The 115343-nt window shown below is 39.9% G+C and carries 107 protein-coding genes and 13 pseudogenes (1 of these 120 running past the window's edge); 83 read left to right on the top strand and 37 right to left on the bottom strand.

Annotated elements, in window-relative coordinates; all coding sequences use genetic code 11:
- The first annotated feature begins 224 nt into the window (after positions 1 to 224).
- Together ACZ1G6_RS15925 and ACZ1G6_RS15930 are read left to right on the top strand one after the other, a co-directional pair.
- The gene (locus ACZ1G6_RS15925) at positions 225 to 839 is read left to right on the top strand and encodes a LysE family translocator (protein WP_472617187.1); all 615 of its coding nucleotides are present in this window, start codon (positions 225 to 227) and stop codon (positions 837 to 839) included.
- Positions 840 to 886: 47 nt separating this feature from the next.
- Complete coding sequence (locus ACZ1G6_RS15930; RefSeq protein WP_472617188.1) at positions 887 to 1420, top strand: gamma carbonic anhydrase family protein; 534 nt, start codon at positions 887 to 889, stop codon at positions 1418 to 1420.
- Positions 1421 to 1424: 4 nt separating this feature from the next.
- Here ACZ1G6_RS15930 and aroE read toward each other — a convergent pair whose 3' ends face one another.
- From aroE to ACZ1G6_RS15980, 10 genes and pseudogenes are all read right to left on the bottom strand, one after another.
- Positions 1425 to 2264, bottom strand: a complete 840-nt coding sequence (gene aroE, locus ACZ1G6_RS15935) for a shikimate dehydrogenase (RefSeq protein ID WP_472617189.1) — start codon at positions 2262 to 2264, stop codon at positions 1425 to 1427.
- Between the two features lie 104 nt (positions 2265 to 2368).
- Complete coding sequence (locus tag ACZ1G6_RS15940; protein WP_472617190.1) at positions 2369 to 3085, bottom strand: OmpW family outer membrane protein; 717 nt, start codon at positions 3083 to 3085, stop codon at positions 2369 to 2371.
- Positions 3086 to 3273: 188 nt separating this feature from the next.
- Positions 3274 to 4220, bottom strand: a pseudogene (gene hemF / locus ACZ1G6_RS15945) (oxygen-dependent coproporphyrinogen oxidase).
- Positions 4217 to 4510, bottom strand: coding sequence for a Sua5/YciO/YrdC/YwlC family protein (locus tag ACZ1G6_RS15950; RefSeq protein ID WP_472617191.1), 294 nt, complete (start codon positions 4508 to 4510; stop codon positions 4217 to 4219). Before ACZ1G6_RS15950 ends, hemF begins: the two are co-directional and overlap by 4 nt.
- Complete coding sequence (locus tag ACZ1G6_RS15955) at positions 4491 to 4772, bottom strand: Sua5/YciO/YrdC/YwlC family protein (protein WP_472617192.1); 282 nt, start codon at positions 4770 to 4772, stop codon at positions 4491 to 4493. Before ACZ1G6_RS15955 ends, ACZ1G6_RS15950 begins: the two co-directional genes overlap by 20 nt.
- The gene (locus tag ACZ1G6_RS15960; protein WP_472617193.1) at positions 4765 to 5151 is read right to left on the bottom strand and encodes a DNA topoisomerase family protein; all 387 of its coding nucleotides are present in this window, start codon (positions 5149 to 5151) and stop codon (positions 4765 to 4767) included. Before ACZ1G6_RS15960 ends, ACZ1G6_RS15955 begins: the two co-directional genes overlap by 8 nt.
- Before the next feature lie 36 nt (positions 5152 to 5187).
- Positions 5188 to 5322 (bottom strand): annotated as a pseudogene (locus ACZ1G6_RS15965) (topoisomerase DNA-binding C4 zinc finger domain-containing protein); the annotation flags it as partial.
- Between the two features lie 22 nt (positions 5323 to 5344).
- Positions 5345 to 5821, bottom strand: a complete 477-nt coding sequence (locus ACZ1G6_RS15970; RefSeq protein ID WP_472617194.1) for a DUF494 family protein — start codon at positions 5819 to 5821, stop codon at positions 5345 to 5347.
- Positions 5822 to 5823: 2 nt separating this feature from the next.
- Complete coding sequence (dprA, locus tag ACZ1G6_RS15975) at positions 5824 to 6966, bottom strand: DNA-processing protein DprA (RefSeq protein WP_472617195.1); 1143 nt, start codon at positions 6964 to 6966, stop codon at positions 5824 to 5826.
- Between the two features lie 58 nt (positions 6967 to 7024).
- Entirely contained in the window at positions 7025 to 8131 is a 1107-nt protein-coding gene (locus ACZ1G6_RS15980) for a LysM peptidoglycan-binding domain-containing protein (RefSeq protein ID WP_472617196.1), read from the bottom strand.
- 290 nt (positions 8132 to 8421) lie between these two features.
- Here ACZ1G6_RS15980 and def point away from each other — a divergent pair, with 290 nt between their 5' ends.
- From def to trkA, 4 genes and pseudogenes are all read left to right on the top strand, one after another.
- Positions 8422 to 8934 carry a peptide deformylase gene (def, locus tag ACZ1G6_RS15985; RefSeq protein ID WP_472617197.1) on the top strand — a complete coding sequence of 171 codons (513 nt, stop codon included), beginning with the start codon at positions 8422 to 8424 and terminating at the stop codon, positions 8932 to 8934.
- A gap of 33 nt (positions 8935 to 8967) precedes the next feature.
- Positions 8968 to 9897, top strand: a complete 930-nt coding sequence (gene fmt, locus ACZ1G6_RS15990) for a methionyl-tRNA formyltransferase (RefSeq protein ID WP_472617198.1) — start codon at positions 8968 to 8970, stop codon at positions 9895 to 9897.
- Positions 9898 to 9902: 5 nt separating this feature from the next.
- Complete coding sequence (gene rsmB / locus ACZ1G6_RS15995) at positions 9903 to 11246, top strand: 16S rRNA (cytosine(967)-C(5))-methyltransferase RsmB (RefSeq protein WP_472617199.1); 1344 nt, start codon at positions 9903 to 9905, stop codon at positions 11244 to 11246.
- A gap of 38 nt (positions 11247 to 11284) precedes the next feature.
- A pseudogene (gene trkA, locus ACZ1G6_RS16000) lies at positions 11285 to 12663 on the top strand (Trk system potassium transporter TrkA).
- A 15-nt stretch (positions 12664 to 12678) separates the two neighbouring features.
- On the opposite strand, the gene ACZ1G6_RS16005 reads toward trkA, so the two are convergent.
- A complete protein-coding gene (locus tag ACZ1G6_RS16005; RefSeq protein ID WP_472617200.1) occupies positions 12679 to 14130 on the bottom strand; it encodes a TrkH family potassium uptake protein in 1452 nt (483 codons plus the stop codon).
- A 470-nt stretch (positions 14131 to 14600) separates the two neighbouring features.
- Between ACZ1G6_RS16005 and polA the strand changes: the two genes are divergently transcribed.
- Positions 14601 to 17381: a DNA polymerase I gene (polA, locus tag ACZ1G6_RS16010; RefSeq protein ID WP_472617201.1), complete on the top strand. Its 2781-nt coding sequence runs from the start codon at positions 14601 to 14603 to the stop codon at positions 17379 to 17381.
- Positions 17382 to 17529: 148 nt separating this feature from the next.
- Here the strand turns inward: polA and yihA are convergent, their stop codons facing one another.
- Positions 17530 to 18129: a ribosome biogenesis GTP-binding protein YihA/YsxC gene (gene yihA, locus ACZ1G6_RS16015; RefSeq protein WP_472619001.1), complete on the bottom strand. Its 600-nt coding sequence runs from the start codon at positions 18127 to 18129 to the stop codon at positions 17530 to 17532.
- 170 nt (positions 18130 to 18299) lie between these two features.
- Here yihA and ACZ1G6_RS16020 point away from each other — a divergent pair, with 170 nt between their 5' ends.
- From ACZ1G6_RS16020 to ACZ1G6_RS16055, 8 genes are all read left to right on the top strand, one after another.
- Positions 18300 to 18935, top strand: a complete 636-nt coding sequence (locus ACZ1G6_RS16020) for a c-type cytochrome (protein ID WP_472617202.1) — start codon at positions 18300 to 18302, stop codon at positions 18933 to 18935.
- 402 nt (positions 18936 to 19337) lie between these two features.
- Entirely contained in the window at positions 19338 to 19859 is a 522-nt protein-coding gene (yihI, locus tag ACZ1G6_RS16025; RefSeq protein WP_472617203.1) for a Der GTPase-activating protein YihI, read from the top strand.
- An 8-nt stretch (positions 19860 to 19867) separates the two neighbouring features.
- Positions 19868 to 20317: a DUF2489 domain-containing protein gene (locus tag ACZ1G6_RS16030; RefSeq protein ID WP_472617204.1), complete on the top strand. Its 450-nt coding sequence runs from the start codon at positions 19868 to 19870 to the stop codon at positions 20315 to 20317.
- Between the two features lie 91 nt (positions 20318 to 20408).
- Positions 20409 to 21317, top strand: coding sequence for a glycine--tRNA ligase subunit alpha (gene glyQ, locus ACZ1G6_RS16035; RefSeq protein WP_472617205.1), 909 nt, complete (start codon positions 20409 to 20411; stop codon positions 21315 to 21317).
- 9 nt (positions 21318 to 21326) lie between these two features.
- Positions 21327 to 23426, top strand: a complete 2100-nt coding sequence (gene glyS, locus ACZ1G6_RS16040) for a glycine--tRNA ligase subunit beta (RefSeq protein ID WP_472617206.1) — start codon at positions 21327 to 21329, stop codon at positions 23424 to 23426.
- A gap of 48 nt (positions 23427 to 23474) precedes the next feature.
- Positions 23475 to 23930 (top strand): early set domain-containing protein, encoded by a 456-nt coding sequence (locus tag ACZ1G6_RS16045; protein WP_472617207.1) that lies wholly within the window; start codon positions 23475 to 23477, stop codon positions 23928 to 23930.
- 109 nt (positions 23931 to 24039) lie between these two features.
- The gene (locus ACZ1G6_RS16050; RefSeq protein ID WP_472617208.1) at positions 24040 to 25119 is read left to right on the top strand and encodes a DUF2855 family protein; all 1080 of its coding nucleotides are present in this window, start codon (positions 24040 to 24042) and stop codon (positions 25117 to 25119) included.
- A complete protein-coding gene (locus ACZ1G6_RS16055; protein ID WP_472617209.1) occupies positions 25116 to 25649 on the top strand; it encodes a prepilin-type N-terminal cleavage/methylation domain-containing protein in 534 nt (177 codons plus the stop codon). Before ACZ1G6_RS16050 ends, ACZ1G6_RS16055 begins: the two co-directional genes overlap by 4 nt.
- Here the strand turns inward: ACZ1G6_RS16055 and ACZ1G6_RS16060 are convergent.
- The 5 genes from ACZ1G6_RS16060 to dnaA form a co-directional block, all read right to left on the bottom strand.
- Positions 25646 to 26596: a hypothetical protein gene (locus ACZ1G6_RS16060; RefSeq protein WP_472617210.1), complete on the bottom strand. Its 951-nt coding sequence runs from the start codon at positions 26594 to 26596 to the stop codon at positions 25646 to 25648. The genes ACZ1G6_RS16055 and ACZ1G6_RS16060 overlap by 4 nt on opposite strands.
- 124 nt (positions 26597 to 26720) lie before the next feature.
- Positions 26721 to 29084, bottom strand: a complete 2364-nt coding sequence (gyrB, locus tag ACZ1G6_RS16065) for a DNA topoisomerase (ATP-hydrolyzing) subunit B (protein ID WP_472617211.1) — start codon at positions 29082 to 29084, stop codon at positions 26721 to 26723.
- 54 nt (positions 29085 to 29138) lie between these two features.
- Complete coding sequence (gene recF, locus ACZ1G6_RS16070; RefSeq protein WP_472617212.1) at positions 29139 to 30233, bottom strand: DNA replication/repair protein RecF; 1095 nt, start codon at positions 30231 to 30233, stop codon at positions 29139 to 29141.
- A gap of 10 nt (positions 30234 to 30243) precedes the next feature.
- Positions 30244 to 31371, bottom strand: coding sequence for a DNA polymerase III subunit beta (dnaN, locus tag ACZ1G6_RS16075; RefSeq protein ID WP_472617213.1), 1128 nt, complete (start codon positions 31369 to 31371; stop codon positions 30244 to 30246).
- A gap of 21 nt (positions 31372 to 31392) precedes the next feature.
- A complete protein-coding gene (dnaA, locus tag ACZ1G6_RS16080; protein ID WP_472617214.1) occupies positions 31393 to 32832 on the bottom strand; it encodes a chromosomal replication initiator protein DnaA in 1440 nt (479 codons plus the stop codon).
- Positions 32833 to 33308: 476 nt separating this feature from the next.
- On the opposite strand from dnaA, the gene rpmH reads away from it, so the two are divergent.
- The 23 genes and pseudogenes from rpmH to ACZ1G6_RS16195 all read left to right on the top strand — a co-directional run bounded on the left by rpmH (position 33309) and on the right by ACZ1G6_RS16195 (position 51873).
- On the top strand, positions 33309 to 33443 hold the full coding sequence (rpmH, locus tag ACZ1G6_RS16085) for a 50S ribosomal protein L34 (RefSeq protein ID WP_084407325.1): 135 nt from the start codon (positions 33309 to 33311) through the stop codon (positions 33441 to 33443).
- Between the two features lie 17 nt (positions 33444 to 33460).
- Positions 33461 to 33820, top strand: a complete 360-nt coding sequence (gene rnpA / locus ACZ1G6_RS16090) for a ribonuclease P protein component (protein ID WP_472617215.1) — start codon at positions 33461 to 33463, stop codon at positions 33818 to 33820.
- Positions 33821 to 33858: 38 nt separating this feature from the next.
- Entirely contained in the window at positions 33859 to 34065 is a 207-nt protein-coding gene (gene yidD / locus ACZ1G6_RS16095) for a membrane protein insertion efficiency factor YidD (RefSeq protein WP_472619002.1), read from the top strand.
- Between the two features lie 20 nt (positions 34066 to 34085).
- Positions 34086 to 35774, top strand: a complete 1689-nt coding sequence (gene yidC, locus ACZ1G6_RS16100; protein WP_472617216.1) for a membrane protein insertase YidC — start codon at positions 34086 to 34088, stop codon at positions 35772 to 35774.
- Between the two features lie 128 nt (positions 35775 to 35902).
- A complete protein-coding gene (locus tag ACZ1G6_RS16105; protein WP_472617217.1) occupies positions 35903 to 36385 on the top strand; it encodes a YajQ family cyclic di-GMP-binding protein in 483 nt (160 codons plus the stop codon).
- Positions 36386 to 36394: 9 nt separating this feature from the next.
- Positions 36395 to 37762, top strand: a complete 1368-nt coding sequence (gene mnmE, locus ACZ1G6_RS16110) for a tRNA uridine-5-carboxymethylaminomethyl(34) synthesis GTPase MnmE (RefSeq protein ID WP_472617218.1) — start codon at positions 36395 to 36397, stop codon at positions 37760 to 37762.
- Positions 37763 to 37768: 6 nt separating this feature from the next.
- Positions 37769 to 37897: a hypothetical protein gene (locus ACZ1G6_RS16115; protein ID WP_472617219.1), complete on the top strand. Its 129-nt coding sequence runs from the start codon at positions 37769 to 37771 to the stop codon at positions 37895 to 37897.
- Between the two features lie 17 nt (positions 37898 to 37914).
- Positions 37915 to 38205: a flavodoxin domain-containing protein gene (locus ACZ1G6_RS16120; protein WP_472619003.1), complete on the top strand. Its 291-nt coding sequence runs from the start codon at positions 37915 to 37917 to the stop codon at positions 38203 to 38205.
- An 8-nt stretch (positions 38206 to 38213) separates the two neighbouring features.
- Positions 38214 to 38861, top strand: coding sequence for a DnaT-like ssDNA-binding domain-containing protein (locus tag ACZ1G6_RS16125; RefSeq protein ID WP_472617220.1), 648 nt, complete (start codon positions 38214 to 38216; stop codon positions 38859 to 38861).
- Positions 38862 to 38895: 34 nt separating this feature from the next.
- A complete protein-coding gene (locus tag ACZ1G6_RS16130) occupies positions 38896 to 39759 on the top strand; it encodes a DnaA ATPase domain-containing protein (RefSeq protein WP_472617221.1) in 864 nt (287 codons plus the stop codon).
- A gap of 575 nt (positions 39760 to 40334) precedes the next feature.
- Positions 40335 to 42236, top strand: coding sequence for a tRNA uridine-5-carboxymethylaminomethyl(34) synthesis enzyme MnmG (gene mnmG / locus ACZ1G6_RS16135; RefSeq protein WP_472617222.1), 1902 nt, complete (start codon positions 40335 to 40337; stop codon positions 42234 to 42236).
- A gap of 33 nt (positions 42237 to 42269) precedes the next feature.
- Positions 42270 to 42911: a 16S rRNA (guanine(527)-N(7))-methyltransferase RsmG gene (gene rsmG, locus ACZ1G6_RS16140; RefSeq protein ID WP_472617223.1), complete on the top strand. Its 642-nt coding sequence runs from the start codon at positions 42270 to 42272 to the stop codon at positions 42909 to 42911.
- Positions 42912 to 42918: 7 nt separating this feature from the next.
- Positions 42919 to 43704 (top strand): ParA family protein, encoded by a 786-nt coding sequence (locus ACZ1G6_RS16145; RefSeq protein WP_472617224.1) that lies wholly within the window; start codon positions 42919 to 42921, stop codon positions 43702 to 43704.
- 15 nt (positions 43705 to 43719) lie between these two features.
- Positions 43720 to 44631, top strand: coding sequence for a ParB/RepB/Spo0J family partition protein (locus tag ACZ1G6_RS16150; protein WP_472617225.1), 912 nt, complete (start codon positions 43720 to 43722; stop codon positions 44629 to 44631).
- A gap of 248 nt (positions 44632 to 44879) precedes the next feature.
- Positions 44880 to 45296, top strand: coding sequence for an ATP synthase subunit I (locus ACZ1G6_RS16155; RefSeq protein WP_472617226.1), 417 nt, complete (start codon positions 44880 to 44882; stop codon positions 45294 to 45296).
- A 22-nt stretch (positions 45297 to 45318) separates the two neighbouring features.
- Positions 45319 to 46153, top strand: a pseudogene (gene atpB / locus ACZ1G6_RS16160) (F0F1 ATP synthase subunit A).
- A gap of 44 nt (positions 46154 to 46197) precedes the next feature.
- A complete protein-coding gene (atpE, locus tag ACZ1G6_RS16165; protein ID WP_472617227.1) occupies positions 46198 to 46437 on the top strand; it encodes a F0F1 ATP synthase subunit C in 240 nt (79 codons plus the stop codon).
- A gap of 48 nt (positions 46438 to 46485) precedes the next feature.
- Complete coding sequence (atpF, locus tag ACZ1G6_RS16170; protein WP_472617228.1) at positions 46486 to 46956, top strand: F0F1 ATP synthase subunit B; 471 nt, start codon at positions 46486 to 46488, stop codon at positions 46954 to 46956.
- 12 nt (positions 46957 to 46968) lie between these two features.
- Positions 46969 to 47502, top strand: a complete 534-nt coding sequence (gene atpH, locus ACZ1G6_RS16175; protein ID WP_472617229.1) for a F0F1 ATP synthase subunit delta — start codon at positions 46969 to 46971, stop codon at positions 47500 to 47502.
- Between the two features lie 14 nt (positions 47503 to 47516).
- Positions 47517 to 49059: pseudogene (atpA, locus tag ACZ1G6_RS16180) on the top strand (F0F1 ATP synthase subunit alpha).
- Positions 49060 to 49120: 61 nt separating this feature from the next.
- Positions 49121 to 49981, top strand: coding sequence for a F0F1 ATP synthase subunit gamma (gene atpG / locus ACZ1G6_RS16185; RefSeq protein WP_472617230.1), 861 nt, complete (start codon positions 49121 to 49123; stop codon positions 49979 to 49981).
- 56 nt (positions 49982 to 50037) lie between these two features.
- Complete coding sequence (atpD, locus tag ACZ1G6_RS16190) at positions 50038 to 51417, top strand: F0F1 ATP synthase subunit beta (RefSeq protein ID WP_472617231.1); 1380 nt, start codon at positions 50038 to 50040, stop codon at positions 51415 to 51417.
- A gap of 42 nt (positions 51418 to 51459) precedes the next feature.
- A pseudogene (locus tag ACZ1G6_RS16195) lies at positions 51460 to 51873 on the top strand (F0F1 ATP synthase subunit epsilon).
- A 63-nt stretch (positions 51874 to 51936) separates the two neighbouring features.
- On the opposite strand, the gene ACZ1G6_RS16200 reads toward ACZ1G6_RS16195, so the two are convergent.
- Genes ACZ1G6_RS16200 through ACZ1G6_RS16240 form a run of 9 tightly spaced genes read right to left on the bottom strand, consistent with a single transcriptional unit; the run spans position 51937 to position 57836 of the window.
- Entirely contained in the window at positions 51937 to 52443 is a 507-nt protein-coding gene (locus ACZ1G6_RS16200) for a DUF4920 domain-containing protein (RefSeq protein ID WP_472617232.1), read from the bottom strand.
- A 15-nt stretch (positions 52444 to 52458) separates the two neighbouring features.
- Positions 52459 to 53037, bottom strand: a complete 579-nt coding sequence (locus tag ACZ1G6_RS16205; RefSeq protein WP_472617233.1) for a PqiC family protein — start codon at positions 53035 to 53037, stop codon at positions 52459 to 52461.
- A complete protein-coding gene (locus ACZ1G6_RS16210; protein ID WP_472617234.1) occupies positions 53034 to 53891 on the bottom strand; it encodes an MlaD family protein in 858 nt (285 codons plus the stop codon). Before ACZ1G6_RS16210 ends, ACZ1G6_RS16205 begins: the two co-directional genes overlap by 4 nt.
- Position 53892: 1 nt before the next feature.
- Positions 53893 to 54270, bottom strand: a complete 378-nt coding sequence (locus ACZ1G6_RS16215) for an MlaD family protein (RefSeq protein ID WP_472617235.1) — start codon at positions 54268 to 54270, stop codon at positions 53893 to 53895.
- On the bottom strand, positions 54224 to 54664 hold the full coding sequence (locus ACZ1G6_RS16220; RefSeq protein ID WP_472617236.1) for an MlaD family protein: 441 nt from the start codon (positions 54662 to 54664) through the stop codon (positions 54224 to 54226). The genes ACZ1G6_RS16215 and ACZ1G6_RS16220 overlap by 47 nt, the downstream gene beginning before the upstream one ends.
- The gene (locus ACZ1G6_RS16225) at positions 54661 to 55287 is read right to left on the bottom strand and encodes a paraquat-inducible protein A (protein WP_472617237.1); all 627 of its coding nucleotides are present in this window, start codon (positions 55285 to 55287) and stop codon (positions 54661 to 54663) included. Before ACZ1G6_RS16225 ends, ACZ1G6_RS16220 begins: the two co-directional genes overlap by 4 nt.
- A complete protein-coding gene (locus tag ACZ1G6_RS16230) occupies positions 55274 to 55519 on the bottom strand; it encodes a paraquat-inducible protein A (protein ID WP_472617238.1) in 246 nt (81 codons plus the stop codon). The genes ACZ1G6_RS16225 and ACZ1G6_RS16230 overlap by 14 nt, the downstream gene beginning before the upstream one ends.
- 1 nt (position 55520) lies before the next feature.
- Positions 55521 to 55913, bottom strand: a complete 393-nt coding sequence (locus ACZ1G6_RS16235; protein ID WP_472617239.1) for a paraquat-inducible protein A — start codon at positions 55911 to 55913, stop codon at positions 55521 to 55523.
- A 24-nt stretch (positions 55914 to 55937) separates the two neighbouring features.
- Positions 55938 to 57836 carry a M1 family metallopeptidase gene (locus ACZ1G6_RS16240; protein ID WP_472617240.1) on the bottom strand — a complete coding sequence of 633 codons (1899 nt, stop codon included), beginning with the start codon at positions 57834 to 57836 and terminating at the stop codon, positions 55938 to 55940.
- A gap of 124 nt (positions 57837 to 57960) precedes the next feature.
- Here ACZ1G6_RS16240 and ACZ1G6_RS16245 point away from each other — a divergent pair, with 124 nt between their 5' ends.
- The 4 genes from ACZ1G6_RS16245 (at position 57961) to ACZ1G6_RS16260 (ending at position 60196) form a co-directional block, all read left to right on the top strand.
- Entirely contained in the window at positions 57961 to 58914 is a 954-nt protein-coding gene (locus ACZ1G6_RS16245) for an alpha-amylase family glycosyl hydrolase (RefSeq protein WP_472617241.1), read from the top strand.
- The gene (locus ACZ1G6_RS16250) at positions 58868 to 59326 is read left to right on the top strand and encodes an alpha-amylase family glycosyl hydrolase (protein ID WP_472617242.1); all 459 of its coding nucleotides are present in this window, start codon (positions 58868 to 58870) and stop codon (positions 59324 to 59326) included. The genes ACZ1G6_RS16245 and ACZ1G6_RS16250 overlap by 47 nt, the downstream gene beginning before the upstream one ends.
- A gap of 91 nt (positions 59327 to 59417) precedes the next feature.
- Positions 59418 to 59921 (top strand): hypothetical protein, encoded by a 504-nt coding sequence (locus ACZ1G6_RS16255; protein WP_472617243.1) that lies wholly within the window; start codon positions 59418 to 59420, stop codon positions 59919 to 59921.
- Positions 59922 to 59941: 20 nt separating this feature from the next.
- Entirely contained in the window at positions 59942 to 60196 is a 255-nt protein-coding gene (locus tag ACZ1G6_RS16260) for a Rho-binding antiterminator (RefSeq protein ID WP_472617244.1), read from the top strand.
- 72 nt (positions 60197 to 60268) lie between these two features.
- Here the strand turns inward: ACZ1G6_RS16260 and ACZ1G6_RS16265 are convergent, their stop codons facing one another.
- A complete protein-coding gene (locus ACZ1G6_RS16265; RefSeq protein ID WP_472617245.1) occupies positions 60269 to 60757 on the bottom strand; it encodes an outer membrane beta-barrel protein in 489 nt (162 codons plus the stop codon).
- A 166-nt stretch (positions 60758 to 60923) separates the two neighbouring features.
- Between ACZ1G6_RS16265 and ACZ1G6_RS16270 the strand changes: the two genes are divergently transcribed.
- The 3 genes from ACZ1G6_RS16270 to ACZ1G6_RS16280 are packed head-to-tail and all read left to right on the top strand — an operon-like array spanning position 60924 to position 63083.
- Positions 60924 to 61205, top strand: coding sequence for a hypothetical protein (locus ACZ1G6_RS16270; protein WP_472617246.1), 282 nt, complete (start codon positions 60924 to 60926; stop codon positions 61203 to 61205).
- Positions 61206 to 61230: 25 nt separating this feature from the next.
- A complete protein-coding gene (locus ACZ1G6_RS16275) occupies positions 61231 to 62253 on the top strand; it encodes an FAD:protein FMN transferase (RefSeq protein WP_472617247.1) in 1023 nt (340 codons plus the stop codon).
- An 8-nt stretch (positions 62254 to 62261) separates the two neighbouring features.
- Positions 62262 to 63083, top strand: coding sequence for a DUF6065 family protein (locus tag ACZ1G6_RS16280; RefSeq protein WP_472617248.1), 822 nt, complete (start codon positions 62262 to 62264; stop codon positions 63081 to 63083).
- Positions 63084 to 63113: 30 nt separating this feature from the next.
- On the opposite strand, the pseudogene ACZ1G6_RS16285 reads toward ACZ1G6_RS16280, so the two are convergent.
- Positions 63114 to 64989 (bottom strand): annotated as a pseudogene (locus ACZ1G6_RS16285) (DUF885 domain-containing protein).
- A gap of 184 nt (positions 64990 to 65173) precedes the next feature.
- Between ACZ1G6_RS16285 and ACZ1G6_RS16290 the strand changes: the two are divergent.
- The 4 genes from ACZ1G6_RS16290 to ACZ1G6_RS16305 all read left to right on the top strand — a co-directional run bounded on the left by ACZ1G6_RS16290 (position 65174) and on the right by ACZ1G6_RS16305 (position 67396).
- Entirely contained in the window at positions 65174 to 65710 is a 537-nt protein-coding gene (locus tag ACZ1G6_RS16290; RefSeq protein WP_472617249.1) for a GNAT family N-acetyltransferase, read from the top strand.
- Positions 65711 to 65808: 98 nt separating this feature from the next.
- Positions 65809 to 66159: a hypothetical protein gene (locus ACZ1G6_RS16295; protein WP_472617250.1), complete on the top strand. Its 351-nt coding sequence runs from the start codon at positions 65809 to 65811 to the stop codon at positions 66157 to 66159.
- Between the two features lie 43 nt (positions 66160 to 66202).
- A complete protein-coding gene (locus ACZ1G6_RS16300) occupies positions 66203 to 66487 on the top strand; it encodes an OmpA family protein (protein WP_472617251.1) in 285 nt (94 codons plus the stop codon).
- Between the two features lie 264 nt (positions 66488 to 66751).
- Positions 66752 to 67396 (top strand): hypothetical protein, encoded by a 645-nt coding sequence (locus ACZ1G6_RS16305; RefSeq protein ID WP_472617252.1) that lies wholly within the window; start codon positions 66752 to 66754, stop codon positions 67394 to 67396.
- A 135-nt stretch (positions 67397 to 67531) separates the two neighbouring features.
- Here the strand turns inward: ACZ1G6_RS16305 and ACZ1G6_RS16310 are convergent.
- The 4 genes and pseudogenes from ACZ1G6_RS16310 to ACZ1G6_RS16325 all read right to left on the bottom strand — a co-directional run bounded on the left by ACZ1G6_RS16310 (position 67532) and on the right by ACZ1G6_RS16325 (position 72933).
- Positions 67532 to 69093: pseudogene (locus ACZ1G6_RS16310) on the bottom strand (hypothetical protein).
- Between the two features lie 126 nt (positions 69094 to 69219).
- Entirely contained in the window at positions 69220 to 71682 is a 2463-nt protein-coding gene (locus tag ACZ1G6_RS16315; protein ID WP_472617253.1) for a LamG domain-containing protein, read from the bottom strand.
- A gap of 2 nt (positions 71683 to 71684) precedes the next feature.
- Positions 71685 to 72161, bottom strand: coding sequence for a hypothetical protein (locus ACZ1G6_RS16320; protein WP_472617254.1), 477 nt, complete (start codon positions 72159 to 72161; stop codon positions 71685 to 71687).
- Positions 72162 to 72210: 49 nt separating this feature from the next.
- Positions 72211 to 72933, bottom strand: coding sequence for a hypothetical protein (locus ACZ1G6_RS16325; protein ID WP_472617255.1), 723 nt, complete (start codon positions 72931 to 72933; stop codon positions 72211 to 72213).
- 791 nt (positions 72934 to 73724) lie between these two features.
- On the opposite strand from ACZ1G6_RS16325, the gene ACZ1G6_RS16330 reads away from it, so the two are divergent.
- The 25 genes from ACZ1G6_RS16330 to ACZ1G6_RS16450 all read left to right on the top strand — a co-directional run bounded on the left by ACZ1G6_RS16330 (position 73725) and on the right by ACZ1G6_RS16450 (position 98359).
- Positions 73725 to 76451 carry an HzsA-related protein gene (locus ACZ1G6_RS16330; RefSeq protein WP_472617256.1) on the top strand — a complete coding sequence of 909 codons (2727 nt, stop codon included), beginning with the start codon at positions 73725 to 73727 and terminating at the stop codon, positions 76449 to 76451.
- 4 nt (positions 76452 to 76455) lie between these two features.
- Positions 76456 to 77241, top strand: coding sequence for an SH3 domain-containing protein (locus ACZ1G6_RS16335; RefSeq protein WP_472617257.1), 786 nt, complete (start codon positions 76456 to 76458; stop codon positions 77239 to 77241).
- Positions 77225 to 77911, top strand: coding sequence for an outer membrane beta-barrel domain-containing protein (locus ACZ1G6_RS16340; RefSeq protein WP_472617258.1), 687 nt, complete (start codon positions 77225 to 77227; stop codon positions 77909 to 77911). Before ACZ1G6_RS16335 ends, ACZ1G6_RS16340 begins: the two co-directional genes overlap by 17 nt.
- Before the next feature lie 14 nt (positions 77912 to 77925).
- Positions 77926 to 78450 carry a TlpA disulfide reductase family protein gene (locus ACZ1G6_RS16345; protein ID WP_472617259.1) on the top strand — a complete coding sequence of 175 codons (525 nt, stop codon included), beginning with the start codon at positions 77926 to 77928 and terminating at the stop codon, positions 78448 to 78450.
- 2 nt (positions 78451 to 78452) lie between these two features.
- The gene (locus tag ACZ1G6_RS16350; RefSeq protein ID WP_472617260.1) at positions 78453 to 78749 is read left to right on the top strand and encodes a DUF4266 domain-containing protein; all 297 of its coding nucleotides are present in this window, start codon (positions 78453 to 78455) and stop codon (positions 78747 to 78749) included.
- Positions 78750 to 78765: 16 nt separating this feature from the next.
- Positions 78766 to 79635, top strand: a complete 870-nt coding sequence (locus ACZ1G6_RS16355; protein ID WP_472617261.1) for a DUF3570 domain-containing protein — start codon at positions 78766 to 78768, stop codon at positions 79633 to 79635.
- Entirely contained in the window at positions 79610 to 79927 is a 318-nt protein-coding gene (locus tag ACZ1G6_RS16360) for a hypothetical protein (RefSeq protein ID WP_472617262.1), read from the top strand. Before ACZ1G6_RS16355 ends, ACZ1G6_RS16360 begins: the two co-directional genes overlap by 26 nt.
- 4 nt (positions 79928 to 79931) lie before the next feature.
- On the top strand, positions 79932 to 80483 hold the full coding sequence (locus ACZ1G6_RS16365; RefSeq protein WP_472617263.1) for a hypothetical protein: 552 nt from the start codon (positions 79932 to 79934) through the stop codon (positions 80481 to 80483).
- Positions 80484 to 80543: 60 nt separating this feature from the next.
- A complete protein-coding gene (locus tag ACZ1G6_RS16370) occupies positions 80544 to 81776 on the top strand; it encodes a tetratricopeptide repeat protein (RefSeq protein WP_472617264.1) in 1233 nt (410 codons plus the stop codon).
- A gap of 10 nt (positions 81777 to 81786) precedes the next feature.
- Positions 81787 to 82524: a hypothetical protein gene (locus ACZ1G6_RS16375; protein WP_472617265.1), complete on the top strand. Its 738-nt coding sequence runs from the start codon at positions 81787 to 81789 to the stop codon at positions 82522 to 82524.
- Positions 82521 to 85730 carry a tetratricopeptide repeat protein gene (locus ACZ1G6_RS16380; RefSeq protein ID WP_472617266.1) on the top strand — a complete coding sequence of 1070 codons (3210 nt, stop codon included), beginning with the start codon at positions 82521 to 82523 and terminating at the stop codon, positions 85728 to 85730. Before ACZ1G6_RS16375 ends, ACZ1G6_RS16380 begins: the two co-directional genes overlap by 4 nt.
- A 32-nt stretch (positions 85731 to 85762) precedes the next feature.
- Complete coding sequence (locus tag ACZ1G6_RS16385) at positions 85763 to 86611, top strand: hypothetical protein (RefSeq protein WP_472617267.1); 849 nt, start codon at positions 85763 to 85765, stop codon at positions 86609 to 86611.
- 1 nt (position 86612) lies between these two features.
- Positions 86613 to 87044 (top strand): hypothetical protein, encoded by a 432-nt coding sequence (locus ACZ1G6_RS16390; protein ID WP_472617268.1) that lies wholly within the window; start codon positions 86613 to 86615, stop codon positions 87042 to 87044.
- A gap of 166 nt (positions 87045 to 87210) precedes the next feature.
- On the top strand, positions 87211 to 87402 hold the full coding sequence (locus ACZ1G6_RS16395; RefSeq protein WP_472617269.1) for a hypothetical protein: 192 nt from the start codon (positions 87211 to 87213) through the stop codon (positions 87400 to 87402).
- Positions 87386 to 87868: a MotA/TolQ/ExbB proton channel family protein gene (locus ACZ1G6_RS16400; RefSeq protein WP_472617270.1), complete on the top strand. Its 483-nt coding sequence runs from the start codon at positions 87386 to 87388 to the stop codon at positions 87866 to 87868. Before ACZ1G6_RS16395 ends, ACZ1G6_RS16400 begins: the two co-directional genes overlap by 17 nt.
- A gap of 11 nt (positions 87869 to 87879) precedes the next feature.
- Positions 87880 to 88476 carry an ExbD/TolR family protein gene (locus tag ACZ1G6_RS16405; protein ID WP_472617271.1) on the top strand — a complete coding sequence of 199 codons (597 nt, stop codon included), beginning with the start codon at positions 87880 to 87882 and terminating at the stop codon, positions 88474 to 88476.
- Positions 88473 to 88820, top strand: coding sequence for an ExbD/TolR family protein (locus ACZ1G6_RS16410; RefSeq protein WP_472617272.1), 348 nt, complete (start codon positions 88473 to 88475; stop codon positions 88818 to 88820). Before ACZ1G6_RS16405 ends, ACZ1G6_RS16410 begins: the two co-directional genes overlap by 4 nt.
- Entirely contained in the window at positions 88792 to 89013 is a 222-nt protein-coding gene (locus ACZ1G6_RS16415) for a hypothetical protein (RefSeq protein WP_472617273.1), read from the top strand. Before ACZ1G6_RS16410 ends, ACZ1G6_RS16415 begins: the two co-directional genes overlap by 29 nt.
- A 1-nt stretch (position 89014) precedes the next feature.
- Entirely contained in the window at positions 89015 to 90001 is a 987-nt protein-coding gene (locus ACZ1G6_RS16420) for an AgmX/PglI C-terminal domain-containing protein (protein WP_472617274.1), read from the top strand.
- A 217-nt stretch (positions 90002 to 90218) separates the two neighbouring features.
- The gene (locus ACZ1G6_RS16425) at positions 90219 to 90716 is read left to right on the top strand and encodes a hypothetical protein (protein ID WP_472617275.1); all 498 of its coding nucleotides are present in this window, start codon (positions 90219 to 90221) and stop codon (positions 90714 to 90716) included.
- Position 90717: 1 nt separating this feature from the next.
- Positions 90718 to 91812, top strand: coding sequence for a hypothetical protein (locus ACZ1G6_RS16430; RefSeq protein ID WP_472617276.1), 1095 nt, complete (start codon positions 90718 to 90720; stop codon positions 91810 to 91812).
- Between the two features lie 70 nt (positions 91813 to 91882).
- Positions 91883 to 92143 (top strand): DUF5062 family protein, encoded by a 261-nt coding sequence (locus ACZ1G6_RS16435; protein ID WP_472617277.1) that lies wholly within the window; start codon positions 91883 to 91885, stop codon positions 92141 to 92143.
- A gap of 176 nt (positions 92144 to 92319) precedes the next feature.
- On the top strand, positions 92320 to 94320 hold the full coding sequence (locus ACZ1G6_RS16440) for a caspase family protein (protein ID WP_472617278.1): 2001 nt from the start codon (positions 92320 to 92322) through the stop codon (positions 94318 to 94320).
- Complete coding sequence (locus tag ACZ1G6_RS16445; protein WP_472617279.1) at positions 94320 to 96740, top strand: CHAT domain-containing protein; 2421 nt, start codon at positions 94320 to 94322, stop codon at positions 96738 to 96740. The genes ACZ1G6_RS16440 and ACZ1G6_RS16445 overlap by 1 nt, the downstream gene beginning before the upstream one ends.
- A 56-nt stretch (positions 96741 to 96796) precedes the next feature.
- Positions 96797 to 98359: a S1 family peptidase gene (locus tag ACZ1G6_RS16450; protein ID WP_472617280.1), complete on the top strand. Its 1563-nt coding sequence runs from the start codon at positions 96797 to 96799 to the stop codon at positions 98357 to 98359.
- Positions 98360 to 98364: 5 nt separating this feature from the next.
- Here the strand turns inward: ACZ1G6_RS16450 and ACZ1G6_RS16455 are convergent, their stop codons facing one another.
- Positions 98365 to 98574, bottom strand: coding sequence for a hypothetical protein (locus ACZ1G6_RS16455; RefSeq protein ID WP_472617281.1), 210 nt, complete (start codon positions 98572 to 98574; stop codon positions 98365 to 98367).
- A 93-nt stretch (positions 98575 to 98667) separates the two neighbouring features.
- Between ACZ1G6_RS16455 and ACZ1G6_RS16460 the strand changes: the two genes are divergently transcribed.
- Positions 98668 to 100719, top strand: coding sequence for a tetratricopeptide repeat protein (locus tag ACZ1G6_RS16460; protein ID WP_472617282.1), 2052 nt, complete (start codon positions 98668 to 98670; stop codon positions 100717 to 100719).
- A gap of 10 nt (positions 100720 to 100729) precedes the next feature.
- On the opposite strand, the gene ACZ1G6_RS16465 is transcribed toward ACZ1G6_RS16460, so the two are convergent.
- The 4 genes and pseudogenes from ACZ1G6_RS16465 to ACZ1G6_RS16480 form a co-directional block, all read right to left on the bottom strand.
- Entirely contained in the window at positions 100730 to 102337 is a 1608-nt protein-coding gene (locus ACZ1G6_RS16465; RefSeq protein ID WP_472617283.1) for a glycerol-3-phosphate dehydrogenase/oxidase, read from the bottom strand.
- Positions 102338 to 102355: 18 nt separating this feature from the next.
- Positions 102356 to 103684: an alpha/beta hydrolase family protein gene (locus ACZ1G6_RS16470; protein ID WP_472617284.1), complete on the bottom strand. Its 1329-nt coding sequence runs from the start codon at positions 103682 to 103684 to the stop codon at positions 102356 to 102358.
- Between the two features lie 12 nt (positions 103685 to 103696).
- Positions 103697 to 104848, bottom strand: a complete 1152-nt coding sequence (galK, locus tag ACZ1G6_RS16475; RefSeq protein ID WP_472617285.1) for a galactokinase — start codon at positions 104846 to 104848, stop codon at positions 103697 to 103699.
- Positions 104848 to 105883, bottom strand: a pseudogene (locus ACZ1G6_RS16480) (UDP-glucose--hexose-1-phosphate uridylyltransferase). Before ACZ1G6_RS16480 ends, galK begins: the two are co-directional and overlap by 1 nt.
- A 393-nt stretch (positions 105884 to 106276) precedes the next feature.
- On the opposite strand from ACZ1G6_RS16480, the gene ACZ1G6_RS16485 reads away from it, so the two are divergent.
- The 8 genes and pseudogenes from ACZ1G6_RS16485 to ACZ1G6_RS16520 form a co-directional block, all read left to right on the top strand.
- Complete coding sequence (locus ACZ1G6_RS16485; RefSeq protein ID WP_472619004.1) at positions 106277 to 108979, top strand: TonB-dependent receptor; 2703 nt, start codon at positions 106277 to 106279, stop codon at positions 108977 to 108979.
- Positions 108980 to 109156: 177 nt separating this feature from the next.
- A pseudogene (locus ACZ1G6_RS16490) lies at positions 109157 to 110708 on the top strand (tryptophan halogenase family protein).
- Positions 110709 to 110714: 6 nt separating this feature from the next.
- Entirely contained in the window at positions 110715 to 111473 is a 759-nt protein-coding gene (locus tag ACZ1G6_RS16495) for a SapC family protein (protein ID WP_472617286.1), read from the top strand.
- Between the two features lie 43 nt (positions 111474 to 111516).
- Positions 111517 to 112976: pseudogene (locus ACZ1G6_RS16500) on the top strand (SLC5 family protein).
- 166 nt (positions 112977 to 113142) lie between these two features.
- Positions 113143 to 113529: a hypothetical protein gene (locus ACZ1G6_RS16505; protein ID WP_472617287.1), complete on the top strand. Its 387-nt coding sequence runs from the start codon at positions 113143 to 113145 to the stop codon at positions 113527 to 113529.
- A 49-nt stretch (positions 113530 to 113578) separates the two neighbouring features.
- A pseudogene (locus tag ACZ1G6_RS16510) lies at positions 113579 to 114058 on the top strand (M23 family metallopeptidase).
- 19 nt (positions 114059 to 114077) lie between these two features.
- Complete coding sequence (locus ACZ1G6_RS16515; protein ID WP_472617288.1) at positions 114078 to 114605, top strand: hypothetical protein; 528 nt, start codon at positions 114078 to 114080, stop codon at positions 114603 to 114605.
- Positions 114606 to 114728: 123 nt separating this feature from the next.
- A pseudogene (locus ACZ1G6_RS16520) lies at positions 114729 to 115343 on the top strand (alpha-galactosidase); it runs 1522 nt beyond the window's last position.

Genomic DNA, 115343 nt, shown 5'->3' on the forward strand with positions numbered 1-115343 from the left:
GCGAGCGCGCATTCTACACACATATAATTTGGGGTCAATAGCTTTTTGATGATTTTTGTCATTTATAAGCTATTTAATGATAAAATTAGCCCAAGTGGCTAAAATACACCCTAAATCACCCGTTTTGTTTAAAATACCTGTAACTAAACACGGTATTTTACGCGTTTGTTATAACGGCAATAATTTAGTTTTCATTACACCTTTATTTTACAAACGGTTCTTACATGCCAGACATAGCTGTTTTACTCATATTTGTTCCGACATTTTTCTTTATTTCGATTACACCCGGCATGTGTATGAGTCTTGCAATGACATTAGGTATGCGATTTGGTATCGGCAAAACACTATATATGATGTTGGGCGAGGTGATAGGCGTTGCAATTGTTTCGACACTATCGGTAATAGGTGTAGCGAAAGTGTTGTTGGCATATCCGTTAATATTTATGGGCCTTAAATGGTTGGGCGCTGCGTACTTGTGTTATCTTGGGTTTAAAACATTTAAAACCCCCGTAGAAATAAATAGCCACGCATCTATCAATGATGTCAGCGCAACAGGTTTATTTTCACAGGGTTTTATAACGGCTATTGCCAACCCAAAAGGATGGGCATTTATGATAGCAATATTGCCGCCATTTATTGACACACAAAAACCACTTACACTACAAATGATTGTGTTGATTGGCATTATTATGATGAGTGAATTCTTAAGTATGTTGATTTACGCTAGCGGTGGTAAGACACTATCAAAACTTTTAAATAATAGTCCTCACGCACAATGGGTAAACTGGATAGCAGGTGGCCTACTGGTCATTGTTGGTATTTGGTTGGCATTGGCATAGCTTGTACTTCTTCGATACACTGATAAAAAACCGAGTAAATTACCACCATGACTATTGTTAACTTTAAAGGCAACTTTCCAGTATTTGATAATTCCGTTTACATCGAAGAAAGCTGTTTTGTGTCTGGCGATGTAAAAATTGGGGCCGACAGTAGCCTATGGCCGCTAGTTGCAGTGCGTGGGGATGTAAACAAAATTAGGATTGGCGAACGTAGCAACGTACAAGATGGCAGCGTTATCCATGTCAGCAGAGCAAGTACCATTAATCCAGATGGTTATCCAACTATCATTGGAGACGATGTTACTGTTGGTCATAAATGCATGTTGCACGGTTGCATCATTGGTAATCGAGTATTGGTGGGTATGGGCGCAATAGTGTTAGACGGCGCCGTTGTTGAAGATGAAGTACTCATTGCAGCAGGTTCATTGGTACCACCTAAAAAAGTACTTGAAAGTGGTTATTTATATGTGGGTAATCCAGTGGTTAAAAAGCGCCCTATTAATGAAAAAGAACGTCGCTTTTTTAAAGATACCGCGGCCAATTATGTTGCACTGAAAAATGAGTATATGACAAGTAAATAAGTATTCAACCTTGCGCTTTTAGCCTTTCTAACACTGATGCTGTGTCAGGACGCTCTGAAAACCATAAATAAAAGCTCTGTGCCGCTTGTTGCACCAGCATACCTAAACCATCTAGGGCTTGTTGGCATCCCTTTGCCTGAGCATGTTTAACGAAAGGTGTACTATCATTGCTATAGACCATGTCATAAACACTTGTTTGTGAGGTGTATACGCTATCATCAATACTGGGAACCTGTCCTTGTAAACTCAAAGAGGTCGCATTAATGATAATGTCAAACTTTTGCTGGTCGGGATCTTGATAAGTAAACCCTTTCCCTACACTGTATTGATTAATCAAATTAACTAACGCTTGTGCTTTGCTTTGGTTTCGATTGCTTACGTGTAAGGCATTTACACCAGCATCAATAAGAGCAGGAACCGCACCTTGAGCAGCACCTCCAGCGCCAATTAATAATACAGATGCCCCTTCAAGGGATAGACCATTTGCCTTAAGATCATTGACCAGACCAATACCATCAGTGTTATCTCCAATGAATGTGTCTTCACCACTTTGATTAGACTGACGAATAATCGTGTTCACCGCTCCTGCAATGCTTGCTTGAATGGATAGCTTATCGACCCAAGCAAATGCATCATGCTTAAATGGCATTGTCACGTTTGCGCCGATTGTCCCTTTTTGAGCAAAAAATTCATTTGCAGAAGTAACAAATCCATCAACAGGCGCTAAACGCTTTTGATAGATCAAATCAAGGCCAAATTGTGCAGCAAACATATGATGAATAATAGGAGATTTGCTTTGTGCTATCGGATTACCAAAAACACAAGCCATTGTAGTGTTTGACAATGTTTTCGCCTTGTTGAGAGAGTGTGGTGAGCATCATACCTAATTTTTAGACATAAAAAAGCCTTGCATCAACATGCAAGGCTTCAGTACTTAAACGCTTTATCTTAGAAAGTGTAACCGACAGACAATGTATATACCCATGGATTTATATCGATATTATCAACACGACCCAAGTCTGCGCCATTAACACTAAATGTAGCGTCAGTTTCGATATTAATATAACGAGCCGATGCATTTAGATAAATACCATCTGAAATTTCATAATCAGCGCCAATTTGTGCTGAAAAACCAAATGATGCGTCTAACTCAAGATCAGATATCTGTGCACCACCGGCATTTGCAGCAACTAAGTCAACTGCACCAGCGTCAAAACTCTCATCAAAGAAAATTGTATAGTTTAAACCAGCGCCTACATATGGACGAAACTTTGAAGAAGCATCATTAAAAAAGTAATTGACGGTAACCGTTGGTGGCAAGTGCTTGGTGTCACCTAGCTTGACGCCACCTAAAATCTCAATATCGTGAGAAAATGGAGTAGCTGCCAACACTTCAACGTTAACATTATCAGTTATAAAATACGCGAAATTAAGACCTAACTGCGTATTATCGTCAACATCAACTGGACCAAGCAACACGTTGCCATCAGCAGGGCCTATAGGAAGACTAAAATCTGCGCCGCCTACCTGAATATTTGAACTGCCAGCATCTGGTGCGACAGTAGTAAAACCGCCTCGAATTAGAATATCGCCTGCTTCATGAGCGCTTGCGAAGGTGCATGTCATTGAGGTTAAAACGGCTAATGCCAAAGCTGATTTTTTCATATTGTACTCACTATAATTGGTTAATTAATAAATCTGCCAAGAATAATAAGATACGTAAAAAATAATATATTGATCTAGATTAATGTTTGCTAAGCACTTGATTTACAGTAGTTTAATTCGTTGATCTAAATCAAATAATTTCGAATAATTAAGATGGTTCTGTTTAAATCATCGAAAAAAATTTGTAATTAGTGATCTAGCTTTAACCAATCAATGGGTTTTAAGTATTGCATAATTGCACCTTCTGGCGTCTCACTAGAAGGTTGGTAGTTATACTCCCATCTTGTGAGTGGCGGCATAGACATCAAAATAGACTCTGTGCGTCCACCTGTTTGTAGACCAAATAAGGTTCCGCGGTCATAAACTAGATTAAATTCAACATAACGTCCGCGTCGATATAATTGAAAGTGACGCTCTCGCTCGGTAAAAGACATCTCTTTTCTTTTCTCAACAATCGGCACATATGCATTAAGATAGCCATTACCGACAGCTTTCATGAAATCAAAAGACTTTTCAAAGCCCCATTGATTTAAATCGTCAAAAAACAAGCCTCCCACACCTCGAGTTTCGTTTCGGTGTTTCAGATAGAAATATCGATCGCACCATTGCTTGTACTCATTGTAAATATTTTGGCCGAAAGGCTCACACAAATCATGAGCAACTTGATGCCAATGCTTTGCATCTTCAACAAAAACGTATGTTGGTGTTAAATCAAATCCTCCTCCAAACCACCAAATTGGATCTTCACCTTCTTTTAAAGCGACAAAAAATCGAACGTTTGCATGTGAAGTTGGCACATAAGGGTTATGTGGATGTATCACCAAAGAAACGCCCATCGCTTGAAAGCTACGTCCCGCTAACTCAGGTCTTGCTGCTGTTGCAGAAGCAGGCATTTGTGTACCAAATACATGAGAAAAGTTTACGCCTCCTTGCTCTATTACTAAACCATCTCTCATAACTCGAGACCTTCCGCCTCCCCCTCGTCGCGCTCCCAAGTATCTTCTTTAAAATCTCCACCACCATCTGCCAATGATAAGGTTTGGCAAATTTCATCTTGTAACTTCAATAGATAGGACTTTACCTGTGCTATTTGTTGTTGTGATATATCAAGTAAAGGTTCAGCATTACTGCTCATGCGCGTATGGTTTCCATTGTTAAACTGTGAAATATTTTGCTAGGTGTCGCCTGTTTACCTAAGTCCCCTTCAATAACGTTCAGTGTATCACCAAAATATTCGCGAAGCTCTTGCACAGACCGAGCAGGCTCAAGTGTCGCAGGATTTGCACTGGTAGATACCATTGGAGCATTTAACACATTGCACATCTTACGCACGAGTGGATGGGAGGATATTCGCACCGCAATCATATCGGAGTCGCCGCTTATCCAAGCTGGGGTATATGAAGATTTAGGTAACAGCCAAGTCACTGGGCCTTAGCCAAGTCGAAAGTATCGTTGCTTGCGAGTCATTAGGTAATGCGTCAAACATCACATACGGATTTACTTGGGCAAAATCGCTTGCGATAAGTATTACCCCTTTTTCGACTTCACGGGATTTTAGGGCTAAAATCTGATAAAGTGCTTCTTTATTCTGAGGATCGCAACCCAAGCCAAAAACAGCTTCAGTTGGATAAGCAAACACCTCACCATCATTATACCATTTCGTTAGATTTTTCATTTGTTCATTCATGTGTAGACTCATCAATTTGTTTAGCGCAATCTTTATTAGGGCATATAAAGGTTGTCATTGAATCAGGCTTAGCAAGCATCACCGATGAGCCACAACTATCGCACGTTTTTTCAACGGGCATATTATTAAATATATGCTTACATTTTGGATAGTTATCGCAGGCATAAAAAAGCTTCCCAAACCTATTTTGTTTTACTTGCATCATTCCTTTTGAGCAACTAGGACATATTACCGGCGTGTATTTTGCCTGTTTTTTGGCTGATTGATTAGTCGAAATAAAATGACAATTAGGAAAGTTTGTACAACCAATAAACATGCCAAAACGGCCTTTTTTTACCGCTAACAAAGATTGACAGTCAGGGCACTGGCTTTCATCCATGATCTTAATGATATCGATGTCAGTCCGATTGAGTGATTTGGTATAATCACATTTTGGATAAGTAGTGCAGGCTAGAAAACTATTTTTACCTACATGCTTTATTCGTAGTGGATTTGCACAGTCAGGGCAGTCTCCATATGCAAGTTGGTGCGCGTCGTGATGAGGGAAAATTTCGCTCTTTTTTTAGTCACAGCTAGTGTAGCGCACCCTCGGGCAATTCAAACAGTAAATCTTCCATCTGTTCATAAGCTGTCTCTTTTCCAGGGACGTTAAATAACACCATTAAAACGACCCATTTTAAATCCACTAAACAAAATTCAGAAGATTCAATTTCCATTACTCTGTCAATCACCATTTCTCTGGTTGAAGCACACAATACATTTATTTGCTCAAGGAATAACAAAAACCCTTGGCATTCTATATCCAGCTTTTGTGATTCTTCACTCGAGAAAATCCGATGGCTAGACAAGGCATTTGCGTAATGTAAGTAAGGTGTTTTATCAGTGCTTTGCAAGTCACAAAGTTTTTCTAACCATGCTAATGCTTTGTAGATTTCATCGTGGTGAAAGCCTGCCCTAATTAATTCGTCGGTAAGTTCATCATGGTCAACCATGATATCGGTTTGGTTGTTGACTAAATTCTCAAATAAATACATGAGGATGTCGAACATGTTTAGCCCCTCAATTTAATGTAGCCTTCTGCGGTAGAAGTAACTATGCCACGCAACTCATATTCTAATAATTTTGTCAGTATGTCAGGTAGCGACATACCGCTGCGGGTAGCGATCAGGTCAACTGATGTAGCGCTATAGTCAACACTATCTAACAATGGATCAGATGCCAAGCTTTTGCGTATATTTTTTTCGTTTTTATTTGGCTGGCTTACTTTTTGATTATGATAGCAACTAGGGTATTCATCGATAATATCTTGCGCATTTTCAATGAGTTTGCCTCCTTGCTTAATCACCATATGCGCACCTTCAGCCATTGGACTATTAATATTATTGGGTACAGCAAATACATCTTTGTTTTGTTCAATTGCATATCTTATCGTCACCATCGAGCCACTTTTTATCGTTGACTCAATTAAAACAACGCCCATACTCAAAGCGCTTATAATGCGATTTCGGCGAGGAAATAACTGGGGAATCGGTTTTGTGCCAAGTGGAAATTCAGAGATTAGCGCACCAACATTGGCGACTTCTTTAAATAAGGCACTATGTCTTTTAGGATAAACAATATCTACACCACATGCTAAAACCCCAATAGTAGGTATATTGTTTGCCACGCTTACTTTATGGCATGTCCCATCAATACCAAGCGCTAACCCGCTGATCGTACAAAAATTAGATAACTCTCCCAACTCTTGCACAATTGATTGGCATGCCGTATTTGCATATATGGAAGGCTTTCGTGTACCAACAAACGCAATTTTTGCTTGGCTTAATATCCTTGGCGCTCCAACAACAAATAGAAAAAGAGGCGGTCGAGTAATTTCTTTTAGTTCTGGAGGGTATAAGGCATGATCAAAGCCAATAAAATGATGCTTGCAAGAGCCTTTGACCCAATCATCGCTGCGCTTTATTTGCTCTTCAAGTGCTTTATTGGGTTGCTTTAACGCCCTGACCTGTTGAGGCGTCCATCCTATCTCAAGAAGTGCTGTTGATGATGCCAATGGAATGTCGGCAAGGCTTATATTGAGCTTCTGGGCTGTGCGAGCCAAAGTGAGATAAGCAATTCCTTTTATATTATCTAGGGTTAGCCAGACACGAATATGCTGAATTGTATCCTGTTTAGGACAATGAGAGTGTGGCATCGTATTCCTTCCATGGAATTATAAACTATAGCGGCGCAAAGAGACGCGCCTTTATAATTTAACGAGGCTTGGCTACGATCTCTGAGCCTTTCAAATATGTTACTGTTTCTGTTATCCAGCCATAGCTTGCGTTGTCGAAAGTACGAACAATCACAAGTTCACCAATCTTGAAGGCAGGTTGGGCAACACGGTCAGTATATCGTAGCCCATCAACAACGGATTCGCTACCGATCGCATAGCTAGGATTATCTGTATTAACAACGTCTGGACCTTGCTGATAAATCCCCATTACCATGCCGGGTTGAACACTATCTGAACCTAAATTGACGATAACGATGTCTTTAGTCGAGGCTAGTACGTTGCCATTTATATTGCGCACAACTTCCCCTACTTGGTCTGTCGCTGGCGATAAAATTAAATTCTCGCGAGGAAACTCAACAGAAGAAATGAGCTTATCACCTTGCTTTGACTCTAAAGTGGCGTTTTGCATACGAATAATTTGTGTATTGCCATCTAACTTTTCACTGACAGTGGCATCGCCGATGTGTGTCACTTGCAAGCCAAGAATATTCTGAGCGCTATCTACCACTAAACCTTGCTGTCTTACTACTTGCAGACCTTCAGTTTCCTCGATATCACCTTGCAATGTGAATACAAAATCTTCGTCCGCGAATCTAGGAGTGCCAAAGTTATCACCAAGAACAGTAGGTAACGCAGCGTACTTTTCAGGCGCAATAAGTCGATCATTTTTGATGAACGGGTCGATTAGGTCCCAAGGCAAAATATCGATAGGCTGTGGTTTGACGCGTTGGCGCGAGTCTGGCGTCATCACAAACGATTCTTTTTCACGATCACGGTTGACTACGTCTAATACAGGGCGACCATTTTCGTAACGAAGTCGTAATTCATCGCCAGGATAAATTAAATGTGGATTTTCAATCTGCGTATTATTTCTCCAAAGCTCTGGCCATAACCAAGCTTCGTTTAAAAATATACCCGAAATATCCCACAAGGTGTCACCTTTTTGCACCGTGTAAGTCACTGGCGCATCACTGCGAATACTGATGACATCTGCGAACGAAATTGAAACAGGCGCCAGTAGCAGTGAGATAGAAAATACCGCTGCTTTGACGAATGAGTGATGCTTAACCGTTTCAAAAATCATGTAATTGCCTTTGTAGTTCAAATTTACCGTAGAGCGATGTGTCTATTATACGCACAAAAAGTTAACTAGTAACCGTTGTTATCGGTTTGAATTATATAAAGTTAACCCTTAAGCGCCTAATAATGCAAATATATACTTATAAAAAACAATACACAATGGGATGAACGCGCTCGATTATGGTATCATTTGCGGTGTATAATATTTGATAGTTTACGCGCAAACAGCGCGAGTTTCATAAGTAATTGTGCATCAATGTTATAAATATTGATACTGACCAAGAGAGTAAATTTATGGCTGTACAACACGTACTTACCTTCCCTGACGAGCGCTTACGCACGGTTGCCAAGCCGGTAGACACTGTAGATGAAGGTGTTAGAACCTTAGTGGATGACATGTTTGACACTATGAAGGATGAAAAGGGGATTGGTCTAGCGGCGACCCAAATAGACGTGCACCGTCGAGTTGTCGTGATGGATGTTTCTGAAAATCAAGATACTCCTTATGTTTTTATCAATCCTGTGATCATTGCCAAACAGGGCTCAACAATTAGCGAAGAAGGCTGCTTATCAGTACCTGATAACTATGCAAAAGTAGATCGAGCAGAAAAAGTGACTGTTAAAGCATTGAACAAAGATGGTGACGAATTTGAGCTTGAAGCTGAAGGTCTGCTAGCAGTTTGTATACAACATGAACTTGACCATTTAGACGGAAAGTTGTTTGTCGATTATTTATCGCCATTAAAACGACAAAGAATCCGAAAAAAACTTGAAAAAGAAGCACGACTAGCTGCAAAAGCCAGCTAGCCAATCTTATTAATAGGATAAATACTTACATTTATGCGAATTATCTTTGCAGGGACGCCTGATTTTGCAGCCTCCCACCTTAACGCTTTACTTGACACTGAGCATGACATTGTTGCTGTTTACACGCAGCCAGACAGACCAGCAGGTAGAGGTAAAAAGCTATTGCCAAGCGCGGTTAAACAACTTGCGTTGAACCATAACATTGACGTTTATCAGCCACCCACATTAAAGTGTAAAGAGGCTCAAAATCAGCTAAAAGCAATAGAGGCTGATATTATGGTGGTTGTAGCGTATGGTTTGATCTTGCCTACCGAGGTGTTACATATCCCTAAATTAGGTTGTATTAATGTGCACGGCTCTATTTTACCGAAGTGGCGTGGCGCAGCGCCTATACAACGCGCTATATGGGCGGGAGATAAAACCACCGGCGTCACAATTATGCAAATGGATGAAGGCTTAGATACCGGCGACATTCTTTGCGTTCGCAAAATCACCATTACAAAAGAAGATACCAGCGCTACTTTGTATAATAAGTTAGCTCAGTTAGGACCAAGCGCATTAATCGAGACTCTGCACAACATAGCAATGCTAACCCCTATTAAACAAGACGATAACCAAGCAACTTATGCAAAAAAGCTCTCTAAAGAGGAAGCAAAGATTGATTGGACACTCAGCGCTGAGCAGTTACTCAATAACATTAAAGCGTTTAATCCATGGCCTGTTGTATGGTTTGTCCACAACGGTACGCCAATAAAAGTATGGCAAGCAAAACGTGGCGATTACAGCACGTCAGCGGTACCCGGTGAAGTGTTGTCATACGATAAACATGGTCTGGTGATTGCTACGGGCGAAGGGCAAATAGTGCTAACAAACATACAACTATCAGGTAAAAAAGCGCAAGATATTAGTCAATTAGTTAATGGCCAAGCCGCGCTTTTTAAGCCCGGTAATGTATTGGCTTAATCTATATGTCTCGACAAAATACCTTAACGTTAACTTTTAAACATAGGCCTAACCTCCGAGCAGATGCAGCATGGGCTCTATATCAGATTTTAGAAAATGGCCATTCAAGCGCTAAACTGATGCCAAAGGTCTGGGAAAGGCACTTTGATTCGAAAGATAGAGCCCGTTTGCAACAGCTAATTTATGGGTGTTTACGAAAGCTACCTAGCCTACAAGAGTGGATAAGGACATTGCTTGATAAACCCCTCAAGGGCAAACAAAAAATAATCGAACACTTAATCATGGTAGGCATGTATCAAATTGCATTTGCGCGTACCGCAGACCATGCCGCAGTTTCAGAAACGGTAAACGCCTGCAAGGTCATGAAAGAAAATGCTTTAGCAGGGCTAGTTAATGCTGTACTAAGACGCTTTCAAAGAGAATCTATTTTTGAGCAAAGCTCAAGCCAAGCACATGTTCAAATCGGTTTACCCAAATGGCTTTACAAAGGTATTTCACAATCATACCCAGACAACTATGTTGAAATAGCAAGGTCAATGCAAGAACAAGCACCCATATTTTTACGTGTTAATGCATCTCAAATATCAGTAGAGGCCTATACAAGTATATTGGAAAAAAATGGTATTACGTTTGTAAAGAACAAAGACAATAGTATTTTGTTGGACAGGGTTGGCGATATTACTCAACTACCGGGTTTTGAAGATGGTTTGTTTGCGGTGCAAGATAGAGCGGCCCAACAGGCATCTAGATTACTAAACTGCCAAGCGGGTGATATTGTTTTAGATTGTTGCGCTGCCCTTAGTGGCAAAACAGCTGCAATAATTGAAAGCCAAGCGGACCTTACGCACTTATATACATTAGAACTGTCAAAAGAGCGCAATAAACGAGTGATTGAAAACCTAAGGCGTTTACAGCATATAAGTTCGCACGCACACAAAATCACGATCTTAGAGGGCGATGCAAGTGAATTATCAAACAACCATGATATTCCGCCACTTAACAAGATTCTATTAGATGCGCCATGTTCCGCAACAGGGGTGATAAGACGACACCCAGACATTATGTGGCTTAGAAAACGAAGTGATATCGAAGTATTAGCGGCTTTACAAAAGGTAATACTTGAACAAGCTTGGCAAAAATTACAAAAAGGAGGTGAACTTCTTTACGCCACTTGTTCAATTTTACCCCAAGAAAACCAAGAGCAAATTACCGCATTTATGAATAATCATAAAGATGCTAAGCTGATACCCATAGAAACAACAAATGGTGACATGGTCGACATGTGGCAGATCCTGCCCGGGCAAGACAATATGGATGGTTTCTTTTATTGCAAGCTCAGAAAGTGCTAAGCTACTAAAAGTTAGTAGTATTTTACTAAGAAAAACAAATGAAAATAATCATTATAGGTGCAGGCCAAGTCGGCGGTACATTAGCTGAAAACCTTGCAGGTGAACAAAACGAAATTACTATCATTGATTCTGACAATGACATTCTAGGATCATTGCAAGATAGACTCGACCTACAAGTTGTCTGCGGTATTGGCTCTCACCCTGATGTACTCAAAAAAGCGGGAGCAGAAGACGCTGATATGCTTATTGCTGTTACAAACAGTGATGAAAACAATATGATGGCATGTCAAGTTGCATACAGCTTATTTAAAACGCCCACGAAGATTGCGCGAGTTCGCTCTGAACAATATATTATTTACCAAGACCAATTATATAAAAACAAAGAAATACCCGTTGATCATCTTATCGCGCCCGAACAATTAGTTACCGCCGCAATTAAAAGACTAATTGACTACCCTATAGCGCACTACAAGTAGTTGAATTTGCAGAAGGAAAAGCCAGTTTAGTTGCGATTAAAGCTTATTATGGCGGCTTACTTGTTGGTCATGCACTTTCCGCATTGAAAGAACACATCCCTAATGTCGATACCAGAGTGGCAGCAATATATCGCCGAGGTCGCCCTATTCGCCCGCTTGGCTCTACCGTTATTGAAGCTGACGATGAAGTGTTTTTTATCGCTGATACTAAACACATCACAGCGGTAATGAGTGAACTCCAAAAGTTAGAGTCTAGTTATAAGCGTATAATGATAGCTGGAGGTGGACTTATTGGCGCGGGCTTAGCTAAAAAGTTAGAGCACAATCACAATGTAAAATTGATTGAGTTTAATGCCCAGCGTGCTCAATATTTATCGTCAAGACTAGACAAAGCCACTGTGTTTCATGGCGACGCGTCCGATTCAAGTTTACTTACTGACGAAGGCGTCGAGCGCGTTGATGCCTTTATTGCAGTAACTAATGACGATGAAGCCAACATCATGTCGGCAATGCTTGCAAAGAGGCTTGGAGCCGCCAAAGCGATGGTGCTAATTCAAAGAAGTGCATATGTTGATTTAGTGCAAGGTGGTGATATAGATATTGCCTTTTCACCACAACAAGCAACAATCTCAGCATTGTTAACCCATATTAGACGTGGCGATATTGTTAATGTTCATTCGCTACGACGCGGCGCAGCTGAAGCGATAGAAGCAATCGCGCATGGAGATGAAAACACCTCAAAAGTAGTTGGAAAAGAAATACGCGATATCAAACTACCGCCTGGGACCACCATTGGTGCTGTTGTTCGAAATGACGAAGTAATTATTGCCCATGGTGATACCAAGATTCACGCAAATGACCACGTTATTTTGTTTTTAGTCGACAAGAAGTTTATCAATGATGTTGAGAAACTATTCCAACCAAGCGCCCTTTTCTTTTAAGCGTCGGGAGCTTAATTAGCTGCGCCAGAATGTGGGCGAAAAGAGCACGAGTAATGAAAAAATCTCTAGTCGACCAAACAACATGGCTACCATTAACAACCATTTTGCCCCATCAGAAACGGCCGCATAGGTTCCCGCAACAGCGCCTAATCCGGGGCCAAGGTTATTTAGCGCAGCAGCAGTGGCTGAGAATGCAGTAATGTTATCTAAGCCCGTACCAATAAGGCCAATCATGATAAATACAAAGACAATGGCATAAGCTGCAAAGAAACCCCAAACGGCTTCTACTACTCGGCTTGGAACTGCTCGGTCACCCAACTTTACTGAATAAACTGCTTTTGGATGGATTAATCTATCAACTTCTCGTTTACCTTGCAGGAAAAGTAAAAATACACGGATAACCTTTAGTCCGCCACCGGTTGAACCTGCACACCCACCAATAAAACTAGAAAATATTAATAAAATAGGAAGAAAAGCTGGCCACGAAGCGAAGTCAGTTGTAGCAAAACCCGCTGTAGTACTAATTGACACCGCTTGAATCAGGGCCTTGTCAAGCGCAATATCAGCGCTATCATAAACAGAATAATAAACTAAAACCAAGAAGCAAATGGAGACTAAACTAAACTGAATCGTAAAAAAGGCCCGACATTCAGGATCTCTAAAATAGTTTTTAATGTTCCTGCCGCTCACAGCAGCGTAGTGTAAGGAAAAATTAAGAGCTGCAATCCATAGAAAGATTACACAAACAATATTTACCGCAGCACTATTAAAGTATCCAAGACTTGCATCATAATTTGAGAAGCCGCCAATCGCGATTGTTGAAAAAGCGTGGCAAACCGCATCAAACAGATTCATCCCTGCTACCCAATATGCAAATGTGCAGGCAATGGTGAGTGAAAGATAAATATACCAAAGATGCTTTGCTGTATCTGCAATCCGAGGAGTCATTTTAGAATCTTTAACAGGTCCGGGCGTTTCGGCACGATATAACTGCATGCCACCCACACCAAGAATAGGTAAAATCGCAACGGCTAATACAATGATCCCCATGCCGCCTAGCCATTGAAGTTGCTGTCGGTAAAATTGCACAGCCTTAGGTAAAAACTCTATACCTTCTATTACTGTGGCGCCGGTGGTCGTTAGGCCTGAAAATGATTCGAAAATAGCATCCGTTAGACTCATTTGTGGTTGGTCAAGCAGAGCAAATGGCAATGCGCCAAATGTTGCTAGGACCGTCCAAAATAGAACGACGATCATAAAGCCTTCTTTGGCTCGTAAATCTGTTTTGTCATTGCGTGTGGGATACCAAAACGCGATACCGGTTATAAAACTTAAAATAAAAGCAACGAAGAAAGCTAGCCCGCCACCATCACCATAAATGAGTGAAATTAACGCAGGCGGAAGCATAGTCACACTGAAAAGCGCAACCAATAGGCCGAGTATTCTGATTATTGAGCGGTATTGCACCTGCGTTATCCTTGCGTTTGGATATCAAACTAGGAGATACAGCATCTATTGCCGTTACCAATTTTAATGCCAATCCTAGCATGTTAGTTATAACTCATTGAACAGAAAAGATAAAAAAAATAAGTGTTTTTTTTCTTGGCATTGTTTTAATTTATGCTAACTTTATAGTCCTAAGTACAGCGCAAAGCATGTGCTTAAAAAACGTTTCTATTTCAATAAAAGCAAACTAAAGCTCAATAGTGAACGTGGCAAGTTGGGAAGATTACAAGAAAACGGAAAGTTGGATACCAACGAGAATTATTCTAAATCTTGATCTCTAAAGTACTTTTTTCGTTAAGATTAAGGTATATTTTTTGTGCCATTTTGAAAGTTACCAACAAACTTATCCACAGAATAAAATTAACTCTAGGCTTATTTTTTCTTTATGATACAAATGCTTAGATTATAAAATTAATTTATTAAGGTAAATTATGCACACACCAAAAAAAAGCCCACTTGTGTTAGTCGATGGTTCTTCATACCTATTTAGAGCATTTCACGGACTGCCTCCCCTAACAAATTCTAAAGGTATGGATACCGGTGCAATATATGGCGTTGTCAATATGTTGAGATCCTTGGTAAAAGAATATGATCCTAGTCATATGGCAGTGGTATTTGATGCAAAAGGGAAAACCTTTAGGGATGACATTTACAAAGAATATAAAGCAAACCGCCCTCCTATGCCCGACGAATTGCGAACCCAGATAGCTCCGTTACACAAAATAGTAGAGGCAATGGGCTTTTCAATGATTGTCGAAGAGGGAGTAGAAGCAGATGATGTTATTGGGACACTGGCCAAGCAAGCGACTCAAAAAGGGATAGATTGCGTTATCAGTACTGGCGACAAAGATATGGCTCAGCTGGTAAATCAACATGTCACACTTATCAATACAATGACACGCACCGCGATGGATATTGACGGGGTAGTGGAGAAATTTGGTGTTCCTGCGGAACTGATTATTGATTTTTTAGCCTTAAAGGGTGACAAAGTCGATAATATCCCGGGGGTCCCAGGAGTTGGAGATAAAAGCGCAGTGGCGCTGCTTAATGGTATTGGTGGCATCCATGACATTTATAATAATCTAGACAAAATAGCGGCCTTGGAGTTTAGAGGGTCCAAAACAATGGCTAATAAAATGGCCGAATACAAAGAGCAAGCGCTATTGTCGTATGAGCTAGCAACAATAGCAGTCGATTTGAAGCTAAACATTGAGATTGAATCGTTAACAATTGATGAGATGGATAAACCCCTACTTAGGGAAATGTTTGCTGAGCTAGAATTTAAACGTTGGTTAGCAGAAGTCAGTGATGCTCAAACGCTTGCACAAGTCACCAGCGAAAAACAAAATGATACAGATCAAAGCGAGACTTTGTCTCCCATAAGCTCACAAGACTATGAAACAATCTTCACACAATCAGCCTTAGATACTTTAATCACTAAGATTCAAGGTGCAGCGTATTATGCAATTGATACAGAAACAACCAGCTTAGACTACATGCAAGCTCAAATTGTGGGTTTATCTTTTGCATTTGAAGAGCCCAATGACAAAACAAGAGCTTATTACATTCCATTGGCTCACGACTACTCTGGCGCACCAGATCAATTGGATTTAACGGATGTTCTTGGACAGCTAAAACCTTTATTAGAAGACAAGGTAGCTAAAAAAATTGGCCAACATATTAAGTATGATAAAAATGTACTTGCCAATTATGACATTCATTTATCAGGTATTTTATGCGACACAATGTTAGCGTCGTACGTACTCAATAGCACTGCAACTCGTCATGATATGGATAGTTTATCGTTAAAATATTTAAGTCATAAAACCATCAGTTTTGAGGAAATTGCGGGCAAAGGCGCAAAGCAACTTACCTTTAACCAAATAGATATTGATGTTGGTGCTAAGTATGCAGCAGAAGATGCTGATATTACTTTACGTTTATATCAACGCCTTAATACCCTGTTAAAACAACAAGATGGTTTGTTAGATCTGCTTAACGACATTGAAATACCTCTATCGAGCGTACTGTCGCAAATGGAGCAAACTGGTGTCCTTATCGATTCGCAACAGTTAGGCCAACAGAGTCAAGATCTAGCCAAACGGATTGTAGAGCTTGAATCTGCTGTTCATAGCCTTGCTGGAGAAGAATTTAACCTAGGATCAACTAAACAACTTCAACATATTCTATTTGAGAAACTAGCACTACCTGTTAAAAAGAAAACGCCTAAGGGCGCACCATCAACGTCTGAAGAAGTGTTGCAGGAGCTGGCATTAGAATATGAGCTTCCCGCATTAATAATGCAGTACCGAGGGCTCACCAAGCTAAAGAATACATACACAGATAAACTACCGAAAATGATTAATCACCGAACAAATAGGGTGCACACTTCTTATCATCAAGCTGTAACGGCAACAGGTAGGCTTTCCTCTAGTGATCCTAATCTACAAAACATTCCCATTAGAACATCAGAAGGCAGACATGTAAGACAAGCCTTTGTTGCACGTCCAGGTTTTAAAATTGTTGCGGCGGATTATTCCCAAATAGAACTTAGAATTATGGCTCACTTAAGCAAAGATGAGGGCCTCGTTAATGCTTTTGCAAAAGGCTTAGATGTGCACAAAGCAACCGCTGCCGAAGTCTTTGGGAAATCATTAGAGGATGTTACTGATAATGAAAGAAGAAGCGCAAAGGCCATTAACTTTGGTTTAATCTATGGCATGTCTGCGTTTGGTTTAGCAAAACAACTTAACATTTCCCGTTTTGATGCTCAAACTTATATGGACAAATACTTTGAGCGTTACCCGGGTGTAATGACCTATATGGAAGCCACTAGAACAGGCGCAAAACAGACAGGATTTGTATCAACCGTATTTGGCCGCAGATTGTACCTACCTGACATCAATGCCAGTAATGGGCTAAGAAGAGCTGGAGCAGAACGGGCAGCTATTAATGCTCCAATGCAAGGCACTGCAGCTGACATCATTAAAAAAGCAATGATTAGCGTTCAGTCCTGGATGGATAATATAGAAGACCGCTCTGACATCATCATGATTATGCAAGTACACGACGAACTAGTGTTTGAAATAAAAGAGAGTAAAGTTGAAAAATTCAGCCAAAAAATAAATCATTTAATGGAATCATGTGTCAGCTTGGACGTACCGTTGTTAGTAGAAGCTGGTATAGGAAACAATTGGGATGAGGCTCACTAATATTATTTTTTCCAAATAATATGAACTTAATCGTTATAGTGTCGTCCTACTTATGAATGTGTTGTTTCCCTTGTGTGTATTGAGCCCCGTTTTGTGTGTTAACGGGGTTTTCTTTTTTTAGCCGTTCGCTTTTCGTATCAAGTGTTGGCTATTCTTCTAACGACAACCAATTAGATAGTACCTGCTCGGTTTCCGGCAAACCAATCCCTGTTAGCGAAGAAAACACGTGCACAGTAACATCGGCATTAAACGCAATACATGCTTCACGTATAGTGAGCAGCTGTGATTTACGTCTACCTGTTTTCAACTTATCAGCTTTGGTCAACAAAATAAGCACAGGCAGTTTAGCGCTTGCAGCCCAGTAAATTAAATCTTGATCAAGGTCTTTCATCGGGTGACGGATATCCATCAGAACAACCAAACCTTTAAGACATTCACGCTTTTGTAGGTACTCGCCTAGCGATTTTTGCCATTTTAACTTCATTTGCAAAGGGACTTTCGCATAGCCATAACCAGGTAAATCAACTAACCGTCTTTTTTCATCTAACTCGAATAAGTTGATTAATTGCGTTCGTCCTGGTGTTTTACTTGTCCGCGCAAGGCCTTTTTGTCTAGTAAGACGATTTAAAGCACTTGATTTGCCGGCATTAGAACGTCCCGCGAATGCTATTTCGGCACCATCAAAAGGTGCTAAGTGAGAAATATCAGGCGCGCTGGTGAGAAATTTTGCTTGAGTAAAAAACGACATAATCTTCTTTTGTTGTCTATATAGCGCTAAGTTTACACCGAAATCACCAATTTGTTGCATGTAAATCCATAGTATTATCAAGGAAATGTTTTTTTAAGCCGTTAAGTATGTAAAAATAGCGCACCACAACAGAGTGTGTTCTGATAATCCTCATTTTAGAGAGTGTATGTATGAAAAAATATTGTTTGCTTATAGCGTTGCTAGCAGGTTTTAATGCTTCGGTACTAGCGCAAGAAAGCTTGGTTGGCGATCCGGAAGCTGGCAAAGCAAAGTCGATTACTTGTGCAGCTTGTCATGGTACCGACGGTAACAGTGCGATTCCTATGAATCCTAAAATAGCAGGGCAACACGCTGGTTACTTAGCGAAGCAACTTACAGAATTCAAACTAGCCGGCCAAACCGGTGGACAAGAAGGTAGAAACAACGCGGTCATGAACGGTATGGCGATGCCTTTATCTGAGCAGGATATTGTTGATTTAGCAGCATATTATTCTGAGCAAACACTCAAAATTGGTGAGACACCTGAAGATGTTATTGCCGCAGGTGAAGCCTTATATCGTGGCGGAGATGCACAGCGCGGTATTACCTCATGTATGGCTTGTCATGGCCCAGATGGTAAAGGAATGAATTTGGCAGGTTTTCCTGTTGTTGGAGGCCAACACGCCGCTTACACACAAACTCAGCTTGAAATGTTTCGCTCTGGCGACCGAAATAATGACTTAAATGGCATGATGAGAGATATCGCAGTAAAACTTACTGACGAAGATATTGCTATACTTTCTAAATACTTAGAAGGTTTACACTAATTATTTGTAAATATTTTGTTAACTTTTGTTGAAATATACAAAAATTCACGTATTATCTACACAACTTCTTAGCAGGGCCTGTTAAATGGCTAGTTAAGACGTACTATATAAATAATAAGAAAGTGTAATGGACGACCGAAAAAAGTTCGTTAGTTTTGTTAAAAATAATAAAAAGTAAACTAACATTGAACAGCAGCACATGAAGTGCTTATACGGGAGAGGTGTCAACAGACACTCATTAAAACGAGGCGATAGTGCATACTATCGCCTTTTTTCTTTTCTAACTTTGTCTAATCTATTCATATCCATGTATAATCCGCACAAACAAAGCTTAGCGCCCCTTCAATAACGCTTAAGCTAGCAGAGTATTGCTTTGCATTATCACCTAAGGTTTTGAAAACTATGGCTCATTCAAAAAAATCGCGCAAAGGTGGACCTATCGGCATCGCAAAAACAGATGCTAATAGACCGCCTAGGTCAAAGGCTCCCAAACGAGTCAAAGCAGATACTGGTAATAAATCGGGTTCTCGGCAGCAAGTATCCAAAGTGAAATCACAAAGAAACACTGATGCAAAAGATCCTAAATTAGGTAGCAAAAAACCGATTGACTTAAATAAATATAAAACCGGTGCAAAACCCATTGCTAAAAAAGAGTCGCCAAAATATAAAACCCCTCAAGAAGAGCTAGCTGCAATTGAAGCAGATGATTACTTAGACGAACTACTTGAAAAGCAACTTGATGGTAAAGTATCTAAGTCTGAGTTGACTTACATCGAACAAAAGACCGCTAGATATGCAATTTTATGTGACTTGCTCGGTATTCAAGCAAATAATTCTGAACAAACAAATGATGAACAAATAAAAGATGAAATTGATCCCTTTGATGCATTAGACGCAATAAAGCTCGACGATTATAAGGATTAATATTAACGATGAATATTTTGGCGATCGCTATGACATTGATTGGCGCAGTAATAATAGTCGCCTTGGGCTTATATGCTGGAAAGCTTCTTTTTTTAGTCAAGCAGCAAAGTGATAAGCAAGAAAGTGTTAGACGCAAAAGAATAGATAGTATGCAATCTTCTATACAAACGATTGCGTTCGCCATGCAACAACAGCAATGTGATTTATCTGAAGGTGTGATTCGAATTTGCCGTCTACTAGAGGCGCTTCCTCTTGACCCCTTGCCAGACTATCGACACTTATACCCTTCAGTACATGCACTTTTTGATAAAGTAAAGGAATACCCAACTCATGAGCAACGTCAGCAACTAAGTAAAAAAGAAAGACGAGCCCAAGATAAAGAAAGAGAACAATTTGAAAGTGAGTTTGAAAGTAAAGTACTGAAGGAAACAGAGAGTTTAAGGCGCTTTACCGCGTAATATAGTTACATACAAATTTACCAATATAAGGCAGTTTTAGGTATACTTAACGACATTAAATATAAATACCGTCGTTAAGATTTTCTAAACCATGCAAAAATACGATTTACAAACCTTTCAAGGTCTAATTCTTGCCCTTCAAGACTATTGGGCACAGCAAGGCTGTGTGATTATACAACCGCTTGATATGGAAGTAGGTGCAGGTACTTTTCACCCCATGACTTTTTTACGTTCACTTGGTCCAGAACCAATGAATAGTGCATATGTTCAGCCCTGCCGTCGCCCTACTGATGGTCGCTATGGTGAAAATCCAAATCGATTGCAACACTATTATCAATTTCAAGTAATGCTTAAACCGTCCCCAAGCAATATTCAAGAGCTCTATTTAGGCTCATTAAAAATGCTTGGTTTTGATCCACTTGTACATGATATTCGCTTTGTTGAAGACAACTGGGAATCACCCACGCTAGGCGCTTGGGGCTTAGGTTGGGAGATTTGGCTTAACGGTATGGAAGTAACACAGTTTACGTATTTTCAACAAGTGGGTGGGCTAGAGTGTAAACCTGTCACTGGCGAAATTACTTATGGGCTTGAGCGACTCGCAATGTACATGCAAGGCGTTGATAGCATTTATGACTTAGTTTGGACCCAAGGCCCATTTGGCAAAGTAAGCTATGGTGATGTATTTTTACAAAATGAAAAAGAGCAGTCCGCCTATAATTTTGAGCATGCAGATGTAAACTTTTTATTCTCTACTTTTGATGAATGCGAGAAAGCAAGTCAGCACCTCATAGATGCTCAATTGCCCTTACCTGCCTACGAGCAAGTTATGAAAGCGTCTCATGCTTTTAACTTGCTTGATGCAAGGCATGCAATCTCGGTAACTGAACGACAAGGATATATTTTACGCGTGCGTGCTTTAGCAAAGGCATGTGCGCAAATTTATTTTGATTCTAGGGAAGCCTTAGGTTTTCCATTGTGCCCTTCTCAAGAGAAATAAGAACCTGATATGGATGATTTGAAACAAACCTTGCTTATTGAATTAGGCACAGAAGAACTTCCACCAAAAGCACTAAAGCAGCTTTCAAATAGCTTTGCAAAAGGGATAGAACAAGAGCTAATTGCTTTAGGTTTTAGCTTTAAAAGTGTCAATAAATTTGGTGCGCCCAGAAGACTAGCTGTTGCGTTTAAGGAGTGTCAACGCATACAAGATGATAAAGTCGTAGAAAAACGTGGGCCAGCTGTATCTGTTGCATTTGATGCTCAAGGCAATCCGACTAAAGCAGCAATAGGTTGGGCAAGAGGCAATGGGATTGAGATTGAGCAAGCTCAACGCTTAAAGACTGACAAAGGTGAATGGTTATTACACAAAGCAACTGTTGCTGGTCAAAAGTTAGATGATATCTTACAAGCGGTACTTGAAAAGACCATTAAACAAATGCCGATTCCCAAACCCATGCGTTGGGGTAGCGCATCGAGTGAGTTTATCCGTCCAGTTCACACACTTTGCACGTTATTTGGTGATGAATTGATTAATGTAGGCCTGCTAGGCTTGAAGTCGTCACGCGAAGTATCAGGCCATCGCTTTCATGGGCAACATCGCATTGAATTAGATCACGCCGATAATTATGCATCATTAATGAAGTCCCAATATGTCCTTGTTGACTATAGCAGCCGAATGAATGCAATTGAAAAGCAGCTTATAGAAAATGCTAAAGTACTAAATTTAACGCCTGATTACGACAATGCTTTACTAGAAGAAATTTCATCTTTAGTCGAATGGCCAGTTGTTTTGCAAGCTAAATTTGAAAACGACTTTTTAGATGTTCCCAAAGAAGCACTTATCTATACGATGAAAGATGATCAAAAATATGTACCACTTCTAGATGATAAAGGTGAATTAAGCGCACAATTTTTATTTGTTAGCAACATAGAGAGTAAAGACCCTTCTCAGGTAATAGATGGTAATGAAAAAGTTATCCGTCCGCGTTTAGCCGATGCAAAATTTTTCTTTGAAACTGATAAGAAAACCAGCTTAGCATCAAAGGCTAGCCAACTCGATAGTATTTTATTCCAAAAAGAATTAGGTACTATTGCACAAAAGACCACACGGGTAACAAATGTTGTACGCATACTTGGTCAACTGATCGGTGTCGACCAAGTAACACTAGATACTGCGCTACGCGCAGCTTCTCTCGCAAAAGCAGACCTTGTAAGCAATATGGTTATGGAGTTTCCAAGTGTACAAGGTATCATGGGATATCACTATGCTTTGCATGATGGGGAAGAGAAAGGAGTAGCCTTAGCAATAAAAGAACATTATCTGCCTCGTTTTGCAGGAGACGCATTGCCAACTAGTCATGCAGGAATGCTCGTATCGCTGTGTGAAAAATTAGATACCTTAGTGGGTATATTTGGAATCAACAAGATCCCAAAAGGTGACAAAGATCCTTTTGCGCTTAGAAGAAGTGCTATTGGTATTTTAAGGATTCTAATATCATTTAATGTAAATGTAAGATTATCTGACATCCTTGATGTGGTTATTTCGCAGTTTGATGATCAACTGAAAAATAGCACCGTACAAAGCCAGGTTACACAATTTTTATTGGACAGACTAAAGCCGTTCTATCAAGACATTGAAACTGGCAGTATTAATGCTGATGTTGTTAATGCCGTATTGGCGAGTAACACCGAACAGCCTGTTAGTGATATAAACTTACGAGTACTTGCTGTATCTGAATTTGCAAAAGATCCTAGCGCTCAAAGCTTGGTAAGTGCAAATAAACGCGTAGCCAATATCCTTTCAAAGAATAAAATATCCATTGATAATATCCAAGGTATCGATGAGAGTTTGTTTATTGAAAACGAAGAGATAGCGCTTTATGAAGCACTTAAAAGCGTAGAAACACAGTTATCGAACATGGAGACATCGGATTATGCAGTTGTATTAGATACACTGAGTTCATTGAAGAATGTTCTTGATGCTTTTTTTGATAAAGTAATGATTATGGCTGATGTTGAAACCATAAAAGACAATAGGATTGCCCTTGTATCAAAAGTAAGGAAACTTTTCTTATCCGTAGCGGATATTTCGCTATTGAATTTGTAGTTTTGTGGGTCTAAGAATTTCTTAGGCTTTTTTAGATGAGAGAGTAGTATGATGGTTAAGTCTCACTTTCGACTTTTGTTTGGTATTTTGTTGTTTGGTTTTTTATCTGGTTGCGCCAATACAATCAGTAAAGATATATTTTTTTCAGAAGAGACACGTGATTTTTCTGATATGTATTTGCGCGGCGGATTTAATTGGTGGGAAGCCAGTGAAACATTTAAACTCTACCAACAAGACGATAAATTATACGTTGCAACAATCGAACTTATCGCCGATGGCCAGCAGTATGACTTTAAGGTAGCTGATTCACAATGGTCTATGTTATTAGACTGTGGTGCCAGTAAAGAAGCGATGGATATAGAACTTAATAAAGAAACGCAGCTTTTTTGTGGAATGGAGTCTAAAAATCTTATTTTCATACCAAATGAAACTGGCATGTATAGCTTTTCGCTAGACACGTCTAACAGCAATAGACCTTCTTTAACAGTGAATAAAGTGTCCTAAACACTTAACTTTGTCATATACTCAGTTATAGTTATCAATATACTGCCAACTTGAGATCTTACATGTCAGTGTTGGTAATTCCCTAATTTGATTTTTTATAGGACTTTTCATGGCACAATTTCAAGTTGAACGTTACCACCTTACTAATACAAGAATAGTCCAAACCAACAATAATATTTCCTTACAATTAGGCGAAATTAAAGTAAAAATAGATCATTTTGCCCTTACGGCAAATAATATCACTTACGGTGTTGCAGGCGATAAACTAGGCTATTGGGATTTTTTTCCCTGCGAAGATCAGCAACAAAGTAAATGGGGAATCATTCCTGTTTGGGGCTATGCTGATGTTATTGAGTCGAAATGCGATGATGTAAGCGTTGGCGAACGTTTATTTGGGTATTTCCCGCCAGCCAATGATTTAGTTATGAAGCCAGGCACCATTAATAAACATAGTTGGCTTGATAGCAGCGCGCACAGGCACCATTTGCCAGCGGGCTATAACATGTACAGAAAAGTACTCGATAAGTCCAGTTTGTATGAAGAGGCTTATCGCATGCTGCTATATCCACTTCACGTTACCTCTTTTGCTTTGTTTGATTTTTTTGATAGCAAAGACTGGTTTGGCGCTGAACAAGCAATATTGCTTAGTGCGTCTAGTAAAACAAGTACCGGTTTGGCGTATGGTATTAAATCAGACAAAGATTCTCCGAGGTGTATTGGTTTAACCAGTAAAAGCAACACAGAAATGGTTCTTCATACAGAAGGATATGATGAAGTATTGCATTACGATCAATTAGATAAAATAGACAAAAATAAACCAACTGTGATTATCGACATGTCAGGTAATGGCCAATTGTTAAGTGACCTGCATCAATTGCTTGGAGATAATATGAAGTTTTGTAGTAATGTTGGGATTACTCACAGAGATGACTTTGTTAAAGGGCCTCATTTTATTAAAGAACGTAGCGAGTTATTTTTTGCCCCCTCACATATTGCCAATAGACTAAAAGATTGGGGAAGCGCTGTTTTTGAGCAAAAAAGTAGTGAATATTTAGAAATGTCATTCGGTAAAACCGCTAGATGGCTTACAGTAGAGCGCATAGATGGCTTAGAAGCAATGCAAGCTATATTTAGCGACCTAGCGAATGGTGCGATTGACCCAACACTTGGAATAGTCGTAGAACTATGAAAAAGACAAATAGTTACTGTTCATTAGATAAGGGTTTCACCTTGGTTGAACTCATTGTGGTGTTAGTTGTATTAGCAATATTAGCCGTAGTTGCTATTCCAAGATTTATCGATGTCAGTAAAGAAGCGCGCGTAGCAGTGTTAAATGGAATAAGTGGTGAAATAAAGGGAATGGTTTCGTTAGTGCAAGCAAAGGCTTTAGCCTCAGGACTTAGAGCCACATCAACTAACCCTTCCTCTAACGCAATACAAGTTACCTATGTGGTTGATTTTCCCTTTGGCAGCGCAGAAGTAGATTTTAGGAACTTGTGTCCAGAGAGTATCGCAGAGGCAGGCGATAATCTTGCAATGGTCGATTATTTAAACCTGTCGTTGGGTGATGATATAAGCCAAAGGGTCAGTAACCAGTATACCTTAATCGGTTATATATTACCTGTTAGTGGAACACCACTAAACGAAGGGTGTTATGTACTCTACGATTCATTTGGCTCACCAAACTGTACCGTCGAAGTGATTACACAAGACTGCTAGGAGCGCTTTTGTTTATATTCATCCAACAATTGAAGGATTTCTTTTCTTTCAGCTAGAAGTGCGATTACTCGCGTATCAGATGATTCCCGCGCACCCTTAGACAATAAAAGTTCAATCACATCAATTGAACCCCCTGTGATAGCCGCATCTATCGGGCTTGTGCGAGTAAGGTGTAAGCGATTCGCGTTTACATCTGCTCCTAACTCCAACGCTTTTCTCACCGAAAATATATCGTTATGCCCAGCGGCTGCTACAAGCAAATCGTCTGGTTCAAGATTGGAGTAGTTTGGCTGCAAGCTTTTAGGCAACTCAGGAATAGTTGCATCATTTGGTAGACCAATACGCAGTTTACCATTAGCTAAGAAACTGTGGGGCGGAATGAACAAGTTAAATGGAAGGTTTTGCTCATTTGCTATGCGTGCTGCACGTCTTTCTAATAAACGCCCAGTGTGGTCGAAGATTGCATTAGAGCATCTATCTTCAAATATCGCACTTTTATTTGTTTTCTCAAGTTCTTTGTTTAGCTTTATCGCACAACCTGTATGAGGGCTGCGGCCAATAAAGATAAAGTATTCAGGCTTGAGTGAACGTGTTGGGGCTTTACGAAGGTCAATATCAGTTGCAAGTAAAAGCCTTGTCCAAACGTATGATTGAGTATCAGTATAATTAGTTTTTAAAGCGTAAAAATAATTAGCGTCTTCTGGGTTTATAAACTCGCTAGGATTAATTACACGCCCTGCTACTTCTTTAGCTGTCCTTCTGTAAATAATGACTGGGCGACCAACATAATCAACTCTTATAACCGTACCTTCTCCCATACGCCTCACATCGACTTCAATATGAGTATTTGCGTTTTCAAGCTGGTTTTTAATTAACTCTAGTGGATAGGCATCGGCAAAACTAACTCCCGAATACACTATTAATAAGAACGATAAAAAAGTTTTCATGCATGTTTTCCAATATTTCCAGAAAACCGACTCTCAACAACATTACTTAGCCGGTGTATTGAGCGATATAATGATCAATTAGCTCATTATATCGCCAATGCTTTACTTTGTAACATGTATTTACTTATACGTCTAGATTCTCGACGTTGAGCGCATTAGATTCAATAAAGTTACGTCTAGGTTCAACTTGGTCCCCCATTAAGGTCGTAAATAATAAATCTGCTCCAATGGCATCTTCAATAGTTACTTGTAACATTCTTCGTGAATCTGGGTCCATTGTAGTCTCCCATAATTGCTCGGGGTTCATTTCACCAAGACCTTTGTAACGCTGAATGTACTGACCTCTTTTTGCTTCATTCATCAACCACTCTAAAGCGTCTTTAAACTCAGCAACTTCTAATGTCTTCTCACCTCGTTTGATATATGCGCCTTCTTCCATTAAGCCATTAATCGTTAAATTGAGTGATTTTATTTTTTCATACTCAGGGGAGGATATAAACTCTTGATTTATATGATAATTATAGTCAATTCCATGTTGTTTCATGGTTAATACTAGTTCATTTACACCATCTTCATTCATAACGATGTCGTGTGTGAAACTACGTGAATCATCTTCAGTGATTGCAAGTTTAGCAACTAAGGCCTCGCCGATTTCAGATAGAGATGCTTTATCTTGGAGTAAGGCAAGATCAATTGCCTTGGTATAGATAAGCTGCGTTAATAATGACTCCGGCATCCGGCGATGCATTCTTGAAATCATAATCATTGTTGTCTGATAGAGTTTGACCATGTTCTCTAGTGCTATTCCTTGAATAGGTGGCGCATCAGGACTGACAAATAATGATGCATTCTCTACCGCAAGGTTAGTTAACAAGTTATTTAATGCATCGTCATCTTTTAAGTATTGTTCTTGTTTTCCTTTCTTTATTTTGTATAAAGGCGGTTGAGCAATAAAGATGTGCCCACGCTCAATCATTTCAGGCATTTGACGGTAGAAAAATGTAAGAAGCAAAGTTCGTATATGCGAACCATCAACGTCTGCATCTGTCATTATTATAATGCTGTGATAGCGAAGTTTGTCAGGATTGTATTCATCACGCCCAATACCACAACCTAAAGCGGTTATTAGGGTAGCCACTTCTTGTGAGGACAACATTTTGTCAAAGCGTGCTTTTTCAACGTTTAGAATTTTACCTTTTAAAGGAAGTATCGCTTGGTTTTTCCGATTTCGACCCTGTTTTGCTGAACCTCCAGCAGAATCACCCTCCACAATATATAGTTCTGACAGTGATGGATCTTTCTCTTGGCAATCTGCCAGTTTACCGGGTAAGCCTGCAAGGTCCAACGCACCCTTTCTACGTGTCATATCACGTGCTTTGCGCGCCGCTTCTCGGGCACGTGCAGCATCAATAATTTTATTTACAATGGTTTTGGCATCGCTAGGATTTTCTTGAAGATATTCCGATAATTTTTCACCCATGGCAGCTTCGACTGCAGATTTAACTTCAGATGAGACTAATTTATCTTTTGTTTGAGATGAAAACTTGGGGTCTGGTACTTTGACAGACACAATTGCAGTTAAACCTTCACGTGCATCATCACCGCTTGCACTCGTTTTATTCTTTTTATTGTAACCTTCTGACTCCATATAGTTATTTAAAGTACGGGTAAGCGCGCCTCTAAATCCTGCCAAATGGGTACCACCGTCACGCTGAGGAATATTGTTAGTGAAGCAAAAGATATTTTCATGGAATGTATCATTCCATTGCATAGCAACTTCTACTGACACGCCATCATCGCGTTCGTGAGTAAAATAAAATGGCTTACTATGAACTAAATTTTTATTGGTATTTAAATATTCTACAAAAGCTTGTATGCCACCTTCGTAATGAAAATTGTCTTTGCGACCGTCTCTTTCGTCTTCAAGTGTTATTGATACACCGGAATTCAAAAATGATAGCTCTCTTATTCTTTTCGCTAAAATATCATAGTGAAAAACGACATTTGTAAAGGTCTCTTCACTTGGCCAAAACCGTATCGTAGTCCCTGTTTTGTCAGTTTTTCCAGTTGGACCCAGTGGTTTTACTGGCACGCCCATATTGTATTCTTGTTCGTACCTATCGCCATTACGATTAATAATAAGCGCTAATTTTTTTGACAGTGCATTTACAACCGATACGCCAACACCATGAAGACCGCCAGACACTTTATAAGAGTTATCATCAAACTTTCCACCTGCGTGTAGTACAGTCATGATTACTTCAGCAGCAGAAACGCCCTCTTCTGGATGAATCTCGGTAGGTATACCACGTCCATCATCTGTAACTGAAACAGAGTTGTCAGAATGAATTTTAATTATAATCTCTGAACAATGGCCGGCTAAAGCTTCATCAATCGAGTTATCTACAACTTCGAACACCATATGATGCAAGCCTGTACCGTCGTCGGTATCACCAATATACATTCCAAGGTCTTTTTCGAACTGCATCGAGCCCCTTTAGAACTTTGATACTCGAAGAATCATAGTTTTGTTCTGACATTTTTACTCCTCAATCACATGATCTTGTTTCACGTGAAACACTTTTTTGTTGTTGTAATTATGCATAATCGATATTTGAGATTTATCTATCGCTGTCACAAACACCTGTGAACGTTCATTTAAGACTGTTTCTAGAAATCTATTTCTAGTATCAATATCGAATTCAGCTGCTAAGTCATCTATCAAAAAAACACTTTGTTTCCGCGTGAGCTCATTTAGCAATTTTACTTCCGCTAATAAAAGCAACGATACAAGTAGGCGAAGTTGGCCTCTTGACATATATTCTGACGCGTCTTTTGCATTGACTAAGAACTGAACATCAGCCTTATGCGGGCCGCTTGATGTACTTCCTCTGAATAGATCCCTTTCCAGTTTAATATTCAAGCTTTCTTGCAAACTAATAGATTTTTCCCAGCCCTGATTATACCTCAATTGTATTTTTATCTCAGGATAAAATTCACTATACAATGCATTTATTTGCTGATTTAACAAAGAAATATAGTGATGTCTTCTTTCAGATATTACTTCCCCAAGTTTTGACAACTGCGGGCCCCATAGGTCCAATTCAGAGAATCGATTCTTCTCTTTGAAATCATGTTGTTTTAGCAAAGCGTTCCGTTGCAATAAACAGTTTTGATACTGTTTGCTGATATTGCTGAACGAATGTTCCACGTGAAACACTAACCAATCGATATATTTACGTCTTGCAGTGGGTGACCCTAGAATAAGATCACTGCTTTGAGGGGTAAATACCTGTACTGGTAAGAGTTTCACCACATCTGACAGTCGTGCCACTTTCTCTTGGTTATATTTAAAACTTAGACCATCATGCTTATGACGACTGAAACCTAGTGTTTCAGAGGCGCCTTGATTATGAAATTTACAAAATGCCGAAGCCACTTGATATCCATTGGATATAATTGTTTCAGTTCTATTTGTTCTAAAAGACCGAGCAAACCCAAAAATATGAAGAGCCTCAAGAATCGAAGACTTACCCGCGCCGTTTTCCCCATATATAATATTGAGGCGCTGATGGGGAGAAAGCGAAGCGCTTGAAAAATTTCGAAACTTATCTAAACGCAACTCAGTTATGAACATTTGACGTTCGTTAGAGCCTCATAGGCATAACGACATACTGCGAAGAATCATCATCTACATTGACACCATCTTTTACAGCGACACCATGAACGAGTGCGCTTGCGTTAGAATCAGACAGTTTAAAAATCACTGCGCTGTTTTCTATTGCATTTAAGGCATCAATCAAATAAGCAACGTTAAAACCTATTTCAAGACTTTCGCCTTGGTAGTCAACATCAATTATTTCTTCTGCCTGCTCTTGCTCAGGGTTTGTAGCAGTAATTTTCAGTTCATAAGGTTCAAGGTTAAGTCTAACTCCTTTAAACTTTTCATTTGTTAGAATCATTGCCCTAGATAAAGCACCTTTGATAAGGTCACGATATACGACTAGCCCCTTAGTCGTGTTTTTTGGAACCACTCGATTATAATCAGGGAATCGGCCATCAACTAACTTACTGGTAAATATAAACGAATTACTAAATATTCTGATGTGATTAGCACCAAGTTGAACTTTTATCTTATTATCAGAATCTTCTATCAAGCGAGATATTTCCATCACACCTTTACGTGGAATAATTACCTGTTTAGCCGGTAAACTTTCGCCTTCATAGTCTATCATTGACATCGCTAATCGATGCCCATCAGTTGCTACTGTTCGGATTAAATGTTCACTCGTTTCTAAACTCATGCCGTTTAAATAATAACGGACGTCCTGTTGAGCCATAGAAAACTGAACAGATTCAATGAGTTGCTTAAGATTGTTTTGGCTAATTTCAAACTCACTGTCACCTTGCCAGTCTTCTAAGTTTGGATAATCATCAGCAGATAATGTTGAAAGGGAGTACTTCGACCGACCAGATTTAAGAAGCGCTTTTCCATCACTCACGCTGAACAAAATTGTAGAATCTTCTGGAAGCCCTCTGACAATGTCTAAAAGTTTTTTAGCTGGAACCGTTATTTGTCCTTCACCATTTTCACCACTCAAAGGAACATTGGCAATTAGTTCTACCTCAAGGTCAGTACCAGTCATCCATAGTGCGTCATTATCTACTTTAATTAGTACGTTCGCTAAAATAGGCAAAGTGTGTCGCCTTTCCACAGCACCTGAAACAAGTTGTAAGGGTTGTAAAAAACTCTCTCTACTAATAGTAAAATTCATTGTTATTTCTCTAGTAAGCAGTTAAGACGACAAGGTCCGCATTAAATTAATATAGTCTTCAGTAATATCATGATCATCGGCTCTTAATTGTTCTATTTTTCTAACCGCATGGATGACTGTTGTATGATCGCGCCCGCCAAATGAATTACCAATTTCGGGATAACTATTATTGGTCAATTCTTTTGCTAGTGCCATTGCCATTTGACGAGGCCTTGCGACGCTTCTTGTTCTTCTTTTTGATAAAATATCAGATACTTTAATTTTATAATAGTCAGCAACTGTCTTTATTATATTATCAATCGTAACTAACTTATCTTGCAATGCAAGTAAATCTCGTAACGCGTCTTTAGCAAAATCTATAGTAATGGGCCGGCCGGTAAAGTTCGCATTGGCAATTACCCTATTGAGAGCTCCTTCTAGCTCCCTTACATTTGACCTGATTTTCTTCGCCATAAAAAAAGCGACTTCACTTGGTAAGTCAATTCTATTCAACTTTGCCTTTGACATTAGAATCGCAACTCTGGTTTCTAATTCTGGTGGCTCTATTATAACCGTTAAACCCCAACCAAACCTCGATTTCAATCTATCCTCTACACCTTCAATTTCTTTTGGATAGCGGTCGGATGTCATAATAATTTGTTGATCACCTTCCAACAAGGAATTAAAAGTGTGAAAGAACTCTTCTTGCGAGCGTTCTTTGCCAGCAAAAAACTGTATATCATCAATGAGCAAAGCATCAACTGAACGATAAAAACGTTTAAACTCTTCTATCGCATTGTTTTGCAGCGCCTTCACCATATCTTGCACAAACCTTTCTGAATGCATATAAACGATCTTCGCATTTGGTTTTTTCGCAATAATTTCGTTACCAACTGCATGTATCAAATGTGTTTTGCCAAGCCCTGTCCCACCGTATAGAAATAATGGGTTATAACCATTTACGGGATTTGAAGCTACTTGCGTGGCAGCAGCTCTTGCTAGCTGATTGGACTTACCTTCCACGAAGGTATCAAAGGTGTACTTAGGATTAACATTGCTATTGTGATTATCTAGTTTGGGTACAACTACTACAGAGGGCTCAGATGATAAACTTTGACTAAGCACCTTTTTATTATTAGCAAGTGGAGTCTCAATGGTTAATTTCGGTGAGTTCTCAAAGGTTTTTGGTTTCGCATTTGCCGTAGATAAAGCGCTAGGAATTTCAGAAGTAGGTGTGCTTGGTGGAACTCCGCTTGAAAGCGATAAAAGTGGCGCATCATCGGCATACAATTGTTTTAGCGTCTCATTGATAAGAAGAAAATATTCGTCTCGTACCCAATTAACAATAAAGTTATTAGACGCATATAAGTGTAGAGTTTGTCCATCAAAATGAGATTTTAGCGGTTTCAACCACATATTGAATAACTCAGCCTCAAGCTCATGTTGCAACAGTTCAAGACAATCTTTCCAATCTACATTCAAAGTAACCCTTAGCGTATGCTGTATTAACTCATCAACTTCCTAATAATAACTAAATATTAGCTTTTTATCCACAGCAGCTACGCAGCAATTAGCTAAAAACCGACAAGATATACACAAGCAAGCACTAAATAATTGTTATTTATCACTATATTTATTGAAAAAAGAAGGCTGCACAAAAATTTATACGCGTATTGCTACCTTAAAGCAAAGAAAATCACATAATATTTAATACTAAAAATTATTTTTGTGGATAACTATCTCTGCAAAAATAATTACACTACTATCAAATAATTAAACGCCATCTTAATGCACAAATAAAAAAAGCTTAAAAACAGCGCCAAATGGGGGATCAAAGGCTTGACATTACTAGTATTGATCTCTATTATTCCGCGTCCGATAAAACAGGTCCAGTTGCTAACTGCACATATTTGCATCAAAGCGAAAAACTGACACCACAACCAAACGAGAATTAGGTCATGAAAAGAACTTTTCAACCAAGTAATCTAAAGCGTAAACGCTCTCACGGTTTCCGTGCGCGCATGGCCACCAAAAACGGCCGCAAGGTACTTGCTAATCGCAGAGCAAAAGGTAGAAAACGTCTTTCAGCTTAATATGGTAATCAGTTGCCATGGATGCTAAAGATTTTAGTTACCCGAGGGAGTCACGCCTGCTGACTCCTCGCCATTTTTCTTATGTTTTTGAACAAGCCATCCCTGCTACATCATCACAGATCACAATATTAGCCCGACCAAACCAAGCACAGCAACCAAGACTAGGCGTTACTATTCCCAAGAAAAAAGTAAAACTTGCCGTCAACAGAAATAGACTAAAACGCTGTATTCGTGAAAATTTTCGCCTAACGGCGCATAAACTACCAAATGTTGATATTATCGTTATTGCAAAACATGGTATAAATGATTTATCGAATAAACAAATGAATGAACTGCTTAACAAACTTTGGCTTCGGATAATTAAGAGATGCAACTAACACAATTGATAGAAAAAGCTATTGCGTTTCCTTTATTGATGCTTATAAAAGTATATCAGGTGTGTATTTCTCCCTTCTTAGGTCAAAATTGTCGATTTCATCCGACATGTTCATGTTACGCTCATCAGGCACTAAAACAACATGGTCCGTTAAAGGGAAGTATCCTGTCTTTAAAAAGAATTACGAAATGCCATCCAATGCATCCAGGTGGCATTGATAACGTGCCTAGCGCTAAGAATAAATAGATAACTAACTGAGACTTTATATGGAATCCCAAAGAAGTATTATTATCATCGGCTTACTACTTGTCAGCTTTTTACTATGGACCGAATACCAAGAAGCATACGGCCCTAAAGCAGTAGCACCAGTGGAACAAACACAGCAAACCGCTGTTCCTACCAATAGTGGAATTCCGTCTGCAACAAGTCCAACGGTTTCTACCGAAACTCAATTACCGTCAGCTGATTTACCACAAGCACTTGAAGGAGTTATCCCTCAAGCAGCTCAAGTAAGCCTACCTAATTCGCAAGTAATCACTGTTAAAACGGATACATTAGATATACAAATAGATCTTGTGGGTGGTGATGTGATAAAAGCAGACCTTGTCAAATTTCCAGTCACTCAAGGTTCCGATGACTCATATCCCTTGCTAAAACCCGACGATCTTGTTCTTCATATTGCGCAAAGCGGGTTAATAGGCCAAGACGGTACTGACAAAGCGTCTGGAAGGGCACAGTATCAATCAAGCGCTACCAACTATGAGATGACGGGAGATACCTTAATTGTCCCTTTGACTTGGCAATCAAGTGATGGCGTAAGCGTAACAAAACGTTTTACCTTTACTCGTGACAGCCACATCATCCAGCTAGACCATATTATTGATAACAACAAAACCGACATCGCCCAAGTCCAACAATTTGCACAATTAAAACAAACCTTAAATGATGTTGGTGGCGGCAGTATGTTTATGCCGACTTTCCGTGGAACGGCGTACGGAACTAAAGATGATAGTTTTGAAAAAATGTCATTTTCAGATATTACAGGTGATGCAATCAATGTCACTACTACAAATGTCTGGGCAGCCATGATTGAACATTATTTTGTATCTGCATGGGTGCCTCCCCAAGAAGAGAACATCAATCTTACAGCGCGTATTATTCAAGATAAATATGCAGTAATTGGTTATACCGGAAATCCCGTGACAATACCTGCTGGTGGTCAAGCTATTCTCTCTAGCCAATTATACGTTGGCCCAAAAGACCAAGACACACTTAAGACCATTGCTAAAGGTTTAGATCTAACCGTTGACTACGGCATTCTGTGGTGGATATCCCAGCCTTTGTTTGCCTTACTACAGATATTACATAGTTTTGTAAATAATTGGGGTGTCGCAATTATTCTAATTACCTTAATAGTAAAAGGCGCCATGTATTGGCTAACGAAGAAACAATACGAATCAATGGCAAAAATGCGTAATTTACAACCCAAAATGACTCAGTTAAAAGACCGATTTGGTGACGATCGACAAAAAATGGGTCAAGCCATGATGGAGTTGTATAAAAAAGAGAAAGTTAATCCTATGGGAGGCTGCTTTCCACTATTGCTGCAAATGCCAATATTCTTAGCACTTTATTGGGTACTATTAGAAAGTGTTGAATTACGCCACGCTGAATTTGCACTTTGGATCACTGATTTGTCGGTAAGGGATCCCTGGTATGTTCTTCCAGTATTAACTGGCCTAAGCATGTTCTTTTTACAACGCTTACAACCAATGACAATCCAAGATCCACTTCAACAAAAGCTGATGCAATGGATGCCGGTCATGATGAGTATATTTTTCTTATGGTTCCCAGCAGGACTGGTACTTTATTGGTTAATCAGTAACTTAGTAACTCTTGCGCAAGCAAAGATTATATATGCTTCTATGGAAAAACGCGGTTTAAAATCGAAATAATCATTTAGTTAGAAAGCAGCCCGCGTAGTATTTATACTATGCGGGCTTTTTATTAAGCATACATACAAATGTGAGCAAACAAAGATATTCACTCGTATAATAACAACCCAGTTTAAAAGGATACTACTATGCCATCATTCGATGTTGTTTCAGAACTTGATAATGTTAAAACAAAAAACGCAGTAGATAATGCCAATCGTCAACTTGCTACCCGTTTTGACTTCAAAGGTGTGGACGCAAACTTTGAGTCTATTACTGATGGCGTACAAATGTCTGCTACAAGTGAACATCAAGTACAACAGATGCAAGGAATATTTAGAGATGTTTGTGCCAAAGGTGGCGTTGATGCCTCTGCACTTGATGCACAATCCATTGAGCATTCGGGTAAAACGTATAAGCAAGTCATTGGCTTTAAACAAGGTATTGATCAAACCTTAGCAAAGAAAATGGTCAAAATGATTAAAGACAAAAAATATAAAGTCCAAGCATCTATCCAAGGCGATAAGCTTAGAGTGAACGGTAAAAAGCGTGACGACTTGCAACAAGTCATCGCATTTCTAAAATCTGAAGATTTTGGACAGCCACTTCAATTCGAAAACTTCAGAGACTAATTAAATCATATGGTGCAAGCTCAAGACACAATTGTTGCACTTGCCACTGCCCCTGGAAGAGGAAGCGTTGGTATTGTCCGCGTTTCCGGTTCACATGCCAAGGATATTGCAGAATCTATTTTGCATGCCATTCCCAAACCTAGACAAGCCGTCTATCAGGCTTTTTATGACCAACAAGGCCATATAATTGACCAAGGGATTGCATTATTTTTTAACAACCCAAATTCTTTTACTGGTGAAGATGTACTCGAGCTACAAGGCCATGGTGGTCAAGTTGTTATGGAGCTTTTAGTACAAGCTTGCCTTGATACGGGCTTAGCTAGGCTTGCTAAACCAGGTGAATTTAGCGAACAAGCTTTTTTAAATGACAAAATGGACTTAACTCAAGCTGAAGCAATTGCTGATTTAATAAATGCCTCATCAATACAAGCTGCGAAAGGCGCACTCAAATCGCTTCAAGGTGAATTTTCATCTCAAATAAACGAACTAGTCACAAAAGTTATTCATTTACGGATGTATGTAGAAGCTGCTATTGATTTTCCAGAAGAGGAAATAGATTTTCTGGGAGATGGTATCGTTCATGCACAATTACAAACCATCGTTGAATTACTTAAGGACATATTACATCAAGCGAAACAAGGCTCATTGCTTCGAGATGGTATGCAAGTAGTAATAGTGGGTCGACCCAATGCAGGCAAATCAAGTTTACTAAATACCTTATCAGGCAAAGACAGCGCGATTGTCACTGATATTGCTGGTACAACTCGAGATGTATTAAAAGAACATATCCACATTGACGGTATGCCACTTCATATTATTGATACTGCGGGATTGCGAGAAAATGCTGATGTTGTTGAGCAAATTGGTATTGATCGAGCTTGGCAAGAAATTCATCAAGCAGATCAAATTTTATTTATCGTCGATGCGTCTCAAGAACATGCTACCCAGCCAGAAGAGATTTGGCCTGAGTTCTATCAAAAGCTACCCAAGCAAAGCAAAATTACGCTTATCAGAAACAAGTGTGATATTAGTGGCGAAAAACCTAGCATAAACAAAGATGAAAAATATCCTGTAATACGCTTATCTGCAAAAAATAAGATAGGTATTCAATATCTTAGTCAACACTTAAAAGATGCAATGGGCTTTGATCAAGTAGGTGAAAATCAAGTAATTGCACGCCAACGTCACATTAGTGCTTTGTCACATGCAAATGAACATATTATGACAGGAAAAGAGCAACTCGAATCTGCTATGGCTGGGGAATTATTAGCAGAAGAACTTCGGATTGCCCAAGAGCACCTAAATGAGATAACAGGCGAATTTAGCTCTGATGATCTTTTAGGTAAAATATTCTCCTCTTTTTGTATTGGTAAATGATTTATTATGAAGTTCGATATTGTTATAGGTTCGGTGTTAGGTGCTAGCGAGTACGTCGCTGAAGCAATACAAGCTGCATTAGAGGAAAAAAACATGATGCTGTATGTCATTTCTCCCCTAATATTCATGAAATAAAGCTGCCTGGATTCATTATCGTTGTTACCTCTACTCATGGTGCCGGTGAACTACCTGATAATATCCAAAGTTTTGCCAAGCAACTTAATAACACTGACTTAAATGGAAGTGATGGGCTGGTTATCGCGCTAGGAGATTCAAGTTATGATACCTTTTGTGAAGGTGGTAGAATCATGTTTGAAGCAATGCAAGCAGCAAACGCTAATATGAAGTTGCCTGTCTATCAAATAGACGTGCTACATCACCCTATTCCAGAAGATCTTGCTGTAACATGGTTAACTGATAATCTAGATAAAATAATCCAATAGGCACACTCTTGAATGAATTAGAGCTAGAAGCCCTAAAGGCAAAATTAAGTAACCATGCCCGCGCTTTATATTGCTTATATTTGCGCCCTTGTGCTGACAACTCGACTCAAATGGTCTTAATTGATAATCAAGCAATTTGTCATATTCTCAATAGTACACAAAATATTATTTCAAAAGGAAGGGACATAAACAGCCTAATCGATGAACTAATCAATGTTGGACTTGTTAGTAATCCTCAATCACTTGATTTGAGCAAGAGCCTACATAAACAAACGCTAGCCTTACCCTTATCGACATTACCAAAAACACTAGATAGTCCTCATTTGCATGCACAACACAAGGCGATGACGATTGAATGGCGCCCAATAGAAACCGTTTTTAATGACTTATCGTCACTGATAGGTTTATTAGAAAATACCTACTCTGCTGATGAATTGGGCGAGTTTATTGCTTATTGGATTGGACGTGTTGATAGTCATCATACCGAGTATCAGTGGACTCAAAAACTTGCTGTTTATTTAAAGCAAAGGCGATTAAAATTTCCCTTATCTCAACAAAAGTCAAAAACTGGCCATCAATATGTAGAGCCTAGTGCGGGCGTTGTTTTCGACGATAATGTAAAAAAACTAATTGCTCAATACAGTCAAGACCATTAGCATTGAATTACAGTTTAGGTAAATCTATACAATTATGAAATCACTACAAGATCGTCTTAATGCTTTAAAAGGCACCCTTGGTTTAACAACTAGTGCAAACATAAGTGCTGATATACCTGAATTTAATTATAAAGAAAATCGAAAGCAGTATGAAAAACAAGCCAACGAAGATTTACGAAAAATTCAACAGCAAACGAAACAAAAACGTATTGAAATGTTACAAGGTCGGTCAGAGCTAAATCCAAAATGGACCTTTGATTCGCTTGTAGAAGATGCAGATGATGTTAAAGAAGCCGTCAGTTTTGCACGTTCGTTTATTGCTGCACATCAAGACGAGAACTGGCGCAAAAGCCGTGCACATATGACACTATTTTATGGTGATTATGGCCGCGGTAAATCACACATTGCTGGTGCTATTGCACATGAACTTATCAATAAATTTGAAACCAGTGTGTTATATCGCCAACTACAAACTCTGCTTGATATGCGACTGTTCTCTTATGATTATCAAGCTCAAGACAATGCTTCACAAAAATATCGTGAAATTAACAACCAGTTGTTAGACGTAGATTTGCTCATTCTTGATGAGGTTTGCGTGAACGAAACTGTACTAAAGAAAAATGCACAAAGTTGGCTGGGTAATGTATTGCGCCAACGCAAAGCTGCCAATAAAAACTGTATATTAATTACCAATCACAATATCAATGAATTAGAAAATGCCATTGGACGTTATTGCTTTGAGTCAATCAAAGAATATGAGACTTACCAAGTCAACTTTAAAGGACCCAGTCGAAGAAATGCTTTAGTTCAGCAAATAGTCCCTGTGCAAGCTTCTGACTCTCATCAGTCAACAGCAACAGGGTATCAACCAAATCAAATTAACTACAAAAATAAATGACACTATTGTTTTAAATTTTTTCCGTGAGAATCAATTCGAAACCAGAAGTTTTTCTAATTGTCATTAGCGTTACATTAATTCAAATATTCTAATATTGACTGTTTAATACCGACTTATCCACAGTTTATTCAAATAAAGCAAATATAAAATCAGCTAATGTGTATAACTTATGCAATACATTGTGGTTAAACACAGAATAAAATGAGTATAAAAATTACATGATGTCTTTGTGTGGATAAGTAGCCTAGTTATCCTCAACAAAATGGTAATTTACACCACTGTTTTACATAACTTATCATTGATGTAAATAACTGAAATATATCAATTATTATGGCTTATCAACAGAAATTAGTGCCCTTAATAATAGTAATAATAAAGATCTTAAATAAAAAGAATATATATATTAACTTAGCTTTTATTCTTCGAAATAAGATTTCAGTTAAGGGTAAAGAAAAGTAGTATTGTTTAAATACTAAGCTATTTAAAACATCTAGCCTTTCATATACACTATGCGACCCTTTATTTTGGGTAGGTTTAGCAAGTATTTAATTTAACTTTTTGATTGAGGCAATTAAATGTTTTACCAACAAACATTTGATGTAATTGTAATTGGTGGTGGTCATGCTGGCACTGAAGCTGCGATGGCAGCTGCTAGGATGGGCGCTAATACCCTTTTACTCACACATAGTATCGAGACATTAGGGCAAATGTCTTGTAACCCGGCTATCGGTGGTATAGGTAAAGGCCATTTAGTTAAAGAAATTGATGCACTAGGTGGCGTCATGGCTAAAGCTATCGATAAAGCAGGTATTCAATTTAGAACCCTCAATTCTTCCAAAGGTCCTGCGGTAAGGGCTACTCGAGCACAGGCAGATAGAACACTTTATCGTATTGCGGTGCGCGAAATGCTTGAAACACAAGAAAATTTAACGCTGTTTCAACAATCATGCGACGATCTAATAGTAGAAAACAACCAAGTTGTGGGTGTTGTCACTCAAATGGGCTTGAAATTTAAGGCCTCTACAGTTGTGCTAACTGTTGGCACGTTTTTAGGTGGTACCATTCATATTGGTCTTGAAAACTTTAAAGGGGGACGGGCTGGTGATCCTCCCTCAATTGCCCTTGCACAAAGACTTCGTGCATTACCATTTAGAGTAGATAGACTTAAAACAGGTACACCTGCCCGCCTAGATACACGCACACTTGACTACAGTGTAATGCAAGAACAAGCAGGAGATACTCCTTTGCCTGTCTTTTCATTTATGGGAAGTGTCAAAGATCATCCCAAGCAAATCCCTTGCTACATAACTCACACTAATGAAAAGACACATGAGATTATTCAATCTGGCCTTGAACGTTCACCAATGTTTACGGGGGTAATCGAAGGCGTTGGACCAAGGTATTGTCCATCTATAGAAGACAAAATTGTCAGATTTGCTGATAAAAGTTCTCATCAAATATTTGTCGAGCCTGAAGGCTTAAATAGCATAGAAGTATATCCTAATGGAATTTCAACTAGTTTACCTTTTGATATACAGATGCAACTAGTACGATCCATCAAGGGTTTTGAAAATGCACATATTATTCGCCCAGGGTATGCAATTGAATATGATTTTTTCGACCCACGTGATTTAAAACAAACACTCGAGACCAAACATATTTCTGGTTTGTTCTTTGCTGGCCAAATAAATGGTACAACAGGATATGAAGAGGCAGGCGCTCAAGGTTTAATTGCAGGAGCAAATGCTGCATTACAAGTACAACAAAAAGACCCTTTCATTTTAGGCAGAGACCAGGCTTATATTGGCGTATTAATTGATGATCTAGCGACAATGGGTACTAAAGAGCCCTATAGAATGTTTACTAGTCGTGCTGAATATCGTCTATTGTTGCGAGAAGATAACGCAGATGCTCGATTAACTGAAAAAGGTCGAGAACTTGGTTTAGTATGCGACGAAAGATGGGCAGCTTTTTGTACTAAACAAGATAGCATAGCGCTTGAAAAACAAAGACTAGCACAGCAATGGGTACATCCAGGACATACGGCGGTCAATCAAATTAATGATGTATTAAAGACACCATTAACCAAAGAACATTCTTTAGAAGAATTAATTAGACGGCCAGAAATGACCTACGATAAATTAATGGCTGTGAATGAGTTTGGACCAGGCTTAGAAGATAAGAAAGCGGCTGAGCAAGTTGAAATACAGATAAAATATGCAGGCTATATTGCTAGGCAACAAGATGAAATAGCAAAATCACAGCGCAATGAAAATGCGTTAATTCCTGCTGATTTTGATTATTCCAAGATATCGGGTTTATCAAATGAAGTGGTATCTAAATTGAGTGACGCAAGGCCTGAAACGCTTGGTAAAGCTTCAAGAATATCTGGAATTACGCCTGCTGCGATATCGCTACTGTTAGTGTATCTAAAGAAGCATAATATGTTATTTAAGCAAGATAAAAAAAGTGCTTAGTAACTCAATATTAGCATAGAGGATATTTCGAAAATGGACTCAACGAATCAATCCTTGATGAATTTATTTGATCGGTATAAAAATGAATTTTCGTTTGAAATCAGTGAAGTACAACAACGACAGCTTATTTCATATGTGATGTTACTACATAAATGGAATAAAGCATTTAATTTAACTTCCGTTCGTATTCCTCAAGAAATGTTGATAAAACATATCTTTGATTCTATTGTAGTGACGCCATTTTTGACACAATCAAGGTATGCTGATGTAGGCACCGGCCCCGGTTTGCCGGGTATACCGCTTGCCATTATGTGCCCAGATAAATCATTTACCTTGATTGATTCTTTAGGTAAACGGATTCGTTTTATCAAGCAAGCAGTACACGAATTAGGTCTAAATAATGTTCATCCTATTCATGGTCGAGTCGAAGATATTGACCCTTCGCAAACATTTGATGGTGTTTTAAGTAGAGCATTTGCTTCGTTAAATGATATGCTTACTTGGTGTCATCAATTAGTTGACTTTGAAGGTGAGTTTTTAGCCTTAAAGGGACAAATTCAAACGAATGAATTATCATCAGTATCAAATTCATTTGAAGTTATTGAATGCGTTGAGTTGAATATTCCTTCTTTAGATGGTCAGCGACATTTAGTTAAAATCAAAAAACAACAGTAGGTGTAACTTGGCGAGAGTCATTTCTATAGCAAATCAAAAAGGCGGCGTTGGCAAAACAACGACAGCGGTTAATGTTGCCGCGTCAATGGCAGCTACTAAACGTAAAGTCTTACTAATAGATTTAGACCCGCAAGGTAACGCTACTATGGGTAGTGGCGTTGACAAATATAGTACACCTGATACTTGCTATGAGTTACTTATTGAAGATAAACCGGCTTCTGAAGTCATTATTACGCAAACAAGCGGCAAATATCATTTGATTGCTGGAAACTCAGACGTTACTGCAGCGGAAATCAAGCTGATGGAGTTATTTGCTAGAGAAGTACGTTTGCGCAAGGCTTTAGAAAGTGTAAAAGATAACTACGATTATATATTTATCGACTGTCCACCCTCTTTAAATCAATTGACAGTGAATGCTTTAGCTGCGTCTGATTCAGTGCTTGTTCCAATGCAATGTGAATACTATGCACTAGAAGGTGTTACTGCTTTAATGGATACGATTGAAAAGCTAGCCTCGGTAGTCAATCCGCAATTAAAAATTGAAGGGGTCTTAAGAACGATGTACGACCCTCGTAATCGATTGGCAAATGATGTTTCTGAACAATTAAAACGGTATTTTGGCGACCAAGTCTATAGAACAGTCATTCCTCGAAATGTTCGACTTGCTGAAGCACCAAGCTTTGGCGAACCTGCTATGTATTATGACAAATCGTCAAATGGAGCAAAAGCGTATTTAGCGCTAGCAGGCGAAATTCTTCGACGTCATAAAAAAGCGTTATCGACACAAAATTAAAAGGTATTCTTAGAGATGGCACCAAAAAATAAAGGCTTAGGTCGTGGATTAGACGCTTTACTTGCCAACAACAAAGTGGCTTCGGATAAACAATCTCTATCAAAACAAGATGAACTCACTTCTTCTGATGCTCAAAGTGATTTGCAGTTTATACCTGTAGAATTTTTGCAAGCAGGTAAATACCAACCTAGAAAAGACATGGCGGATGAAGCATTGGAAGAATTAGCTTCTTCGATAAAAGCACAAGGTATTATTCAGCCGATTGTTATTCGTGCAATCAAAGATTCAGTTAAAGGTGCTCAGTATGAAATTGTCGCGGGCGAGCGTCGATGGCGAGCCGCTCAATTGGCCAAGTTATCTGAAGTACCTTGTTTAATCAAAGATATAAATGATAATGAAGCAGTCGCGATTGCGTTAATTGAAAACATTCAGCGCGAAGATCTTAACGCTATGGAAGAAGCTCAAGCCTTAGAACGTTTGCTTGTTGAGTTTGATTTAACTCATCAACAAGTGGCTGAAGCAGTCGGTAAATCAAGAGCTGCGGTATCTAATCTATTAAGACTAAACGGCTTAGAAGATTCTGTAAAAACATTGCTTGAACACGGCGACATTGAGATGGGACACGCTAGGGCTTTGTTGAGCGTTTCAGGAAGCGAACAATCAGATCTAGCTAAACAAGTAGCAGAACAAGGCCTAACGGTTAGACAAACAGAAGCCTTGGTTAAAAAATCAGTTTCACCTGTTTCTAAAATGGAAACAAAAAAGACTCAAATCGATCCTGATGTTGCGCGTCTACAAACATCATTATCGGAATCCTTGGGTGCTCAGGTTCTTATTGACCACAACAGTAAAGGTAAAGGTAAATTAGTGATTAATTTTAACGACCTTGAGCAACTAGATGGTATTTTGGGAAAAATTCCACATTAAATCCAGCTAGATACTATTTCTTATTTCTATGACTTACATCGTATTTATTTAGTCAATTAATATTCAGACATTGGTCTAGTATGATTTGTGAACTGAATAAATAGTCAAACCTGCTGAATAGCTATATATAATCGGAAAAACCTGATTATCCTTAATATATTTATCGACCAATAAAAACTGATTATTTATGGTCTTTATTCCCCTTATTAGTTGAATTTTTCACTATAAACAGTATACTTCGAGCGCTTTTGAACCGACTACGTTTTTCAAGGTTTTTAATCTATGCATTCACGATTAACGTCTCAAGGTCGTCAATTAGCGCTAAAAGGCTTAACGGCTCAGTTAGTAGTGAGTTTTTTTTAGTTATTTGTATGTTTTTTTTGAACGATAAGTACGCCATAGACGTATTTCTCGGATGTATGGGATTCGTTGTCCCTCATAGTATTTTTGCATATTACGTATTTCGGTATGCAGGTGCGACTAAATTAAACTTAGTGGCGCAAAGTTTTAATAAAGGTATCAAGTTAAGACTTGGCCTTACATGTGTAATTTTTGCTGCAGCGTTTTCTCAACTTGGCGCTCACCCTCTTCCTCTTCTGGGTGCCTATGTAGCAATGATGCTGACGCAAGCGTTGGCCATGTGGAAATTTACTAACAGTTTATAATTTATGATATTTGGGTTTAATAATGGCATCTTACGAAAATACGCAAGAATACATTAACCATCACTTAACAAATGCTCGCATGTGTTCAGTTGATGGTGAAGTTGCATTTAATTACGCATGTTCCGACGCAGGCTTTTGGGTAGTGCATGTTGATACCATCGCTTGGTCAGCTCTTTTGGGTTGTGCATTTCTTTTCTTGTTTTGGCGTGTAGCGAAAAGTGTTACCACAGGCGTACCTTGGTAAAACACAAGCAGTTGTTGAAATGGTTGTCGATTTTGTTGATAGCAATGTAAGAAGTTCATTTCATGGCAAAAGCAGCTTAATTGCTCCGCTTGCACTGACAATATTCGTGTGGGTTTTGTTAATGAACCTAATGGATTTAGTGCCAGTTGATTTACTACCATGGATTGCCGGTTTAGTTGGTCAACATGCCTTTGATATGAATCCTAAAGATGTCTATATGAAGGTAGTGCCTACGACTGACATTAATACCACGTTTGCCCTATCAATAGGTGTATTCGTACTAGTTATTTTCTACTCTTTAAAAATTAAAGGCTTTAAGGGCTTTGCTAAAGAACTTACTATGCAGCCACTTAATCACCCTGTATTTATTCCTTTTAACTTTGTGATTGAGACTGTTAGTTTGTTAGCCAAACCTTTATCTCTTTCACTTCGTTTGTTCGGTAACTTATATGCAAGTGAATTAATATTCATTTTGATTGCAACCATTGGTTATCTGCAACTGCCTTTGCATTTCTCTTGGGCTGTGTTTCATTTATTAGTTTTACCTTTGCAAGCGTTCATATTTATGATGCTCACCATTGTATATTTGAGCTTAGCTTGCGAAGACCATTAGTTTTTATTTTTAACCTTTACATTTAACTTAAATCGGAGATACACATGTTATTATTAATTGCAGTTGCTATTATTATAGGAATGGGCGCAATGGGAACCGCTATCGGTTTCGGTCTAATGGGTGGTAAGTTCCTAGAAGCTGCTGCTCGTCAACCAGAATTAGCACCTCAGCTTCAAACCAAAATGTTTATCCTAGCTGGTCTTATCGATGCAATCGCTATGATCGGTGTTGGTGTTGCTTTATACATGTTGTTCGCTTTTGACGTGTCTACTTTAGCTGTATAAAAACGCATCAAACGTATATTCGCTTAGAATAACATAGGAGGAGCCGACGTGAATTTTAACGCCACTCTAATAGGTCAACTTATCTCTTTCACAGTCTTTGTGGTGTTCTGCATGAAATATGTATGGCCACCGTTGATTGCTGCGATTGAAGAAAGGCAAAAAACGATTGCAGATGGCTTAGCAGCATCCGAACGTGCAGCAAAAGATCTTGAGCTTGCTCAAGCAAGTGCTAGCGATCAATTACGCGAAGCTAAGCAAGAAGCTAGCTCAATCATTGAGTCAGCGAAAAAGCGTGCAACGCAACTTGTCGATGAAGAAACGCAAAAAGGCCATGCCGAACGCGAAAAAATCATTGCTCAAGGTTACGCAGAAATTGAAGCAGAACGCAATCGAGTTAAAGAAGAATTACGCAAACAAGTCGCTGCATTAGCAGTGTCAGGTGCGCAACAAATTCTTGCTCGAGAAATCGATGCTAAAGCCCAAGACGACATTGTTGAAAAACTTGTCGCTGAACTGTAAGGAAACTGAGCTATGTCATCATTGACAACCGTTGCTCGACCTTACGCACAGGCTGCATTTGATTTTGCGCTGCAACACTCAAATATTGACGGCTGGCAGCAAATGTTGGTATTTGCCGCCGAAGTAGCAGAAAACGAGCAGATACAAGACCTCTTAAGTGGGTCTATTGCTGCAGAAGCTGCTGCGGATATGTTCATCACTATTTGTGAAGATCAATTAGATATTCAGGGTCAAAATTTTATTAAAATTTTGGCTGAAAATAATCGTCTAGCGACCTTACCTCAGGTTTCAGTATTGTTTAATCAGTTAAAAGCAGAGCACGACAAAGAAGTTGATGTCGATGTTACCTCTGCAGTTACTTTAACTGAAGAACAACTGAATACAATGAGTGCTGCGCTAGAGAAACGATTAGCACGTAAAGTGAAGCTTAATTGTAACGTGGATCCTGCATTGGTCGCTGGTGTCATTATAAAGGCCGGCGATACAGTGATAGATGGTTCCGTAAATTCAAAATTGAACCGTCTTTCAGACGCGTTGCAAGCATAACGGGGATAAAGAGCATGCAACTTAATTCCACAGAAATTGCAGAACTGATCAAGAAAAGAATTGAGAAGTTTGATGTAGTTAGTGAAGCTCGAAATGAAGGTACTATTGTTGGTGTAACTGACGGTATTATTCGTATACATGGTTTAGCAGATGTCATGCAAGGTGAGATGGTTGAATTGCCTTAGCAGTCGCTACGCAATCGCACTTAACTTAGAAAGAGACTCTGTTGGTGCTGTTGTAATGGGGCCTTATGCCGACTTGCAAGAAGGTACTAAAGTACAATCTACAGGTCGTATATTGGAAGTTCCAGTAGGACCAGAGCTACTAGGTCGTGTTGTTAACACGCTTGGTGAGCCAATTGATGGTAAAGGTTCAATCGACGCAAGTGGCTTTGAGCCAGTTGAAAAGATTGCACCAGGTGTAATTGAACGTCAATCTGTCGACCAACCTGTTCAAACGGGTTATAAATCAGTCGACTCAATGATTCCGATTGGCCGTGGTCAGCGTGAATTAGTCATTGGTGACCGTCAAACAGGTAAGACAGCTTTAGCGGTTGATGCAATCATTAACCAAAAAGATACTGGCGTAAAATGTGTTTACGTTGCTATCGGTCAAAAAGCGTCGACTATTGCAAACGTAGTAAGAAAGTTAGAAGAACATGGAGCAATGGATCATACGATCATTGTTGCTGCTTCTGCTTCTGAATCAGCTGCTTTGCAGTACCTAGCACCATATTCTGGCTGCACAATGGGTGAATATTTTAGAGACCGCGGCGAAGACGCACTTATCGTATATGATGATTTGTCTAAGCAAGCTGTTGCTTATCGTCAAGTATCGTTACTTCTTAAGCGTCCACCAGGTCGTGAAGCTTATCCAGGTGACGTATTTTATTTACACTCACGCTTACTAGAACGTGCTGCACGTGTAAACGAAGTATACGTAGAAAAATTCACTAACGGCGAAGTGACAGGTAAAACTGGTTCACTTACTGCGCTGCCTATTATCGAGACTCAAGCAGGTGACGTTTCTGCGTTTGTTCCTACAAACGTGATTTCAATCACTGATGGTCAGATATTCTTAGAAACTGATTTATTTAACGCAGGTATCCGCCCAGCGGTTAATGCTGGTATTTCTGTTTCTCGTGTTGGTGGTGCTGCACAAACCAAAATCGTTAAAAAGTTAGGCGGTGGTATTCGTTTAGCCTTAGCACAGTATCGTGAACTAGCTGCTTTCTCACAGTTTGCATCTGACTTAGATGATGCGACTCGTAAGCAACTTGAACATGGTGAGCGTGTTACTGAGCTAATGAAACAAAACCAGTATGCTCCATTATCTGTTGCAGAGACAGCTGTCTCATTGTTTGCGGCAGAAAAGGGCTATTTAGAAGATATAGAATTAGCTAAAGTGCTGGATTTTGAAGCTGCATTGCACTCGTACATGAATAATGATCGCAGTGAGCTAATGAACACTATCAACGAAACTGGTAATTACAACGACGATATTGAAGCCCAGTTGAACGAAGCATTTAAACACTTCAAATCAACGCAAACGTGGTAATCAATTAGCCTTTACGAAGTAAAGGCGTTGTTGAAAAGTATCAGCTAAGTGGAGAGAGTTTATGGCTAGCGGAAAAGAGATTAAAGGTAAAATTGGGAGTATCAAAAATACTCAAAAAATTACCAGTGCGATGGAAATGGTCGCTGCTTCTAAAATGAAGCGCGCTCAAGAACGCATGCTTTCTGGACGCCCATATGCACAAAACATGCTGAAAGTTATAGGTCACATGGCCAATGGTAGTTTGGACTTCCGTCATCCTTATTTGGAAGAGCGTGAAGTTAAAAATGTTGGTTACATCGTGATATCGACTGACCGTGGTTTGTGTGGTGGCTTAAACACGAATGAGTTTAAGCTAGTAACCCAACATGCTAAAGCGTTAAAAGAACAGGAAATAGGCATTAATTTTGCAGCCATAGGCTCAAAAGCAGTGGCTTTTTTCAACCGCTTTGGTGGTGATGTGATGGCTGCTGAATCTGGCCTTGGTGATAGACCAAGTGTTAGTGACGTAGTTGGCACTGTGCGTGTTATGTTGGATGCATATGAAGCTGGAAAGATAGATAAAGTATTTATTGTATATAACCACTTCGTCAATACGATGAATCAGTCACCGGTAGTGAACCAATTATTACCGTTGCCTAAATCTGATGACGCAGAGTTAAAGCATCGTTGGGATTATATTTATGAACCCAATCCAGAAGAGATTCTAGAGTCTTTAATGGTGCGTTATATAGAGTCACAAGTATATCAAGGCGTGGTTGAAAATATTGCATCTGAGCAGGCAGCTAGAATGGTTGCAATGAAGGCTGCAACTGACAACGCTGGTAATCTAATTGATGATTTACAACTGATATACAACAAGGCGCGTCAAGCTGCAATCACGCAAGAAATTAGTGAAATTGTATCAGGTGCAGCTGCTGTTTAAGCGCCATGACGTTATATTTAGGTTAACGAAAAAATTAAAGTTTAAGAGGACAAATTATGAGTCAAGGTAAGGTCGTCCAAATCATTGGTGCTGTTGTGGATATTGAATTTCCGCAAAGTGATGTGCCAAGAGTGTATGACGCACTAAAAGTGACCGAAGGTGACTTAGCAGGCTTAACATTGGAAGTACAACAACAACTAGGCGGTGGCGTTGTTCGCTCAATCGCTCTAGGTACTACTGATGGTTTACGCCGTAATCTAGCAGTTGAAAATACAGGTAAAGCAATTCAAGTACCTGTTGGCACCGCTACCCTAGGTCGCATCATGGATGTACTAGGTAATCCAATTGATGAAGCAGGTCCAATTGGTGAAGAAGAGCGTATGTCTATTCACCGCGAAGCGCCAAGCTATGAAGACCAATCAAGTTCAATCGAACTTTTAGAAACAGGCATCAAAGTAATCGACTTAGTTTGCCCGTTTGCTAAAGGTGGTAAAGTTGGTTTGTTCGGTGGTGCTGGTGTTGGTAAAACAGTAAACATGATGGAACTTATCCGTAACATCGCTATAGAGCATAGTGGTTACTCAGTATTTGCTGGTGTTGGTGAGCGTACTCGTGAAGGTAATGACTTCTACCATGAAATGAATGAATCTAACGTACTAGATAAAGTATCACTAGTTTACGGTCAAATGAATGAGCCTCCTGGTAACCGTTTACGTGTTGCTTTAACAGGATTGACAATGGCTGAGAAATTCCGTGACGAAGGCCGTGACGTACTTTTCTTTGTTGATAACATTTATCGTTACACGCTAGCTGGAACAGAAGTATCTGCATTGCTAGGTCGTATGCCATCAGCGGTTGGTTATCAGCCAACTCTTGCTGAAGAAATGGGTGTATTGCAAGAACGTATTACTTCGACAAAAACGGGTTCAATCACTTCAATCCAAGCGGTTTATGTACCTGCGGATGATTTGACAGATCCATCGCCTGCAACTACTTTTGCTCACTTAGATGCAACTGTTGTATTGTCTCGTGATATTGCATCGCTTGGTATTTACCCAGCTGTTGACCCGCTTGATTCGACTTCACGTCAACTTGACCCATTAGTTATAGGTCAAGAACATTACGATGTAGCACGTGGCGTACAATCAGTACTTCAACGTTATAAAGAGCTAAAAGACATCATTGCAATACTAGGTATGGATGAATTGTCTGAAGAAGACAAGCAAGTGGTTTCACGTGCTCGTAAGATTCAACGATTCTTGTCACAACCATTCTTCGTTGCTGAAGTATTTACAGGTTCTCCTGGTAAGTATGTTTCTTTAAAAGACACTATCAGTGGCTTTAAAGGCATTCTTGATGGCGACTATGACAGTCTTCCAGAGCAAGCATTTTATATGGTTGGTTCAATAGACGAAGCATTAGAGAAATCTAAGTAAGTACCAATTACGAAGTAGTGTTGACTACTTAGGAGGCCAATCATGGCGATGACAACTCACTTGAATGTGGTAAGCGCGGAAACAGAGATATTCTCTGGTCGTGTTGAAACTATTCAGGTAACCGGTGCGGAAGGTGAGCTTGGTATTCATCCTAGTCATGCGCAGCTTATTACGACACTGATACCTTGAATGGTAAGAGTCGTAAAGCAGCATGGAGAGGAAGAGCTTATTTACGTAGCAGGTGGTATTTTAGAGGTACAACCCCATGTGGTGACAGTACTTGCTGATACCGCGGTTAGGGTTGAAGAACTTGATGAAGCTGCTGCATTAGAAGCTAAAAAGCATGCCGAAGAGCGCATATCGCAAGGCGGCGCTGATTTCGATTATGCAGAAGCGGCGATTGAACTAGCTGAAGCCATTGCGCAAATACGCTTGATTCAAAAAATCAGAAAGTAAGCCTTATCACTATTAAAAAACCCAGCATTTGCTGGGTTTTTTTATGTATGAATAACAACAATTCTACGCTCGTGGTATTTGTATACTACTGGCTAAAAGTTCATATACATCCCCTGCTTTTAAAGACCCTTCCATTTGTAAATCATCGTTAAAATGCTGAGCTTGACCCTCATCACGTTGTTTTGAAATCACAGTGGCGGCCATTTTTATTCGTTTACCTGCGCTATCAGTAGGGATAAAAAAGCCATAGTCTTTAAAGGCAACTCTAAGGATCTCTCCTTCGAACTGCACAATAAAAAAACACCCTTTCTTTTGGCAAACTTTTGATATTTCCGTTTCGATAATATATTCACCATTTTGAAATTCACTGACATTCGCAAAAAGCCTTTCAATTGGTAGTATAGATAAGTTGCTATTTAAAGGAACACCATAAGTATCAGTATATCCGTCGCTTGCAACAGGTTCAGATAGACTAACTACGTCTTTTAATTCAATTGCCGTTATTTCTAAAGATATACACATTAATAAAACAGTAACAGCACTGTATTTCCCAAAAAAATTGATATTCATAGACTATTCTCCAGTTTAAACCTTAGTACCCGCATATTGCTGCGTTACTTGCATCGCCAGCTTAGACAATAAAGCTCTCATTACTTTTACAGATTCTGCATATCCGTCTTTTTCTTGTGTTTCGTTAAATGAAAAAGCGGTGTAGGTAAGCTGTGTGCTGCCTAGTTTAGTTTCGATATGTCCTGCTAACACTACGGATGACTTATCATTAGGATAAAAATGGTCAATATGAATAATTAACGCTTCACACCCGTTGCACTTTTGAGTAAAACGAACATGATTTTGCGATGTGTTAAGTTCATAAAGAAGGGTTTTTTCTATGGAGGTAGCTAAATCGTTCGCCCAATAGTGATAATTCGCTAATTTTACCTTATTGTCATCTACCATTTGAACGAGGTTAGATTGTTTTAACACATCCGGTAGATTAACAGCCGATAGCATTACTTGGCTTGGTGACGCCCCTAACGAGTATGTTTCAACCGATGGCGATAACAGGTAGTAATTGTTCAATACAGGTTGAGTACTGCTTGTACAGGCCATTAAACTGATAAAGGCGACTATATATAATAGTCTTTTACATAAGGTGACAATCATTGCTGTTTTCCTTTGGGTTCATCATCTTCTGGCGGCGGACCATTAAAAATAATGGAGTTTGGTTGTTTCCTTAATTCTTCTAGTAAGGGTTGTAACATTTGTAGGGTTTGATTTAATTCTTCTAGATTTTTCTCGAGACTCTCATAAGCAGGTGAATCTTGTTGTAAGCCTTCCATTGTCAGAACTACTTCATCCATTGTATCCTCAATCGAAGTGAAGGTTTCTTGAACATCTTCCATTCGTAGATTGATTGCCTCCATTGCTTGTTGAGCTGATACAATTGCAGAGTTGGTGTTTTTTGCGATTTCATCCAAAGGGAGATCATCCATCTTTGACATCAGACTTTGTGTACTACTTAAGATACTATCAAATCCACTTTGGGATGATGGGATGACAGGATAATTTCCAAAATATTCTATCATGTTGGTTGGGTCAGCACTCATATCCAAACTTATTTTTAAGCTGCCCGTGATGTAATTAGCGGTCTCTAGCCTTGCCGCTAGGCCTCCTTCAATCCATTGTTTAAATTGCGTGTCAAATTCATCCAAAGTGAATAATTGATTCTTTGTAATTCGTTCAGGTTCGATATGCACAACAATTGGTATACGTTGTTCATCACTGTTAATCCCCTGGGTTTCGAGAAACCCCAAATACGGACGATGTACGCGGCCGATTCTTATTCCCCTATATTCAACAGGCGCGCCCATGTCTAGGCCACCTACTGATTTTTCTACTAATATGACATAAGTCAGATAATCGTAAACTCGTTCATCGACAATACTTGTCTTTGATGGGTATAGCTTGAAATCTTGTGTTTGGGTAATTTTAGTGCCTAATTCTAGATCTTCAGGCACATCAAATTCGACCCCCTGATAGGACAGTTTCAACGGATGAAAAGTCCAATGCTAAGCCTTGGCTATTTGCAGTGACGGTAAATCCACCTGAGTTCCAAAAGAAGGTGTTCGATGTTACTAGAGCGTCATAAGGCGCTTTAATAAAAACACCATAGGTTACTTGTCGTGATTCTATATCAAATTCAACTGATTCCACTGCACCAACTTCAAAGCCACGATAGAATACAGGGTTTCCTTCTACAAGAGTTTTACCGCCGGTAGATATAAGGTGTAACTTAAGTCCTGCGCTTGATGGTGACGATATTGGTGGTGTTTCTAATCCAGTGAATCGACTAGCATAATACTCTGAAGTACCAGTGCTCGATACTAATATAAGCACCTGATAATAAGGTACCAAAACCACTCACACCACCTGAACCAATGCGCGGTCTAACTACCCAGAATTGGCTATCAGCACGCAAGAACCGCTGCATATCTTTATCTATTGCAATTTTGGCTTCAATTGCGTTGCCATCGTCGCTAAAGTTTACTTCTTGGAGCATACCAATATCGACATTTCGAAATTTGACAGTCGTTTTTTTAACTTCTAGGCCTTGAGCGTTTTCAAAGTGTACAATTATTTCGGTGCCACGATTTTGCCATTGATGATAGACAAGGCCAGCGCCTAAAATGACGGCAATCAGCGGTAAAAGCCAAATGATTGATACAGTATCCTTTGTTTTTATCAGTGGCACCGCAGTGCTATTTTCATCAGAGTTGTGTTCGTCAGTCATAATTGCTTTTGTTTATCCCATACTAGGCGAACATCAAATTGATGCGCTGCTATCATTGTGAGTATAACGACTATGGCAAAGGCTCGAGCCGCGAGTCCTAGTTCGATCGTCATTAAACCAGTAAAGTGTACTAAAGTGACTAAAATCGCAACTACAAATATGTCAATCATAGACCATTTGCCAATTAGCTCCGTTACCCTATACATTAAGGTTAACTCTTTTAAGCCCATGCGAGACGCTCTAGTGCTGCTATAACATAGCCATAAAATAATAAACATTTTTGCCATCGGAATAACCAGACTAGCGAAAAAAATTACAAAAGCAACAAAATAAGAACCGCTGTCAATGAACAAAATAACGCCGCTTAATATAGTGCTAGGTTCCTTTGCGCCAAATGTGGTGGTGGTCATGATTGGATAAATATTTGCAGGAATATAAAACAAGATAGCGGTAAAAACTAAGGCTAATGTTCGTTGAATACTATTGGGGTTGCGAACATATAAGGTATCGTGACAGCGGTCACATTTACTGTGCTCAATAGATGATAATTTAGCACATGTGCGGCATGAAACTAAGCCTTGACTAGCCGCTGTATTTGGAGGAAATGCGTTATGTTTTTTCATTTTCTATCCATTCCCAAAGTTGGTGTTTGCCCGCAATACCTGATATCGCCGTAAATAAAAAAGCAAACGCCACATAGCAAAAAAACGATATACCAAATATTACGTCCGCTAAAGTGATGACTTTTATAAGAGCAACAAGTACGCCTACTACAAATACTTCAGCCATTATCCAAGGCAATAAAGAGGATAGTATACGACCTAGGAAAATCGGAGCGGGCGGCTTAATGTTCATTTTAATAGGAATGAGTAAACACAATAAACACATCAAATAGATGCCTTAGTAAGGCAATAATAAAACTAATCACAAGAAGGCTTAGCAAATAAAAGCCATCTATATATAAATCAAGCGATGCTTCTACGATGGTAATAGTGCGGACTTGTCCTTGACTACTAATAGATAAAAAGTCGAACATATTGGCCAGCATCAAACACAACAATGCAGTGAGTGTTAAGGCTATCGTTTTGCTAACAGGGTTTTTATGATTACGATGTAACTTACTGTTACATCTAGGACAGACAAGTTCATACCTGTCTTGAAGGTCAGTTACTTTATCCATTAGTAAATCACATTCATGACAAGCTATTTTATTTTTATAGTCGAGCCCACTGCCCTTAGTCTTGTTCATCAGCTAACGCGTCAGTCATCTCAATTATTCTAGATATCCTTCATTTGCTGAAATAGTCAAAGGATGGTACGCAGGCTTTGCTTGTGCAAATGCCTTTTGTGCAAAGGCTTTACCTGATGGTGTTTTAGCTAACTCTCTATACAAAGGCTTAACGAGCTTGTTACGGCCGATAGTGACTAAATAATTATATAGCCTGTCATAGGCTGGCTCATATTCATTCTTTATCGACATTAATAACCAACTATGTGCTATTTCGTTGTTTTTACTTTGCGTTAAGTTAAAAGCTTCATCCAATGCAACTAGTTGGTCCATTGTCATTACTTGAGGCATATTATTTAAGAAATATAGCCATTCATGAACTGTCCAAGTGTCTGTGACAATGCTTTTTGCCATCAATTCACCCGATAACCATGCCTGACGTGTATTATCAATGTTAACAAAAGCATCCGACTCGGGAACAGGAGCGCCTTGTGGGATACCCGGTTCAAAAATCCATGACATGATACGTTGCTTATTTAGCGCTTGGGCATATTGGGTTAACAAAGTCTCATCAAGATAGGCAACAAACTCATCCGTGGTAATACTTTTAAACGAAAAATCTTTAAAATACTGCAGTAAAAACGCATCAAAATTTTCGCGGCCAATTTTGTACTCTATTTCTCTTAAAAATAAGGCCCCTTTTTCATAGGGAATATTGGAAAATACATCGTCTGGGTTACGACCACGTAAGTCGATAGCCAGTATTTGGTCAGATTCATCTAGTGATGCAAGGTCAGCTTGTAGATCTTGATAGCCTAATACCGCTTCCATGTTGTAACGATTGGTACCATAAATGATTTCCATAATTCTATATGTTAAATATGTCGTAAATCCTTCGTTTAACCACAAGTCACGCCACGTTGCATTGGTAATGGTATTGCCTGACCAACTATGGGCTAATTCATGTGCAATTAAGGCAACAAGTGATTTATCGCCGGCAATCACTGTTGGGGTGATAAACGATAGTCTAGGGTTCTCCATGCCACCGAATGGGAATGAGGGAGGTAAAATTAACAAATCATATCGATCCCATTGGTATTCACCATATTTTTGTTCAGTCACTTCCAGCATGCTTTGAGTATCTTCAAACTCTGCTGCTGCCGCAGCTAACATCGACGGCTCAGCATAAACACCAGTTTGTTCGCCAATAGATTGAAACGATAAATCGCCTATTGCCAAGGCAATTAAGTACGAAGGAATCGCTTGTGGCATTGTGAATTCGTAAACGCCATCTCTGGGGGTTTGTGGATCATTTGATGCGCTCATCACGGCCAGTAGATCTTTAGGCGTACGAATAGTCGCGTTATATGTCATTCGCACTTTTGGCGAGTCTTGCAAGGGAATAAAGCTACGTGCATGGACCGCTTGTGCTTGCGTAAACAAAAATGGATGTTGTTTTCCAGCGGTTTGTTCAGGCCTTAACCATTGAACACCCGATGCCGTTGGTGAAGTATGATAATCAATTGTCACTTGATTAATTGTGTCACCGATGTCTATTGTTAAAGCTGCGCCAAGGTTAGGATCCGGCTCTGATAAATGATATGTGATAGGGGTGTCTTGATGGTAAATAGCAATAATATTCAAATCACGCGTATCAACAACTAATGTGCTTGTATCGTCTTTGAGTCGTGTAAAATGTAAAGTCGCAGAACCTTGTAATTGTTTTGCATCAAAATCAGCGTTTAAATCGAGATCTAAGTGGTTTACCATTACTTGAGCAGTATTGGCATACGAATGATAATCTAGATTGGCTTGAATTTGTGTTGATTCGTCATTTTGTGCAGCGCTATCTGTCGTGGTTGTATTTGGTTCAACTTGGCTACAAGCGAGTATGGTCAAAGATATTGCTACTACGCTTAATGTTTGTAAGGGTCTTGGTATCATGTGTAGTTCCATTGTAGTGTGTTTGTGTGCACAAACAGATACATGAAGCTTATCATATGAGACTTTTTTCACTAGATATAAAACTAGTAGCATCTAAAAGATTGGTGAAGAAGGTAATCGTATTATGAAAAAAAGGATTTTTAAAGTTGAAGCATATGCATATCATTTTTCTTCTATTGCTTATTTTTTTGGTTTGTCATCTTGTGGGGTTGCAACAAAAGAACAAACCCAGCAATCAGTAAAAGAACTGCCAACAAGCCCTCCTGAGTGGACAAAAGACGCGATTTGGTATCAGATATTCGTAGAGCGTTTTTATAACGGTGACACGAGTAACGATCCCACTATATTAAGTATTCAAGGTACCTATCCTGGTTATATCCCTGACAATTGGGCAGTAACGCCTTGGACACAAGATTGGTATGCACCTGATGAATATTTTGCTCAGGTTGATGGAAAACTTGATTTTACAGGCAATCCCGTCGTTAATTTCGATGCGAAAACTGCGTTAAGACGTTACGGTGGAGATTTGCAGGGTGTGCTTAATAAGCTTGATTATTTGAGTGAGCTGGGTATAACGGCTATTTATTTCAATCCTATTAATGATGCTCCTTCAGCGCATAAATACGACGCTCGTCATTGGCGACATGTTGATGTTAATTTTGGACCTTCACCGGACAAAGATCGCCAATTAATCGCGCAAGAAAACCCTCAAGATCCATCAACCTGGGTATTAACCTCTGCGGATAAACTTTTTATCAAAGTCTTAAAAGAAGCGAAAAAACGTAATATTAGAGTCATTTTAGATTATTCATTTAATCATACAGGCCACACTTTTTGGGCATGGCAAGATGTGCTTGAACAGCAAGAGATGTCGCCCTATGCAAGTTGGTATTGGATAAATGCCTTTGATGATAGAAATACCGAATACGATGAATTTGACTATCGAGGTTGGTTTGGCGTTTTCGATTTACCAGAGATTCGTGAGACTAACTACGCAGATCATTCTAAAAAAGTCACATTATTGGAAGGTGATGTGTATTCCTATAGCTGCGAAAGAGCATATTTTTGCGGTGGTTAATCGTTGGTTAGATCCTAACCAAGATGGTGATCCTAGTGATGGTGTAGATGGTTTTCGGCTTGATGTAGCGGCGGAAATGCCCTTAGGCTTTTGGCGCGAGTTTCGTCAACAAGTGAAGTCAGTCAATCCAGAGGCCTATCTTTTAGGTGAAATCTGGTGGGAAGAATTTCCAGATGATTTGTTTGACCCCGAGCCTTTTCTACAAGGTGATATATTCGATGCTGTAATGAATTATCGTTGGTACAGAAGTGCTAGACACTTTTTTGCTCAGGCACCCGATACCCTCAAACCAAGTGACTTTGTGGCGCAGTTGAATTCATTTACTCAAAGTATTGATAGCAACGTTAATTACGCAATGATGAATATGTCTGCAAGCCATGATAGCCCCATAGCTGTTAACGTCATTATTTAATAAAACAAAATATAAATTAGACGCAAAAACGTCACAGCGGGCTCGCTACAAAGAATATAAACCGGATAATGATACAATTGAGTCTGCTAAATTGTTACTTGCTCATCAGTTTACTTATATCGGCGCACCTCAGATTTGGGCCGGTGATGAGCTTGGTATGTGGGGAAGCGATGACCCTCATAACCGCCAAGCACTTTGGTGGCCAGAGTTTAATTTTGAAGCACAAACGAGTCATCCAAGTGCACAACGTCAAACGACAACTGAAATAAAATATAACGCACCATTACTTGACTACTACAAAGCCGTTATTGCGCTTCGGCGCCAACATCCAGTATTAGCTAACGGTGAGCTTGAATTTAACGGGATTGACGATAAAAATAGAATAGTGTCATACAGGCGGTTTAACGAACAAGGTGACGAGGCATACATTGTATTTAATCTTGGTAGGTTCGAACAGTCTATATTGGTGCCTGATTCGGTTGTTGATACTAATCAATGGCGTATATGGAAAAGTCATACTCCGGAGCAAAGACAAATGCTACCTTCAGAAAGAATTACGCTTGCGCCAAATAGTGCGATGGTCATTATTAAATAGTAAATACTATGGGGATATCTATGATCACTTGTCATCAGTATGACTACATTGAAATTGCATGTATGTATTCACTAAAGATAAAAATTGAGTTCAAAGATGCTCAGGATGCTGTGTCCGGAGTAGCGAAGAATATTCAAATAAGAGGTGAAAATGGCGCAAAGGAAGAAGTGCTATTAGTCGTAAATGAGGCTAAACAATACTCAATAGGACTCGATACTATTGCTTCAATTCATGCGCTTGAAGACAATCCTCACTTTGAGTCAGTTATATTTTAAATAAACAGTGGTAACACATAAACAAGCTACCTTAATCAAGATAGCTTGTGTCTATCATATTAACGTACTTTCTTAAAAATGATAACGAATCGCAACAGATAGCGCATCTGTATCATCAAAGCGCTCAAACATAGCATCAAAAGATACTTGTTCACTTAGTCTTGACGTTACGCCTACTCCAAAGCCAAATTCAGTTTCACTTGCACCACCAAAATTACTGTCAATACCAAGTCTTGCGTAAGATGGATTGACAAAAACGGCAAAGTTTTCTGATGTGTAATAATTAACTCTCAATGAAAATGCTTGAAACTCATCAACCTCGACGTCAACGCCAAAAATAGTATCGTCTTTTATACCCATTCCTAAGCGTAATTCAGGCATGATGCTGAAATTATAATCTTCACTTTTAAACTCATATGCTGCGTGCACGCTAGCAACTCCAAATGACACATCGTCAGCAGACAAGTGAGCATAAGATCCAGCGATTGAACCTTGAGCCATAGCGGCTGTTGAGCCTAATGTTAAAAGAGTAGCAACCATTAGATGTTGTATTTTTTTCATCTTATTTTCCTTAATTTTTCCTTTGCTTATCATCCTAAGCATTCGTAATTTTACACCAAGTTTTTGGTGATCAGTAAAATAAGGAATTCACATGAGTCTTGCAAGATATTTGTGTACTATATGTGTATCAAGATGTGTAAAGATTCTCAAAAGGTTGTATCAATAGATGTCGTTTACAGATATTAATATGTACGTAGTGATTGCACTTACAATGCTCGTCGGTATTGGTATTACGATATTTTTTGTAGGCAGTTTAATCACTGTTGCATCTGCTTTTGGTGAGAAAAAAACATACTGGGGAATTGCATTAATCATTTGTCTGCCACTAAGTGTTCTGTATTGTCTATTGAACAGAAATAGTACTTCCTACCAACAAAAGTATTTAGGGGCTGGTTTGATCATGTTATCTATGGCATTTTTAATTTTATTAAGTCTTCAATTAGTTTAATGCTATTTCCAAGGAGCTTGGGTTTGTGAAATATACCTTATTTTTAGTCCTATTTTGTCTATTGAATTGCGCTGTTAGTGTTGCTCAAGAGACAAACGAGCAAAAAAGCCGTGTGTTAAATAATGAGCCAGATTGGATGCAAGTCTGGTCGCAAAAGCAATATAGCACTATGGGGACAAACATTGCGATTGAGGTTTACCACGAAAACGAAACCGTCCGCCAGCAAGCGATTGAGGCTGTAATGCTTGAAATGGAGCGTATTAATGAGTCGATGAGCACTTATAAGCCAAATAGTGAGTTATCAAAGCTTAATCAACGGGCTTTTACAGAAAAGGTAAAGGTTAGCGAAGAGCTTTTTGATTTATTGGCACTAAGCATAGAGATTTCAAAGCTAACAAAAGGTGCGTTTGATGTAACGTATGCAAGTGTTGGTTATTTATATAGTTTTCCTGACAGACAAAAACCTTCCGATGAGGCTATTGCTGCTTTATTAGATGCGGTCAATTATCAACATATTGCATTGGACATTAACGATAAAACCGTCCGTTATCTCCACCCTGATGTAAAAGTGGATTTAGGTGGTATTGCAAAAGGCTACGCGGTTGACAACGCCATTGAAATCCTGCAAGAAATGGGCATTACCAATGCGCTTGTGACGGCCGGTGGAGATACACGATTATTGGGTGACAGACTTGGTAAGCCATGGATTGTTGGTATAAGAGATCCACGAGACCCCGAAAAGCAAGCGGTGGTGATTCCTCTTACTCAAAGCGCAATGTCTACCTCAGGTGATTACGAAAGATACTTTGAAGAAGGTGGCAAACGTTTTCATCATATTTTGTCTCCAAAAACAGGAAAATCGACTTACGAGGTACAATCAGTATCCATTATAGGACCGCTAAGTGTGTATAACGATGCTTTATCAACGGCGGTTTTTGTTATGGGATTAGAAAATGGTATCGGTTTGATCAATAGCTTATCTGAATTTGAAACCATCGTAATGGACAATAATAGAAGAATGCACTTTTCCTCAGGTTTACAACAATAAGTAAAAATATGACTCAAGCTAGCCCTAAAACAGTACCTAACAACAAAACCATTGCTTATGTAGTACCAGGTGTTAAAAAAGATGTAATGCAATGTATTCGGCCTTGCAAAGTTACCCGCGATTGGATGGATGATACACCAGCAAGATACGCATACAGATGCATCCCGTTAACGGCGGCCAATAGTATGGGATGGGAAATACTTAACCCTGTCGATACGCAAATTACCTGGACAGGCAAAGAGCAAGGTGACCAAATCAATATCAAAGCCAGTGCTGCAGACCCTTTTGGTGCAAGACCACACTTTGGTTCAGGTACCGTTACTTGGTATATTCCTTTTCTATTTAGAACGCCACCTGACTATGGTTTATTAGTGTGTGGCCCTGCAAATCATGATAAAGCAGATGTAACCCCTTTAGATGCATTTATACGCACAGATTGGTTGCCTTTTCCTTTCACTATGAATTGGCGTTTAACACAGCCTAATAAACCGGTGATATTTAAAGCGGGCGAACCGATTTGTAGGATTATTCCTTTTCCATTAGCACTAATGAATGAGATGGAGCTTGAAGTAAGAGACTTACATGAAGATCCTGAATTTATGCAACAAGTGCAGCAATGGGATGCCAATAGGCAAGTTAATTACCAAAAACAAAAAGAAGCAGAAGATAAATGGGCGAAGGAAGGCCGAAAACCAGAACTAAAAGAGCTATGGAATTCAAGTTATGCTAAAGCAGGTAAAAATGCTGAAAAAACTGAAGGTGGGCCTAGTGCGCATCCTCACCAAAATGTATTTAAATGCGCACAACCAAAGGATATGCGCAAAAAATAAGGCGCTAGTTAAGCGCCTTTTTCTATTACTTTAGAGGGCTTTGGTTTGTGCAATCCAAGTATCAATTTTTTGCTCAAGAATGGTTAAAGGAACAGGTCCATCTTTAAGTATTTCATCGTGAAAACCACGATAATCAAAATCATCACCTAAGGTTGCTTTTGCTTTAGCACGTAACTCCATGATTTTAATTTTGCCAATTAAATAAGCCGTTGCCTGTCCTGGCATTGCGATATATCGCTCAATTGCTTTTACTGCATCGTTTTCAGGATTAGGTGTATTCTCAATTAAATACTCTATTGCTTTTTCACGACTCCATTGTTTTTGATGTAAGCCTGTGTCTACAACTAAGCGACATGCTCGCCATAACTCCATAGCTAAACGCCCAAAGTCAGAGTAAGGGTCTTGATAAAAGCCCATGTCTTTGCCTAGCTCTTCAGTATATAAGCCCCAACCTTCGGTATAGGCGGTGAATGAAACATATTTTTGAAATTCAGGGACACCCTCTAATTCTTGCGCAATGGCTAATTGCATGTGATGGCCTGGTATGCCTTCATGATACGCCAGCGCTTCCATTTGATATGTTGGCATACTGCGCATTTTAAAAAGGTTTGCGTAATAAACACTAAGGCCTAGAACCGTCAGTTGCTGGCCGTTGATAAAACGCTTTGCCGGCTGATTGTTCTCTAAAGGGCTCAACGCGTTTGACTACCATTTCTGCCTGTGGAATCAAGCCAAAATAGTCTGGGATTTTTTCGGCCATGACATCAATGTACTGTTTAGCCTCTCTCATGTAGCGCTCACGGCCTTCTTGGTTATCTTCATAATAAAACTGGTCGTCGTTGCGCATAAATTCAAAAAATTCGTTCAAGCTTCCTTCAAAATTCACTTGTGCCATGATGTCGCGCATATCACTGTGAATTCGAGCGACATTATCAAGACCGATTTGGTGAACTTCTTGCGCTGTTAAGCTAGTAGTGGTGAACCAATTAAGTCTGTTTTGATACCAATTGTCACCATTGGGTAGTCGCCATACACCGTCACCTTCTGGAGAAAGCTCCTTTTGTTTTTCCAATACCTCAATCATTTGTTCATATGCGGGTTTTACTGAGTTTACTAATGCCTCATTTGCCCTTGTCAGCAAAATATCTTTTTGAGTCTGCTCAATATCAAGCTTACTTACTTTTTCAACAAAGTCTTTTAATATGGTCGAGTCAGTTTCGTCGTTAGTAAAAGGGCGACCCGTGATCACATTTCGAGATGCTTGAATCATTTGATCATAGGCCCACTTAGGAGGAAAAACACCTAGCTCTTCTCGAAGTGCTAGCTGCTCAAACGTCTGGTCAAATAGGGTATCAACTCTATCAAGTCGTGAAATATATGCTTCAGCTTCACCTGTGTTATCAACACTATGAATATTGATTAAGAAACTCGGTACCCGAGTATGAACGGCCCTAAACTGATGCATGACATATGTGTGCAATCTGAATTCATCATTTGCTAAACGACGCTCGACATCCGCTAAGTAAATGTCATAACTGAGCTTTTCTTGATCAGTTAATGTAGATATATCAAGGTTTTTTAAAAAGGTTTTTCGTCTATCAAGCTTTGCTCGTTGCTTATCATTTGCTGCAGGAGATACATCGTCCCATTTATCATAATCCCATTTAATGCCCCTGTAGCTTTGCATCATAGGTGAATCACGTAAATCTTCTTGATAGGTATCATTGAAAAAAGTCGCTAGTTTAAAAGAAGCATCAGCATGTTCCATGGCTTGTTCGCTGGTTGCTTTGAGCGCTTCGGCTTTTTCCCCAGTTTGATTTGCGGGGCTACAGCCACTTATTAAAGTAGCAGTGCTCATAATGCTTGTTGCTAGTAAAATCGCTTTGGTGATGGCATTAACTTTCATGAATGACCTTTTGAAGAAAATAAACAAAAATGTTAGGGTCAGTCTAGCATGTAAAGAATGCTTTCATAAGTGTTAAAATAATCAGGGTAAACAGATAGTTTGTATAAATATTAGGGGTCTTAAATAACGTAAGATTAACCTGATATTGCCCTTCAAGCGCTATATCAAGCATACAAGGTTTTTTATGAATCTGGTTCCATCTTCCCGCTTAACATATAGGTTAATGACTCTTAGTGACCGTGATTTGCTCCTTGAACTTGATCAGGATCCACTTGTTATGAAATACATAACAAAAGGAGTTCCTACTTCTGAGCAAGAGATGGATAAAGTGCTTATTCCACGTTTGTCGAAATACTTGAATCCTAAAAAAGGTTGGGGTATTTGGCAAGTAAACCTGAGTGACACTGGCCAATATATTGGCTGGGTTTTAGTCAGACCCATGGATTTTTTTGCAGGGTCCCCACAACTTGATAACCTTGAGTTAGGGTGGCGGTTTAAACGCGCCTCTTGGGGTAAAGGTTATGCATCCGAAGCCGCAAATCACATAATGGCGGCTTTTCTCTCGCAACAAGGCATTAGTCAATTTTCAGCCATTGCACTTGAAGAAAATAAAGCATCTATTAGGGTCATGGAAAAAATAGGCATGTGCTTTGAAAAGACCTATCTAAATGAAGACCCTATTTTTACTGAACAAGTGAGTTGTTACGCTAAAAAATTCTGAGGCTACATATCGGCTAAATAGAGTGTTTTAGTGAGGATTTTAGCTAGTACGCATGGTATTATCTTATAAGCAAATTACCGCTTTAATAAGGATAAAAAATGAAACAGTTAACGATTATCTCAGCACTAGCCTTGATTGTGACTTTGTCAGCATGTACCTCTACATTTGATGCTTATACTGGTGAAGAAAAAGTTAGTAATACTGCAAAAGGCGCAGGTATTGGAGCTGGTGTTGCCACTGTTATTGCCTATTTAGCTAACAAAGATGAAGACGATGTCCGTAAAAGAAATCAACGAATTCTAAAAGCAGCTGCTGGCGGCGGTCTTATTGGTGGTGGCGTTGGTTATTATATGGATACTCAAGAAGCAAAATTACGCAAGCAGCTTCGTGAAACGGGCGTGAGCGTGCAGCGTGATGGCGATAATATTAACTTAATTATGCCTTGGTAACATTACCTTTGATACAGGTAAAAGTGATATTCAGCAAAGCTTTATGTCGGTATTGGATTCAGTCGTAATTGTACTTGAGGAGTTTGACCAAACCTTGGTTGTTGTTGCAGGTCATACTGACAGCGCTGGGTCAGAGTCGTTTAACCAAGACTTGTCAGAAAGAAGAGCCGGTTCTGTAGCGACATACTTAAGAGCTTCAGGCATCTTAGCTGATCGTCTTGATGTAGTGGGCATGGGGGAAAGCTCACCCATTGCGACTAATAATACAGAGGCTGGTAAATCTTTAAATAGACGCGTAGAAATTACACTGTTACCAATTACTCAGTAAATAAACCTTTATGGGTGCTAAATTACTTGCCCAGATTATCTTGTTTGGGCAAGTATTTATTAAACAGCCTATCATCTGAAACGGTTTGATATGCTCTAATCATTTGAAGAGGCATAAGCTTATCAGTAAGCCTTAAGTTGCAACTGTCAGTATTTTTTACAGTTTACTTGCAGGCCATTGTAAGTCTTTGTAAATTAACCATAATTTATATGGTACTAATTTTGCTTACCACTGACAAATAACTCGATGTATGAATTAGAAAATATGAAAACTCCATTCTTTTACCTGCTTAGCAGTATTACGCTTTTATTCTCGATAAACTTAAATGCAGCCTTAATAACACAAGGTGACTATATCGTTGACACAGATTCAAACCTTGAATGGGTAAAGTTATCTGATACCCGAGGTCTTTCTCCCAATGCAATAAGTGACTTTATAGGGTCAAACCCAGACTTGAGTGGTTTTGCTATTGCGACTCAAAGCCAAGTAACTGGTTTACTATCAAATATCATAAGTTCTCCTGCACAAACTCTAAGCAGCGAAGTGGGTTTGTTTATTTCTTTATTTGGTTCAACCACCGATTATAATATTCCTGCTTGGGCTTTCTCTGGTGGGATTTTTCGCCAAGACGACACATCAAGTAGTTTTAATGTGTTGTCTGTTATGTGTTATTTCGGCAATTTCTATAATGGCTGTGATACGATAATATCAGACATGCAGCGAACAGCTAGCGTCAACAGTTCAAACCTTTATGCCCTAAACACGCTGTTGGCTAGCCCGCAAGTTGCCCCAGTCACTAATGATGGAATATTTTTGGTTAGAGCGATTGTTACAAATGATGTACCAGCACCCTCTAGCGCTGCTTTATTATGCTCAGCACTTATCGCGTTGTATCGTTTCAAGAGATAGTGCGCTGAACTTGCAATGTTGGTGTTGAAATTATATTTACCCATGTAATTTTCGTAATCAAGGTCTAATTGTTACTGGCCTCACAAAAAAACGCGCTATTGAGCGCGTTTTTTATTGTTAAGCACAACGTTGATACTAAGAACCAATAGTCCCATTAACGACCGGGGCAAAGGCGGTCAACGAATCCATGAGTGTTGAATTACCTAAGCCATGGCCTGAGTATCACTTCTGACATACGGCCTTGTTCACCATGCAAAGCTAAATAGTTAAGTACAACGGTTTCGACTAACAAATTAACATTGTTGGCAGCAGGCGTTGCGGCCGTTTCAACTGAACCATCGCGGCGCATGTAGCCAATTTGCTGATGTTGAGCTTGTTGCTCTGGTGTTGCGCCAAGTAGCTGTGGTGTGCCCGTTGGGTTGTACACCATAAAGAACGAGCCAGCTGTTGACGAGTTATCGCCTGTCCACACGCCTTTACCGCGTCCATTTTCAGAATCGTCAATCATGCCATTACTAAATACTGAGCCATCACTCATGACATACATCATTACTGGAACTCCTACGCGTGCTGCATATTCAAGTACAGCGCCCATACAACGCCCCGCGCGTAAATCACGTAGTTCGCCTGTGGCACGATTTCCCGTGTGATAGTCATAACCGCCCATTGTAATTGAGCCTGCGCCAGCAAATCCATTCATTACAAGTTTCATTACTGAAGCCGTTTTTTGGAACTCTCTATCACCTCTAAACTCTTCTTCAGTAAAAATGCCACTTGGGCCAACAATGTCAGGGTCTAATGCAGGGTCAAGCGTTGTAGGGTCACCAAATCTATCTGCGATATCGGCACTTTTAACATAACCACAACGTACTAAGTCTTTTACTACTTCATCTGTTGTGATGTTTGTATTAACTTGTCCTAGCTTCATATCACTGATGCGTTGAATAGACTCCATAACGGCAACCGAATCTTCTTGACTCAATAAGCCGATTAAATCACCTGTATCTACTAGCCCAGTAACGTCTGAAGGACGGTCTACTTTAGTTGGACGCTTTGATGGGTCAATAAGGCGCTGTGGCGCCATTGAATTACCACCAGAGTCTGTATTCTGACTGCCAATAAGGGTTAGTAGAGAACCATCAGCACCGGCTTTGTTAATTCCATACATTGGGTTATGCGGGTTGTTTCCGGTATCATTTTCAGAACGTGCGGGAATAACAGCTCCATTCACGTTTGCGCGGTTAGTGACATTTAGCTTTTCAAGAATACCACGTAAAAAACCACTATCAGAATGAAATGACAAGCCAAGCTCACTGTTAATAAAATCAGATAAGCCGGTGTTTGGATTTGCGATAGACGGAACCATATCGCCTGGTAAGCCCTGTCTTGAATAACCTTGCGTACTTAAGAAGTCTAATTGTCCGCCTTGGCCACCAACTAAAACGTTAGACCCAGCAATATTTACACCGCCCGCTAAGTCAAACACGATAAATGGAATTTTTCCAGCGCCTTGCGTGGCGATTCCACACCCTTGCTTTAACGCTTCTAAATCAGCAGATAGTTCGGCGTGGGCAGTACCTTGGGTTAGCAAACAAGCTTAGCGCAGACGCGCCCATTACCGCACCAGCTCCAGCAACAAAACCTTGAGAGATAAAGTCGCGTCTACTAACAGGTTTTGCATGATGATCATGCACCAAAGGGGTATCAACATCATGCCCATGCTTTTGAGCGTGTTTTTGCGATACTTGTGCAGAGTGTTTAAGCTCACTGTTTGAAGCGTTAGCTTTTGCGAAACTGTATGTTTTCTTTTTCATATGATTCTCCTACTGCACCAACACAACAGCACTGCCTAATACGGCTGCACAACTGGCTTTTGCGATTGTTTCTGCACTGTCATTTGAGCACGATCCTGTTACAGAGCATTCCGCTAATCTATCAATAAGATTATTCAATTCCCCGCTCACCAATGCGCTTGTTGGTTGACTATCATCACCACTATTTAACATGGAATCTGTTAGTGGATTAATAAGGCTATCTTTAAACGCTTGGCTAACACCTTGATTGACGTTGGTTGCAAAATCTGTATTAGGGAAGTAACTAGTGCGTAAGTTGTTATCTTCTACAAGTGCGTCACAATAGCGAATTGCTAGTTGCGTTACCGCCATTTGATTAGAGGTTAGGAAGCTTCCTAAGCCAGTGACAGAAGGTAACTGCTGTCTAAGTTGCGTATATGTCGCTAAGACTTGTGGTGAATTGCTAGGCACACCGGTCAATACTGACATACTTGCGTTTATTTCTGCAAAGTCTCTTACGCCAATTTCTGCCTGCGCAGGTATATCAACAGGCTCAGCGGCAACTGGTATAGAGGCTTGTGGACGCGTTGATACAACACCACCTAAGTTTTCAAAGGTTAAGAAAAACTCATCTGCTTCAGGGCCTTTTTGTACTGGAATGATAGTACCTTGGCGAGACAAAGGATAACCAAACTGCTGGTTTGTTAAATCGCCTTCAATGGTTGAGTTAAGTGTCGCAAAAACTTGTCCAGTTCTTTCTTCACGGCCATTAACACCAATACGCATGCCTTGTAAATCGATGCCATCAAGATTTCCTTCACCTGATAGACTAACAACGAAAGGTTCAGTAAACAGATAGGTAAATGAATCAAATTGACTGACTTCAAAGCCTACGTACGCATCAGGGACATTTACAATATCGCCAATCCCAAATAACAGATAGAATTTTTGACCAATACCAGCATCAAAATTACTTTGAATTTGCTCTGGCGATAAAATTCTATTGTGTACCGCGACCATTCGCAAAGTGCCTTCAAAATTATCCCTTGAGTTTACTTCGCTACCTAATACAAACGCAAAGCTATCGTCCCATTCATTAAGAAGAGTACCTGCTACGCTATCGTCATATGGCATTTCTTCGCCATTAACAAAGATTCTACGGCCGCCATTTGAGTCGTAATTGACAACAACATGTTGCAAGGCTGCTTGTAGTATTTCATCATTGTTTGCGGTGCTTAAACTAGGTTCACCGTTAGCATCAGTGTTGTCGTTTCTGACATGAAAATCATAATTATATAGGGTTTGTCCAAGCATAAAGTTGCGAGTGTCTGCGCCGCCTGAATAACTGATGATTCGCGCCGGGCCGTCTTGCGTAACATTTGCAGGTGCAACCCACGCTTCTAAAGCAAATTCGCTGGTGCTGACAATCAAATCGTGGATTTTTTTGCTGTTTGCTGTTGCTCCTTGAGCTTTACCACCCGTTAATCTGATGCCATAGCCTCCAACCCAATTATATTCACCCGATAGGGTTAGGTCCAAAGAAGGCGTAACGCCACTGGTATCAAACGCAATATTACCAGAGCCAGTTTTGAACTCCCATTTCGCAATAAGATTTGATTCAAAACGACCGCCTCCGCTTGCTAATGTTCCGTCAAACAAACCCACGGAGTTTGATGCAACTAAGTTAGGGTCAAGTTGCGTTACATCAATGCCATCAGCCATGTTTTGAATTGCTTGCTGAAGCACCATTGAATCATTGTCACAATTATCGGTCCAGCAGTTATGAAATTCATCACGCACTTTAGCCACAATACGACTATTCTCAGGAAAATTTAAATTGATTTTTGAGATAGCGCCTGCGTATGCCTCTGAAATATCGCTAGAACCGATATAAGGTGATATTGGCACTGCCGCAGATGGTTGGTGACATTCACTACAATATAGTTCTAAGGTTGGATGAAGGTTAGTAGCAAACAAGTTTGGGTCACTTGGAAAGTTCTTATTTGCGCCTACGGCCCTTGCTGGTGGTGCTTCAAGTACAATCTCGGTAGCCGCATCGTCGGTTACAAGCCATGCACCAACCCATGTTTCCATAATATCGGCACATGCTTCATCACTTGATAACCAACAGTTGTGCCCTCCGGCGACTTTTGTAATAAGCAGTGAGTCTTGAGGACTATCTTTGTCGACCAAAGTATTGGTAATTCTATACGCTTCATTTATGTCATCGAACCGTGTGAAGGCAGGTGATTGCTCATCTTGTACGTGGCAAGCACTACAATTAGCGGTAGTAGTTAGATTGTCCCATACATTAAGTTTGAAGTTTTGCACATCTTCTGTTGCCGGTGGCGGGCCAGAATAAGTTACTGGTGGCGCTTCGCTAATCGGCGGAATAGGTGTTTCTTGTACTTCGGTGTCGCTACCTCCACAGGCAGCAATAACGCTCGTTAAGAGCACAAGAGATGAAGCTTTTAGTAAGAGCTGTAAATTCATTGTTATTCTCCCTTACAATATGCAGCACTGGCAGCAAATACGTCTTTGACGCGGTAGCCATTAGTTGCAAAATCGCTAGTGATTTGGGCAATCGCGCTTCTGTCTTGTGCATCTTGAGGTTGTCGTAAGCAGACATTTTCAAATACTTTTGTGACTTGGCATGAGGCAAATGCTTCGCTGTTTGCTAGCTCTTCACCCATCGACTTTGCACCATTACCCGAGCCGCTTAATTGTTCAGACCAGCCCAAAGTTTGGTTGATGCCTTCACGCCAGTAGTTATCCCATCGGTCATCTTCAATAATGAAACCAAATGGGAAGTTGTTTTCATTGATACGGTGTTTTGCAGTAACCCGCGTTCCCGTTTCTGGGTCAATATCGCTAGGACCGTTATAGATAAGGCGCCCATTTTGACCATCAGGGTCACCTTCAACATTATATTCATAGTTATAATATGCATACGCTTGTGCTAAAGGGTCCATGCCGTTATGACATCCTGCGCACGAATTGTAAAATATGCGACTATCACCACTAAGGACTTCTACTTAAGTCTTGTCTTATCCTATCAGGCGGAAGACTGGTATCTTTTAGGGGCTCTAGATCTCTACACATATGATTAATCAGCGTAAATCTAAACATCGCACGGTTGGTGCCATCTTTGAAGAATGATTTTGCAGCCGCCCTAGTAGTAATAACGCCTGCAGTTGCTTCAACGGGCAGACCCGTTACTGAAGACTGAGTGGTTGCTTGTAAAACTGTTGATAAGTCAGCTCCCATATTTTCAAGTGCTTCGTAGTGGTTGTTATTACTAACTGAATAAGTCGGCACATTTACACTACCATCTGCAATGTATAGAATATCACCACTTAAGAGCTGTCTAAAATCCACATCGTCTCTTACCATACCGATAACAGTTGCTGTGTAATCATTAAGTGGGGCGAACACATCGGACTCTTCATTTGTCCAAGGCGTAACCCAATTTTTTAATGTGACGTTGTAAAATGAAGGTGATTCTAATGCGATTCTTGCCGCTCCAATATCATCTCCTGCCTCTATTAATGCAGACATTTGCGCCAAAACTTCATCTGTTGGTGGAATACCAGCGATTCTATCGTGGATTCGTTTTGCTTGACTTGTACTATTAGCCGACGCGTGTGTAGCAAAAAATTGAGTTATAACAAAAAACAAAGCAGTTATGCCTATAAAAATAGTCATACTGGGTTTTTTGTGATCTGTGTGACGCACCTTTCTCATACGTTTCTCCCGGTTGCTCACTTGTTATACCTCACTTTCGATTTTTTTTGGTTATGCTTACGATCTTAAACGTGTAAAACTTCATAACTCAAGTTATTTACACGCTAACCCAAAGCATATATCAATAATTGTGCCGACTATCTTAAGATTATGATTGTATTAGAAAAATATTGTTTATTCTTGGTTTTTTATGTCAACAGGTAATCATTATTTAAAATATCTGTATGCTTTTACATACACTCTTTAACTCAAGCTTGGTGAAAAGTGAATTTTCACCAAAAAGTAAATATTAATTTCTAATTTACATGTGCGGCGTAAAATTAACATCGCTGACACTGACAATATTATTTTTATCGCTTTATTTTTTCCCTTCTCAACTCAAAATACGGGTAATAAGTCGTTAAGTGGCGCTTATATAATCAGAATTTTGAAAAAAATAAAAGGTTTGGGAATATTCTGTATAAATTTTAATCCCTATAGTGTTTTACTAACATTGATGTATGCAATTGTAGGAGTAATCTTATCCTGATAGAAAAGCAAAGAACACTTTACACTATTGGCTTTAAAGCCGCATAAAGCATTTATGTATGTGATTTGAGACACTATGAAGATAGGCAATAAACGCATATGCTAAGTAAAGTTATAATAGACTTATATTTTCCCATGGGGTGTAGTATTTTATACCTTTATGGAATGCAACTTGCTTTGAATTAATAGTTAGTCATAAAAGCGGGAAATCCATCACTTCATACTTTGAAAAAAGTATTGTGATGAAGAACAGGTAGTGACATATGTTGATATTACAAATTCCAAATACAAAACAGAAAAGCACAATCACAAGTATGCGCCTACTTTTGGGCACTTTGCTTAGTGTGTTATTTCTTAGTGCGTGTGGTGATGATGTACTTCCAACTGAAGAGCAAGAGCCTGATCCTGTTTTAGTCGACGTGCCTATTGCTTATATTTCGCGCAGTTTGGATGATCCTGAAATTACGGGGGTTCGCAGCTTAGAAGACCCAAGTGAGTTTTTCCATGGTGCTGCACTTATTATCAAGCCTCGCGCAAACGCGTCAGCGCCAGAGACCGATATCAGCAGTGCAGCATTTGCCGATCTTGTAGATGAAGACGGTAATCCATTGCCATACGATATTAAAGATTTAGACAGCGACTACACGGGTACAAAACTTGTCTTTGCAATGCGGGCACCTGAACAGCCAAACATGGATGAAGAGCCTACATGGAATATTTGGGAATATGATACCGCTACCCAGACACTCAGAAGAGTCATCAGCTCTGATTTGACTGCAGAAGCTGGCCAAGATACTGGACCTACATATTTAGCAGATGGTCGGATTGTTTTTAGTTCTACTCGTCAACGTGGTAACCAAGCACGTTTGTTAGATGAAGGTAAACCTCAGTACGCTGGTCTTGAAGAAAGCAGAGAGTTTCCTGCTTCAGTGCTTCATGTGATGAATGCAGATGGCTCGGATATAAGGCAAATATCTTTTAATCAAAGCCATGACTTTGACCCAGTTATATTACCTAATGGAAAGATACTATTTAGCCGATGGGATCAAGCTGCAGGTAATAAAGGTATTCATCTATATCAGATGAACGCTGACGGTAGTGATTTAGAAATCCTATATGGCAGACATAGTCACAACAGTTTTGAAGGTTTAGACGATATTCAATATGCTGCAACAAGTATTACCCCTGAGGGCCAAATACTATCTGCAGTTACTAGTTTTGAACAAGCACGTCTTGGCACGGATTTTCTTGCCATTGATACTGAAAATTTCATTGATAATGAAACTCCTGTTTCAAGTATGCAAAGTTTAACGGGTCCGGCTCAACAAAGTATATTATTTGATAATATCGACTTAGTTGAGGATATATCACCTGGTGGTTACATTGCGGCTTTGTATCCATTGTGGGACGGAAGCGACCGTATTTTGTTTAGTTGGAGTCAGTGTCGATTATTCGAGCCTCTTGAGCCGGGAAGTCCAGATGATACCCCTCGAACACTAGCACCTTGCTCGCCCGAAAATATTGAAGATGACACACTAGAAATCGCGCCTCCTCTTTATGGACTATGGATGTTTAGCCCAGCGCAAGGGGATCAAGAAGCCACGCAACTTCCCCTAAACCAAGCTTCTGAAGCGTCGGTAGTGACGGAAATTGTTGCACTAGAGGCGCGTCCATTCCCACAAAATCCAATATCTACTGTAGATACAAGTCAACAAGACCTTATTAGTGAGCGTTATGGCATTATTCATATTCAAAGTGTTTATGATATCGATGGTGTTGATACTAGCCCCGCGGGAATTGTTAATATGGCAAACCCCATGGCAGTTGCTGTTGATGAAAGACCTGCAAGATTTTTGCGCATAGTCAAAAGCGTATCAATACCAGATGAAGATACGCTTGATTTTGATGATTTTGTGTTTGGACGTTCTCGAAATCAACTATTTAGAGAAATTGTTGGTTATACCCCTATACAGCCAGATGGCTCGGTAGAAGTCGCAGTGCCTGCAGGTGTGCCTTTTGGAATTGCTATTGTCGATGCGCAAGGTAAACGTATATCACCACGCCATAACAATTGGCTACAAGTGGTTCCGGGCGAAATCAAAACATGTGCAGGGTGCCATACCGCTAATAGTACACAGCCTCATGGCAGATTAGATGCGCAACCTGCTTCGATAAACCAAGGAGCTCTAAGTAATGGCGTTCCCTTCCCTAATACTAATCCTGATTTGTTTGCGGATGCGGGTGAAACAATGGCGCAAACGTATTCACGCATAAATGGTATAGCACGATTAACACCTAATATTGAGTTTGACGATGTTTGGACAGATCCAGACTTACAAACGCCGGCTGAATCGTTTTCTTTTAGATATGAAGACTTGCTGCCACCCTTACCTGTTACTGATGCATGTATCCAAAATTGGACATCTTTATGTCGCACAGTTATTAATTATCCTCAACATATAGAGCCTCTATTTAGCAGAGATCGCAGCGTGTTAGACGCAGACGGGATTGTCATCGCTGATAACACTTGCACTGCTTGCCATTCGCCGACTGACGCTGACGCTGCCTTGCGGGTGCCTGAAGGCCAGCTTGACTTGCGCGCTGAGCCTTCTGCTGAGGATCAAGATATTACAGTCAGCTATCGCGAATTGATGTTCCCTGATAATGCTGTTGAAATCGTAGAAGGTGCTTTACTAGACCAAGTCATACCGCTACTTGATGGTGATGGTAACCAAGTTTTTGCAACTGATGAGGAAGGTGAGCTAATACTCGATGCCGAAGGTAATCCAATTCCTTTAACACAGAATGTAAGAGTAAATGCGTCTATGAGTACCAATGGTGCACGCAACAGTGGTCGATTCTTTAATGTTTTTGCTGCTGATGGTTCTCATGCCGAAATGTTATCACCCGCTGAACTGCGTCTAATTGCTGAATGGTTAGATATTGGCGGGCAGTATTACAACAATCCATTTGATGTACCACAGGACTAATGTAGTGAGAATAGTTTTAGTTATCCTATTGTTTACCTTGTTGATGTTGCCGTCTACTTTTCTAAAGGCACAAGCTCAGGAGCAAAATCTCGTATTAACAGTGAATTCTGCTTTTATCAACGTACATTCTGGACCAGCTGATGAATTCCCTGTGTTCCATGTTGTTGCTCAAGGTGAGACGTTTACGATCATTAAAGAAAAAACGGGGTGGTACAAAATCACCACTGGTCGAGATATCGAGGGCTGGGTTAAAGCAGAGGATCTAGTGTATACGGTCTTAGACGACGGAGCTCAAATTGTAGTATCGACGGGCAGTTTTGAGGATTTCTTAGATAGAACTTGGGAATTGACGGCATTTGGTGGAGTGTTAGATAGCACGACATCCTTGTCGGTGGGTGGCGCTTGGGTTTGGACTAAAAACCTCGCACTTGAAGGTACATATTCACAAGCATTAGGTAACTTTGCCGATAACCGAGTATGGTCTTTTCGTATGCGTCAGACTATTTTTCCTGATTGGAAGATAAGTCCATATTTAGCTGTTGGTGCTGGCCAAATTAGGACTAAACCTAGGTCTAATTTGGTACAAGAAGGTGATGAATTAAGAGTAAGCGACCACTATGAAGTTGCGCTTGGCGCGCAATATTACTTTGCGTCGTCGATTGTCGCCAGAGCTGAATATCGCAGTCTATTGGCACTTACCAACCGTGACGAACAAGAGCGCTTAGATCAATGGATGATCGGCGTTAGTGTGTTTTTTGATTATGGGAACCGTTATGCAAAACAAATTTAATCGTCGCTTAACATCATCATTTACATCATTAGCAAGTAAGTTTGCTGCGATGTGCCTTATGGTGTCGTTTATCTTTATGCCTACTACCTTGCTAGCCCAAACCAGTGGCGCTCAAGATATAAGTGAGATTGACCCTAATATTGAGCGCCGTTCAATTAACGAGTTTGATATTGATTCTGAAAATGTAGAAATAGGCATTTTTGGAGGAATCATCAGCATTGAGGACTTTTCGACTAGCCCTACGGTCGGGGCGCGTCTTGCGTATCATATCAATGAAAACTTTTTCGTAGAAGCCAGTTACGCACAAGCGACTGCTGGGGATACCAGTTTTGAAGTTCTTTCAGGCGGCTTACCCTTTTTAACCGAAGAAGAACGAGACTATGTTTACTATGATGTCTCTGTTGCTTATAACTTTAACGGTGAAGTATTTATAACCGACTCGCTTGTTTTTAACACGGATTTTTTCTTAGTGTTGGGGGCAGGTGCGACTGATTTTGGTGGTGACGAACGATTTACCGTCAATGCTGGTGCAGGTTACAGAATACTTGTTACAGATTATCTATCGGTACGATTTGATGTACGTGACTATGTCTTTAATAGCGATATTATCGGGGCTGAAAAGAGCGTCCATAATTTAACGTATACCATTTCAACCAGTTTCTTTTTCTAAGAGTGAGAATCAATATGCAGTCAGTTTTTACGTCAAACACATTTTCAAAAGTAGCGGGACTAAGTGCACTTATCCTAGCGTCAGTATTTTTTGTTCCAGCTAGTTATGCGAGTGATTCGAAAGAACTAGCCCCTGATTTTACGCTGAAAAGCAAAGACAGTGGCAATATTCGCTTGTCAGAGCAACGCGGAAACATTGTGTTGGTTAACTTTTGGGCGTCGTGGTGTGGTCCTTGTCGCGAAGAATTACCGGAAATGGAAAAACTCTATCAAGAATATCAAGACTTAGGATTTGAAATTCTAGCGGTCAACGTTGACGACGAAGAGCGCAAAGCTGACGTCTTACTCGATGATATCGAAGTCACCTTCCCTGTGTTATACGACACGGCGGGTGATGTGAGCAAGCTATATGACGTTAATGCTATGCCAACAACTGTTATTGTCGACCGTGATGGTAATCAGCGTTTACTTCACCTTGGGTATCGTGCTGGTGATGAAAAGAAATATGAAGAAGCGATTAAGTTATTGTTAAGAGAGTAATAATGAAAAATCTACGTTTATCTAAAAATCAGATTCAGACCACGGTAAAGTGTTCTATATTGGGCTTTGCTTTAGCTTTAGGCGGCTGCGGTTCGACATTTGATGAAACCACGTCTGCAATTACAAATTTTAAACTAGAACCATGGGTTAAGCCTTTTGAGCGAAGTAACTTGGCAGACCCCATCATGAGTATTGGACGAAACCCAATTGCTTTGGCATATGCTAAGCACGTTTCTGAATCAAGAGAAGGTGCTCGGGGCGCAGATGGTGGTGCTGGTGGTGGTTGTGGTTGTAACTAGAAAAGTGAAATAAAACGTGACTAAACCAATTACCAAAATATCGCTCATCATCGGCGCAATAATAACATTATTCACTTTGTTGATAGTGACAAGTACTTCAACCTTAGCCGGTGTGCTTCCGCTTGAACGTTCGGATGTTATGTGGAAATCATACTCTGGAGATGGTGTAACGATTGACGGTCCAGTTGTACTACTTAGAAAACAAATCGGCAATCATGTGTCAGTTTCAGGTAATTATTATGTTGATACTGTTTCTGGTGCGTCGATTGATGTTCGAGCAACTGCGTCTCCTTATCAAGAAGAACGTAAAGAAGCGACACTTGGCACAGACTTTTTGCATGAAAAAACACTCTTGTCTGTCAGCTATACCAATAGTAGTGAAAATGATTTTGAAGCTAACTCGGTATACGCAGGGGTTGCTCAAAGCTTTTTTGGTGATTTAACTACCGTATCATTGTCGTATTCAAAAGGATGGGACGTTGTTGGAAGACGCGGCGACGAAACGTTTGAAGAAGAAGCTGATCGACAGAAGTTTGGTTTCGGCCTTAGCCAAATAATGACGAAAAGCTTAATCGTTGGATTTAATGTTGAACACATTTCAGATGAAGGTTATTTAAATAACCCATACCGTAGCATTCGTTTTCGAGATCCTAATAGTGAACGTGGATTTAGCTTTACAACTGAACTCTATCCAAATACACGTTCTTCTACGGCCTTTTCAATTAATGCTAACTATTACCTACCTTATCGCGCTGCGATTTATGGGGATGCAAGAACCTATACGGATTCGTGGGGTATAGAAGCACAAAATGCTCGGATTGGTTATTTGCACCCTATTGATAATTTCCTTATCGAAGCATTTGTACGCTATTACAGCCAAGACTAAGGCGTCTTTCTACAGCGATTTGTTTGAACGAGAAAACCAATTTAACTTCATGGCCCGCGATAAAGAGATGAGTACCTATAGTGGTGTTACGGTAGGTTTGAGTCTGTCATATGAGTGGAAGTTTTCTGAGACAGCTACGTTTAAGAAAAGTAGCTTTCACATTGAATATGACTACATGAAGTTTGATTACGATAACTTTAGAGATGTAACAGCTGTCGCGCCGGTGGGAGAAGAGCCACTATTTGGTTTCACCGCAAGTGCGTTAAAAATTTACGCTTCAATTTGGTATTAATCTTATGACTTTTTCTACTTTTTCAATTATCAAATATATGCGTGTTCCCTTTTTAGTGTTTACGCTTTTTATGACGACCTTACATGTAAATGCGTTTCAACAAGATGATAGTGAGCAAAATTTATCTGAACAAATAGAAACGCTAAAGCAGGCAATGGTTAATTTGAACCGTGATTTGTTTATTTTAGAAGAGGATTTGTTATTCCCCTCTTCAACCCAAGTAGCCGTTTATTTGGCCATGGATGTAGGCGAATATTTTGCTTTAGATTCTGTGGAAATCCGAATTGATGGTGAAGTAGCTACTCATTATTTGTATACCGAGCGCCAAGTTAATGCCTTATACCGAGGCGGCGTTCAACGTTTATATGTAGGCAATGTTAATCAAGGTACGCACGAAATAAGCGCCTACTTTGTCGGCATAGGCCCACAAAATCGAGAATATAAGCGTGCGCTCACATTCGAATTTACTAAGGATGAAGACCCTGTTGCGATAGAGTTAACAGTTGTAGATTCTACCGCTAAACAACAGCCTGTTTTTAGTGCAAAACAATTATAATACTGACCAACGATGATAAGCCTTATCTTCCCCCTTCGTCAGCTTCGCTATGCAATTTGTATGGCGACGTTGCTGATTTCTTCTTTCGGGATAGTGTTTGCCTTACAAGCTAAAACCGCCAGTCTTGATTCGGTTCAAGAAGCGGCCTACGGTGAGGTAGTATATGAATACTTCCAGCAGAACTATCGACAAGTATTGATGTTAATTGAAGTCGGCAATGAAAAACATGGGTTTAATGAGCTTGTCAAAGATGACCAAGACCGCCTTAGTCTGATACAGGGCGCCTCACAACTCGAGTTAGGGCTTTACGCTAAAAGCCAAGCGATATTTGCTGATTTATTAAGTCAGACTACCTCAGACTATGTGCAAGCAAACACATGGTTTTTTATGGCTTCAGCTGGCTTTGATAATAAGCAAAGTTACTTAGGAGAGCGGGCTTATACAGCCATTACGCAAAACGATTTGGTCGATTATTTAAGTGAAGAGCAGTTTAATGAATTGCTTTACATAACTTCGCACGTTCGAATGAATGAAGGTGGCGACTGGCAAATACTGTTTGACCAACTTCCTACTGATAGTATTTATAGGACGTATTTATTGGCAAATGCGGCTTCTGTTGCATTTAACGCATCTGATTATGAGCAATCCGTGTCATATTTTGTTAATGCTAAGCAGGCACTTATTGCATTTCAAAATAGCACAGGTTTTATCATTAGATTTGCAAGTGATGTGCTTGAGACTACGACTTGGTTTGTTACGCCTTGGCGCTGGTTTGACTCAAATGCTAGTGCTCAACAAGCTATTGAAGAACGCGAGCAAGCACAACAAATCGCTGAACAAGATGCTCTTTTTGATCATATCAATGTCGGCTTAGGTCAAGCTTTAATAAGACTCGATGACTTAGATAATGCAATGGCTGTTATGCAAACCGTTTCAAAAGATGGCGTAGCGTCTGAACAAGCTTTACTGAATTACGGATGGGCGGCAGCAAACAATCAACAATGGTTATCAGCTATTTCTTCATGGCAGTATCTTCAACGAGAATCAAACGGTTTAATCGCTCTACAAGCTAGTTATGGGCTTGCATATGCGCACAGTCAGCAAAGCAATCTAGGCCAAGCATTTTTTGCGTTGAATGACACAGCAAGCCAAATCGAGAGAGGCTTGCAGGCTTTGTCTACCTTTCGTTTGATTGCGCAACAAGATGATTTTTTTGATGCATATAATCAAAAATGGCCGCAACAACTTGAAGACATAAAATATGATTTTCTAACACTATGGGCCAGATTTTGACGCTCAATACTTGTTAGAGGTACGCAGTCAAGCGTCACTGATTTTATCTGATATTACACAAAAGAAAACACGACTTGAACAGTTGGATTTGATGTTACAAGAACGAATATCAACTTATCAGTCAAGGATAGATGCGTTGTCGTTGGTCAATGTAGAGCAAACCATTACACAAGCAAAAGCTAATATCACAAGCTTGGCGCAAATTCTGGCTGATTCTGAAACAATGGAAAAGCAACTCAATTTAAGTAAAAAAATGGCTGATTCTGAACAACGGTCTTCTTTAGAGCGATTAGAAAATGCGAGATCCAGACATACTCGCTTACTTGCCGATAAAGACCGAAAACGTCCGCTAAAAAGAACTTATGGCGAGCGTGTTGCTAGACTTGAAGGCATCATGTCGTATCAATTATTAGATAATTTTGTTGCCAATCGTTGGAAGCACCAGCAGTTGTTAAGCCAAGCGCAAGCAGCGCTATTAAGCGCCGAAGCACAATACCAAAATATTCAATTGTTATCACAACAACGTGACTTGTTTACCGAGCAAAGAGAAAAGCTATCGGCTATTGTCCAACAGCTAGATCGACAAAGCCAGTCTGCCTCCAGTGTATTTGGGCAAGCAAGCATTTCACTTAAAACCACGCTTATCAGGCTTATTGCTCAACGAGAAGAGCAGCTTGAGAAGCAATCAGTCAACACACGTTTAGCCATGTTACGGATTCAAGATCTAGAGCAAGGGGAGGGAGAATGAATAGAAAATCCCTTAGCTTAATAGGTCTTGCGCTCATCCTGTCAGGATGTTTAAGTGTGCCCACTATATTTGATGATAAGCCAGAATTAAATCAACAAAATACAGATGTGTTAACCGACGAAGAACGTCAAGCTCGATCTGAATTATTAGCTCGTCAAAGCGCAAGGCCTACGCTTGAGAGTCTTGAATTAGAGCCAGTAAGAAACCAAGAAATTGAGATACCTGAGTTAAGTTTAGAGCAAAAGCGAGACCAATATGAAGCGCTATTGCCGTTAATAAGTGACCCTGTTCAAGCTCAGCAAGTTGCATTTCGATTGGCTGACATTAAGATGTTGCTTGCTGAAAAGGCCCATCAAGAAGGTACTGCAATAAATGATCAAGGGCACTATGACCTTGCCATAGCGGATTATCGAAAAGTCCTACAAGAACACCAAGTCATTAAGCCAACACCCGATATAACGCTATCAGCAGAGCAGCAAGCATTAAATCAAAAACAAATGGATGCGATGTATCAGCTAACACGTGCCTTAGACTTATCAGTGCGCACAGATGAAAGTGTGGCGGTCGCAAAAGAATTTCTAGTCACCTTTGATTTAAACTACTTCGGGGCTAGTGCCTATCATAAAGAATTGTTCTTTAGAATTGGCGAATATTATTTTAACCGTCAGCAATATCAAAATGCGACACAATATTATGCGCAAGTGCTTAAGCATGGTAAGCCTAGATATGAACAAGCAGAAGCATCCCAGTCGGGCAACTTCTATAGTATTTCAGCTTATATGTTGGGCTGGAGTCACTTTAAGTTAGATCAGTATGACCAAGCAATGATGGGATTTGCGGCGATGTTGGATGCCACCCTTATCCCTTTGGATGATGATGGTCTACTCGCCAGAACAAATATTGATGAATTACCCCTATCTAAAGGGGAGCTAAGGTTAGTAAAAGATAGCGTTAGAGTGATGGCTCTAACGTTTTCTTATCAGGGCAACGCTAAAGCAATAAAGTCGTTTTTTACTACATTAGGGAAACGTACTTATGAGCCCTTGGTGTACGAAGAGCTTGCTCAGCAACACTTAGATAATGACCGCTTCCAAGATAGTGCGTCTGTGCTGGTAGCATTTGCCACTGAACAGCCCGCTCACCCGCGTGCAGTAGAGTTTTTTATAAGACATATTGACGCATTTGTTTTAGGCGATTTCCCCACGAGTGTGTTACTAGCAAAAGAAGATTTCGTTAACACTTATTCACTAGGAAAAGGCGTTGTTGATAGCTTAGATAGCCCTTTAGGTCAGCAAGTAGCTGAGTATTTACGAGAGTATTTGCAGCAGCTGGCGCAAACAGAACATAGCATTGCCCAAGGAATAGATAGAATTATTGCAGCGCGACAGGCAAATGCTAATCAAGCCTTAGGCGGCGTCACAGAAGAAGTCAGTAGTAGCTTTGGGGCAAACAATGTTGATACCAATAATTTACAAGAAGCAGGATGGAAAAAAGCCAGTAATGCTGATCTTCAAGCTTTGAGCACGGCTGCTTATTCTAAAGCACGGGATTACTATCAAAACTTCATTTTTACGTTCTCACCAAGTCCAGATGTCCCTCAATTACGGTACTATTTAGCCGAAGCGTTATATGCACTTAAAGACTATTCAGGTGCTATCAAGTCTTGGGAAACCTACGCTTATGATGACACACCAAATCCAGAGGCACCCAACGCAGCCTACGCAGCTATTCTGGCGCATAACACTTTAGTGGATACCTCAACACTTGAAGCGCGTGAAGAGCAAATAAGTGCGATGCAGGCAAGCCAAGGTCGATTCGCGGATAATTTTGGTGATGATCCTCGCGCGGCCCCTGTAGTATTAACGCTCATGCAGTCTTTGTTTGAAAAACAAAAGTATGAAGATGCAAAACGTTGGTCAGCATGGTTAATCGCCGCAACACTTCTGCCAAATAGAGCTGAGTTTGTTACTTACGAGATGGAAGAGTCAGCCATGTTGGTTGCTGCTCACAGTGACTTCAATCTAGAAAACTATGCACAAGCTGAATCAGGCTATAGAGGCTTATTAGCCGCTATGCCTCAAACAGATGAGCGTTATACCGGCATCATTGATAGGCTTGCGGCAAGCTTGTACAAACAGGCTGAGAATATCTTAATTGTTGCCCAACTTGATACTGCAAGCTTACAAGCACAGCAAATTACAAGCGCCACTGATTTAAGCGTTGAGCAAATAACAAAGCTTAGAGAAGGGCTTAGCTTTTTACAAAAAGTGGTCAGTGACACGCCAGATAGTGAATTTAGACAAGCTGCACAATACGATAGTGCCGTTTATTTTACGCTGTTAGCCGAGTATCCACAGGCGATTGCGACATTTATTGATTTTAAACAGCGCTACCCCGACAATGTGTTGAGTCAAGGTATTGATGACCAACTATTCTATGCTTATCAACAAACCGAAGATTGGCCAAAAGCGGCTGGCATTTTGTTGACTAAACATGAAGCGGCACCTAATACAGAAACAGGACGCTTAGCACTTTACCAAGCGGCCGAACTCTTTGAAAAAGCAGATGACCGTGGACGATCGCTAGAATACTTTAGAAAATATGCTCACCAATATCCAATGCCTTTAGATTTAGCGAATGAAGCACGCTTTACGTTAAGTGAGTTCTATAAACAAAGTAATGAAGAGGCTAAGCGACGTTTTTGGTTAAATAAGATGCTAGTTGCTCAGCAACAGATCCAAAGTCAAAATCCCTCGTTATCGACTCCTCGCTCGGTTTACCTTGCCTCAATGTCGGCAATGGTATTTGCTCAAGATGCTGATATCGCTTTTAGTAATATTAAACTGAAGCAACCTTTAGCACAGAGTTTACAACAAAAACAAAAAGCCCTTACCTTGGCGATTAGTCAGTACGAACAAGTCGTTTCTTTAGGCAGTGCGGATTTTGTAACCGCTGCAAATTATAAGCTCGCGAATTTGTACACAAGTTTGGCACAAGATTTATTAGATTCAGATCGCCCAGCAGGCCTATCTGCGCTGGAGCTCAGCCAATATGAAATTTTGTTAGAAGAGCAAGCTTACCCGTTTGAAGAGACAGCTATTCAGATGCACGAAAGCAATATTTCTCGTACTTCCAGCGGCTTATATGACGAATGGGTCAAACGAAGTTTCTCTGCTCTTAGACAAGCCATGCCTTGGACGTTATAACAAACCTGAAAGCATTGCGAAGGTGACAATTGATGATTTTTAAATATATAAGCCAGATATCACTCATTACGCCGAGCCAATCTACTTTTAAAAGCATGGTTATTGCGATGTTTACTGTAGTGTCGTTAACAGGATGTTTCTCGACGCCTTCGTCAGATAACGAAGAACTTGCGTCTGCAACTTCTGCCCAAGAGCCAGCAGCGGACCAAGTGAATGATGCAATCGCACCATCACAAAATGCGACTATTATTGCTCAACTGCAAACCAAGCCAAATTTGTTTCAACTCCAAAAACGAAACCTTAGTCCAGCTGCTAAAGCAAGCGTTGCAGATATTTTGAAGCTAGTACAAAACAAAGATTTAGCACAAGCAAAAATTAAAATGGATGCGTTGTTGGCCAGTTATACTGCACAAGATAATGGCGAGGAGTTGATACCAAGTAATTTGTTAGTGCTAGCAGGTGATATCGACATAGCGAATAAAAACCCCCTAAACGGGCAAGCTAAATTCAAACGAGCGCTAGCGAGTAATCCACACAATGCTAAAGCGGCAAATCGATTAGCACTAGTGCATCGCGTTAAAGGTGAATTTGAACAAGCAAATAATCTTTACACCCAAGCAATAGAAAGTCAGCCAATGCACCTTCAAAGTTATCGTAATCGAGCGGTATTAAACGATTTGTATCTGCAAGATAAACCTCAGGCCTTATCGGATTATCAGCATTACGCAGCCTTATTAGAGTTTTATTTGCAACAAGCCCAAAGTGAATCACTGGAAAAAGAAGCAAAATTGGTCAAACGTTGGTTAGCTGATTTAGAACGACAGGTAAAAGCACTAGCAAGAGCGGAGCAAAAAAATGCTGCAAGCTCTGGTGGAGAATAATATGAAGCCATTTTTAGTATCGCTAAACATACTTATCTTGTTAACACTAGCCATTGATGTATGTGCGCAAAGTAGCGAAAACCAAACCGATGAAAATCAACAAGTAGCACAAGAACAAACAGTGACTACTGAAACCCAAATTCAAGAGCAAGCGCCACAGGTTCAAAATACTCCAAGTGCAGGACAACAACCTATTTTAAGATTAGAAGATACGATTAGAGCAAGTAAAGAGCAGCCGCAAGTCCTAACAATAGTGCCTTGGCAATTACCTGTTCATCAAACGATAAATGAAAATAAACAATGGCAAGTCGAGATAACGCAGCTTCCTTCAATTGAACGTGGCGCCTTTTTACGCAATCTTGCAATTACGACGCAAAGCCAACAAACACCCTCAAACGACAATCAAGATTCAGGACAGTCTATCGAAGAATAAGGAAGGTTTAATGTAAGGCTAGTGATTAAAATAATTATTAGAAGGTATAACTTTTACCACCCGCGGGTGTTTCAACATACACAACTTAAATATCAACTACCCTATAGTTTTAAAAATTAAAACAAGTGCTATTGGGTTACTACAATTATCAGTGGAGAATCAGTATATGGATACTGTGATTAGATTTTTTCAAGAAGGCGGTTCATTTATGTTACCTATTGCTATCGTATTAGCAATCGGACTAGCCATTACCTTAGAAAGATATATATTCTTGGTTGCGGCAACAGCAACTAATAAACGAGCATTCAGAGAAATTGAGCCATTGCTGGCACAACAAGCATTTGACCATAGTTATTAATTTTACCGAAGCAAGTAAAGCGCCCATTGCGCGCGTGATTGGCGCTGGTATAAGTCGACTAACAGTGAGTCCCCGTCGCGAAGATATTGAATATGCGATGGAAGAAGGCTTGATGGAGACAGTCCCAAGACTCGAAAAGCGCACGCCCTACTTAGGTATGCTTGCTAATATTGCAACCTTGTTAGGTTTATTGGGAACAATCATCGGCCTAATCGCAGCGTTTAGCGCAGTAGCTAATGCCGACCCATCTGAAAAAGCGAGTCTTTTATCACAAAGTATTTCTGTTGCGATGAATACAACTGCATTTGGACTTATTTCGGCAATACCATTGCTTTTATTTCACTCATTGTTGCAAACAAAAACGACTGAAATTGTTGATAGCATGGAAATGGCAGGCGTAAAGTGTTTAAACACGATAATTGCCAAGCAAAGCATCGAACCGCGTACACGTAGATCTGACGTTTAGAGGGCATTGCTATGTTAGCAAGAGGCCGTAAAAAAATTAAAAAGGAAGATGCTGAGTTAGACATCACATCCTTCATGAATCTGATGATCGTGTTGGTACCCGTGTTGTTAATGATGATGGTATTTTCTCGCATAACGGTTGTTGAACTTAATTTGCCAAGCCTTTCAAGCATTCCAGCGGGCGAGAGCTTAGAGCAGCAATTGTTAGAAGTTGAAGTAAGCGAGCGTGGATTAGATATATTTTTTCCTCAAGGTTATTTGGTAAAAAATATTCCTATGATTGAAAAACCACTAAGTGAAGACGAAGAAAGTCTTGTCCCAAGCGATGAAACTGCAGGCAATGCTATGGTTCATGACTTCCAAGAACTGCAAAATACCTTAATTGCAATAAAGCAAACCTTGCTTGCCAATGGGACCGAAAAACGCGATATCATTTTACTATTGCAAGATGATACTGATTACCAAACTATTGTCAGCTTGATTGATAAAACGCGATCTTATGAAGATGTTTTAGTCACATCTGTAGTGCAGGCTGAACTGTTTCCCGATGTCTCATTAAGCGATGCACCCAAGCGAGCAGCGAGCACAAGCGCTGGAGGTGTTCAATGAAGCAATCTATGCGCGCAAAAAGGATGGAAAGACATCACAAGCGAAACTCAAATAAGGGTAAGCTAAGTCTTGTTTCTCTGATGGATATTTTTACCATACTTGTTTTCTTTTTGATGTTAAACGCATCTGATGTACAAGTTTTGCAAGTTAATGATGCTATTACACTGCCAGAGTCTACCGCTGATGCGCCTGCAAAAGAGTCACTGTTGTTGATGGTGACTAAAGACCAAGTGTTGCTGCAAGGTAAGCTCATTGTTGATACGCAAGCATTGCGAAATCAAGAAGCCGATACAATCGACAAATTGTTAGAGGAACTTGATTATCATACATCACGTAAGCCTTAGTTTAACCGAGGAAGAAAAGCTCGCTCAATCTATTACCGTAATGGGTGATAATTCGATACCTTATGTTGTTTTGAAACGCATCATGCAATCGTGTGCATCTGCTGGATACACAAATATTGCACTAGCCGTTGAGAACAATAGTGATACGGGCTCTGCCTTAACTTCGCAAACAGCAAATAGCGAGGATGGGTAATATGCATAGCGCAAATCTTTACTTTGAATCGCAATTACCATGGTCAAGTAGTCGACAGGAAAATGGACGGTTTTTAACGCTAACGGTCATTATCTTAGCGTTAACATTGGCTTTTGCCGTCTATGTAATGGTGACGGAATTACCTGAAGTGCCTAGGGCAGAACGCGAAAAAATTCCACCTCAATTAGCACAAATCATTGAGGCAAAAGAGCCACCACCACCGCCACCACAAGTAGAACCAGAGCCCGAACCGGAACCGGAGCCTGAACCAGAGGTGCCAGAAGATATTCCTGATGTAGAGCCACCGGTCGAAGAAGCCGAGAAGATTGTGCCACCTGAACCTGAACCGGTTGAGATATCACAAGAAGAAAAGATTATTGAAGCGCGTGAAACGGCAAAAAGCGCTGGTGTGTTAGCGTTTGCTGATACATTAGCTAGTATGCGTGAACAAGCTAATATCAATAATCTGGCTGACACTGACCTAACACAGGGTGGTGGAGAGTCGCAAGTGACGCAACGTGATATTATCGGCGCGCCTTCGGTTTCTACAAGTGGCGGGATTCAAACAGGTAACTTGTCTTCGGATGTGGGCGCTGCTGGTGAGCTTGAAGGTCGCCGCAATACTGAATTTGTTGCCGCCTCAACAGGTGATGCTGCACTAGCCACCAAACGTGTTGAAGAGCAACAACAGATTATTGGCAATCGTGATTTAGACAAAATACGTCAAACACTTGATGCGAACAAAGGTGCTGTTTATTCTTTATATAGAAGAGCCTTGCGTCAAGATCCAAGTATTGAAGGTAAACTTACGGTTAGGCTAGTCATTGAACCAAACGGCAGTTTATCAGCGGTGACGCTTATTGATAGTGAGCTTGATGCACCAGAATTAGTGCAAAAACTCATTTCTCGTATAAGCTTGATAAATTTTGGTGCCGAAGCTGTGCTGAGGACTGAATTAGAGTACGCGTATAACTTCTTACCTTTCTAAATCGACATTTACTAACTAGACTATATAGGTCGTTGATTGCATCAACGGCCTATTTTTTTGTAAGCCCAATGTCGATATTCTAAGTATATATCCGCATTGCTTGGTTAAGTTAAGCAAGAATATAACTAAACATTGTCCTTCGGCGCTGTTAATATAAGGGCAAAATTCATGAGTAGTTTTTACTTTATCGTATTAGTGATTTGTTTTTAGGTTAAATATGCCAATTCCGTTAACACCAAAATTAGAAAAATATTTTAATCGGCTATCGATGAAGAGTCGATTCTTCAACCGTCTATTGAGTTTTTTCTTTATGCCTCTGGTGTACAAAAGTGGGCTGAAAATTAATTTTGTTGAAGATGACTATTACGCAATTTTGCCTAGAAAACGAATGAATGTGAATTGGTATGGAAGCATGGCCGGTGGCGCTATTTTAGGTAATTCAGAATTAGCGGCGGGCTCCTATTTGTTCTTATTGAGCAAAGGGGAATATAGAATGATTTGTACGCATTTAAATTATCGATTTTTATTGCCCAGTTTAGATTCTGTGATGTACAAAGCGTTTGTAGATTTAGAAGAGCTGGCTGAAAAAATAAAACTCGGCGGTAAATTTAACATTGATATGACGATTAAAGTGTTTAGAACAAACAAAGAAAAAGCCACTCGGCGAATTGGCTCTGGGACAATTAGTTTTCATATGTGGCCGGTGGGGACGTAAATTGTCAAACTCACTTACAAACGGTATCTACTTAGCCTGCTCATGGTTGTGGTGTCTAGGCGGTTTTTTTCCTTTAATATTAGGTCGCGACTATGGCTGGCCAGCACTCGTGGCCTTTACATTATTTAATGTTGGTGGCGCAACCGCCATGGCCTATTATTTTAAACATGCAGGACATCAGCGTTCGTTTGAAACTAGACACAAAGCAGCAATTACTCTTTTTTCTTATGTGACATTAGCATATCAACTATTTTTTGTTACTTGGCTAGGTATCACCATAGGTCAGCCGCTGCTTATTCTTGTGGTATTGCTAATTGCATTTGTGATATATCTTAGCAAAGGCTTAATTAAGTCTTGGGCCGTCTTATTTTATGTAGTTTCGGTTGCACTGTTTATCGCCTTTGTAAGTAATCAGTGGCCTCCTATTGAAATAAGCGCTAAATCTAACTGGCCGCACGCTTTACTACCTTTGGCTATTGGATTTATATTTTCACCATATTTAGATATTACCTTTCATCGTGCATATCGCCAAAGTGACAAGCCGAAAATCAGTTTTACACTTGGATTTTGTCTGTTCTTTTTGAGTCTTTTATTCTTCGTGTTTATGTATTCAGTCATACTGGGAGAAGTGTTTTTTGAGCAAGTTATACCTTCTTTTATCACCTACCCGATTATTGCCTTTTTAGTTTTACAAGTCGCTTTTACCATTGCTGCTCATTGTACTGAACTTAGTATTCAAAAAATGGTAAAACCAAAAATAATGGCTTCAGCTATGGGCATTTTTACGTTAATTGCGTTTGGGCTACTAAGTGAATTCAAAAATGCCAATATTCCCTATTTAGATGTCCCACTTGAAGAAACTCTTTATAAAGCTTTTTTGTTTTTTTATAGTCTAGTATTTCCATTATATCTAATGTTAGGAAAGGCTAAATCACTCTTTATCTGGATACTAGCAGTATCTACACCGGCTTATTCAATTGGATTTTTGTTGGGGGGCTCACTCAGTTATGCGCTTACTCTAGGTGTGGCAACAATCGCTATTGGACTATTCATAAAACACGCTAAATTAACGCAAGTTTCGTCACGGTCAACCTAATTTACTTGCCATTCAAAATGGTTTATTGCTTTTGTAATTAATGATAGCGTAGATATTGAGGTATCTAATCATGAAAAAAGTTAAGAACGAAGCGCTATTGCTAAAAAAAGCACTAGAGGTGGCCGAAAACTACGCGAAAAAACGTGGTTATAATGGATTTTCGCCAACGGATTCAGCAAAGCACAAAGTAGAAAGCTTATACCGATTATTGGTCCATGATAAATTGATAACACCTTTACCAGAAGATAAAGAAGATTTAGCAAGTCTTAAGCGTCGCATGGTGATGTGGATCATGAAACAGCTCCCTGACAATCATACTTTATTAAAATAGTTCATTTGGTCAAGTCAAAGACCGCTTCAACGAATTTGCGCTCAGTTCACATGAAAATGTATTGCATTACAGAACGATAGCTCATACGCTAGGTCAAATAATAAACAATTTACACAGTTGCTTTTTGTCGATTTTATTGATTATTGATGTAAAGCAGACTAAGTAAAGGAACTACCATGCAAACCAAACATGCCTTAGTTATAGGCATAAACGACTACCCATACCATGGGCCTGAGCGACGACTTCGCGGCTGCGTTAATGATGCAAAATTAATGCGTAACATCCTAATCAATAAGTTTAATTTTCCAGTTAATAATGTAGCAGCACTTCTCAATGAAAACGCGACGGGTGAAAATATCCGTGCGCAAATGGAGGCTGTCGTTGATAAGCTTAATGATGGTGATATTTTTGTTTTTCATTTTAGCGGGCATGGCCATCAATGCCAAGTAAGAACTGAGTTTACTGATGAAGGTGCTGGCCATGAAAATAGCATATTACCTTATGATGATTCACAACCTTCAGATGATGGGCCTATTTGGCGAGAAATACGCGATCATGAATTTAAAGCATGGTTAACACGCATTGCGAAAAAGACGCCCTACACCACCTTAAGTTTTGATGCATGTTATTCAGGTACCATGTTAAGAAGTGCAGGTGAACAGCCAAATGCTCGTTTTATTCCATCCCAACATCGGCCTTCTCAGCGAGCGATTTCTGCAAATAGCCAAGCAAGAGATGCCCAAAATGAACCCTCAAACATCAGTGGATGGCTAGCTTCAAATGAAAATTACACGGTATTTTCCGCATGTCGAGATACTCAGTTAGCCAAAGAGTGGGTCTTTGATATTGATGAACAACAAACCCGTCATGGCGTAATGAGTTTCTTTTTGGGAAGAGCGTTAATTCGGTCAAAACCCGATGCCACTTATCGAGATATATTTGAAGCGACCTGCTCGGGTGTATTGTCAATGGTGACCAATCAAAATCCTCAAATTGAGGGCATACTTGACCGCGAAGTGTTTGGTGTAAAAGATATTGAGGCCCTTAACTTTATCGCGATATCAGGTGTTGAAGGAGATAAAGTACAACTTGAAGGTGGAATTGCTCATGCGCTTAGTAAGGGCGCAATTTATGATATTTATCCACCAGGCACGAATGTGCTTAACAAACAGGACATAATCGCTGTTGTGCGAATTACAAAGATTAGTGGCCTACAATCGAGCGGCACAATCATAGATTCAAACAGGCCAATTCCAGTAGGTTCGCGCGCGGTTTTACAAGCCTTAGCTTTTTCAAATATGCCTTTTAAAGTCTTTTTAGGAGAAGGTGTATATGAGCATGCAAATAAGTTAGTTCACGCAATAAAAGATGCAAAGTTACTTATGCTTGAATCTAGTATCTCAAACGCTAGTGTTAGAATTAGCGTTTGTGCTACACAGCAAGTATTGAACAACACAGTTGGTCATAATAAAGCGCCAATTTTGAGTCCTCATGAGTTTCCCGTTTATTTAGCAATAGAGCAAGAGAACTTGCTGTGCATGCCTATTCATTCAGTCTCAAATCCAAATAGTGTTCAAATGATAGTAGACAACCTCAATAAGATGGCTGCTTTTACAAACGTCATGCAACTTGAAAATAATCGCTCTGAAATGGATGTGGAGTTTAATTTATTGCGGCTAAAAGAAGGCGAGTCGGCGCAAAATGTGAACGGTGGATTTCACTCGTTTGATGAAGGCGAAGCAATGTCGATTGAGCTGACCAATAAACAAGCGGACAAATCAGTGTTCTTTAATATTTTATGGCTTGGTGCAGATAAACAGATTTTACATTTTTATCCACGAAATAGAGCTGGAGAAGAGCTAGCAGTGGGCAAGACTGTAAGAATAGGTAGCATGTCAAATAAACTAAGTGCTTCGCTACCTACTAACTTTTATGGCAAATATGGGAATATTACTTGGAAGGTAATTTTTAGCTCCCACGAATGTGATTTTACTGGTTTAAGCCAGTCTGGAATGCGTTCTGTCTCAGCTACCAACTTAGATGCCTTTGATAAAGCTTTCACGGGCGATGCTATGCCAACACTGACAGAGCATACCGATGAGACGCGCCGGCCACAAAAATCAGATTGGACAGCAATCAATCGTAGCTTTTTACTTCACAAAGCACAGGGTGGATGATGTCGAATGTAAAACCGGTTGTATTTTTAAGCTTCGCTAATGACATGGATTTGCACCTTGCGACACTCAAAGCGGAAAGTAGGGCTATTTATAACGCTTTAAATGCTTTGCGAAGTAATGACATTATTGATATTCACCGTGAAGAAAGTACAACCTTTGATGAGCTATATCATGATTTACTTCGTCATAACGATCGAATCGTTATTTTTCACTATGCTGGACATGCAGATGGCACAATGTTGCAATTTGAACAAGGTGATGGAGATGCGACCGGTATAGCAAAATTGCTTGGTCAACAACAAGCCTTAAAGCTAGTCTTCTTGAATGGTTGCGCGACAAAAAACCAAGTAAAATTTTTACATGAGCTTGGGGTACCTGCGGTAATCGCAACATCAGTAAAAATTAGTGATACCACCGCATCGATGCTATCTACAGCATTTTATGAGGCTTTAGCTGTTGGGAAAGGTATCGTTGAATCTTTTGAATATGCAAAGGCGTATATTGAAGGCAAATTAGGCCAAGATATACCGCATTCGTTTAATATTAATCGCTCACCTAGTTTTAACTTTGAGCAACATGCCCAAGAGAATGAGCAAGTACAGGATTTTGCTTGGACCTTATATATTGCAAGTGATCGGGAAACTGAAATCGATCAGTGGCGACTAACCCACGCACAAGAGCAATGGCAAGTAAACTTGTATGATTCAGATGGCCCGATAAAAGATAGCTCACATAAGCCAATTATACTAAGCCATTATTTACGGACAAGAACGGTAAATGCGTTTCTTTGCCAAGCCTGCAATGCTCGTTTCCATAGCCCGCAAAGTGACGTTCAAAATTGCGTTATGTGTGGGTCAACGAATTTGCAACACAAATCTGCGCAATCATATGTGCCAGATAGCGCTATTGATTTTTCAATCGAATATGATCAAGCTATTGAGATTGTAAAAGCTGATTTTGATTGTACATCATCGCAAATTACACATCGGGCAAAAGTTTATTTGCCTTATTGGCTTGTGAGTTTTGAAAGTCAAACACATGTGAGGGGTGAATCAGGCTCAATAGCTGACATTCATGAACAGTCTTTATCATTCCAATGGGACACCATTGAAGAGCGATTAACACTAAATTTTGAGGATGTCGCGGTCCCCGCGTATACCGGTATTGATAATGTCGTAAACTCAAGCAATGGTTCGCATTGGACTTTCGATACTCTCAAAGATCTCCATGAGCTTACTCAAACTTCAATGTTGCTTTTTGAAAAAGAGGCGCAAAATGCTTTTTCACAAATAATTGCACTGCTAGATGAGGAAATATCTGCTCAAGCAGTAGCCCTAATTGGTGGGCAAAAACAGCGAAACGTAAATACGACAACACGATATCAACATGTCGTGATTAAAAGTGTTTTATTACCACATTGGTGCTTTGGTCTAGAGAACAAAAATGGTCAAGGTAGTTCTATTTTGATGAATGCTCAATCGGGAGAATATGAGCATAACAGGGTAGAAAGTACGCCTCCACTAACCCATAAGAGAGTCAATCTAATGAATCAAGTAAAAGGCTTAACTGCCCCAGTGAGCACTGCCTCAAACCTTGTGTCTATTTTTAGTGGAGCAGGCATAGGCATAATGGTAGGTTTACTAATGGGACTTGCTGTACCTCAAGATGATGGCGCCAAATCTATTGTCGCGGTATTTATTGGCGCCATTGGAGTTGGTCTTGCTGCATTATTAGGCTTAAATGATAAACACTTTAGCAGCGCAAAGGGTTTGCGCATTGGTTCTTTCGGGATTGCGGTTGCTCTGTGTGCATTAAGTGGTATTTATGTTCGTGATAACCACATATTGTCGCCTAGCGTAAATGAGCAAGTACTTCAGCTTAGGACGGTGTTTCCCGATGCGACATTTGAGCAAATTACTGCTTTGTTGCAAAAGACCACAACGGTAACTAACGAAGATGGCAGTGTAACGAAAACTATCGCAAGCATTGCAAGCAAAAGTGGCCTTTACAGTGCAAAGGGAATGGCTCAATCTACATGTAATACGCTCAACAACCCAGATTTTGAAGAATACAGCGCCCAAGATTTAGTCGATAAGTTTCAGGAAATAGACAAACACAAAAAGTGGATATGGCATTCACTAAGTGAAACCGCCGTGAGCACTTGGCCAGATTCTCAGGCAGATCAAAAAGAATTTTTGATTGATTCGGCATTTATTGTGTGTGAATCGGCAGCCGGTGAACTTGAGGTGTCGTCAGCGGAGTGCATTGCACTTAATGCTCGCTCACAGGATCAAGCGTATATGCCGATTTTTAAACAGTTTGATAGCTTAAGCACGGTTGTGTCTGCACTTCAGATGAGCTCAGATAAGAGACAAGAACAAGCACTAAGCATCCTTGCTCCAGTGCTTTGTCCAAAATAGAAAGTCATATTTAAGATAGGTCATTAGTGGCGATTTGCGATTTTAAAGGAATGTTTATGCGTATATTTTTAGGCTTACTTGCACTGTTAATAGTTAGTCCCGCTTCGGCAAGTTTCGATTATGATAAGTTGGCAAAATCGATAGTCCTGATTGAAATTAGAATCCCCGGTCAAGACCCCACTATGGGCTCTGGATTTTTATGGGCGGATAATAAAAGCGTTATTACGGCTTTACATGTCTTGAGTAACAATCCAAACGCCACGATACATGTTACTTGTAAAGGCCAAACTGAAAGCGCTCAGGTGACAAAGATTTCGAAAAAAGCTGACTTAGCTTTATTGACCAGCAAGCAAGCATTTGCTCGGTGCCAAGGTTTAACCAAAAAAGATGTCAGTGTGCAAAACTCTGACACTAAATTGGTGGCATATGGATATACACCAGATATAAGGTTATATAAAACATATAAGCTAGAAATTGGGCACCCAAGTAATAGGAAATTGACAAGCTTAATTAATTCAAATGTGAGAGAAAAAATTAAAGGCTTGGGCTTACCTGATTTGCAATTACAGGTATATGCGGTTAGAGGAGGGGTTTATCCAGGAAATTCTGGCGGGCCAGTTTTTAATTATCAAGACGAGTCATTGATAGGCATTATATCTGGGGGCTTAGATGGCGGAGTGACTAATAAGAATTGGTTAGTGAAAGCTGACGAAATTGATACACTTCTTAACAGTCAAGTTCAAGGTTTGCCTCAAAACCTTGGCTCAACGAGTGCTCATTTTTCAAGCGTAAATGTGCAAACAAATGCACCTATCAATAATGGGTCAGGCGCTGCTGATGATAAATATTCATGGTTTAAGACTAAAACACAGTCTTTTGGCCATTTGCTTGAATATTCCGATCCTGTGCTTGGCCTCCAATATATGTGGTCACGTATTATTCCTGAGCAGGGAAGTGATCGAAAGGATCGTATAGCATTTGATATTTATGAAAATATTGAATTTGGTCTAGGGGTGGCGGTTCCTGAAGGCGTTTACCTTGAGTATGATAACGACGCAACTGGGTATGAAATAGCTGCAGATGGTGATTTTCAGCAAGCGAGTGTGGTGATAAGCAACCGTCTTGATACTATCGAAGACGATGAAGGTAATATTATTACTCCCCAGCATGATGATTATCTAACATATTTTGTCGAAGATAGCCTATATACAGCCAATTGCGACAACGATGATATTGCATGCGTTTTGGATACAGATGAGTTTTGGTTACTTGATTATGGGCAGGCAAAGCAAATACTGCGCATTGGTTTTTTTGTTTATGACTATCAAAAACAGACCGATGAATATTATATTTTAAGCATTGCAAAAAATGGCAACAGTTCATTATTGGTGGATACAAAAGTAATGTTTGGCCCTGATAGCGCGCTGGCACAATGCTTCTCGGGAGATGATGGTGCGTGTGGAGATGACTTTTGGGAGCCAGCATCTTTTATGTTAGCAAATGCCCTGACGACACTGTCAGACAATGTCACAAACAACGCACACACAGCACCTACATTGGTAAAGTTTGAATATGATTGTCCTGAATACTTATGTGTGACAAACCAAGGTGAAAACTAGGTAACTTATCGTGTATCGGGTCTTCCTGGGCGTGTATCAGGACGTCCAGGACGTGTATCAGGTCTGCCCGGCCTTGTATCGGGTCTTCCTGGGCGTGTGTCAGGTCGCCCTGGTCTAGTTTCAGCCTGCTCTTGTGCTTCGTTATCGACTGAGTCAGTACTTTGTTCTTTGTTGCAATCTGATTTAGACATGGTGATTTCACTATGTAGATTCATACGAATACTCAGTATATACTCAGAAAAGTAAAAACGCTATGTAGTCAAAATGCACAACAATAATAACTTAGCCCATTAGGAGTTACACAGCTTTTGCCAGGTTTTTTAAATCAATTTATTTTAGAAATAAAACGGCGAGAAATTATTCCTGTAGTAATTACTTACTCTGTCGTAGGTTGGTTAGTGCTGCAGATTGCGGGGCTGACGTTTGAGCCATTGGGTTTTCCAGATGGCAGCGTCAGAGTGCTTATTATTGTTACGATAGCAGGTTTTCCGGGCGTATTTTTATTAGCATGGTTAATCAATCTGACTAGACAAGGTTTGATGTTTGATTTACCGCTTTGGCGTAGTGAAGGTGAACAAGAATTTACCGAAGCGCAAAAACGAGCGAGTCGACCTTTTGCCATTCTGCTCACCTTACTTGTTATTTTAGGTACTTGGGCATTAGTGTTATTGCTACTAGATGTCATTGAGCCTGAAAAAACAAATAAATCTATCTCCAGTCCTCCTGAGGCGGCTTCCCCAAATGATAGTATTGAATTAGCAGCACTTTTGCCAAACTCTATTGCTGTTTTACCATTTGAAAACTTTGATGGACAAGTAGAGTCAAATTACTTTGCAGATGGCTTAGCAGAAGAAATTTTGAATTTTTTAGCCTCTATTCGTGAGTTAAATGTTGCTGCAAGAACCTCGTCTTTTCGTTTCAAACAAGCAGCCTTAGACATTAGAGAAGTTGCTTCATTGCTGAATGTGAAGTTTATACTTGAGGGCAGTGTCAGAGGTGAAGGAAATAGAATCAGGATAAGTGTCAACTTAGTAGATGGCAAAGAGGGCTTCAACGCATGGAGCAAATCGTATGATAGAGAGTTGGACGATATTTTTGCGATACAGCGTGAAATAGCCGCTGCGGTTGTCAATGAATTACAAATTGCACTTTCACTAGATTCACAAAACGTACTTAATAATACATCAGTAGAAAATATTGATGCATATGTTTTGTACTTACAAGGTTTAGAAAAGCTTCGAAGCACTCGTGATGACGATCGTATGGAAGTCGCAAATCATCTATTTGATCAAGCCTTGCTTATTGACCCCAATTTTTATCGTGCATATGCAGGCAAATGTGAAGCGCAGCTTGAGCGCTACGAAATGTCTAATAGTGTGGCGGATTTTACTCAAGCCAAAAAGGACTGCGAACAAGCACAATCACTAGCACCTAATAATAATAGCGATGTTAAAATCGCTATGGGCCGGCTGTTTAGAACAAGGGGTTTATACGAACAAGCCACACAAATTTTGCTTGAAGCGATAGCGCTTACACCTAATGTGGTAGATGCATATATCGAAATCGGTGAGGTCTATTCGGCGCTTAATGATTACGAACAAGCCGAATCTTCTTTTTTACGGGCTATTGATCTTAAAAGAAATTATTGGAAAGCTCATGAAGCCTTGGCGAATTTCTACTACTTGAAAGAGCAATATCAAAAAGCGACTCAAGTTTACGAAACTGTGATTAGGTTAACGCCAGATTCATCGATAGGATTTAATGGAAAAGGCTCCGCTTATTGGATGCTTGGTGATACACAGCAAGCTTTAGCGGCTTATGAAAAAGCGCTAGCGCTTAATCCTTCTAGGCAAGCTTATACCAATATTGGGCTTTCATATTATTACACTGCTAAATTTGAACAGGCCGCTAGCATGCAACTCAAGGCACTTGAGTATGCGCAAGATGATCATCGGGTTTGGGGACGTTTAGCCGAAGCCTACCGATTTATTCCAGGGCAAGAGGGTGAATCTAGTGTTGCCTACTCAAAGGCAGCTGAATTAGCAAAGACAAATCTAAATGTAAATAGTGAAGACTGGTATACACGCTCAATCCTTGGCTTGTATTTGGTACATTTGGGGCAAAGTGATGAAGGCATTGAGTTATTAGAAGAAGCAATAGAACAGTCTCAAAGAAATCCTGAAGTACTGTATTTTAAAGCCCTAGCGCTACTTAAAGAAGATGAAGCTCAAGACGCAATTACTTTCTTGGAAGAAGCTATTAGCTTAGATCCTTATTATAAGCTGTTCATTAACCTTGACCCTGATCTCCAAGGTTTAAAAACATATCCTCGCTTTACGGCTTTGCTCGATCAGTCATAAATGTATTACGTTAAAGCCCATTGATCTTTTTGTACTCATCGAGTTTTTGTTGTGCTTTTTCCCCAAACAAAATATTACATGCTTCGTTGATACCTTCTGATTCAACTATGTCTTGTTTGCGCAGTACCATTTCGATCTTTGAACGTCTACGCAGAAAATCTTCAAGTGTGCTAATCATTTCACGCCTTGCTGCATAATGAAGCTCAGCTCTCAAATACTCAGCGTTTTTAAGTAGCTGCTCAGCTTGAGTCGGATCACGTTGTATTTCATCTAAAATCTGCAAAGCATGAATGTCATAACGTCGCCATAGGCGCGTGGTGAGCTTTTCAGAGGAATATGCTGGCGTCATTGCGTCTAAATCTAAGAGTTTGGCGCGATATTCAAATTCTGATTTGATTGTATCATCCGACTCCCCATACCATATAGCGTCCTTAAAGGGTAAGTTGATCCCAAGAGAACTTACAATTTCACTTACCTCTTCACCCACGTTAATACAGTCTGTTAGTTTGCCACCAAATATACTCAAGTATTTATCATTTCGATTAACATCTATTGCATGTTTACGTGAAAGTGCTACCCAATCTGCGTTACCACTTTGCCCTTTGACGGCTAAAGGTCTGACGCCGCAACGCTCAGATATAATGTCTTTTTCGCTTAGCTGAGGATGCAAATCCAATAAGCTGTTCACATTATCAAGAATAAACTGACGGTCTTCATCGCTTACACCGGTATTGGGATCTTCAACACGATCATCGGTGGTACCAATACACGTTTTTTGCCCCATTGGGATGACAAAAAACAATCGCCCGTCGGATGCAAAAAACGCAAGTACTTTATCAACTTTAGTAATTTTATCGACAATTAAATGAACGCCTTTTGAGAATAAGTGCTGGTGTTCGGTTTCTTGTTTGACTAGGGTATTGTATGGGTCCACTTGGGGGCCACAGGCATTAATAACCACTTTTGAAGTAATGGAAAAACAATGTCCGCTGTGCTCATCTTTGACTTGTGTTGTCCATTTGTCACCTTGTTTTTGACTATCAATCGCGGACACATAATTAGCAATAATGGCGTTGTTATCCATTGCGCTTCTGATGAAATTAAACACAAATCTAGCATCATTATCGTGCAAAAACGCATCTGAATATTCAAATCCGCCTTGGGCATTGCTGATATCAATAGCGGGTTCTCGTTGTTTTATTTTATCAGGACGTAAAAAGCTTGGTGCTTGAGTAAAAAAGCGCCCCATCAACCAATAAACCAATGTCCCCATAAAAACAAACCAAGCGGGGAATCGAAAGCCTTTTTGAAGCGTCGTTAAGAAGCGAATTTCTTTGACAGTTGAAGGGTAACTGCGCATGAGCTTGTTACGGCTTTTACAAAGCTTATTAACAAGCAAGTATTCGTGATTTTCAAGGTATTTTATCCCGCCCCACGCCAAGTTCGAGGAATTTGATGATGTTTGCCCAGCAAAATCTCCTTTATCGATTAATGCGACTCTTGTTCCTTTGCGTGCAAGCGCGGCTGCTGAAACCGCACCATTAATACCTGCGCCTAATATTAGTACATCAAATTCCTGTTCCCCAAGTTTGTTTATGTTAGTTTCACGTAACAACATATCAGCCTAGTCCTTTATTTATTTTGATTCATTGGTTTTTTGATGCCACTGCATACCCGTGCTATAGCGGTTATCGAAGCCTTTCCAAGGCTTTGCTAATGTCCCATCGGCCTTTTTTTGATGGGAATCACGTGGCAAGTCAAGATACTCACACGCTTGGCTATCTTTTTTCAAATAGCAGTCAAACATGGCAAGGGTAAAATGCTGATTTATTTGATTAAGACGCAAAGTAGACCAAGCTGGCTCATAGTAATGACCATAATCTATTTCAGCAGACCATGCGCTTTGAGGTGCAACATGTGGTGCGATGTTATGCCTAGCATTAAGATAGGTAAGCAAAAAAGTATCTGTGTCGGGCATGTTATCAAACACATTTTTAATCCCTGCATATCCAGATATATCATCATGATCACCGCTCACAAGAAGACTTGGTACTTCAATTTTTGCTAAGTCTTGGGCAACAAATATATTGTGTTGTCCACCCCAAGGAGCAAACGACACCATTGCTTGCCATTTAGGGTCCACCGTAAATGTTGGCTTGCTTTGTCTAGCAGAGCATGTATCTAGCACTGATTTTATGCCAGCGACCGCCGCTTTATCTGATGAACCGATAAACTGGGATAATAATGTTTCAGGAAAATCATAACATGCACCTACGGTATTAAGTGCGCCATAACCGCCCATGCTATATCCAATTAATCCTGCAACATTAGCGGCCCATTTGCTCTGCTTTCCAAACAATGCTTGAGTATTGTTTATATCTGAAAAGTGATTTAACACTGCTTGTTGATCCCAACTTCTATGCATTAGAGTGCTTAAGAATCCGGCAAATGGTGCACTTGCAAAATCTATTTCTGCGTTAGTTGAGTCAGTGTGATCAATCGCAGCAACGACATACCCGTGTGAAGCTAAGTGTTCGGCTAAATAATACATAATAGTACGATAACCAGTATAGCCATGTGATATGACAATAAAAGGGGCATCTGATGTATCTAAAAACGCTAAGTCTCGTTGTGCTAAGCCGGTCATATCAAAAGCTTGTCCACTGCGCAATACATCACTGTAAACGGCTGGTTTATCAATCGTCTCTCCACTTGGATACCATACTTCAACTTTAAGTGAGCGCCCTGTTTTTCCAGTCAATACGTCGATATAGTCAGAAACGATAACTTGGCTTGTTTTCACGCCTACAGAATGCTCACCATACGAAGATAATTCGGGCAGCATATCAGGGTGTTGATAAGGTACATTTTGCGCAACACTGTGAATGGAAAATGTGATAAGAATAAGTCCCAAAAAGATATGAGTTATGTTTGCGATATTCTTAGTTTTATATGCGATATTCATTTTATTGCCTTTTTATAGTGACAGTGTTTGTAAGCCAGCGCCGGCTTCACACTCATAAATATCAGCATGTAAATCAAACATACTGTGATATTTTTCTTTTACTGCAAGTGTGACATCAGCTGCCAGTGTTTTAGGACAAACACATACAATCGCACCACCAAAACCGCCACCTGTTTGCCTGACACCAGCTTTTTTATTGGCAGCGTAATAGCAAATATCGACCAAGCCTTGCGTTGCATCGACGGTAATTTCAAAGTCTTCTACTAAGGAAATATGTGCTTCACGCATGATGTTGTAAAACGTATTCATATCATTGCTTTGCAAAGCATGACATGCATCTAACACGCGCTGGTTTTCAGTAATGACATGTTTGGCACGCCTATACACAAGCTCATCGATATCGGATTTTATCTCTTCCAATGCACCAATATCTGCCATGCGTAATGAGCTAACGTTCATTTTTTTGGCCGCTAGTTCGCACGCAGTGCGGCGTTCATTGTATTCGCTTTGCGCTAATTTGCGTGGATAGTTTGAATTGATTACCAAAATGACATGGTCATCTGGAATAGTGACAGCCTTAGTACTAAGATCCTTGCAATCAATCAATACAGCATGTTGTTTAATTGCTGTAGCAGAAATGAGTTGGTCCATTATTCCACATTGACAATCAATAAAGTTATTTTCGGTTGCTTGACCAATTAAAGCGATTTGTTGTTCACTAAGTGATAAATCATTTATATGATTACATAGCCCTCCAATAGCAACCTCTAGGGCGGCTGATGACGACAATCCGCTGCCTTGAGGGACATCACTTGTAATGAGAATATCGCAACCACTAAGATTAAGCTTCATGTCGAGCAATTCTTTTGTGACGCCTCTTATGTAATCACCCCATGCATATTCACCTTGAACAATATCGTTGTTAATCTCAAATGAATCGACTTGCTCAGGATACTGCAATGAACGCACATTTATGATGCCATCATCACGCTTGTTTGCTAACACTTGTGTTCTAAATTGCAGCGCTGCAGGCAAAACAAAACCTTCATTGTAATCAGTATGTTCGCCAATCACATTGACACGACCGGGTGCAGTAGCATAAAAGTTAGGTGATGTATGATACACATCCATAAAGGCATTAATAAGTTCAGGGCTAATGTGCACTAGTTGTTGTCCTTATAATGTATTGAGCTTGCTGCTATTAATATCGCAGCGGCCTGTTCCGCAGTTAAATCGCGCTGACTCTCAGCAAGCATTTCGTATCCCACCATATGTTTTTTGATGGTTGCAGAGCGTAATAAAGGCGGATAAAAGTGGGCATGCATGCGCCAGTGCCGGGTATCGTTTAGATCCGATGGTGCGCAGTGCCACCCCATCGAATAAGGAAAACTTGTCTTAAACACGTTGTCATACTTGCTTGTAATTATTTTGACAGCATCGGCAAGTTGCTGCTTTTGAGAAGGATTTAATTGACTAAAATCAGTCACATGATCTTTGCTAATTAAGATTGTTTCAAAAGGCCACTTTGCCCAGTAAGGAACTAACACAACCCAGCTATCATTTTCATACACTGTGCGTTCACCATGGACCGCTTCTTGATTGATATACTCGCCTAGCATATCAACGCCATTTCGATTGAAGTAGTCTTTAAGGCGAGTGTTTTCGCGTTCTATTTCTGTCGAATAATGCTGATGTGCCCATATTTGACCATGAGGATGAGGTTGAGAACACCCCATCGCTTCTCCTTTGTTTTCGAAAATATGCACGCATGCATATGTTTTTGCGATTTCTACGTATTGCGATTGCTAAGGTGTTAACCACCGCGAGAATCTCCCTTTCACTCATTTGTGCCAGTGTTTTATTGTGAATAGGAGAAAAACAAATGACCTTGGCAAGTCCAGTAGCCGAACTACTTGTAAAAAGTTCATGAACGTTGTGTTGTTCTTCACTAATATCGGTAAGGGCTGCAAAGTCATTGGTAAATACAAAGGTATCCGTATAATCAGGATTTTTTGCGCCATTCGCGCGCGTATTTGATGGGCACAAAGGGCAATTTTCATCATGCTCGGGTAATACTTCGTCACTAGTTGCTTCGCTGGCACCTGACCAAGGACGATTATTTCGGTGTGGAGAGACAGTTACCCATTCGCCATTAAGTGGATTAAAGCGTCTGTGAGCTGCGTTTTGTCCTTGATTCATGATCTCACCTTTTATTAATAGTATTTATCAGATAAATATAAATCTATTGTATAGTGCTTAAATTAAATTACAAATATATGATATTTATTATATGAAACATCATCTTACACTTTTAGGTATATCTTTCTATCATTTAAAATCATAGTCTAGTATCCATAAAAACGATAAAATTTGTTAATTAAATGTTGTTATTTGGTTGATAAATTGCGCAGTTTAGCTTTATTATATGATAAATAGGTTTCTGACCTATGTTGTTACTGACAAAGCTTACGTCAAAAGCGCTATAGACGCACACAAAAACTATAGCGCACACACACACCTTAGTGAGGGATGAAAATGAAAACAAAAACCTTAAAGCAAATAGGATCTTACACAGCGGTAGCATCTGCTGTTATGGGAGCTCTGTTTACTTCTCAAGCGGCCTTTGCGCAGGACGCAGAAGCAACAGACAACGTTGAAATAATTCAAGTTAGTGGTTATCGAAGCAGTCTTAAGGCATCGATGGATGACAAAAAAAATGCCAACCTAGTATCTGATGGTATCAAAGCCGAAGATATTGGTAAGTTTCCTGACCTGAATGTTGCTGAATCACTTCAGCGTATTACAGGGGTTTCGATTGACCGAAACGGTGGTGAAGGCCAAGCAGTAACTATTCGTGGTTTTGGCCCACAGTTTAACACTGTATTAGTTAATGGTCGTCAAATGGCATCCGAAACGGGTGGCCGTGAATTCGCATTTGATTCTCTTTCTGCTAACCAAATCGTGGGTGCTGATGTATTTAAAACTGGCGTTGCTCGTATGCAAGAAGGTGGCATCGGTGGAACAGTTAGTCTTATAACCGCGCGTCCGTTTGACTATGATGGATTCACATCCTCTGTTTCTGTCAAAGGTATGTACGAAAGTTTATCAGAAGAAACATCGCCTACCATTTCAGGATTAATATCAAATACCTTCAATGAAGGTAAATTAGGTTTGCTAGCTTCATTTAGCCGTGAAGAGCGTGAAGTCCAAATTAATAGCATTTCGACTGCTGGCTGGCGTCCAGGGCAAACTATTTCAAATGCACAAAGTGGCGTGTTATTTACCAATGCATTTATTCCAAGAAACTGGGATCAAATCGTTGATAATCAAAAGCGCGTACGTACAAACGGTAATCTTGTTCTTCAGTACGCTGCATCGGATGATATGACGATTACCTTAGATGGTGCTTTCTCTCGCTTTGAAGTTGATTCTCTTGTGACGGATTTGGCTTCTTGGTTTGAACCAGACCGTGTTGGTTCAGCTACCATTGATCCAGCGACAGGCACATTGCTAAGCTTTACACAAGACGTTGGCTTGTCGGTAGGTTCTGGTGACCCGGCGACAGATTTTGTATCAACTACACGTAACAGTCGTGATGTTTCAAATGGTATCTACGGTATTAACATAGAGCGCATTATCAATGACGCATTAACGGTTACCTTTGATGCATCAAAGTCTACGGCTAAAAACGAACGTGCAGGTAAAGACCGCTTCAATGTAGTGGGCATAATTAATAGCTATTCGTTCGATGGGACTGGCAGTTTGCCTACCGTGCGTCACGACGGCTTTGGAAATGGCAGCTTGCCAGATCCTAGCTTAGCTCGCCTTCACTATAATGAAAAAGGCAATCAACCAACGTTTGAAGACGAAATTGTCGAAGTAAAAATGGACTTCGAATATGAGTCTGGTGGTGATGTATTTACGGGTGCTAAATTTGGTATTTACCGTCAAGACCGCGATAAAAACGTTTTCCAAATCTTTGCTAGCCAATGCGCATTCTGTGGTTATGGTACACCAGCTCCTTTAGATAGAATTAATTTCCGTCCGTTTACGGCAAATAACTTCTTCTCTGGCTTGATTGATACCTTCTACACCTACGATGGTGATGCATATGTTGATTTCTTGGCTGAAAGCGGTAATCCAATTTTACCAACGCTTCAAAACAACCGTTATAAAATAACCGAGCAAATCGATTCAATATACGTAGATTTTGACTTCCAAACAGATGTAGGTGATATGCCTTTATTTGTTAACGTGGGTGCGCGTTATTCACAAACTGATGTTGATGTATCTGCGGTACAAAGTTTTATTTCTGATGTAGTACCTACAACAGACCAAACTTTGTTTGCAAACCGTTTTGGGCCAGCAACCAACATTGTTGAGAGTTCGTCTTATGCGAACCTTCTTCCTAGCGTTAACATGAAGCTAGAAGTCGAAGAAGATATGGTTTTACGTTTTGCTGTATACGACACATTGACTCGTCCAACCATGGACAGCATGTCTCCAGCGACAACATTTAACGAGCCTCGTCGTCAAAACTTAACGGCCAGCGGCGGTAACCCTGCTTTGAATCCGTTCCGTTCTAGCAATTGGGATATTTCATATGAGTGGTATTATGCTGATACAAGTATCTTTACATTCGCTGTGTTCAGTAAAGAAGTAGAAGACTTTATTACTACCTTAACTGGCGAAGAAGTCTACACTCTTGATGACCGTGCTAACCAAGCTGATTTTGTTTGTGCCGATGCACTGTGTGCTGGCTTAGATCCTAACGATCCAAGCACCGCGTCAGAATTGTTCGGTTTACAAGAAACGTATCGTGTGAGTCGACCGCAAAATGGTGAATCTGCACGAGTTACTGGCTACGAAATTGCAGTAACGCATGTGTTTGAAAATGGCTTTGGTATTACTGCTAACGCGACAGTGGTCGACAGCTCAGTAGAGCTTGGCGCTGATACAGATACTCGATTTGCACTTGAAGGTCTTGGTAATTCACAAAACTTGGTTGTGTTTTATGAGAAGGACGAATGGCAAGCTCGTATCGCGTATAACAACCGCGAAGGCTTCTTACGTAACATTGATAACGGCTTCAATGGCGAGCCAATCAATACACAGCAATTTGGTCAAGTTGATATTAGCGCAAGCTATGATATTAACGAGAACGTAACGGTGTTCTTTGAAGGGATTAACATCACTGAAGAAGAACTTATCCAAACGGGTCGTTTCCCTAATCAGATTTATTCTGTAGAAGATAATGGCTCGCGTTATGCAGTTGGTGTACGTGCAACTTTCTAAAAAAGTTGATAAAGAACCAAAGTGGTGATGATGTAAGTCATCGCCACTTTTTTTCATAACTTGCAAAGATATATAGCCAACGGCGTTAGGCAAAAAAGCTAAACTGTATTTACTTGCCCAGACATACATTTTATCTTTAATGCTTAGATAGTTGTTCACAAAGGTAGTGCTTGAATAATGCAAAATCTTATACAAAAAATAACAATTGTTGGTGGAGGAACCGCCGGTTGGTTAGCCGCTTCAGTTATTGCAGCGCAACATAAAGAAGCAATAAAACAAAAAACGCTTGAAATTATCCTTGTCGAGTCATCAGATATTCCTACCGTTGGTGTAGGTGAAGGCACCTTAGCCTACAATGAAAAACACATTGAAGGACATTGGAATAAAAGAAAGTGATTTATTTGCACATTGTAATGCTGTCTTTAAGCAAGGTGGTAAATTTGTAAATTGGGTTAAGGTCTCAGGTGATTTTTACTATCACCCTTTTACTGTGCCGCTGGGTTACGGGCGCATTGACCTTGCACCTTATGTAGACAATATTGAAGAGTATGCAATTGAATCAAACTATCAACATCATGTTTGCGAGGCCAATTTAGCGCCTCGCAGTATCAGTGAAGGCGAATATTCCGGGCAATGTAACTACGCTTATCATTTTGATGCAGGCGCTTTTGCTGACTTGTTAAAACATCATTGTCGAGAAGTGTTAGGTGTTAAGCATGTTATTGGCACCGTTAATGAGGTTGTTTTGCATCCTAATGGCGATATTAACAGCATTGTGTTGGGTGATGGTACAAACGTCACGTCTGATTTATTCATTGACTGCACAGGTTTTAAGTCACTACTAATGGGTGAAACCTTGGGTGTGAAATTCAAATCAATGGACAAGTATTTGTTCAACGATAGCGCTTTGGCTTTACATGTTCCCTATCCAGATGAAGGGGCACCTATTCCTTCTCATACTATTGCTACGGGTCAAAATGCCGGTTGGATTTGGGATATTGGATTAGTCACTCGCCGTGGCGTGGGTCATGTTTATTCAAGTGAGTTTCTAAGTGACGAGCAAGCAGTCGATAATCTAAAAGCTTATTTAGGCGAGCAAGGTAAAGGCATAGAACCACGGAAAATATCGTTTAGTTCAGGTCATCGTGAAAAGTGGTGGCACAAAAACTGTGTTGCCATTGGTATGGCCGGCGGATTTGTAGAGCCGCTTGAAGCCACCGCTATTATGTTGGTTGAAATTTCATCACGTTTTGTTGCTGAAAACTTACCACCAAATCGAGAAATCATGTCTACGATTGCTAAGCGTTTTAATCGTCAAATGGAATACAAATGGCAACGTATTATCGATTTTCTAAAATTACATTACATGCTTACAAAGCGTGACGAGCCTTATTGGAAGGCGCATACCCAAAGTGATTCAATACCCGACTCTTTAAAAGAAGATTTAGAAGTATGGGGCTTTCGAGGACCTACGCATGCAGACTTTGAAAGCGCAATTGAGTTGTTCCCTGCTGCAAGCTATCAATATGTCATGTATGGTATGGGGTTTAAGCCAGACTTTAGCCAACATCAACACTTGTATGATAAAGATGCGCAAGCACGGTTAATTATGCAAAAAAACCAACAATTGACTAAACAAATGCTGCAGACGCTTCCCTCTCATCGGGAATTTATTAATAAATGGTTGGCTGTATCTAAAGCCAAACAACAAGCAACACAAGGATTTTAACGATTTATGGTAACGCTAACTGAACTAGACGGCACTTTACACCAATCTCTTAAGGTAGTTCCTGAAGAAGCCATTGCTTATGCGAAAAACCAACATGTTTTGAATGTTGGTGCCGCAGAAGTTGGCAATTGTGCCACTTGCTACCCGGTATTTTTAACTCGTAATAATCATAATGGTGGCTGGGCATTTTCTGCAATGACAAGCTTCCAAATGAATGACAATCTTTTCATTGAAGATGGCAAATGGGAAATGGTCTATCAGCCCACTGGAACGCGAACCTATCCGTTGTTTTTAATGCAATCTCCAAAAGATGAAACACAATATACCATTGGTTTTGACCCTAGTAGCAAGGCTTTGTCTGAAACTAAAGGTAAGCCGCTTTTTGAATCTGAAGGTCAAGCAAGTGAGCAACTTTCACAAGTGACTCAGTTGCTTGAAGGTGAGCTGCAAGCAGCACAACAAACTTTTAGGATGGCGCAGATGCTAGAAGAGATGAAGCTGATAAAAGCAGTCGATTTAAATGTGATCATGCAAGACACCACAGTAAACAAAATAACAGGCTTGCACACCATTGATGAAGACGCATTGCGTACGCTATCAGCTGATGATTTAAAGAAGCTTAATGATGCAGGGTATCTTATGCCTATATACGGCATGTTGATGTCTATTTTTCAGCTAAATGTGTTGATCAATAAAAATAATCTTCACGAAACAAAGCCATATATTAAAAATGTAAAGATGGAAGTAAGCAAAGAAAATAATTAGTCACAGTAATTACGCTGTTTCAATATTAAAAAAGAAGAAGAATATGAACGCTGATTTTATCCAAATAGCAATATTTTTGCTTGTCACACTTGCGATTGCTCTTTTCACGTATCTGCAATGCCGAGGTAAAGAGCATAACTCGACTAATGATACCAAAGAATACTTTTTAGCCGGCGGTGGATTAGCCTTAGTATTTTGTGGCGGGCTCTATTACTTTGACAAACTTAAGTACTGACCAATTAGTTGGTATGAATGGTAATCAAATGGCGTTGTTAGCGCTATGGGAACTATCAGCTGTTGTAGGTTTGTTCATATTAGCAAAGGTTTTTCTGCCAATTTATTATCGATTCAACTGCACGACAACAACTGAACTGCTTGAGCAGCGTTATAACAACAAGCACATCCGAGCGATAATCAGCCTTCTTTTCTTCTTAGGTTCGGCTTTAATATTTTGTCCTGCTGTTATTTATAGTGGCTCATTGTTCATGCAAAACATGTTTGATATACAGATACCAATCATGTACATCGCCGTCGTTTTTGCCGTTGTAGGTGCCCTATACGCAATATTTGGCGGCTTAAGAGCGGTTGCAGTGTCAGACACTTTCTCAGGGGTTATTTTATTAGTAATGGCAGTGGTAGTGGTATTTTTGGCACTAAATGCAATTGATTACAATTTTGAAGGCATTCCTGCTGAGCGCTTAACCCTAATTGGTGATGATGAGTCTCCTATTCCTTGGCACACTTTGCTTACAGGTATGATTTTTATTCAAATCTTCTATTGGGGTACCAACCAAGTCATTACACAACGTGCCATGGCTGCGCCAAATATCAAAGAAGCACAAAAGGGTGTGTTTGCAGCCGCCGGTATTCGTTTGTTAATTGTGCCAGCTATTATTGTAGTGCTCAGGGATAGTGTCATTTAAACTATATGGCGATATTGGCGACGCGGCTTACGGGACCATAGTAGCAGACTTATTGCCAAGTTATTTAAGTGGTGTGTTTGCCGCTGCGATGGCTGCAGCAGTGCTCACTACATTTAACAGTAATTTAAATTCTGCTACAGCCCTTTACGTTTGTGATATTCACGAAGCATACTTTGACAAAAAGCCTAATGTGCAGCGCCTTTCAAGCTTGGTAACAGCTTTGATGACGCTTTTAGCATTAGCCTTAGTGTTAGTATATAAAGAAGCCGATAGCATTATTAATTTGATTCAACAATTATACGGCTTATTGAGTATGCCGATACTATCGGTCTTCATTTTGGGGCTAGCGTTTAAAAATGTTCATGCAGGCGCTGGGATTTTCTCAGTTGTCTTTGGTGTATTACTTTATGGAGCATTATCCTTTGAGTTTTCACCGATTTTTGCCCCGTTTGGATTACATTATATCCACTTGATGTTCATTACTTTGCTCAGTTGTATTACCCTTGCTCTACTTGTTAACTGGGTCTTTTACAAACAAGCACCCGCGTTTCAGTGGGTGGGTAGTGAAGCAGACGCATAATTCATATAGCTAAAAGCTTACGCGATATAGTTTGATAGAATAGCGCTGGTAATGCGCTATTTTTAAATGGCTGCTAGATATTGTAGGTCGGCATCTACCGAGTGAATAATACAAGGTATTTGTAGGTGTTTTTAAGGGCAAGCGCTATATCAAAAAGGAGGACGAGGTGAAAGGGGTATCTGTTGGGTTTAGCTTTGTATTACTGATTGTAGTGTTGGTATGCGCGCTTGCGCACGTTGGTGTCTTTATTAGTATCCTAACTGACTATGAGAAAGTCAGCATATATAGTTTCTTTTATGTAACACCACTTTCCGTCCTTATGATTGGTACTAATATGCTGTTACTAAAGGGCTTAAAAACGAATAAAATTTGGGCTTATAAACTAGGTGCAGTGGAACTTGCTATGTTTATACTTTGGAGCTTTTATCAGATTTTTACACCGGTTTTAGCGGGCAAAATTATTGGCATATTGCTTATTATTGTCTCATTAACGCTATTACGATCTCTATATCAAGAGTATCTATTAGTTAAAAAAGGTACTGTGAGTGCTTGATAAAACCTCGATTTCTAAACTGATAAAAATAACCGGTATCAGTGTCTTGATGTTACTGATAGCGGGTTTACTTATTCCTGAAGATGTTACAGTTCCTGTTTCCGGTGCCACGTCTGCTGATTGGAATAAGGATACGTTTTGGTACGAACCATGGGGTACTTCTGTTGTGCATAAAGGCATTGATATCTTTGGCACAAAAGGTACATCAGTTATAGCGGCAACTAGCGGTTGGGTGATATTTGCAGACACTTTGCCTAAAGGTGGAAATGTTGTTGCTATATTGGGACCTAAATGGCGAATACATTACTATGCGCATTTGGACAACAGTTCGGTTGAGCATGGACGTTTTGTAAGTGGTAAAGAGCAAATTGGGACTTTGGGAGATACAGGAAATGCGCGAGGCAAACCAGCCCACGTTCATTACTCTATAGTATCGTTGCTGCCCATGCCCTAGTTAATTACCACGCAAACTCAAGGATGGAAAAAAATGTTTTTCATTAACCCTGATAAAAAATTAAGAACCTTATAACTGAAAATAAGGACGTTATATGCATATTGTATTAGGTTTTCTTGGCTTAGTAGTGACCATTTTAGTCTTATTTAAAAGACTGCAAGATGGTGGTGTTGATATTGGTTGGCTTAACCCTTTTAGTTGGCATCGTAGACGTAAATTCAGAAAACAGTATGAAACATTACCAGCCTATGCGCTTGACTCACCAATGGATGTAGCAGCGTTGTTTTTAGTTGCTTTGGTAAAGTCAGATGGCGATATGACAAGTGAACAAAAGCAGACCATACTTGGCTTATTTGAATCAGAATTTAAATTAACACAACAGCAAGCTACATCTTTATTGGGTGCAAGTGTCCACTTGTTTGGCCGAGGAGATGAGGTACTTTCGAATTTAAAAGCAGTGGTAGCTCCAAGTTACACCAGCTTCACTCAAGCACAGACTCAATCAGTCAAACATATGTTAAATACATTATTAGAAGCAGAGGTGTTTGTTTCGGCTGAACAGAGAAAGCTAAAAAATGACATGTTTGATGTTTTACCTAAACATGAAAAAGCTAGTTGGTAGGACAGCTCAAATTGAAAATTAATCGATACCTTTTAATTAACATATTTATATGATTTATTTACATTGGTGTACAATAAATTTACACTCTTACCTAAATAACGAGTTTTATTGAAGAATTGCCTTATGACCAATGTTGATGATTTTGTTCACTTACATACCAGTTACCTTAGTTTAATTATTGATTGTCGCAGTGGTGTGCCGGTTGTATTGTATTTTGGCAAACGGCTTCAAGATAATGCGCACACCAATTCAATGCTTGGAATGCTAGCCATAAGGCAAGAAGCAAAGTGCTCGCTTGCACAAGAGATCCCAATAGGTTTTACGCCTACTTTAGGCGCTGGTTTTACGGGTAGCCCTAGCTTAAACCTTAGTAATAATAAGGACGCTTGGTCAGCCAATCCTGTGCTATGCGAGATTGAGCACAATAAGCCTCACAAAGCGATATTTCGGTCACAAGACAATGCCCGTCAAATATTATTAGTTCATACCATTGAGTTATGCCCAGACTCTCATGTGTTAAAAGCCAATACCCGCATCACAAATTTACAAGAAGAACCCTTACATATTACCGACTGCGCCGCGCCTACAATCACTTTGCCTGATCACATTAGTAAAATAATGTCATTTGAAGGGCGCTGGTCAATGGAGTTCCAGCAAACATCGATTGACCTTTTCTTAGGTGCATATGTTCGAGAAAATCGAAAAGGTAAAACATCTCATGATAACTTCCCAGGTGTG

This window comes from Glaciecola sp. HA4-3 (assembly GCF_055693685.1).

What these genes read in the sequence shown, in the direction of transcription:
- ACZ1G6_RS16435 (WP_472617277.1), top strand. Translation starts at nt 91,883, where the DNA reads ATGAAAAAAGTTAAGAACGAAGCGCTATTGCTAAAAAAAGCACTAGAG.
- rnpA (WP_472617215.1), top strand. Translation starts at nt 33,461, where the DNA reads ATGGATGCTAAAGATTTTAGTTACCCGAGGGAGTCACGCCTGCTGACT.
- ACZ1G6_RS16350 (WP_472617260.1), top strand. Translation starts at nt 78,453, where the DNA reads ATGAAAAATCTACGTTTATCTAAAAATCAGATTCAGACCACGGTAAAG.
- ACZ1G6_RS16485 (WP_472619004.1), top strand. Translation starts at nt 106,277, where the DNA reads ATGGGAGCTCTGTTTACTTCTCAAGCGGCCTTTGCGCAGGACGCAGAA.
- ACZ1G6_RS16495 (WP_472617286.1), top strand. Translation starts at nt 110,715, where the DNA reads ATGGTAACGCTAACTGAACTAGACGGCACTTTACACCAATCTCTTAAG.
- ACZ1G6_RS16030 (WP_472617204.1), top strand. Translation starts at nt 19,868, where the DNA reads ATGAATATTTTGGCGATCGCTATGACATTGATTGGCGCAGTAATAATA.
- yidD (WP_472619002.1), top strand. Translation starts at nt 33,859, where the DNA reads ATGCTTATAAAAGTATATCAGGTGTGTATTTCTCCCTTCTTAGGTCAA.
- ACZ1G6_RS16280 (WP_472617248.1), top strand. Translation starts at nt 62,262, where the DNA reads ATGACTCAAGCTAGCCCTAAAACAGTACCTAACAACAAAACCATTGCT.
- ACZ1G6_RS16455 (WP_472617281.1), bottom strand. Translation starts at nt 98,574, where the DNA reads ATGAATCTACATAGTGAAATCACCATGTCTAAATCAGATTGCAACAAA.
- fmt (WP_472617198.1), top strand. Translation starts at nt 8,968, where the DNA reads ATGCGAATTATCTTTGCAGGGACGCCTGATTTTGCAGCCTCCCACCTT.
- dprA (WP_472617195.1), bottom strand. Translation starts at nt 6,966, where the DNA reads ATGCCACACTCTCATTGTCCTAAACAGGATACAATTCAGCATATTCGT.
- ACZ1G6_RS16020 (WP_472617202.1), top strand. Translation starts at nt 18,300, where the DNA reads ATGAAAAAATATTGTTTGCTTATAGCGTTGCTAGCAGGTTTTAATGCT.
- glyQ (WP_472617205.1), top strand. Translation starts at nt 20,409, where the DNA reads ATGCAAAAATACGATTTACAAACCTTTCAAGGTCTAATTCTTGCCCTT.
- ACZ1G6_RS15930 (WP_472617188.1), top strand. Translation starts at nt 887, where the DNA reads ATGACTATTGTTAACTTTAAAGGCAACTTTCCAGTATTTGATAATTCC.
- ACZ1G6_RS16260 (WP_472617244.1), top strand. Translation starts at nt 59,942, where the DNA reads ATGATCACTTGTCATCAGTATGACTACATTGAAATTGCATGTATGTAT.
- ACZ1G6_RS16220 (WP_472617236.1), bottom strand. Translation starts at nt 54,664, where the DNA reads ATGACTGACGAACACAACTCTGATGAAAATAGCACTGCGGTGCCACTG.
- ACZ1G6_RS16270 (WP_472617246.1), top strand. Translation starts at nt 60,924, where the DNA reads ATGTCGTTTACAGATATTAATATGTACGTAGTGATTGCACTTACAATG.
- recF (WP_472617212.1), bottom strand. Translation starts at nt 30,233, where the DNA reads ATGTTCATAACTGAGTTGCGTTTAGATAAGTTTCGAAATTTTTCAAGC.
- ACZ1G6_RS16420 (WP_472617274.1), top strand. Translation starts at nt 89,015, where the DNA reads ATGCATAGCGCAAATCTTTACTTTGAATCGCAATTACCATGGTCAAGT.
- ACZ1G6_RS15970 (WP_472617194.1), bottom strand. Translation starts at nt 5,821, where the DNA reads ATGTTCGACATCCTCATGTATTTATTTGAGAATTTAGTCAACAACCAA.
- ACZ1G6_RS16045 (WP_472617207.1), top strand. Translation starts at nt 23,475, where the DNA reads ATGATGGTTAAGTCTCACTTTCGACTTTTGTTTGGTATTTTGTTGTTT.
- ACZ1G6_RS16470 (WP_472617284.1), bottom strand. Translation starts at nt 103,684, where the DNA reads ATGAATATCGCATATAAAACTAAGAATATCGCAAACATAACTCATATC.
- ACZ1G6_RS16290 (WP_472617249.1), top strand. Translation starts at nt 65,174, where the DNA reads ATGAATCTGGTTCCATCTTCCCGCTTAACATATAGGTTAATGACTCTT.
- ACZ1G6_RS16240 (WP_472617240.1), bottom strand. Translation starts at nt 57,836, where the DNA reads ATGATACCAAGACCCTTACAAACATTAAGCGTAGTAGCAATATCTTTG.
- ACZ1G6_RS15955 (WP_472617192.1), bottom strand. Translation starts at nt 4,772, where the DNA reads ATGAATGAACAAATGAAAAATCTAACGAAATGGTATAATGATGGTGAG.
- ACZ1G6_RS16410 (WP_472617272.1), top strand. Translation starts at nt 88,473, where the DNA reads ATGAAGCAATCTATGCGCGCAAAAAGGATGGAAAGACATCACAAGCGA.
- def (WP_472617197.1), top strand. Translation starts at nt 8,422, where the DNA reads ATGGCTGTACAACACGTACTTACCTTCCCTGACGAGCGCTTACGCACG.
- ACZ1G6_RS16425 (WP_472617275.1), top strand. Translation starts at nt 90,219, where the DNA reads ATGCCAATTCCGTTAACACCAAAATTAGAAAAATATTTTAATCGGCTA.
- ACZ1G6_RS16235 (WP_472617239.1), bottom strand. Translation starts at nt 55,913, where the DNA reads ATGAACAAGACTAAGGGCAGTGGGCTCGACTATAAAAATAAAATAGCT.
- ACZ1G6_RS16450 (WP_472617280.1), top strand. Translation starts at nt 96,797, where the DNA reads ATGCGTATATTTTTAGGCTTACTTGCACTGTTAATAGTTAGTCCCGCT.
- ACZ1G6_RS16225 (WP_472617237.1), bottom strand. Translation starts at nt 55,287, where the DNA reads ATGAAAAAACATAACGCATTTCCTCCAAATACAGCGGCTAGTCAAGGC.
- ACZ1G6_RS16445 (WP_472617279.1), top strand. Translation starts at nt 94,320, where the DNA reads ATGTCGAATGTAAAACCGGTTGTATTTTTAAGCTTCGCTAATGACATG.
- ACZ1G6_RS16060 (WP_472617210.1), bottom strand. Translation starts at nt 26,596, where the DNA reads ATGAAAACTTTTTTATCGTTCTTATTAATAGTGTATTCGGGAGTTAGT.
- ACZ1G6_RS15960 (WP_472617193.1), bottom strand. Translation starts at nt 5,151, where the DNA reads ATGGATGAAAGCCAGTGCCCTGACTGTCAATCTTTGTTAGCGGTAAAA.
- ACZ1G6_RS16385 (WP_472617267.1), top strand. Translation starts at nt 85,763, where the DNA reads ATGATTTTTAAATATATAAGCCAGATATCACTCATTACGCCGAGCCAA.
- ACZ1G6_RS16380 (WP_472617266.1), top strand. Translation starts at nt 82,521, where the DNA reads ATGAATAGAAAATCCCTTAGCTTAATAGGTCTTGCGCTCATCCTGTCA.
- atpH (WP_472617229.1), top strand. Translation starts at nt 46,969, where the DNA reads ATGTCATCATTGACAACCGTTGCTCGACCTTACGCACAGGCTGCATTT.
- ACZ1G6_RS16245 (WP_472617241.1), top strand. Translation starts at nt 57,961, where the DNA reads ATGAAAAAAAGGATTTTTAAAGTTGAAGCATATGCATATCATTTTTCT.
- ACZ1G6_RS16305 (WP_472617252.1), top strand. Translation starts at nt 66,752, where the DNA reads ATGAAAACTCCATTCTTTTACCTGCTTAGCAGTATTACGCTTTTATTC.
- polA (WP_472617201.1), top strand. Translation starts at nt 14,601, where the DNA reads ATGCACACACCAAAAAAAAGCCCACTTGTGTTAGTCGATGGTTCTTCA.
- yihA (WP_472619001.1), bottom strand. Translation starts at nt 18,129, where the DNA reads ATGTCGTTTTTTACTCAAGCAAAATTTCTCACCAGCGCGCCTGATATT.
- ACZ1G6_RS16320 (WP_472617254.1), bottom strand. Translation starts at nt 72,161, where the DNA reads ATGGACCCTTTAGCACAAGCGTATGCATATTATAACTATGAATATAAT.
- ACZ1G6_RS15925 (WP_472617187.1), top strand. Translation starts at nt 225, where the DNA reads ATGCCAGACATAGCTGTTTTACTCATATTTGTTCCGACATTTTTCTTT.
- ACZ1G6_RS16405 (WP_472617271.1), top strand. Translation starts at nt 87,880, where the DNA reads ATGTTAGCAAGAGGCCGTAAAAAAATTAAAAAGGAAGATGCTGAGTTA.
- ACZ1G6_RS16440 (WP_472617278.1), top strand. Translation starts at nt 92,320, where the DNA reads ATGCAAACCAAACATGCCTTAGTTATAGGCATAAACGACTACCCATAC.
- mnmG (WP_472617222.1), top strand. Translation starts at nt 40,335, where the DNA reads ATGTTTTACCAACAAACATTTGATGTAATTGTAATTGGTGGTGGTCAT.
- ACZ1G6_RS16200 (WP_472617232.1), bottom strand. Translation starts at nt 52,443, where the DNA reads ATGAATATCAATTTTTTTGGGAAATACAGTGCTGTTACTGTTTTATTA.
- ACZ1G6_RS16465 (WP_472617283.1), bottom strand. Translation starts at nt 102,337, where the DNA reads ATGTTGTTACGTGAAACTAACATAAACAAACTTGGGGAACAGGAATTT.
- ACZ1G6_RS16340 (WP_472617258.1), top strand. Translation starts at nt 77,225, where the DNA reads ATGCAAAACAAATTTAATCGTCGCTTAACATCATCATTTACATCATTA.
- ACZ1G6_RS16370 (WP_472617264.1), top strand. Translation starts at nt 80,544, where the DNA reads ATGGCGACGTTGCTGATTTCTTCTTTCGGGATAGTGTTTGCCTTACAA.
- dnaN (WP_472617213.1), bottom strand. Translation starts at nt 31,371, where the DNA reads ATGAATTTTACTATTAGTAGAGAGAGTTTTTTACAACCCTTACAACTT.
- rsmG (WP_472617223.1), top strand. Translation starts at nt 42,270, where the DNA reads ATGGACTCAACGAATCAATCCTTGATGAATTTATTTGATCGGTATAAA.
- ACZ1G6_RS16295 (WP_472617250.1), top strand. Translation starts at nt 65,809, where the DNA reads ATGAAACAGTTAACGATTATCTCAGCACTAGCCTTGATTGTGACTTTG.
- rpmH (WP_084407325.1), top strand. Translation starts at nt 33,309, where the DNA reads ATGAAAAGAACTTTTCAACCAAGTAATCTAAAGCGTAAACGCTCTCAC.
- ACZ1G6_RS16395 (WP_472617269.1), top strand. Translation starts at nt 87,211, where the DNA reads ATGGATACTGTGATTAGATTTTTTCAAGAAGGCGGTTCATTTATGTTA.
- ACZ1G6_RS16250 (WP_472617242.1), top strand. Translation starts at nt 58,868, where the DNA reads ATGTGTATTCCTATAGCTGCGAAAGAGCATATTTTTGCGGTGGTTAAT.
- atpG (WP_472617230.1), top strand. Translation starts at nt 49,121, where the DNA reads ATGGCTAGCGGAAAAGAGATTAAAGGTAAAATTGGGAGTATCAAAAAT.
- yidC (WP_472617216.1), top strand. Translation starts at nt 34,086, where the DNA reads ATGGAATCCCAAAGAAGTATTATTATCATCGGCTTACTACTTGTCAGC.
- ACZ1G6_RS16265 (WP_472617245.1), bottom strand. Translation starts at nt 60,757, where the DNA reads ATGAAAAAAATACAACATCTAATGGTTGCTACTCTTTTAACATTAGGC.
- ACZ1G6_RS16300 (WP_472617251.1), top strand. Translation starts at nt 66,203, where the DNA reads ATGTCGGTATTGGATTCAGTCGTAATTGTACTTGAGGAGTTTGACCAA.
- ACZ1G6_RS16315 (WP_472617253.1), bottom strand. Translation starts at nt 71,682, where the DNA reads ATGAATTTACAGCTCTTACTAAAAGCTTCATCTCTTGTGCTCTTAACG.
- ACZ1G6_RS16230 (WP_472617238.1), bottom strand. Translation starts at nt 55,519, where the DNA reads ATGAACATTAAGCCGCCCGCTCCGATTTTCCTAGGTCGTATACTATCC.
- rsmB (WP_472617199.1), top strand. Translation starts at nt 9,903, where the DNA reads ATGTCTCGACAAAATACCTTAACGTTAACTTTTAAACATAGGCCTAAC.
- ACZ1G6_RS16130 (WP_472617221.1), top strand. Translation starts at nt 38,896, where the DNA reads ATGAAATCACTACAAGATCGTCTTAATGCTTTAAAAGGCACCCTTGGT.
- ACZ1G6_RS16330 (WP_472617256.1), top strand. Translation starts at nt 73,725, where the DNA reads ATGTTGATATTACAAATTCCAAATACAAAACAGAAAAGCACAATCACA.
- ACZ1G6_RS16325 (WP_472617255.1), bottom strand. Translation starts at nt 72,933, where the DNA reads ATGAGAAAGGTGCGTCACACAGATCACAAAAAACCCAGTATGACTATT.
- ACZ1G6_RS16105 (WP_472617217.1), top strand. Translation starts at nt 35,903, where the DNA reads ATGCCATCATTCGATGTTGTTTCAGAACTTGATAATGTTAAAACAAAA.
- glyS (WP_472617206.1), top strand. Translation starts at nt 21,327, where the DNA reads ATGGATGATTTGAAACAAACCTTGCTTATTGAATTAGGCACAGAAGAA.
- yihI (WP_472617203.1), top strand. Translation starts at nt 19,338, where the DNA reads ATGGCTCATTCAAAAAAATCGCGCAAAGGTGGACCTATCGGCATCGCA.
- atpD (WP_472617231.1), top strand. Translation starts at nt 50,038, where the DNA reads ATGAGTCAAGGTAAGGTCGTCCAAATCATTGGTGCTGTTGTGGATATT.
- ACZ1G6_RS16055 (WP_472617209.1), top strand. Translation starts at nt 25,116, where the DNA reads ATGAAAAAGACAAATAGTTACTGTTCATTAGATAAGGGTTTCACCTTG.
- ACZ1G6_RS16150 (WP_472617225.1), top strand. Translation starts at nt 43,720, where the DNA reads ATGGCACCAAAAAATAAAGGCTTAGGTCGTGGATTAGACGCTTTACTT.
- atpE (WP_472617227.1), top strand. Translation starts at nt 46,198, where the DNA reads ATGTTATTATTAATTGCAGTTGCTATTATTATAGGAATGGGCGCAATG.
- ACZ1G6_RS16205 (WP_472617233.1), bottom strand. Translation starts at nt 53,037, where the DNA reads ATGATTGTCACCTTATGTAAAAGACTATTATATATAGTCGCCTTTATC.
- ACZ1G6_RS16115 (WP_472617219.1), top strand. Translation starts at nt 37,769, where the DNA reads ATGAAGTTCGATATTGTTATAGGTTCGGTGTTAGGTGCTAGCGAGTAC.
- ACZ1G6_RS16345 (WP_472617259.1), top strand. Translation starts at nt 77,926, where the DNA reads ATGCAGTCAGTTTTTACGTCAAACACATTTTCAAAAGTAGCGGGACTA.
- ACZ1G6_RS16515 (WP_472617288.1), top strand. Translation starts at nt 114,078, where the DNA reads ATGCATATTGTATTAGGTTTTCTTGGCTTAGTAGTGACCATTTTAGTC.
- gyrB (WP_472617211.1), bottom strand. Translation starts at nt 29,084, where the DNA reads ATGCAGTTCGAAAAAGACCTTGGAATGTATATTGGTGATACCGACGAC.
- mnmE (WP_472617218.1), top strand. Translation starts at nt 36,395, where the DNA reads ATGGTGCAAGCTCAAGACACAATTGTTGCACTTGCCACTGCCCCTGGA.
- ACZ1G6_RS16365 (WP_472617263.1), top strand. Translation starts at nt 79,932, where the DNA reads ATGACTTTTTCTACTTTTTCAATTATCAAATATATGCGTGTTCCCTTT.
- ACZ1G6_RS16050 (WP_472617208.1), top strand. Translation starts at nt 24,040, where the DNA reads ATGGCACAATTTCAAGTTGAACGTTACCACCTTACTAATACAAGAATA.
- ACZ1G6_RS15940 (WP_472617190.1), bottom strand. Translation starts at nt 3,085, where the DNA reads ATGAAAAAATCAGCTTTGGCATTAGCCGTTTTAACCTCAATGACATGC.
- ACZ1G6_RS15980 (WP_472617196.1), bottom strand. Translation starts at nt 8,131, where the DNA reads ATGATTTTTGAAACGGTTAAGCATCACTCATTCGTCAAAGCAGCGGTA.
- ACZ1G6_RS16390 (WP_472617268.1), top strand. Translation starts at nt 86,613, where the DNA reads ATGAAGCCATTTTTAGTATCGCTAAACATACTTATCTTGTTAACACTA.